Raw genomic sequence first — 115,343 nt, 5'->3', positions numbered from 1 at the left:
CCTGAGACGCTAGATTAGTATCGATAGTAGAGTGATAATTTTTTTGTATTTTTATCGGTTTTCTATTATCTAATATGGCACCAGGCTTGACAATTTGTAGATTTAAAGGTTCATCAATTAGGCTTAGTTTATCACTCCAGAAAGCCTTTGACTCAGTGATATTTATTGAGTCAATGAATTGAAGATAGTTAAAATAAGATGGTGCTGGAAATAGTGAATGATTTTCACCATTAATTAATTTTTCATAAGCTAGTCTAACTTGAGCTATAAGATTTGCACAACTCCACCCATCTAAAATAATATGATGATATGACCATATAAATGTATAATTACAACCAGATTCTTTTATTAAAGTGAATCTATAAGGTGTATTGTTCAAAGTAAAAATATTTTTTCTATCTTTATTAATTATTGAATTTCTTTCTTGTATGATACTTCCTGATGTAGATATATCTTTAATATCCCAGGTAACAGGAACTTTTTGTAAGACAACTTGAATTGGATTTATCAAATTTTCCCAAATGAAAAAACTTCTTAAGGCATCATAATTATTAATTACAACTTCCCACGCTTTTATAAACAGATCAATATTAATCTGGCCTTCAAGTTCCCAAATAAATTGCTCATTATATTGGTCTGAATTTGGCGAATGAATAGCATGAAACAACATACCTTTTTGTAACTCTGAAAGTCCCATAATCCTTTCAAAATGAGGAAATTTAAGAATATTTTTTAAAACTGAATCTAATTCATACTGCTGAACTTCTGAAGTTGGAAAATCAGATGGTGTATACTCAACACTATCTTTTGATAAACAATGAGTAGTTATACTTTGCAAATTATACTCTAACTGACTTAAGAGCTTAGCTATAGTTGACTCTTCAAAATGAGACTTACTAAAATCAATTAAGATATTTAATTTTTTGTCTAATATATATGCATTAATTTCAATAAGATATTCTTTGTGGTTTTGCTCAGAGCTTATGTTTCCAGAAATAAATTTCTCAATTTCAAAAATACTATCTTTAGTTTCTGTATCAAACTGCCCCATATAATTAAAAAGCACATCAGGATAATCTATATCTAATTGCTGTAATATATCTTCTTGACTAGAACAATACTTTAATAACCCAAAAGATAAACCATTATCAGGAATAGATTTTAACTGCTCTTTTATATCTTTAATTATTAAATTAAGGTTATTATCTGAAGGAATATCTATACAAATAGGATATAAAGAAGTAAACCACCCTACAGCATCTGAAATATCAGGTGCCCCTAAAATATTTTCTCTCCCATGCCCCTCCATTGCCATACAAATATGTTTACTTTTGTTTATCTTAGATAATGATAAAACTAAAGAAATTATTAAGACTTCACCTACATTTAAATTATAAACTTCAGGACATTTTTTAATAATGCTAGAAGTTAAATCTTGATCAATTAAGATCTTTTGACTTGATATATCAAAGTTTTTCTTAGAGGATATAGATTTGTCAGTAGTTAATGGATAGTCTCTAACTTTTTTGGAAGTTTCTATCCAGTAGTTCTCTGTTTGCTGAGATATCTTATTTGCATATTCATAACAGAATATAGACCAATCTTTATATGTTGATGAAGCCCTAGAAAAACTATTACCATTATAAATTTGTTGGATTGAATCTAATATAAAAAGCCATGATACTCCATCAACAATTAAGTGATGTAAAGAAATAAATAGCCTTAGTCTTCCGTCTTTTAAACCTCTAATAATACCAAAAGAAGCTATAGGACCTTTTTCAAGATCAAACTCAGCTTGCCATTTTGTACATAGCTCAGCAATAGATTTCTCTTGATCATGACTATTACAGACATCATATTCATATATAACTAAATCTTTTGACTTATCTGTATAAAATAATTTTCCAGTTTTTTTATTGTACCTAAGTTTGAAAAACTCCGCACTTCTATAGTAAGTGCTTATTGAAGCTTTTAGTTTATCTAAGTTTACATCACTAATACTAAATAACTTTGCCTGATTCCAATGGTTTTCTTTCTCAAACTCACAATTAAAAAACCATTTAACTATAGGTATACCAGGAAATTCTCCTGTTAGGCTAATATTTGCTTTTTCTTTGTTATTGTTTAATTGTTGTGTAATTAAACCTAATTGACTTATCGTGGGATTATCAAAAATCTGTTTAGTTGTAATAGAAATACCATGTTTTCTAGCTTCAGCTGCAACTTGTATACTTGTTATTGAATCTCCTCCTAAACGGAAAAAATTTTCATTAGTTCTTATTTCATTAAGATCTAATATTTTACACCAAATATCACATAGAGTCTGTTCAATATCCGTTTTAGGTAATTCCATTAAACTCTTAGAATTACTACGCTTATTATTTGGTAGAGGAAGAGACTTATAATCGACCTTACCATTTAAGTTAAATGGTATTTTATTTATCTTTATAAAGTAATTAGGAACCATATAGTCTGGTAAAGTTTTTGCAACTGATGATAATAAATCATCTTCAGCAATCTCAGCTGGAGCTATATAATAAGCAATAAGTTTTGTATTTCCTGTATTGTCATTATACGTTGTAACAATAGAGTCTTTAATATTACTTAGCTTACTAATTACAGATTCAATTTCTCCTAACTCTATTCTAAACCCTTTGATCTTTACTTGACTATCATTTCTACCAATATACTCAATTACTCCATTGGGAAGGTATTTAACTATATCTCCTGTTTTATATATTTTTGAAAAACTAGATGATATATCAGTATTACTTGAGAAAGGATTATCAAGAAAACGTTGATTGGTTAGTTGCTCTTTACCTAAATACCCTCTTGCAAGACCTACTCCACTTATATACAACTCTCCTGGGACTCCAATAGGAACAGGATTTAAAGTCTTATCAAGTACATATAGTTTATGGTTTTGAATAGGTTGGCCAATAGGTACGGTTAATAATTTATCATCTTGATTATTAAACTCAAAAAAACTTACATCAATTGTAGCTTCCGTAGGCCCATAAAGATTATGAAGTCTTACATCTGGAAAGAGTACTTTAAAACTACTGGCTAACTCCTGAGAAAGAGCTTCTCCACTACAAAAAACATCACAAACAGAAGGTATTGAAAAACTATCTATAGTTTTTATAAATGTTATAAAAGATCTAAGCATAGTTGGTACAAAATGTAACTTATTAATACGCTGCATATTAATAAGATCATAGATATATTTAGGATCTTTGTGACCTTCTGGCTTAGCTAAAACAACGGTTCCTCCAGAAATCAACGGAAGTATTAGCTCCCAAACAGAGACATCAAAAGAATACGAGGTTTTTTGTAAAACTTTAGATTCAATATTAAAATCATATTTGTCTTTCATCCAAATTAATCTATTAACAAGAGACCTATGTTCAATCATTACTCCTTTAGGTTCTCCAGTTGTACCAGAAGTATATATTACATATGCTAGATCATTTGGTTTAACTATAGTTTTAGGTTTGTGATCAGGTAATTCTTTAGTATTATTTAATATTTCTTCAACACATAAAAACGATATATCATCATTTAAATTAAGTAACTGATTATCAATATGATGCTTCGATATTAATACTATTTTACAATTAGAATCTTTTAGCTTATATTCTAAACGCTCGATAGGATCTGCTGGAGAAAAAGGTACATATGCAGCCCCTATCTTTAAAATTGAAACTATCGAAATCATCATCTCTAAAGAACGATCTAAATATAAGCCGATGAAATTATTATTTGCCAAGGATTTCTCACTAAGAACATGTTTGTGCTCTTTTAAAATAAAATTAGCAAGTTGATTTGATCTTGTATCTAGTTCTGTATAGTTAATAGCTATATCATTGAATATCACAGCATTTCTATCGCCATACGACGATACAATCTCATCAAATAAATCATTTATCGTCTTACTCTCAGGATAATCTACTTGAGTTTTATTCCATTGCTGCGTAATCAATTGATATTCAGATTTACTTAGCATCTGAATTTGATTTATTTGAATATCACTTGTATCTAAAACTGACCTAACTATATTTAGAAAATGTTCACTTATTCTTTTAATAGTTTGTTTATCAAAGAGTGCTGTAGAATAATTTATACGACATTCAAAATCTGCTTTACTATTGTCTATAAAGAGAGAAAGATCAAATTGTGATACCTGATGATACTTATGTGCACTAATAGGTTTAAAAAATGAACTTTCAATATTTGTTCCAAAACTCTGTACAGAAAAAAGGATTTGAAACAAAGGATGACGACTAGGATCTTTTTCAAGATTTAAATCCTTAATAATCTTACTTAAAGGATATTCTTGGTTTTTCTGAACTTCTATTAATTCTGAATTTAATTTAGAGCATAAGTTTCTAAAAGTCATACCTTCTTCTAAGATGAGTCTCACTGGTAAGGTATTAATAAAATACCCCAACATCTTTTCAGTATAAGTATTATTTCTATTAGCAAATGGGGTTCCAATTATTAAATCTGTTTGGTTTGTATACTTGTGTAACAAAATATAAAAGCATGCCAACATCACAGAATATTGAGTATAATTATTTTCCTTCGAAAAATTCTTAATTTTATCTGCTAAATCTTTAGGTATATTAAAATTAAAATCATTTCCTTGATATTCTAAAGAGTTAGGCCTTTTATAATCTATAGGAAAGTTTAGTAATTCAGCATCTTTGAGATTATTTTTCCAGTACTCTTTTTGATTATTTAAATAATTATCAAGATTTAATCGTTGCCAAAGCGCAAAGTCTTTATATTGAATATAAATACTTTGTAATCTGCTCTCTTGATTAGAGCTTTTTGCTATATATATGCTTTTTAATTCATCTAAAAAAATATTATATGACCACCCATCAAAAGCGATATGATGTATAACCATTATTGCAAAGATTTTATTTTCAACTTTATATATTGTTGCTCTTATTGGCAAATCTTGCCATAAATCAAAATTTTTATTAATTTCCTTTTTAAAAGTATCTTCTAAAAATTCTTTACTTATATAGAATTCAGGGATAGAAATATTCTCATTAGCTACGTTTTGATATAAATACCCATCTTCGCTTTTTATGAATATAGTTCTAAGTATTTCATGTCTATCAACTAATTCCAAAATGCTCTTTTTGAATATATTGATATTGGTATCTGAGCTTAATTCAAGAATCATAGGAGCATTATAGGCACAAGAAGCATTTTCAGATTCTTGAAGAAATATAAGCCCCTCTTGATAAGAGGATAAGCTATTATTAAAATTAGGGATCTTATATATTATAGGTAATATATTATCACCTGAAGTAATATTACTATTAACTAAAATATCCAGAATCTCAGTCTTATTTTTTTTTATAAATAAAAATTTCTGTTCCTGATTTTCTATTTCTCGAAATTTTTTATATTTTAACTTGCCACCATCATTCCATAAGAGAAGACCTTGATTATTTATTTCATAAAGAAACTCAATAATAGAATTAATCATAATTCTCCTTCCTCTATCACGAATGAGTCTTGTACAAAATTGTCACAGATTTCTCTAATAGTTGGATATTCAAAAATATCAGCAGGCAATACTTTTTGTTGGAATAATTTACTAAGTTTATGAGCAGCTTTAATTGCTGATAGTGAATCACCACCTATATTAAAAAAGTTATCACAAACACCTATTTGATCTGTATCAAGCATTTCTTCCCATATCTGACAGACATCTTGCTCATATTTATTTTTTGGTTCTATAATCTCTTTTATTAAAATTTCATTTTCAGCGGGCGGAACTAATGCTTTTCTATTTAGTTTACCAGTCGGCGTAAGAGGAAAGTTTTCAACTTTAACAAAACTTGTTGGAATCATATAAGTAGGAAGTTTTCCTAATAAAAAATTCTTTATTTCTTCATTATTTAAATCATCATTCGATTTATAAAAAGCGCATAAGGAAAAACTATTGCTATTCTTATAAGAGTTCACCACACAACTTTCTATTTTGGGATACTCAGAAATCTTACTCTCTATTTCACCTAACTCTACTCTAAATCCATTAAGCTTAACTTGATCATCACTACGCCCTATAAATTCCAAACTACCATCGGTACTCCATCTAACCAAATCTCCAGTTTTATAAATAATCTCTGAATCACCACTATCTTGATTATTATATAATGGATTAACGATAAAACTTGTTGAATTTAAATCTGGTCTATTCATATACCCTCTAGCAACCCCTATTCCTCCTATGTAATACTCTCCTATCACGCCTACAGGAACAGGATTATGCATATCATCTAGCACATATGCTTTTTGATTGCCTAATGGTTTTCCATAAGATATGCTTGCAGCTAAAGGATCCACACTACCAACTTCATTGAAGATTGACCATATACTTCCTTCTGTAGCACCTCCAAGACTTACGATACATTGACATTTTTCAATCTCTACTAATCTATATATCAACTTTGTATCTAACCAGTCTCCACTTAAAAGTACTTTTTTCATATTTTTAATAAAACTTACAGGAAGCCCATAATCAATAATTAAAGAAAAAAGCTGTGGCACACTATTCCAAATAGAGACTTTGTACTTTTCAATGATCTCAACAATTTTTGTGAAATCGTTTTTTTCATCTAATGAAGGTAGAACAACTCCGCCACCACATATAAACATACCAAATATATCATAAACAGATAAATCAAAAGATAGGCTTGAAATCATTATAGATCTATCACTCTCGTCAATATCAAACTTATTGTTTATATCCTTAAGAGTGTTGATTACCATGCGGTTTTCAATCATTACCCCTTTAGGAGTGCCTGTACTACCAGATGTATAAATAACATAAGCTAGATCATTAGGTTTAATATTTGTTAAAAGATTACTATTTGGGTAATTTTCACATGTATCTATACTTAAGGTAATTAAATCATTATTTACAGCTGATAAAGCTTCTAATTTAGTATTTGAGGTTACAACAATATCACAACCACAATCGTTTATTTTCAATGTAGTTCGATCAATAGGATCTTGATCATCTAATGGAACATATGCAGCTCCTGTTTTAAGTATAGCAAGTATAGCTACAATCATATTTACAGAACGTTCAATATACACTCCAAAGATAGTATCACCGTCAACATTCTTATTTTGCTTCTTTCTATACAAATCAACCAATGCATGAGCAACCTTATTAGCCTGGTTATTTAACTCTGTATAAGTAATTTCTTCATCTTCAAATATCAACGCGATATTATTAGGTGTTGCTAAAACTTGTTTTTCAAATAAATCTTTTAATGTTGAATTGTAATTAATCTGTTCTTCTGTACTATTCCAATCATGGATAATTTTATTATATTCTATGTTTGATAATAAATTATGTGTATATGGAGATAGTTGAGGTTTAAGAATTGAATTTTGAAGAAGTGCAATAAAATCCTTTGAAAGTTGATTTGCTATTTCTCTACTAAATTTAGAACCATTATAGTGTAGTTCAAAAAATATTGTATCATCATCAACTGAGTATTCTAAACAAAGATCATATATAATAAACGCAGCTTCTTTATAAAAGTAGCTAGTATCAATATCATTAAAATTTAGACCTTTATAATCACTACTAAGAAAACTTTCAATAATAGCTAAATTAAAAGGCTTTGTACCATTTTTAATTTTTCCTTGTTGTCTTATAAATGAAACTAACTCTCCAAAAGAAATTTTACTATGCCTTAACATTTTTCTAAGACTTCCTCCAACATTCTGGCATAGATCGCTTAAACTTAAATTAGTCTCTTTTGATATAGGTAAAAGTAAATTATTAACTAAGCCACCATTTAAATTTTTGTACTTTTTACCTTTTGGATTAGACATAAATGAAAATACAGCATTATCAAGATTTAAGTACCTCATAAGTAAAGTACTCCAAATAGATGATAAGATAGCAAAAACAGATGTTTTATCTTCTTCTAAGAAGTTATTCAGTTTTAAAAAATCATCTCTATTTAAATTAAACTTAATATTTGACTGTAAAAGTCTTTCATTTTTGATTTCTAGTTTAGAATCAAGATTAGATGTATCAGCAGAAAGATCAAAAGACTCTAAAGCTTCTCCCCAGTAATTTAAATCTTTTGTTTTTTTACTAAAAGAATCTGATTTGTACTCATCATCTAAATAACTCAGATATAGAGCTTTATCATCATCTACTTCCCATGATTTATTGTTATAAAAACTTGAAATACTATTTCTAAGATCACAAAAAGCTCCTCCATCTGCAATAATATGATGAGCAACCATTGTTAAATAGTGAGTGCTATCATCAGTCTTTATAATAAAAATTTTAAACAACGGATATTTTGTTAAATCAAATGGTTCATTTCCTTTTTCAGAAATTTTTTCTTTAACACTAATTTCATTAGCATCAGACATAAGTATGTTTTCAATTTCATACGTAGGAACCTCATCCATTATTATTTGATATAGATTTTCTTCATCATGTTCAAAATAAGAGCGAAAAAAAACTCTTGCCTTAATAAAGTTATTTACAGCATCCTGTAACCTTTCAACATCAAAATCACCTTGTAATTTATATGAAAAAATAATATTGTAGTCAGTTTTTTTAGGGTTTAACTCCCACTCATTCCAAAATAAGTTACTATATTTAGTTGCAATTTTTTTATAAATGTTATTTCTCATATTATTCCTGAATTAATTACTATCTATTTTAGTTAATTTAAAAAATGCCATATACAGTATTAATGCTCCTATTAACGCTAAAGATCCAGCCAACATTAATATCAATGACTCATGGGTTAATACTAGATACCCGATAAAAAATGATGCTAAAAACCACATCAATGATGATATTTGTCCAAGTCCACCCATTGTTTTGCCTTGTCTTTCCTTATCAGAAAAATCTGAATATACCGCTGTATATCCTGTGGTCGCAAATGGCATAGATATATAAAAAATTAATGATGCTATCCATATAACCAATCTAACATCTATCTGTATAAAATCATCTACATATACCGATATCCCTTCGATTAATAACATAACAGACATTATTATTATACTTGATATTATCAGCTTATTTATCTTAATATATTTCGATAGTAATGGCTGTATAAACAGTATATTCAATGCTAGTCCCATACACATTACCGTGAAAAATATTCCAATATTTTTTGTATTAAAATTAAATGTATCTGCTAAAAATAACGATATAGATTGTATAAATAACCCTATAGCAAACTGAAATAAACTATAACTGATTGTTAATAACCTTAGAGATTTGTCTATGAATATATCAATTATATCTCTAAATTGATTTCTAAAAGCTTTATGTTTTTTTTGATCTATAGATTTAATATCTGTGAATAAAACATATATCAAAATTAAATTAAATAACGATAGACACAGCACTACAAGAAATGGCAATGTTAAAGAATTTGCACCTTGTAATATCGAAGAACTTCCTCCTATTAATGGACCTAATACAAACCCTGCTACAAATGCTAAAGTTGGCCATTTGAAATTATTCATTTTTGATTTAATATCCAAACTTAAATCAGCAATCACTGCATTAGCAACTACATATGTTGCTGAAAAAAAACCAATAATAAATCTAGATAATAAAAATATACAAGGATCTCTTAATAAAATTGATGCACATGCCAACAAATCACTAAAACAGACTCCAGAAAGACCTAAAATTAATATTCTTCTTCTGCCGTAGTGATCAGACAAAGTACCTAAAAATGGCATTCCAAAGAAACTTGCTAAAGGAAATAAGCCAAAAGATAAACCATAAAGCATACTACTAGAAATAAAACTATGACTCCTAACCAAACCATATTGAGTATCTAAAAATAATTCAGGCATTATAGGAAATATAATACCTGCACTAATAGAGTCAACAAATATGACTAAACATAGACTAAAAAATATTTTTTTACCCATTTATAAGTTCTAGATTTAGTATATTTATACTTTTAATTATAAATTTTTTTGAAACCACATCAAATAAAATTAAGATATATGCTCTACTCATGAAACGATAACCACTTTTTAGATGGATAGCCTGGAATCTCTTTAGTCAATACAGGAACCATAAAACCAGATGATATTTCTGAAAGTTTTTTCATGATATCCTTAGCATTATCAACATTATAATGCTTAGTTCCCGAGACAGTATCTAGCGTATGTATATAGTATGGAATTACTTTAGATTCTATTAACTTTGTACTGAGTGGGTGAAGTACATTAGGATCATCATTTATGCCTTTTAGTAAAGTACTTTGATTTAGAATAATTATGCCAGACTTATGTATCTGTCTTAAAATATTAGTGACATTGCTATCTATCTCATTTGGATGATTAACATGTATAACCAATATTGTATCTAACCTATGCTGTGATAGAATTTTTAATAAATTATCAGAGATCCTTTCTGGTAACACTACGGGTATTCTTGAATGAATTCTAAGCCTTTTAATATGTGGTATTTTCTGTATATTTTCTAAGAAAAATTCTATAATTTCATCATTATTTAATAAAGGGTCTCCTCCACTTAAAATAACTTCTTCTATACTCTTATCATTTTCTATATATTCAAAAGCTTCTAACCAATCTTTCCTACCTGGGATGTTATCTTTATAATTAAATTCTTTACGGAAGCAATATCTACAATGCACAGCACAACTTGTCTGAGCAATTAATAAAACTCTACCATGATATTTATGTAATAAACCAGGAACTTTATTATAATTTTTCTCTTCAAGCGGATCACTAGTATAACTTTGATCGATAGCTTCTTCATCTAGTGTTGGCAAAACTTGCTTTAATAAAGGGTCATTTATATCACCTTTTTTCATTCTACTGGCAAAAGATCGCGGAACAATCATCTTAAACTTTTTTGCTTCTCTTAATGAAATATTAGCTTCACTAACATCAATCTGTAAAAACTTTAGTAACTCCAGCGGTGAATAAAAAGATTCTTTGATGGCTTTTTTCCAATCATTCGTAAGCATATATACCACATTACCTAATTAATCAATTTATAGTTTAGAGTTTTTGATGCCAATATCAGATAGGATAACCTTTTTGACTTTTAATAACTCTTTGATATAAAAATCTTTATTTTGTTCAAAACGATGTTGAGGGACAAGAACAGAAATACCTAAACTTCCTAAAAAGGTATTTATAGCTGCAGCTATACTAACTATCCCCTCCATCGTTTTACTATGATCATACTCTATGCCATTAGATCTTATTTTTGCTAGTCTACCAAATAGCTCTTTATTTTCAGATATTTCTTTACCTAAGATTTCAATAACTTCTTGGTCACTATATAAAGACAAGAGAGCTCTTCCTGGTGCCGTGTTATATATAGGTTTATCTAGAACACCAATCCTTGGAATCACTTGGAGTTCTCTATTTGCAATAAATCGATGCATTACAATTAAATCAGTATTGTTTGACTGAGTCAAAACAACTGTTTCTCGAGTTTTTTCACTAAGTTTTCTCAGTGAGTTTTGTGTTAAAGAAACAATATCCGCGTAAGATGATGATGCTAACTTAAAAATCCCAGATCCAAGTAAAATCCTTCCAGCACCTTCACTTCTTGTGAAGCTTTCAGCTTCTAAAGCCGCAACAATTCTTTGTACAGTAGATCTTGGCAAATCAACTTCTTTTGCTATATCTCCTAGACTCATCCCACCAGGTTGATTACTAATACTCTGTAAAATACTAATGGCTCTACTTATTACTTGAATTTTTTTACTCTCACTCATAACTATTTTCTTTAAAATATATTCACCCTCTAATAATAGCTTTTTTGGTATAAAATTTCTAAATTATTATTGTATCACTATATAATACGGTGTATCATTTATTTTAAAAGTTAATTAGTAAGATCTTTAAGCATTTCATCAATTAACTGTAACTTCTTTCGATTAATAAGGAGCTAAATATGATCGTAATTTCTATTAATGGCTTACTGTTTTCTCCTCTTGTGCTATTTGTAAGCTTAGCCTGTATTTTAACAATTATAAGCAATCTAACGATATCTAAAGCGTTGTACTTTCATACTAATTTAAAATTATCTTGGATAAATTTATTACTATTTATATGTTATTTAGGCCTAATAATATTTTTACTTGAAGGTTAAAACTCACATGCCAAATAAAAAAATTAAATCACTACTTAGTGCAATAATCATAGCTCTCGCTATATTCTCTTTATATTCAGTATGGCAATATTATTTTTACTCTCCATGGACTAGAGATGCTAGGATCAGAGCAAAAATTATAACTATAGCTCCTGATGTATCGGGATTTGTAACAAAAGTATATGTAAAAGATATTCAAAAAGTCAAAAAAGGAGATTTAATATTCTCTATTGATGATGAAAGATATGTTGCAGATTTTAAAGAGAAGGAAGCTATTGTAGATCATGCTACTCTAGAATTAAAACTTGCTCAACAAAAATATAATAGAAGGAAAAAACTAGGTAAATCTGGATCAATTAGTAGAGAAGAATTAGATGATTATTTGATGGCAGTTAAGCTGAAAAAGGCAGCCGTAGAAAAAGCAAAAGCAGATTTTCTAACTGCAGAAATCAATCTAAGAAGAACTAGAGTTTATGCACCTATTAGTGGCATGATAAACAACATAAGCTTAAGACAAGGTAATTTTGTAACAGTTGCAAAACCTGTAATGTCTATAGTAAAGAAAAACTCTTTTTATGTTACAGGATACTTCGAAGAAACTAAGCTTCCAAATATTAAAATAGGTAAACAGGCAGAAATTCAGTTAATGAGTGGCGGAGAACCTTTGTATGGTCATGTAATTAGTATAGGCAAAGCAATAGCCGATAATAACACAGATGTAAATAGTCAGCTATTACCCAAAATACAGCAAACTTTCGACTGGGTAAGACTCTCAAAAAGAATTCCCGTAGATATATCTCTAGAGGTAATTCCCAAAGATATAAATCTAGTTTCAGGAATAAATGCTACGGTAAAAATACAATGACTGAAAAGATTTTCACAACTAAGAGCTTCATATATACATTAAAAGGCTGTATTGCTATAACTCTAGCCCTTGGTATATCAATGAGTCTTGACCTAGATAAACCCATGTGGGCAATGATAACCGCCCTTTTTCTACAACTTAGACCTGAGACTGGTTTTATTGTTGAGAAAGCTGTACTTTTAGTCTTTGTATCTCTTATAGGCGTTGTTATAGGCTTTATAATAGTCAATTTATTTTTACCATATCCTGCCTTAGCAATATTGTTTTTATGTGTCTTTATTGCTATCACTATGTACTTTTCTGTTAGTATGTCACACCCAAATTTTATTTATGCTTTAACTTTAGCAAATATCACTTGTACTATAGTTGTTTTTTACTCTATTGCTAATCCATTAATGACAACAGAACAATATATTTTTCACATAGGATACTCTAGAATTACAGAAATAATCATAGGTAGCTTATGTTCATGCCTTGTAAACTACTATATTTTTCCTGTAAAGGTTAATGATACACTTAAAAATCATGCAACCAAGTCCTTTAATTTAACAATAGATTATATTAAACAAGTTCTTTCTGTAAAAGATTTCTATAATAATGAAAGATATAACAAGCAAGTAGAAAATATTCTTAATAGCCTTATAACTTTAGATAATGATCTAAGCGCAAGTAAATACGAAAACCTTAATAGCAATGATTATCGTAAATTTTCAAATAATATAGTTGAATTAATCCAATCTGCTCATATTTTAAGAAAACAAGCCGTAAAAGATAAGTTAGATCAATCCTTTAAAAGAAAGCTAAAAAGGATTTCAAATGATCTTGATGATCTTAATACTACGAAAAGTGAGTTTACTTTTAAGTCAAACAATTTTTTAATAGATCAAGTAATCATAAAATTTAATAAAGTAATCAATAGTTACCAACAAATAAATAAAAAAAACTCACCTATAACGTATGATCAACACTATTACAGTTTTAAAAACTATAATAATATACTTGTAACTTTTTTTACTATATCTAGAACTATATTTCTATTAATATTTTTATCCTTATTTTGGATAAATACCGAAGGTAATTCAAGTTTACTAATGATGCTTGTAATCCCTTGTCTTTTATCGCAAATCTTTGTACCTGCACCAAATTCAGCAGATTTAACAAAAAAATCTGTTATAGGTATAATTATATCTATTCCTATTAGTATTTTTGTTACTCTAAATTTACTAGCTAAAGTTGTAGGGTATTTTGAGTTACTAATATTAGTTTTAGTTGGAACATTATTCCTTGGTATTATCACAATGACTCATCAAAAATTCCAAGCATATAGTCTAGGGTTTTGTTTAGGCGTAATATCTCTTGTGCAGCCAAGCAATCATATGAATTTTGAAATTTCTAAATCATTAACTGTAGGTTTAAGCGCTATATTTGGTTGTGTCATATTATGGCTAACATTTAAATTATACCCTCATTCACCATACTCAATTACTCGGAAGCTAGCAGTTAGTTCGATAGTAAAAGATATAAAAGAGCTACAATCTAAACAAATATCAAAAGAACAATATCAATCTCGTATTGTAAAAAAAATACTTTGTATATATAAAAATAGACAACAAAATAGCTCTTCAGAAAGAGATATTGAATTTGCTCTTAAAAGCCTAACAAAATCTATATAGGATTATTGATTCTATAATACTTTTGTTTTGTAAAATCAATTTCATAGTTAGCTTCTCGAAAGCTAAATGGATATTCTAATTTCAAATTATGAACATCATTGTATACTTGTTCTATCTGCTTTATCCTCTGTTCTCTTAAGGGAGTCTTCTGGCCTACAATATCAAGTAAATTAAGATTATACTTCCACTGCTCATCTCCGAGCATATGATAGTATTTTACTGAATAACTATCAAAGCTCTCCCTATGAGCCTTACTATCTTGCATTTCAGTAAGAGTTGTAGATAAATCAGCTTTATTTTGCTGCCAAATATTAGCTAAAAATATTGCCTGGCACTCAGATAAAACAAAAGGTAATGTTTTCCAGGGAAGCCCTACAAATGCAAGATTTAAATATTTCTCATGGAGTAATTGATTATACAATGGTTCAACAATATTACCCTTTGTCGAAACTATATTTTGAGATAAAAAAGGAAAATCATACTTATAACCAGTACAAAATATAACCTCATCAATTTCTATACTATTTTGGTTTGCTGTTATAGCTAAACAGCCGTGTTCTGTTTTCTCATACTTTTGTATACCAGAGATAAATTTAATTCCTTTTTTAGAGTTTTGCAAATTATGTAGTTCTTTTTGATTATCCAATTCTCTTAGAGAAACATAAACTTCTCGATCACTGTTTAATAACTCTTGAGATATATCCATACCAGATGATGAGTAACCAATACACAATACTCTCTTACCATGATTATTTGGAGATCTATAGCTCTTACTATGAGTAATATAATTCTTTACACTGTCAACCCCTTCAGTATCTAAAGAGGTTTTAGGTATATTATAATGTCCATTACACACAACAACAAAATTAAACTCTTCCTTAAAACTCTCATGATCCTTTATATATGTAAGTTGCCATGCTGGTTGATCTGATAGACTATCAATAGGTTCTAATTTAATAACCTCACTATTTAGCTGAACAAGTTTATCTATTTGCCAAACTTTTGCATTATCTTCTAAATAAGCTTTAACTTCATCATAATTTATAAAAGATTTATCTGTTTTATAAGAAACTTGCGCATTCTCAAAAGTCATTATCTCCTTAGGTAAATTCGTTCTAAGACTTTTGTATAAAGCACCCTCTTGTTCACTATAGTTCCAAACTCCTGCAACATTATTAGTTTTTTCAAAAACTGTTACATCAAAACCTTTATCTAATAGAATTTTTGCACTAATTAGCCCACTAGCTCCAGCTCCGATAATAGCAACTCTCCTCATAAGCTATCCTGAAATATTACATTTATAACCACTAAACTTACGTATATTTATCACTCCAGTATCAAATATTAGATATTGACCTTTTATTCCCATAAGCCTAGCATCAATAATAGGATCTTTATCTAAATTAAATGATTTAATTTTCACAGGATATTCAAGCACGGGATAGCTTATATTTTGGATACTTCCTTCTACTGGTTCAACACTATTCTCACCATATTTAGCTTTTATTTTCTCTATATTATCAGTAGATTTTTTGATCAGATCATCTCTTAGAGCAGCAAAATCAACACTACTATCTGGATCACCTTGAAGCATCTTACGCCAATTAGTCTTATCTGATATATGTTCTTTTATTGCAACCTCTACTAAGCCTGATATCAACCTACTCTCAACTGCAAATATTGGAATAGCTTGACTAGCTCCTTGATCTATCCAACGTGACGGTACATTTTTTAGTTTCGTAATTCCTACTTTAGTATCTCCTGTATTTGCTAAATAGACTATATGTGTTTTCATACAGTTTTTTTCACCCCACTCAGAATCTCTACAAGTACCTTCAGCAAAATGACATAACTCTGGTTTAACAATACAGATATCACATTCAGGTAATCTTCTCATACACATAAAACAATGCCCCTGAGAATAGCTTTTTTTTGTCTTGGTACCACAAGATACACAGTTGATTTCATCTAAAAATTCAATTTTCAAATTTTTACCAATATAATCATTCATGCAGATATCTTCTAATTGATAACTAGCATTATTTTTTTTATCTAAAGATGTATTCATCTTATGTAAATTTATTATTTTGTCCATTTTATTATTTTTCTAAGTATTAAACTGCCTTTTAGAATATCAGACTTTAAAACTAGTTAAAATGTTTGATGTTATTAGCTATAATCAAATTATATAAAATAATATAATCCAAGTATGAGTGTTAGACTAGACAAATGGCTATGGGCTGCTAGGTTTTATAAGACTAGAGCTTTAGCAAAAAAAGCTATCGAAGGTGGTAAAGTACACTTTCAAGGCCAGAAAACAAAAGTTAGTAAAGCGGTCAGTATTGGCGATATATATCAAGTCCAACAGTCACACATAAAGAAAACTATAGTCGTCGAAGCCCTGGATGAAGTTAGAAAATCTGCAACAGAGGCACAAAAGCTCTATACAGAAACACCTGAAAGTATTGAGAAAAGAGAGAAAGAAGCTCTGCTAAGAAAAACAGCAAGTCTACAAAGTCACGAAAAACCAACTAAAAAACAGCGTAGGCAAATAATTGGTTTTAAAAGAAATGATTAATTGCTAAATTTCTCAATCATTTTTAATACTACATAAATTATTGCACTAATAATTGCTGAAATAATGCATACTTTTAATGCTATAGGAAATAAGTGAATAAATATTGTAATAATTGTAACAATAATTAAAACTCCAACAAATATTGATAAAAACTTATCCATTTCTAATAACCCCTTATTTAATAATAATTTTTGCAAATTTACGTTTTCCTACTTGGAAAACATTATCTGTACCTTTACCAAAAGTAACTTTATTATCAGCAACTTTTTCACCATCTATTTTAACAGCTCCCTGCTTAATCATGCGATTAGCCTCAGATGTACTTGAAACTAAACCAGCTTCTTTAAGCAAGTTAGCAATAGGTAACTCTTGACTTAATTCTACAACATTTATGTCATCAGGTATCTGATTTTTTTGAAATCTTTGTATAAAATCTTGATGAGCTTTCTCAGCATCTTCCTTAGAATGGAATCTTTCTATTAACTCTTTTGCAAGTTCTATCTTGATATCTCGTGGATTAGTTCCATTTTCAACTTTCTCTTTTAACTCTGCTATAGTCTCTAAAGATTTAAAGCTTAATAACTCGTAATAACGCCACATAAGATCATCAGATATAGACATAACTTTACCAAAGATATCATTAGCAGCCTCTTCTATTCCAATATAGTTTTGGCTAGATTTAGACATCTTCTTAACACCATCTAGACCTTCTAAAAGAGGCATAGTAATGATGATTTGCGGTTCTTGACCTTGTTGTTTTTGTAGCTCTCTACCCATTAGTAGATTAAATTTCTGATCTGTACCACCTAACTCAATATCAGCATTCATAGCTACAGAATCATAACCTTGTACCAGAGGATACAAAAATTCATGAATAGAGATTGATTGACCACCCTTATATCTTTTTGAGAAATCATCCCTTTCAAGCATCCTAGCTACTGTAGATTTTGAAGCTAGTTTGATCATGTCACTTGCAGACATCTTATCAAACCAGTCGCCATTACGACGGATAATTGTTTTTTCTCTATCCAAAATTTTAAAAACTTGCTTTGTATATGTTTCAGCATTCGTAGCAACTTCTTGGGCTGTCAAAGGAGGTCTAGTAGCATTTTTTCCAGTTGGATCACCTATTTGAGCTGTAAAATCACCTATTAAGAAATGGATTTCATGACCCAAATCTTGTAACTGCTTTAATTTATTAATAACAACTGTATGACCCAAATGAATATCAGGAGCTGTTGGATCACAACCAAATTTAATAACCAGCGGCTTATCTTTTTCTAGCTTTTTTATTAATTCTTCTTCGATAAGGACTTCATCAGCCCCTCTTTTAATAATTTCTAAAGTCTGCTGTATAGTCGACATTATAGTTTTAATATTTATATAATTTACTCAATAAAGCAAAATTATATCACAAAACTCTTTTATACACTCAATAAAACCTTATACTTAATCTTAAAGTAAAAATATTTAATAAAGAATGAATATCTATATTTCTCAAAGTAATAATATTTACTTTAATTTAGCACTTGAAAACTGGCTTTTCTTAGAGAAACTTCAAGACAAGAAAATATTGTTCTTGTGGCAAAATGCTCCTTGTGTCGTTATTGGTAGAGCACAAAATCCTTGGCTTGAATGTAATCTTGAAAGTATGAAAAAAGATAATATTATTATGGTCAGACGCCAAAGTGGTGGTGGTACAGTTTATCATGATTTTGGTAATCTAAACTATACTATTATTTCTCCTAAAAAGGATCATGATATCAAAGCTAATCTTGACTTAGTTTGTAAAGCTGTACAAAAATTAGGAATAGATGTCTATGCTAACCAGAGAAATGATATTGTTGTCGATCATCATGACTTTACATACAAAGTATCTGGTAGTGCTTTTAGAGAAAAAAAAGATAGAGCATTCCATCATGGTACTTTATTGATAAATGCTAACACTAAGAAACTTTACGATTATCTTCATCAACCAATTGATAAATCTTTAGATACTAAAGGAGTAAAGTCACACCGCTCTAAAGTCATAAACTTAGCTGAGATTAATCCAGATATTCAAACTCAAGATATTACAAAAGCTTTTTTAACTAGCTTTGGTAGTGTTGAATTAAGTCTAATTAATGAAGAGACCCCTCTTGAGAATAAACAAATAATAACAAATGAAATAGAAAGCTTAAAAAATTGGCAATGGCGCTTTGGTAAAACATTACCTTTTAGTAAAACTTATATAAAAGATAATCAAGAAATTAAAATAAAAGTTGAATCTGGAATTATAGCTAATATTAATAGTGATGGTAAAAGTATAAATGTCTCAGATAAGAAACTTAAATTTAAACAATCTTATGATTTTAAGTTCTTTAAAAAACTATTGAATTACTAATTATGAGTAAGGTAAATTTTTTTTACAATTTCGAGCTTTTTAAAAAGCATTTAAACTATAAAGGTTCTGCTGAACAACCAAAACGCTTAGATATAGTTAAGCTTGCATACGATAAAGCGAAAAAGCTTGATATTATACAACCACACAAAATCGAACCTAGTAATTTTGATAATAGTTTTAAACCATATATAGAAACTCTTCACCCTCAAAAACATATTTTTGAAATACAAAACTCTGAAAAAATTCAAACAGTACTATTCCCGTTACAGGCCTTAACACAGACTATTGATAAATCAATACAGGATAATCAAATTTCATTCTATGCTATGCGCCCACCAGGTCATCATAGCTTTGCTGGAGGTGTAAGTAAGGATGATGAATTTGATGGAGGTAATCAGGTTGGTGAAGGTTATTGTTATTTTAATAATGTAGCTTTTGTTTCTTTATTAGCACATAAAAAATTTAATAAAAAAACTATTTTAATAATTGATTGGGATTATCACCATGGCAATGGCACTCAAAATGTTTTATTTGAGATTGCAGATAGACAAATAGAGTCAAGATTCACTGATTTTGATACTTACTTCATCTCACTACACAATGCTAGTATTTATCCATATTATAATGAAATTCCTGATAGCGATCCAAGTAATTTTGGTACTATATCTGGTAAAGCCGCCAACTCTAATAGTTATATAAGAAATGTTCACTTAAAAAGACAAGAGTTTAATGATAAAAATTACTTAGCTAACTTTTACCAAACTATAGATGATGCCTTTGGTAAATTCAATCCTGATCTTGTCCTTATTTCAGCAGGGTTTGATGCTAGAAATAACGATCCCGTAGCAAAATTTAGACAAGGAGAAGGCTTAAGTGACTTAGCTTATTATGAAATGTCTAAATATATAAAATCCAAACTTGCTTATAAGCAAAATAACTGTCCAATAATCTCTTTGCTAGAAGGTGGATATAATGTTTCAGATACTGGATTTTCCCAAGCCGTTTTAGAACACTTAAAAGGTCTAATCTAATCAAACAAAAGCAACTTATATTTTTTTATTTTTATTCTTATAGTCTTGTATAGTTGAACGAGTATTCTTGCTTTGTAAACTACTAGAACTTTTATCTTGTTGATCCGCTTTTGATATATTTGTCTTCATTAAAGATAAATTTACTGCATAAACAGAACTAAAACATAGCGCTAGAACAAACACAAAAAATATATTTACAAACTTTTTCATTATTAAGCCTCAAGTTCTATGAACAAAAGTTTTGAACAATAAGTATATTAAATGATTTTGTGAAGCAAAAAACACTTAACACAAATTCAATATTATATATCAGGATTAAATTGGTCAACTATTTTAACTTTTCTTGCAATTGAAAAAAGATTATATGATAAAGAAGTTATTAGATGTTAAATAACATTGCTTTTTTTCTTGGTTGAAAAGAAAGCACTAACACTAACAGCAAATATAAATGGTAAAATAAAAGCATCTACTACTGTTACAATAATATTTTGCATACTCATTTCTAATGAATTCATTTCTATATTCATATTTTTAAATATATAAATCAAACCAAAAGTAAGTAAAGGCTTTACGATCATAAGTGCTAGTATAGCTATAGTTATCCTAAACATATAAAAGAAATTACTCTTTATAATATTAAAATTACCAGATATCGAGTCAAAAACGCCTTTCTGATCAAGAAGAATAGCAGGCATTACAGTTAAAAATAGCAATATTGTTATAAATATACCTATATATTGTAAAAACATAGTCAGTATTGACATTACTATCATAGAAAGTAAAAAACATCCTGTAAATGGAAATACTCTTTTTGAAAATATTTGTAATGCTATTCTTATAGCATCAGATGCTTTCATTTCATGTTTAATCATGATTCCTTGTAATATGATTATCATCGCATAGACAAATATGGTTGCTACCATTATTATCAAAACCATCAATGCTAAAATATTTCCTCCTGGAAAATTATCAGACATTGTTTTTCCACCACTTTCAATATATTCAGCCATACCATGTTGCATTAGATATACTAAACAAAATTCAGATATAAAAGAAAGTATAAATGCTAAAGCAAAAGTTATCTTAAAACCTCTTTTATATATAGTTGTAGCTAGTGAAATTGTTTCTTTAAAGTTTAAATTACTCATACTTAAAACACTCTACTTAATAAATAAAACAAGCTAAAATATAACATAATTTTTAATACTTTTCTGTCTTAAAGGCAAAGATAAATAATAAACGTAAAAAAATAATAATAAAAAGCTTGTAAAATCTCACATCAATACCACCTTATATTAAATAGATTATTTTAACAACGCCGAAAAAAGGAATAATAAATATGGAAACAATGAAAGGAACTACTATTCTTTGTGTTAGAAAAGGTGATAAAGTAGTAATCGGTGGTGATGGTCAAGCAACTTTAGGTCATACTGTAGCAAAAGACAATATTGTAAAAGTTAGAAAATTAAATGGTGGTAAAGTACTCACAGGCTTTGCAGGATCTACTGCAGATGCGTTCACTCTATTTGAAAAATTTGAACAAAAATTAGAGTTTTATCAAGGAAATCTAGAACGAGCAGCTGTTGAAATGGTCCGCGAATGGCGTTTAGACAGAATGCTAAGTAAATTAGAAGCTATGATTATAGTTGCAGATGAAAAATTATCGCTTTTAATATCAGGGGTTGGTGATGTAATGGCTGCTGATAAGAATAATATCATCTCTATTGGTTCAGGCTCTACTTATGCGCGCTCTGCTGCTACTGCTCTTGTTGAGAATACTGATCTTTCAGCTGAGGAAATTGTAAAAAGAAGTCTTACAATAGCAGCTGATACTTGTATATATACAAACCATAATTTCACTATAGAAAGTTTAGAAAACAAAAAAGGATAGTTATACCATGGCAGAAATAATGACTCCAAAAACAATTGTACATGAATTAGAAAGACATATAATCGGTCAAAATGATGCAAAAAAAGCTGTAGCTATCGCACTACGTAATAGATGGCGTAGAATGCAGCTTGATAGTGAAATGCGTCAAGAAGTAACTCCTAAAAATATTTTAATGATTGGACCAACTGGTGTTGGTAAAACAGAAATAGCTCGTAGACTTGCAAAGCTTGCAGATGCTCCTTTTATCAAAGTAGAAGCTACTAAATTTACAGAAGTTGGTTATGTTGGTAAAGATGTCGAATCTATCATCCGTGACTTAGTTGAAATGGCTGTAAAAATGAAGCGTGAAGAAGCAAAAAAACAAGTTACAGAGAAAGCTGCTAAATTAGCTGAAGATAGAATTTTAGATGTTTTAATTCCACCTGCAAGAGCTGCTGAATCAAAAGTTGGTTTTGCTAATGAGCCTGCTGAAGAAACTACATCTAAAAAAGAAAAAGAAAATAAAACTCGTGAAATCTTTAGAAACAAGATCCAAAATGGTGAACTTGATGATAAAGAAATTGAGATTGAAGTAGCTGCTGCACCTAAGAGCATAGGAGTTATGGGACCTCCAGGAATGGAAGACATGACAAACCAACTTCAAGATTTATTTTCTAGTCTAAGCAGTGACAAGAAGAAAAATAAGAAAATGAAAATCAAAGATGCTATCAAACTTGTTCAAGATGAAGAAGCTGCAAAATTGATTAATGAAGAAGATATAAAAGCTCGTGCTTTAGAATCAGTTGAACAAAATGGTATAGTATTTTTAGATGAGATTGATAAGGTTTGCAAAAAGTCTAGTAACTCTGGTGCTGATGTATCTCGTGAAGGTGTTCAACGTGATCTATTACCTCTAGTAGAAGGTTCAACTGTATCAACAAAACACGGTATGGTTAAAACAGATCATATACTTTTCATTGCTTCAGGTGCGTTCCATGTTGCTAAACCATCTGACCTTATTCCAGAGCTACAAGGTAGATTACCTATTAGGGTTGAGTTAAAATCTTTAGAAATCGAAGATTTTGTAAGAATCTTAAAAGAGCCTGATTGTTCAATCCTTAAGCAATATGTTGCTCTTATGAAAACTGAAGGTGTTGAACTAAACTTTGATGAAGATGCTATCAAAAGAATCGCTGAAATATCATATCAAGTTAACGAAGAAGTTGAAAATATCGGAGCTAGAAGGCTACATACAGTTATGGAGAGACTTTTAGAGGAAATCTCTTTTGATGCTCCAGAGCTTGATGACAAAGCTATTAATATAACTACTGATTATGTTAATGAAAAGCTAGGAACTCTAGTTAAAGATAAAGACCTAAGCCAATATATCTTATAAAAATCTTTCTTTCTATTATATTTTTATTTTCTACTATATTTTATAGCTCTTAATATAATAAAATTATATCCACTATATATAATTTTAAAATGCCTATGAATTTTTCATTATTTAAAAATGCCTCCAAATTATTATTAATAACTCAACTTGTTTCAACAATTAGTTTTGCAGTTCTTTATTCAACACTTGTACTATTTATGACTCAAGGACTTGGCTTCACAGTCACTAAAGCAAGCGCTGTTATGGGAGTTTTTGTAGCATTTAACTATGGACTTCATCTTTTAGGTGGTTATGTTGGTGGTCGTTTAATTAGCTATAGATCACTTTTTTTAATAGGTATGGTACTACAAACTATTGCTTGCTTATTCTTATCTTTCCCATCTACAGAAAATCTTTACATTGCTTTAGCCTTATTTTTATCAGGTAGCGGAATGAATGTACCTTGTATAAATATGATGTTAACGCAGCAATTTGAAAATGATGATAGTAGTAGAGAGAGTGCTTTTTACTGGAATTATGCTGGAATGAACATAGGCTTTTTTATAGGCTTTACCGTTGCTGGTGTATTCCAACAAGATAATAGCTACAATATTTTATTTCTTCTAACAGCTATCACAAACATTACAGCCTTTATACTTTTAGCAGTAGGCTGGAAAACAGTAGCAGATAGAACAACACCTTTAGTCAAAAAAGTTGAAAAAATTGGCGATCATATATTATTGAAGAATAACTCTTTTGCAATAGTAATAATACTTTTGGTAATTGCCTTATTATTTTTAGCACTACAGTATCCTCTTAACACAAACTATATTGTTCTTGGTATCGGAATATTATTATTAGCTATGTTTATTCCTATAGCAAAAGCTCAAAGAGAAAAAGAACAAAAGGAAAAAGTTTATGCTTATTTTATACTAGCTTGTTTTGGTCTTGTTTTTTGGTCAGCCTACTCACTTGCCCCAATGGCTCTAACTGTATTTACAGAGGCAAATGTAGATAGACACTTCTTAGGGTTCTTGATGCCTACTCAGTGGTTTCAGAATGTAAATACTATAGTTATAGCTATTGGTGGGATGCTGCTTCCAAGTATCCTAATAATTGTACGTAAAAGATTTATCTTTTCTTTCCCAATGCAATTCTGTTTCAGTATCATTTTTATGGCGATAGGATTTTTGATGCTTATCATAGGTATACTATGTGCAAATACTGCCGGTTATACTGCAGCTATATGGCTGATATTAAGTTATGCATTCCAATCTATTGGTGAGCTACTTATTGGCCCGACTGGTTATGCTATGGTTGGTAAACTAGCTAGCCCTAAACTTCAAGGATTAATGATGGGATCATGGATGGTTGTTACTGGAGGTACATCAGGAGTTATAGCTAGCTTGTTATCAATGGTAGTTGCTTCTCCAGACATACATGCAACTCCTACACAAACAAATACTAGCTATTTAATATTATTCACAATATTAACTTTAGTAGCTGCTATTGCTGCATTCTTAATGTATCTAATAATTCCAAGAATTAGAAAACTTGCGCATATCTAAAATATTACTTATTTTGCCATTTCCCTGTTAATTCATCTTTATAATATTTCTTTTTGACAGCGTTCCATGCTACTTTATGAGCTATAGTTTCAAGATCATCATTCGTTCTTCTTTTGCTCTTATCTTTATATTCTTCCCAAGCGTTATTAAAAGCAGATTGATATATTTCTTGAGCAATACTCGGTAATTCTTTTTTTACTTTTTTAGGTAAATTAGCTAGTTTATTGTAAGGCATTACATTCTCCTTAACTACTTATATCACAAAGATAAATTTAACTTCTTTTAAGTTATTTATGCTTCTTCTTTCTTATAAATTCTATTGAACCTATTCTTTTAAAAATGTAATAACTTAACCAGTTAAAGCTCACCACAAATTTATTTCTTATACTTATTAAAAATGTTATATGTACCCCGCCCCAAATAAACCAACCAAGCTTACCTTTAAACTTCATTCCAAAAATCTCTGCTATAGCCTCATGTTTTTTGATAATAGCCATAGTACCTAAATCTTTGTATTTAAAATCTTTTGTTTTTTTATTACTTTCCCTTTGAGTTATATGTTTGCAAATAAATTTACCCTGCTGCTTAGCTACTGATGCCAGTCCTGGTAAAGGGCTATTTTTTACATACGAAATATCTCCAGCAAAGTATATATTATTATAGTCTGGGTGAGTTAAATCTCCCAAAACCTCTACTTTTCCTTTCTTCGTTTGCCTACCCATCCATTCGCCTATAGCTTGACCTTTTAGTACAGTACTCCAAATGATGGTTGCCCCTCTATAACTATTTTTTTCAGTATGAACAACTCCTTCTGAAATATCTGTTACTAGTTCATTTAGATGTATATTTACTTTTCTTTTCTTTAGTGAATTATAGCCATGATCTGAAAGCTTTTTAGAAAATGCAGAAAGTATAGATTCACCACCTTCAATCAAATGAATTGAAATATCATCAATAGAGAAATTATGATAAGTTTTAAAAAAGTCAGTGTGTAAAAGATCTAGAATGGCTCCTGTAATTTCAACTCCTGTTGCACCAGCTCCTACTACTATAAAACTTAAGTAGTGATTTCGTTCTTCAATACTATTCGCCGTTTCAGCTAACTCAAATTGTTGTAAAATGTGAGATTTTATTTTTTGTGCATCATACGCTGTTTTTAAAGATAGAGTATATTTCTGCCAACTATTATTACCAAGATAATCATATTGCACACCTGTAGCAACTATTAAATAATCATAAGAATATGAATTTTGTGATGTTTTAACTAGCTGCTGATTAGGAAGAATTTCTACAACCTCTTCCATATTAAACTTAATATTATTTTGTGATATTAACTTTCTAATTGGGACTACAACATTATTAAGAGGTATAAAAGCAGTAGCAGCCTGATACAACATTGGTTGAAAAACATGATGGTTATTTTTATCAAAAAGTTCTATCTGATATTTTTGCTTATTTTGTTTAGCAATTTTACTGAGAAAATTAATGCCTACAAAACCCGCCCCTATTACAATTATTTTTTTCATAGTATTTTGCTCTTATTTTTTTGAGATTTTTTACTTAGTATAAAATGAACTTTTATAATTATAAGTTTTAGATCTTATTTTTATTATAAAAACTTAATGAGGCATAGTACTACAATAAGTAATTTTAAAGCATTATCCTTAATAAAAAAATGAATTATCATAGCAAACCTAGTTGAATTACATATAAATCAACTAATCCTAGAAATTAAATATCTAGAATATATTGGCTATATTTTATACAAACTATATTCTATAATCTTATCAAGATATATCAGTTAAATACCGTTATTAATGACTTTTAGAGAAAAGTATTCAAAATATATACCTCTTTTTATTTCTATAACTCTAACATTAAATGGTTTTATTACTATACTTGCTGTTGCTATACCAATTATTAATAGAATCTTCTCTATTAACCTAGATACAAATATACCTTCAGACTTATATGATATTGGTATGAAGTACAATACTGGCCTGGGAGTATTTCTACCTCTTATACTTGGTTATTTTATGATAATAATTGCTCGAGGTATTTATCTTAGAAAAAGATCTTTTTGGTTTTTAGCAGTTATCTTTATTTGCTTATCTATAATTGGGGATTATATTCAAGATAGACATATCTCATATAATATTGCTTTCTTTACTCATATTATAGAAATAATATTATTAATAATTTTTAGAAAAACTTTTGATAGAAAAAATTCAAAAAAACTTACTTTTTATCAGTTTGTTTTAGCTGTTACATTTTTATTAGCCATTGGTTATAGTGTTATTGGACTGTATTATTTAAAAGATCAGTTTGACGGAATAAAAACTATTTCAGATGCTATCTATTTTACTATAGTTACATTTAGCACTGTTGGATATGGTGATATACATCCACTAACCGAAGAAGCAAAGCTTTTCACAGTATCTATTATGATTATGGGTATTGGTTTATTTGCAACAATTATAACAGTATCAGCAGGTAGCATTATTGGTAAAATTACTGATAAATTTAAACAAAAAGATGGAGTTTCTTTCATGAAAGATCATATCGTAATTTGTGGTTATACAGAAATTACTAAATGTTTAATAAAAGACTATTTAGAGTCTGATATTGACAACCTTGTAGTTATTGAAAAAAATTATCTACAAAAATTTGTAAATATAGATGTTGAGCAAAAAAAACACTTCATAGATGCTGAATCATATGATTATGATGCCCTTAAAAAAGCAAGTATAGCTACAGCAAAGAGTGTCTTTATTCTTAATGAAAAAGATTCTGATAATATTTTGACTTTATTGGCAATAAAAGAAGTTTTAAAAGAGCTTCACAAAGATTCTCAGCCAAAAATATCTATTAAACTAGATAAGAACGAGAGTATCAGTATAGCTAATAACATAGGGGTTGATCAAATAGTATCACCTACTAAAAAAATTGCCGAAATGCTTATAAAATATAAATAATTTAATCAAATTATACTTAATATAAGCTTATACTATGTTATTATTTTGTTTATAAATCTTAGATGCAAACTTGGTGCGGAGTTAAACCATGGAATACAATTACGATATTATTATTATAGGTAGTGGCCCTGGCGGTGAAGGTGCTGCTATGAAAGCGACAAGAAACGGTCAGAAAGTAGCAATTATTGAAGATGATGCCATTGGTGGTGGTTGTAATAACTGGGGTACAATTCCAAGTAAAGCTTTAAGACAGCTTTCACGTGAAATTTGGCATAACAATAAGCACTATGACTTTCCAGAGATGCTTGATACATCTTTTGAAATTGTCCTAAAACAAAGAGAAATCAAAAAAAATCGCTATGCTGAAAATGAGATAGATGTATTTTATGGTTTTGCAAGTTTCCTTGATAAGCATAAGATAAAAATTTCACGTAAAAATGGCTCAACTGAAGTAATTACTGCTAAGAAATTTATTTTATCTACTGGATCTCGCCCATATCAGCCAAATGATATAGACTTTACACACCCTAGGATTCTAGATAGTGATAAACTTTTAGAGCTAAAAGACAAGCAAATCAGATCTATCACAATCTATGGTGCTGGAGTAATTGGTTGCGAATATGCATCTATCTTAGGAACGCTTAACATTCAAGTAAATCTTATAAATACTCGCGATAAGTTAATGTCATTCCTTGATAATGAAATTATCGAAACTCTTACTAATCACTTTACTGTAAACCAAAAAATACACCTAATCCATAATGAAACATATAAAAGCATCAAAGCCAAAGGAGATAAGGTTATAACTACCCTTAACTCTGGAAGGATTATAGAGTCTGATTATGTTTTATTTGCTTTAGGCCGTGCTGGAAATACTGAAGGGCTAAACTTAGATAAAATTGGTGTTGAGTACAACCCTCAAAGAGGACTTGTTCAAGTAAATGATAACTACCAAACAACACAAGAAAATATCTATGCTGTTGGTGATGTAATTGGATTTCCATCTTTAGCATCTTCTGCATTCAACCAAGGTAGATTTGCTGCGACACACATTATAGATGGTTCATGTAATGATAAACTTGTTGAAGATATTCCAACAGGAATTTATACTCGCCCTGAAATTAGTTGTATTGGTAAAACAGAAGAACAATTAACAGAAGAGAATGTACCTTATGAGGTTGGCCGCGCATATTTTAAAGATTTAGCACGCGCACAAATATCATCTAGTGTAACAGGTATGCTAAAAATATTATTCCATAAGGAAACTTTTGAAATTCTTGGTATTCATACTTTTGGCCATAGGGTATCTGAAATTATCCACATTGGGCAAGCTATCAAATCTATGCCAGGTAAACATAATACTATTAAATACTTCTTAAATACGACTTTTAACTACCCTACTATGGCTGAGGCTTATCGTATTGCAGCTATTGATGGAGTTAATAAGCTAAGACCAAAAAATGGTGTAGTAGCTAAAGCTAAAAAAGATAATAAATAAAGCTCATGCACTACGATATTTATATAGTATTTCTTTTTATTTTTCTCTTTGGTGCTGCTATTGGTAGCTTTTTAAATGTAGTAATTTATAGAGTCCCTAATAAACTTTTCTCTGAAGAGAAAGCTATTGCTCGAGAAATATTAGATTTACCACAAGAGCCATCTAAAAACTTTAGTTTATTAACTCCATCAAAATGCCCAAAATGTAATAATAAACTAAAATATCGTCATAATATTCCAATTTTAGGCTGGCTTCTTTTGAGAGGAAAATGTTATTTTTGTCATGAAAAAATATCTTTCGAATACCCTTTAATTGAGTTTATTACAGCAGCTATTTTTGTTGGTATATTTTATTATTTTGGATTTAATATACAAAGTTTAGCTCTTATTGTTTTAAGTGTTTTCTTTATTCCTCTATTTTTTATAGATGCCAAACATAAAATACTGCCAGATTCTTTTACATTAAGTCTTTTGTGGATAGGAATCATACTCAATTATTATGATGTATTTACAACTTTAGAAGTATCTATCTGGGGAGCTATAATTGGGTATCTTTCCCTATGGAGTGTCTTTTGGGTATATAAAATCTTCACAGGCAAAGAAGGGTTTGGTTACGGTGACTTTAAACTTTTAGCTGCAATAGGAGCTTGGTTTGGTTATCCCATGCTCTTGTATACTATATTTGCTAGTTGTATATTTGGTATAGTTATAGCAATCCTTGTAAATATTATAGGTCGCAGAACAAATATAATTCCTTTTGGTCCAGCTATAATTTTAGCTACATTTTTCTATCTACTGACTAAAGATAATATTTATGTATGGTATAATCATATCATGCTAATTAATATTCAATAAAAGCCTTTTAGATGCAAAAAAAAGATATCGCAATTTTAACTTTAGTTACTATTATCGTAGTGTTAATACTATATATATTTAGTACTACTAGTCTTAACAAATCATTATCTGGAAACAAACAAGGCTTATATATTGTTGAACAAGCATTTCCGCAATATAAAGTTATCAAAACATTTGACACTGGTCTTCATCTTGAAGCCTATATTCTTCAAGATAAAAAAGACCCAACTAAACGTACTGTTACATTTACAAGTGAGGATGGTAGTGTAATTGTCAATGGCCAACTTTTAGCTTGGGACAGAAGTGAAAATAAACTAACTAGTTTAAACCAGATTTATACAAATTACTTTACATCAAACCCAAAGGCAAATGAACTATACTTAAATATAAAAAAATATGCTTCATATATTCAGCAAGGAAGTAATGATGCTCCACATAAATTTTATGCTGTAATTGATCCAAGCTGTAGCTATTGTAATCGCCTTTTTGAGGCTACTCAACCTGCTATAAAATCAGGTCAGCTAGCTGTTCGTTGGATTCCTCTAGGGGCATTACGTAATAGTCCAGCTATAGTTAGAAGTTTATTTAACTCTAAAGATCCATTACAAGCTCTAATCAAGTATCACGAAACAAAGACTTATAACAAAGATAATACTAACGCTAATGATAAGGCTGAAGATAACATGAAGCTATCTAAGTATATTCAAGGATTTCCTACTATTTTATACAAAACTCCTCAAGGTGCTTTGAAAATATCTGGTGGTAATAAATTACCATTAACAGATGCAAAAATTGCCCAAAAAGATAACGTCAAGAAAATCAACGAATTTTTACTTCTAACATCAAACCAATTCTAAGTTTATTTATGAATAAAATAATTTTTAGTTTACTAGCTACTCTTTTAATTACAAATTTAACTTTTGCAACATCTAGTCAAAATATCCATATATCTAATGAAATACATAAGATAGAAAAACAACATGGCGGTAAAGTAGGTGTTTATACTATAAATCGTAATAATTGGCATAACTTCACTCATAGTGAGACTTTTTATTTCCCTATATGTAGTGTTTATAAGTTTCTTGTGGTTGGCGCTATTCTTAAAGAAAGCATGACTGATAGTAATTTATTAGATGAAAAAGTTAGAATTTCAAAAAATCAAATAATTGGTTACTCTCCTATCACTAAAAAATATGTAGGTAAAGAAATAACTGTTAAAGAACTTTGTAAAGCTTCTATTTTAAGTGATAACACAGCAACTAATCTTCTAATCTATAAATTAGGTGGCCTAAAGAAACTAGGTGCTTTTATTTTATCATTAAAAGATCATGCTACAAAAATCACAGCCTTAGAACCTAAGATTAATGATGTTAACTTAAAAAATAATCTAAATAAAACTACTCCTAAAATAATAGCTAGAGATCTAAATAAAATTGCTTTTAGTCATGATGTTCTTGATAAAAAACATCGAATTTTATTTAAAAAGTGGTTAAAGGAAAATAACACAGGAAGTAATCGTATAGCTGCCGAGCTTCCAAAAGGTTGGAAAATTGGTGATAAAACTGGAACTTGTGATTATGGTTCAACAAATGATGTAGCTATTGTATGGCCTAATGACTCTCGTGCTATAGTAATATCAATTCTATATACACAACCTCTTAAAAATGCTAAACCTAATGATAAAGTCATACAAGAAGTAGCTAAAATTCTTTTTGATAATTTTCATACTAAAAAAATAGATAAAAAAGATGCCTAAAATAAAAATGATCGTTGGCCTAGGTAATATAGGCAAAGAATATGAAAATACTCGTCACAATGTTGGTGAATGGCTTATTACAGAGATAGCTAAAGAGCAAAATGAAAGTTTCAGCTCAAACTCAAAGCTTAATTCTAATATAGCCAAGGCTAGTATTGCTTACAGTAATGTTTTATTAGTATTCCCAACAACATATATGAATAATAGTGGTCTAGCAGTTAGTAAAGTAGCTAATTTTTTTAAAATTGAACCTGAGGAAATACTTGTTGCCCATGATGAACTAGATATAGACTGTGGTCAAATTCGTCTTAAAAAAGGTGGTGGTCATGGTGGTCATAATGGCCTTAGAAGTATTCACCAACATTTAGGTACTAATGATTACTTACGTTTAAGGATAGGTATTGGTCATCCTGGACACAAATCAAAAGTTTCAAATTATGTGCTATCGAACCCTTCTATCCAACAGAAAAGCCTAATAGATGAGTCTATTAATAATGCTATATGTGTTTTAGATGATATAATAAACTACAAACTTGAGCCTGCTATGCAGAAGCTTCATACAAAATAGAAATTACAATTGGTAGTTTTAAACTTACTATACTGTAATTAAAATACTGTAAGGATAAATTGTAAATTAATCCTTACATTGTTTTTTAAGATATAAAAATAAAGGAATAAAACTAATGGGATTTAAATGTGGTATTGTAGGTTTACCAAATGTTGGTAAATCAACACTTTTTAACGCTTTAACAGAAGCAGGTATTGATGCTGAAAACTACCCTTTTTGTACAATCGATCCAAATGTTGGTATTGTTTCAGTACCTGATCAAAGGCTTAATGAGCTTGCTAAAATTGTTAACCCAGAGAAAATATTACCAACTACTATGGAGTTTGTAGATATTGCGGGACTTGTTGCTGGTGCTAGTAAAGGTGAAGGCCTAGGTAATAAGTTCTTAGCAAATATTCGTGAAACAGATGCTATTGCTCATGTAGTAAGATGTTTTGAAGATGACAATATTATTCATGTAAACGGCCAAATTGATCCTATTGATGATATTAATACTATCAATATGGAATTAATATTAGCAGATATAGAGTCTTGTGATAAAGCTATTCAAAGATTTGCAAAAATGAAAAAATCTGGCGACAAAGAAGCTCTAGCTAAAGCTGACTTCTATACTAAGTTAAAAGAACATCTAGAATCAGAAAAACCAGCCAGAACTTTTGAAATGAATGAAGATGAGACTAAATGGTTAAAACAAACTCCCCTATTAACAAGTAAACCAGTATTATATATTGCTAATGTTAATGATGATGGGTTTGAAAATAATCCTCTTCTTGATAAAGTTGAGGAATATGCCAAAGCTGAAAACTCAAATGTTGTACCTGTTTGTGCCGCGATGGAACAAGAAATATCGCAATTAGAACCTGATGAAAAATTAGAGTTCTTAGCAGATATGGGGCTTACTGAAACTGGTCTTGATAGAGTTATCAAAGCTGGCTATGCTCTTTTAAATCTGCATACTTATTTAACTGCTGGAGTTAAAGAAGTAAGAGCGTGGACTATACCTGTTGGTGCTACAGCTCCACAAGCAGCTGGTGTTATTCATACCGACTTTGAAAGAGGCTTTATTCGTGCTGAAGTTATTTCTTATGATGACTATATTCAATTTAATGGCGAAAAAGGTGCTAAAGAAGCAGGAAAGGCTCGTTTAGAAGGTAAAGACTACATAATGAAAGATGGAGATGTAGTAAACTTTAGATTCAATGTATAATAACTATCCTACCTAATAATGCTAAAGAAGATAATTAATACTTATACTATTGGCTTATCAGTTATTGCAATCACTGGTTGCAATGCAGCTTTTACAGCTCCTAATTATCAATTAGGTGGTACATATTATAATCCTGACTACTCTGACTATAGTAAAAATGACTTAATTAATCGCTATTTCCATGAAAATGTTGAGCAAATGGAAACTAGTCCTTATACATATCAAGGACAATATTATGAAGAAACTGGATTTACTCAACCAAGTCCTTTTATGCAGAATATTAATGATCCTTACGATTAAAACAACAAGTCCTTTATAGTCACAAAACTATTTTGTGAAAAAACTAATAGTTATTATGTCTAGCTAATAATATTTCAGAAGACAAAATTACTATTTTTTCTATGGATAAGCTATAGTCCACTATGTTTAAAACTAGTACTTGATCAAATAGCTTATCAATAAGCTATTTGCTATATTCCGTGGTCAAGCCTGATGGAATGACATACTACTTTTATATGGTTTTAGCTATATATGTCTGACTTAATTATAGGATAGTTAGTTTTATAGAAACTATCTTCTTATCTACGATATTTGTTATTTCGAGAAGAGTATTTCCATATTTAATACAGCATGGTCCAGATGGTAAATTTTCAATTTCTTCAATAATAAGTCCTGATAATGTTTTAGCATCTTCACTCTCAAACTCAATACCTATATGACGATTTATTTCTCTAAGAGTTGCACTACCACCTATTAGATAGCTACTTTCACTAGCTTTACGAATATTATTATTTACATCAAACCTATCAGAGAATTCACCAACTATCTCTTCCATAATATCTTCGATAGTTACCACACCTGTAACATCTCCATACTCGTCAACAACTACAGCAAAACGCTTACTTTTTTTCTGAAAGTTTATTAGTTGAGTTTGTAAAGATACAGTCTCTGGAATGAAGTAAGGCTGCTGAGCAATTTTACGTAAGCTAGATTTTGTAATACTTGTTCTTTTTGATGCTATTAATAAATTAGTTATATCTTTGAGTTTAATAACACCTATTATATTATTTACTCCGCTTTCACAAAGAATTATATTTAATGATTTTACTTTTGAAACTCTTGCTAAGATCTTATCTATTGAATTATTCAGATCAATATACTCTATCTTATTAAAGTGAGTCATCACTTCTTGAACTAGTATTTTATCTAGCTCTAAAACACCTAGAAGCATATTTTTGTTCTTAGCCCCTAGTTTAGCATTTGACTCATGCACAACTGTATGAATTTCTTCTTTATCTAAAGATTCATTATTAACTGGTTCTATTTTAACTCCAAAAATCTTTAAGGTTAATTTTGAAACTGTACTTAAAAAGATAACAACAGGATATAAAGTTAACATAATCAACTTAAGTGGTAGAGAAAAAGGAAATGCTAATCTCTGTGGATATACTGCTGCAAAAGATTTTGGAATTATCTCACCAAATACTAATAGTAGTATTGTTACAGCAATTGTCGAGATTAGTAGACCAATATCTCCAAAATGATCTTCCGAGTAAGATGAAATAACTGTTCCAGCAAAAATATTAGCAAAGGTATTACCAATAAGAATAGCAACCAATAATCTCTCAGGGTTACGAACTAGAGATAAACTTCTCTTGGCGGCTTTATGATTCTTTTTTGCTAGATTTTTTAATTTGTATTTATTTAAGGCCATCATCGCAGTTTCTGAACTTGAAAAGAAAGCCGATGTACAAATAAGAATAAATAGGATAATAACTACAGAATAAGTACTCATATTTTAGATTATAAATAGATAAGTGAGACTTATTCTAACACAAGATTTTTTTCAAAAAAGAAGATTAAAGTAAATAGATAAAAATTTATACTCTCATAAAGTCAGCGTGAACTAACTTAACTTTATATGGGTGTCTTTGTAAAGCTTTAATAATAACTTTTTCTTCTTGTCCATCGATCTGTATAGTTATTTCACTTGAGAAGAATGCTTTATCTTGTGTAGAGTGTAATACTTTATCATGATCCATAACTACAGATACAGCTTCTTTGTCACCACCATATATAATAGCTGGGATTTGTCCAGCTTTTCTTAGACGGCGGCTCGCACCAGTACCTAAATCATTTCTTTTTTCAGCTTTTAAAACGAAATTTGCCATTGTTAGATTCCTTTTATGTATAATTATTTCTTTATATAAATAAACCTGCTAATCTATGCGACCCTAGATTAACTGTGCTATTGTATTAGATTAAAGTTACTAATTCAAGTAATTAATCAACTAAGCCATCAGTTCTGAAAATATCACTTACAGATTCTTCACCATTTGTTTTTTCTACAATTTGAGCCAATAATGGTGCTAATGATATAACTTTGATTTTATCGCAAGCTTCTGCATGAGGCTTAAGAGGTATAGAATCAGTAACAATTAGCTCTTCAATGGCTGAATTTTCTATATTCTTTATAGCATCTCCAGAAAGCAAAGGATGAACACAAAAAGCAGAAACTTTTGCAGCGCCGCCCTTTTCAATCAAGGCTTGTGCGGCTTGACACATAGTTCCACCAGTATCCATAATATCATCCACAAGGATACAGTGTTTACCTTCAACTTCACCAATAATATTCATCACTTCAGCAACATTTGGCTTAGGTCTTCTCTTATCAACAACTGCTATTTCAACACCTAGGTTTTTAGCCACAGATCTGGCTCTAACAACACCTCCCATATCAGGAGATACTATTTTAATATTTTCATACTTAGTTGGATTATTACGCACATGCTCTAAAAATATTTTTGTAGCAAAAGCATTATCAAATGGAATATCAAAGAAGCCTTGAATTTGTTCAGCATGAATATCAACAGATAAGATTCTATCTAAGCCTACAGCTTGAAGTAAATTTGCGACAACTTTAGCAGATATAGGAACCCTAGCAGACTTTGATCTTCTATCTTGTCTTGCATACCCAAAATATGGTAATACTGCAGTAACTCTCTCAGCAGATGATCTTTTAAGCGCATCTATTAGAAGTACTAGCTCCATTAAATTATCCGATGGCGGACAAGTTGACTGAATAACAAAGACATCTTTACCACGAACATTTTCATTTAATACTACTTGTATTTCACCATCTTTAAATCTATCAACAGTAGCATTACCTAATGTTGCACCTAACTCTTTAGCTACTTCACAAGCAAGCTTTTTAGAAGCGTTGCCACTAAAAATCATCAAATCTTCAGACATCTTATCAAAACCTTCAAAATTACACACAAATACTCTTACTAATTTTAATGTTTTTTTTTACTATTGAAAGATACAATTAATAAATTTCAAAAATATTTATCAAAACCACATGTTTTAGGATCATAAATATATGCTCAACGTACCTCTTTTGAATTAAGAATGATACTTTGCTATACTACAAAGCTATTAGTCAAAGTAAGGCGATTTAGTCTTAAAATATCTGTAATTTATGAAATTTAAAATTTTTGATAAAGTATTCCAACCAGGTGAAATGGCTACATTAGCCATGCCTCTTCCTAGTCAGTACTCTTGTGCGCCAATGTATCTTCCTATAAAAGTTCTTAATGGTGTCAAAGAAGGACCTTGCATATTGGTCTTTGGGATGGTTAATGGTGATGAGTTTAATAGTGTTGAGATAATTAACTCTATACTAGAAGAAACTAATCCAAAGAAATTACATGGAACTATAGTTGCTATTCCTGTATTGAATATATTTGGGCTAGTACACTCAGTTAAACACTCTACTCCTTTAGAACAGGCATTTCCTGGTGATGAACATGGTTCTTATATGCATCGTTATGCTTATAGAGTAACCCAAGAAATTATTAAAAAAGTTAACTACTCTATTCAAATAAAAACTGGTGGTTTAAATAGTGAAATTTTACCGCAAGTGTATTTCAATGGTGATGATGAAGATTCAATAACTATGGCAAGATCATTCCAAGCGCCAGTAATTACAGCTGTAAATATGAATCAATCAAGTATTCGCAGAATCCATCAGGATTTACATATCCCTTTTATTTGTTATGAAGCTGGTGAAGCAAATAGGTTTAATGAAGAAGATATTAATGTTGGCGTTGCAGGAATTCAAAATGTTATGCGTAAATTAGGACTCTTAGAAGATGAAGAGTTTACTCAACAAGTCAAACCAGTCGTTTCTGAAGATACTGAGTGGACAGTATCTGATAAGCCTGGAATCTTAAGAACAGAAATAGAATTAGGCACTCGAGTTAAAGAAGGTGAAAAAATAGGTAAACTTATCGATCCATTTGGCAATGATGATAGCATCCATCTAAAGTCACCAATCGATGGTATAGTTTTAGGTATCAACAACTATCCTATGATTAAAGAAGGTGATCAAGTTTTTAAAGTATCATCCTTCCAAGATGATGAAAAAGCAGAAGCAAAGATAGAAGATTGGGAAGAAATAGCAAAAGAAAACTTTAGCGATGAATAATAGATTATCTTTTTTAGCATTAGCTATATGGCTTACTTGTGCTGTATTTTTTATGTATGAGTTCTTACTTAGAACAATCTTAGGAACTTTCGAGCATCAAATTATTTCAGACTTAGATCTTAGTATACTTACATTTAGTATCTTAAGTTCTACAGCATATCAGCTTACATATGGCATAATGCAAATACCCGTAGGAATCATAACGGATAAGCTTGGACTTAAAAAAGCTCTTACTTTAGCTATACTTGTCTGCGCACTAGGTGTTGGCTTGTTTGGACTATGTAATAGCTTTGCAGCTGCGCTTATATATAGAGTAATGATAGGTTTTGGAGCCTCCTTTGGCTTTTTATGTTTACTTATTGCTGTCTATGACTGGTTACCTCATAAACATATTGGGCTATTTATAGGACTTTCTCAATTTATTGGGGTTATGGGGCCAATGTTAGCCGCAGGACCTTTACAATCATTATCTCAAGCAGGTGGAGTAAACTGGCGTTATGTATTTATTGTGTTAGCAATTGTAGGTGTAATACTAGCAACGCTGACTGTATTTATTGTTAAAAATAACGATCAGTCCTCTACAGGCCCAAGTAACAATAAATTTATTCTTTTAGAAAGTCCTAAATCTGTCCTAACAGAGATTAAAAGCATTTTTTCTAATAAACAAGTTTGGTTAATAGCAGTATTTTCTGCTACTACTTATTTAGCTATAGAATATCTATCTGAAAATGCTACTACAAGCTTTTTAAAACTTAATGATTTTGACACTAAATTTGCATCTTATTTGATCACTTTAGCTTGGCTTGGTTATGGTATTGGCTGTCCTAGTCTAGGAGCTATATCAGATAGAATTAGAAGAAGAAAACCTATAATGATTTTTGCAGTTTGTTTAACTTTCATATCATTAGTAACAATAATTTTCTTTCCTATCAACAAAGCTATATTATATATCGCCTTTGTTTGCTTAGGTCTTGGTGCTAGTGGACAAAGCATTGGTTTTGCTATCATAGCTGAGCAATCAAATCCTAATTGTAGAGCCGCTGCCCTTGGGGTTAATAACTTCTTAATCATGTTCTCTGTTGGTATAGGTTCACCAATTATTAGTGAAGTTTTTGATCTATTTTCTAACCAAGGTAAAAATGCTTTAATAAATAGCTATCAATCAAGTTTAAGTTTGTTACTTGTCTTTACAGCTTTAGGTGTATTAATTAGTATATTCTTTATAAAAGAGACGTTTTGTCGTTCAACAAAAGAAGTTATATTCTTAGAAAAATAATTTTTTAGATTTCATCAAATTTATCTAAATTAATTTGTCGTGCCTTAAATTTATCTAAGACAAGAATAAAGATTATAATAGTACTAAATAATAAAGGCACAATTAAATATACAAAAGCCTTATCAAAAACTTTTATACTTATATTTGTCTCTAATGGGCCTCCATTTAGGTATACACTGATATAGCTTATAAGATATTGAAACACTGCACCACATAAGCCTATAACCATATTAACTATTGCTAAAGCTGTTGCTTTTATTTGTGTAGGAAATATCTCTTCAACAACAGAAAATGCTAGTAACATACTAGATACACAAAAACCTATAATAAAAAACATGTAATATAGAAAATCAGCAGATATAAGTCTAGGGAAAATAATTATTGAAGAAAAAGCTAATATAGTAATTATATTACAAATAAACATCCAAACTCTTTTCTCACCAAATAAGCTTGCTATAAAACCATGAGATGGACCTCCTACAGCTATCCCCACAAATAACATCACACTAATATGTGCCGCTATATGACTTGGTAATCTATATGCTTGTTCTAAAAATAACACATCATATAACTCAGAAAATGAATTAACTACTATACCAACCATCAAACCTGCATATATTGCTAATAGCCAGAGCTTCTTATTTAGTAAAAGTTTTAGACTTTCAGAAAAGTTTAAATATTTAGTTTTACTATTGATAGGGCTATCCAAATTAGGATTACTTGAATATTTTAAAGAGACTATAATAACCAGACTCCATAGTATACCAAAATACCCTATTGCCGCTAAAGCAAGTTGCCATTTATAGAGCTCAACCAAATATACTAATAGAACTTGCCCAAATATCCCACCAAGAACACCTATTGTATTTGTAAGCCCTACAGCTATAGGGAAAAACCTCTCTGGCAATACATCTGAAGCTACCTTTAGTGTACCAATAAAAGCTACTGCTGACCCTATAGCTATAAGAACTCTACCAATAAACATCGTATATAGACTAGGGTTATAGACAAATAAAAGAATTCCCAAACTCATTATCAAACATGATACTGATAGCATTGCCTTTGAACCATATTTATCTAAAAGAATTCCAGCAGGAACTTGAGATATAGCATAAATTGGGAAATATATGCTCATTATATAAGCTATATCTTCAATACCTACTCCCATATCTGAAGCTATAGGTTTGATTAAAACACTTGGTGCAGTATGCTGAAAATAATCTAGTCCATAAAAAATTGCCGCAATAGACCAGATACTCCAACCTACCACTAAACTATACTTTGTAATTTTCATTATTTATATATTCTATAATTTTACTTATCTACATAAGAGAATATAAGAAATTACTATTATTTAAAACTAAATACTTAAAAGATTAACCCCAAGAGCTTTTAAATTATTAAAAAGTTGCTGTTTAAGTTCATTATTTGATAATTTATCATTTTCAAAATTATCATAAAAATTAGGTATTGGCATCGAAAAACATAATTCGCCATTAAATATTTGTGCTGATTTTTCAGCTATTTCTAAAACATTTTTACCACCCATTCCACCAGGAGATGTTGCGAGTAAAACAAGTTTTTTACCTTGAAAAATATTTGTTGATATTCGTGAGCACCAGTCAAGCAAATTTTTATAAAAAACACTATAGTTACCATTATGCTCAGCATGAGAAATTAATATTAAATCAAACTCTGCTAACTTATCAAGAAATTGCTGAGCTTGATGTGGAATACCTACTTCTGTTTCATAATCTATAGAATAGATAGGCATTTCATAATCTTTAATATCCAATAACTCTATATCTTCACTAATATTTGCTAAAACAAATTTTACTAACTTATTATTTATTGAATTTTTACTATTAGATGCTGCAAAACCTAAAACTTTCATAATCACTTCCTAAATTAATTTTAAAAATCATTGCTATAACTATATTAAACTAGAAAAATTATTAAATCTAATCTACCAGCTTAGAATAGATTAAAATTTAATAATCTCTTTTTTGAGATATAATTGTATTTATAAAAATCACTATAGCTCCAGATTATGGTTTTATATAATGAAATACTCTTAAATATAGTTACAACAATAACAAATATTATAGTAATAGCTATAATAGCAAGCCTTAGTTTTTACCTTCTTAAAAAACGTGCAAAATCTAATAGACAAATCAAAAAGTTAAAATCTAGAACTATATATATTAGTGTTATCATATTCTTTTTAGCTCTTATAAAGATATGGATTGGTGGAATTGGCCACCTACTTACAATGCTAAGTTTAGTTGCTGCTGGTCTAGTAATAGTTAATAAAGAAACTGTTATGAACTTTGTCGGTTGGATTATTATTAATTGGCGTAGTTTATTTTCTGAAGGAGATTATATACAGATTCAAAACTATCATGGCTATATTACTGAGATTAAACTTTTTTATTTTAGAATGTATGAAACAATTGAACATGGTGATAAGAAAACTACAGGAAAGCTACTAAAACTTCCTAATGCTTTAGTTATCACGAGCCCAATATCTACTTTTACTAGTGATGATAGTGTTATCTTGCATAAAATACCATTTTTAATTAGTACCGATAAGAATATTTTAGAAATAGCCGAAAAAGCAAATACCTTAATCAAAGAAATCATTATTGACAAATACCATTTTAATAAAGATTTCTCTAAAAGCTCTGTAATAAACAAAAGCAAATTAAAACACTGTGAAATTCATGATTTCAGACCTGATATTGAAATAAAAACTCTGATTGATAAAGAAAATACCCTAAATATTCAAGCTAATTTTTATTGTTACATTAATGATAAAAAAGATATAGAACAGTTATACATAAAAGAACTTCTCAAAGAAATAAAGCTTATCCACGCTTCTTCTTTATAAAATTCCTAGTGTAGAAGTTTATACCACTAATCCATAATGGACTAAATAATAAGGATAATGATATTAAAGTAATACTATACTGATATACACTTATATCTAAGATACCTGACACATAGCCCATAGAAATCAACACAAAACTAAACTCTCCAATTTGAGATAGCATTGCACCACCTACTAGAGCTTCATCCAATCTCTGTCTTAAAGCCTTAAAGATTAGAGTATTAATTGTAGTATTAAGTATAAAAATCAATAATAAAAATAACATAAACATTAAAATATGATCCCAAAATAATTTAAGATCTATCAACATTCCAATAGAGATAAAAAACAATGCCATAAAAATAGTTTTAACTGTTGATAAACTATGGCCTACCCATTCAGTCTCTTCTACTGTAGCAACTATCATACCTCCAATAAAAGCGCCTAATGCTGAAGACAACTCTAACGAATCTGTTAAAGCTGCCATGCCAAAACATATCACTAAAGCAGCAAAGACTCTCATTTCCTCATCTTTTCCTAAAACAGAGATAAAAGGAATTTTAATATTTTTCTTTACAGCCATAACAGCAGCAATAGATACAACAAAGATACCACCTAAAATCTGAATAATTATTTGTGTAATATCTGGTGATTCTCCACCAATTATTCTAATAATAATCAACATAGGGACTACTGCAAGATCTTGTATAAGTAAGACGCCTAATACGTTTTGACCCAACCGGGTCTTCATACTACCATTATCGTGTAATAATTTTAAAACAACTGCTGTACTACTTAGACTAACAACAGCACCAAAGAGTAATATCTTTGCTATACTCCAATTTAAGGTTAAGCCAACAATCGAAACTACCAAACTAGTTACAAGCATCTGTAGCATTGTTCCAACAGTGGGAACTTTCCAATTTTCTGCAAACTTACGTGGAGAGACTTCCATACCTGCAAAAAATAATAAAAGAATTACTCCTATTTCACCTAATCTTGCAAGGCTTTCTTGATCTTGAATCAATTTTAATCCATATGGTCCTAGAAATATGCCTGTTAAAAGGTATGCAACAACATACGGCTGTTTAAGTTTCTTTATAAAAATAGTAATAACTAGAATACCCAACATTACAAATACGAATATTGGTATTAAAGGCTCATTATGCATTTTGATTTTTTATAATAAATAACTTATATAAATGATACTTTATATATAGCATAAATTACACTCTAATAACTAACTTTCATAGCTTTATAAAGTATCTATTTGTACTATATATAACGAAAATCGAAATACAGAATCTATATCAAAGTATTTTTGGATAAATTTAGGGTTTTGAATTGGCCAACATAAGACAAAGATATAAAACTGTTTTCTCTTATATAACATCTACTATGTAATTTTTTGTTAAAATTGCTTTTGGTAGATATAAACTTAAACATAAATTCAAATGAATAATATCAAGAAAATATTAAAGTTCGACACAGTAAATGTTGCTAAAAAACTATTAGGACATTATTTAGTTAGTGAACAAAATGGAGCTTATTTAGTAGGTAAAATAGTAGAAACTGAAGCATATCTAAATAATGATCCAGCCTCTCACTCATTTTCAAAGAAATCTCAAAGAAATGCTATGATGTTTGAAAAAGCTGGAACTTCATATGTATATTTCACCTATGGGATACATTATTGCATGAATGTTGTCACGTCAGAGGTTGGTGTTGGTGAAGCTGTTCTCATTAGAGCTTTGGAACCTATACAAGGCATAGATCAGATGCAAATTAATAGATCAAAAACCAAGCTTAAAGATCTATGCTCTGGCCCTGCCAAATTAGCTCAAGCGATGAATATTAATCTTAAGGACAATGGAGTTAATTTACTTGATACAAATGGACATTTATACCTTAGATATAATGATAAAATAGATAGCTTTGATATAACTGAAACCCAACGAATAGGAATTTCAAAGGCAAAAGAGGAACTTCTGAGATTCTATATAAAAGATAATAAATATATTTCTAGCAAATAATACTAACTAATTAGTAGTGATTAAAAAGCTAGCCTAAATATATGACTCAATGATAAAATTAGTATAAATATCTATAATACAAAAAAGAATATGACTACAGAAAAAGTTTTTAGAAAAAAGTTAGCTATCTGTCATCATGTAATTCATCACTATGGCTGGGATGATTTACTGGCTACTCATATATCTGCAAAACTACCTAATGGCAATATAATTATAACTCCACATAATGTTTCTTTTGATAAGGTTACTAAAAAAAATATTGTTACAGTTACACCAGATGGCGAAATCATCTCAGATAATGGTTACAAAGTAATGCCTCAAGCAGCTAATATCCACTTAGAAACATACAAAGCTAGAGATGATATAAACGCTATAATTCACACCCATAGTAAATACGCTGTTATCTTATCATCACTAGAATGTGGTATGCAGTTCACTAACCAACAATCATTAAGATTCTATGATGATATATCATATCACCATTATGATGGGCTAGCACTAGATAATGAAGGCAAAGCTATTGCAAATAGTCTTGGTGAGAAAAATAGCATGATGATTCTTGATAACCATGGAATAATTACAACTGCTGAATCAATAGAAAAAGCTATCTATAAACATTATTATTTTGAGCAATCTATAGAATTAGAAGTAAAAACTCTATCTAGTGGTCAAAAAATCAAACCAATACCTAGAGAAGTTTGTCAAAAAACATCTGAGCAATTTGCAAAAATAAATAGCTGTAATATTGAATTTGAAGTATTTAAGAGAATAACTAAAAATTATAGATAATTATTTAACGATTACTTTATTTGTTTTCTTAGAAAGAGCTTTTTCATTTATCTCAATACCAAGTCCTGGAACGTCAGGAGCTTCAAAATAACCATTTATAGGTTGAGGATCTTGAATACAAAGCTCTCTATTAAAGTCTTTTAAAGCATAAGTATGATGCTCATGAATTATAAAATTTGGAATAGCCGTTTCTAGATGTAAGCTTGCTGCTGTAGCAATAGGTCCACCACAAACATGTGCTTGAATCTTAACATCATACATATCAACATAATCACAAATCTTTTTAGCCTCTGTCAGCCCCCCACATAATCCAATATCTGGTTGTAAGATATCTATAGTCTGCTTTTCAATATACTCACGTACACCATGTCTTAAATATAGTCTCTCGCCTGCAGCTATTGGAACACGTAACTTATCTTTTAATGGTTCATGTAATTTACTATTTAGATAGTTAACAGGCTCTTCAAAATACAAACAGTTAAAATCTTCTGCTATCTCACCTAACTGTAGTGCTGATGTCATGCTTGGTAAACTATGACACTCAAAAATAATATCACCATTCTCACCAAGCACATCACGAATAGCTTGCATTCTCTGACGGATTAGATTTAGGTGGTCTCTCCTAAATGGTAGCGTACAGTTATATAAAGTATCGCCCTTATTATCAAACATCATTGGATCAACTTTAACAGCATCATAACCTTCTGCTACAGCTTTTTCAGTAGCCTTTGCATAATCTTCTGGTTTGAATAATGTCTTACGCTCATACTCATCCCAATCAAATTGAAGCTGGCTTGCATAAGTTCTAAGTTTTTTATTGGTTTTACCACCAAGAAGTTGGTATACAGGTACTCCTAAAGCTTTTCCTTTAATATCCCATAAAGCTATATCAATAGCACTCATTGCTGCATATACAACAGGACCGCCACCAAGTCCCCAAAAGCTCTCTCTCAGCATTCTATCCCACAGCCTTTCACTCTCAAAAGGATCTGTACCAATTACCATTTCTTGAGCAAATTCTCTAATCATATTTGCTGCTGCTGAATGGCCTAAATCGTAAGCAAGACCTGCTTCTCCAACTCCTGTGATACCCTCATCTGTAATCACTTTGACAAACACTGGTGACCAAGCAGGTCTTTTATCACAATATACATCAAATATTTCTACTGCTACTATTTTCATTATTGAACCCCTGCTGTTTTAATCATTAAAATAAATCTTCTGAGCTACATTTTTAAAAACGTTTTTAGATATCCTATCATTATTAATATATTTATGTAAAAAACTCTGCCAAAAGCTATAATTATTTTGATTTGAAACTGGATAGTTTGAACCGTAACATAATTGGCTGTCATGTATATTCTCAAAAACAAAATTTAATGCTTTGTTAACATGAGAAAAATCATTGTTTAACTCAAACCCTGATAACTTTAGATTCCAGTTACTATTTTGCCTACATTCCTTTATTAGGCTATACCAGCTTTTCATGCTCTTGCTATTTTTAAATATTGGTAAGCCAAAATGCTCTATTACCATAGTTACTTGAGAACTATCTATACTATTTAGAATAGTTAGAAACTGTTCTGGATACATTTGAGCTTCAAATACTAAATTATTTTGTTGTAAAATTCTTAACTTATCCCCTAAATCATTTGGAATATCTTTAGTAAATGGACTATAGTTGGATGTATCCGTCTTTGCCATAATCTGACGAACACCGACTATATCCCTATATCCTTTCAAAATCATAACTTTTCTTTCAAACTCAAGAATATCTGATGTGAAATCAATAAATGCTATAACCTTAATATCTTTATCTAAAAATTCTGACTTAAGCCATTTATATTCGCACAGTGGATCAAATTTTTCGCTATGAGCCTCTATATGCACAAAAGCATCTGCATTTAAGTTATCTGGCGTTACTAAGTCTGGAAGATCTGTATTATTAACCCAGTCATTATAGCCATTTTTTAAATCCCAAAAATGAATATGTGAATCAATGATTTTCATATGAATATTTATTTATCTTAGTTTTAAAGTGATCTATCTAAATTATAACCATATTTATATTTTTTGAAAAAAGACTTTACAAATAAAAAATTAGGAATTAAAATACATGAAAATTAAAACATATATTATTATTCATATTTAATGAGAGAGGAGAAAAATATGACTAGACAAGATATAGATAATGCACTTAATAAGTGGAAAGATGGTTTATTAGAAATATCTAAAACTTATAGAGAAGGAGGAGACTATAAGCGATTAGCTCACAATCTTATCAAAGATATATATGCTTATGATAATAGTAATGTTCTATTTAAACCTACTTTAGCTTCTAAAAAAATGTTTAGAGGTGACTTAGAAGGTGCAGTATCTTATTTTGTTGCTGGTAATGATAATTACAGTGAAGATAATGGTTTTGCAATAAGCCCTTGGACAGAACTAGAATTTGAAAATGCTGGATATATTATCGAAAATAACATCGGAATGGTTATGGGTAACAAGCATTTAACTCAAATTGATGGTACGAAAGTTGTTGCTAACTATACAATGGCATTTAAACCAAATGAAAAAGGTGAACTACAAATCGTACTTCACCATTCATCTTTACCATATACTCCAGTATAATAGAAAAAGATAAATAAATAACTGACTACAAATTTTCCGATGGCTACAAAAAAAAATCAAAGCTGGACTTTTTTAACAAACCATTCACATGTGTTATGTCTCATCAATAGTAACCCAAACATTACTATTAGAGATATGGCTATCAAGGTTGGGATCACTGAAAGAGCAGTCCTAAATATACTTAGTGACCTAACCGAGACAGCCTATTTAACTGTTACAAAAGTTGGAAGGAATAATCACTATGAAATCAACAAAGAAAAAAAATTACGTCATCCTATAGAAAGCCACTGTAATATTGATGATTTTCTAGAACCTTTAGTAGCAAAAAAACCGTAGCAATTCTATTTCAAAAAGCTTAATATTTAATAAGTTAACTCTTTTATTTTTAAATAATGCTTGTACAAATTATAGATTCAATATTACCTATATTTATTATTATATTTGTTGGTTGGCTAACTGGCTACCTAAAATTAGTTGGTGAAGGTGCCCACCAAACTTGTGCAAAAATTGTCACAACATACGTATTTCCTGCATTACTATTTATGCAGACAGCTACAGCAAAACCACAACAAATATTTGACCTTCGTTGGATGTCTGCTTTTCTAATTTCTATAGCTATTATTTGGGTAATCTGTTTTAGTGCAAGTATTTTTATTTTCAAAGAATCTAAGAAAAACAGTGTTATGCAAGCTATGATAAATACCTTCACAGATATGGGAGGTATGGGGATTCCATTTTTTATAAGTATAATTGGATCAGTATCTCTGATATCTGTAGCTAAGGCAAATTTTGTAATATCACTAACTCTTATACCTCTAACTATATTTCTTTTAGAGCTTTACTCAGGCTCTGATCAGTCTAAAAAAGGGATTATATTATACGCACTGTCACAATCACTGAAAAAACCTATGTTTTTAGCTGTAGTTTTTGGAGCAATTATCAGCTTATTTAATTTATATTCGGCTATACCAAAACCAATCACCGACTCTATAGATCATGCATCAAAGGCTTGTGTATTTATGTCACTATTTACAGTTGGTTTAGCGCTATATGGAATTAGACTTCATCTAAGTAAGATGTTTATTTTTAATGTGATAATGAAAAGCTTAATTAGTGGCTTTATCGCTTGGGGAATTGTAATTCTTTTTGGAATCACTGGAGATTCTGCTAAAGAACTAATTTATCTAGTAGCTATGCCAACAGCAACCATAGCTACAATATTTGCATTACAGTGGCGTGCGATCCCAGATGAAGCTACTAGTTTATATCTTGTATCAACTGTTTTATCAATAATAACTCTGCCTATGTGGATGTTTTTATTAGGATAAAATTTTTATTTCAAAAGAATAGCTTCTATCTTCTCTAACTTCGATAACTTATCTTCAAATCTAGATAAATCATCTTTTAAATCCATAAGGCTACTTAGAATACTCATCGTTGTTTCCTGCATTTTTAATGCCTTATTTCTATCTCTAATAATATTTAAGTCATTAAATAATTTTCTTGTCTGAATTATTGCATTATCAACTCTGTCTAATTCTTTCAATTTATACCTATTAAGAATGAAAATTTAGTATTTTGTTGTTGTAATATATCGGAAATATTTTACTTTTTCAAAAGTATTTTTCATTAAATATAATTTTTAAATATCACTAGTAAATTTCATAAAATATCTTTGTGAAGCTATAGATAATGAAAGTAAGTCAAAGCCTTGCATTATTACAGTAAAAGTCACCTTATATTTATAGGGAGTCTTTAAATTTACTAGCCTCTTCACGTGCTTTTTCTTTAGTCATTCCATATTTTTCTTGTAGATAGCCTACTAGCTTTTCTGAATCAGCCTCTATCTGTAAAAGCTCATCTTCTGTAAAATCAGCATATTTTTCTTTAATTTTAGCCTTTAATTGTTCCCATTTTCCTTGGACTTGATGTTTATTCATAATTGCACCTCCTTTTTATTAATGTGCAATTCCACCCTAACATCTATAAAGACATTGTGTAAACTTTTTGATATTTAGTCTACTTAACTTAAATCAGCTGCATATAAGCTTAACTTATAGGCAAAGTATAATAAAATAGCTGTAATGCTTAGCATATGCGATATATAAATGATTATGAAAAATATTTATAAGTAGCAACCTACCTCCTGTATCTTCATTTTTTCAGAAAGTATTTATGTCTAATGTATTATTTATCACTAATAAACTGTGGAAAATATCTTTGTAATACATAGTGTAAAATACCCATAAATGTATGTGCGTAAATATATATTTCAACAGGATCAACTAATGTCTTATGTATTTCTTCTAAATCATGCATGTATGGTGATTGCCAGTTCCAAGCTGTAAACCAAAAGAAACCTGAAATCCATGCTATAGATAATGCAAGTAAGCCAAGACCTTGCACTATTGCAGCAAGACTACCACTTCTAGAATTTGGTAATTTAAATTTACGTAACTCTGATAAGTCTACTTTTATAGCTGAATAATCATTATATAAGTAGGGAAAATAATAACGTAACCCCCTCTTATCTACAGCTAGAATAACTAAAAGCACACTTAAAGCACATAGTGCTAATCCGCAAAATATATGTAAGTATGCCCAAGCATTAAGCCCAAACTTAACATGCATAAAATTACTATCTATAATCTGTAAAATAACTGCCATACCTACAACTATATGTAGCATACGAAAATTTTTATCTTGAGATTGTCCTAAATATTCCCAGAATGATTTTATAAAAGAATGTATTTTTTTAAAAAGTTTCATTTATATTTGCCTTGTTACCTATTTATATAAATCCAAATATCTTTGATAACCCAAGAAATCTAATACAAAAGCTGGAAAATTAGATAAAATAAAAATATCTTTTTTATCTAAATATAGATTTTTCTGCTTGGCATATAAATTATTTTGGCAAACTGCTTCTGGTATATCTGGCGATTCATTACAGATTATATTTGCTTTAACTAAATGCTTTTTGCAGATTTCTAAAGTTAATTCTTTTGTATACTTTTTAATATCAGTATAATTTGATGATTGTTGATTAACTAATGTTTTATATTTACCATCAATACCTCTATTATAAATAGAAGTATTAAAATTATCAGTGATATGTTTAAAAGATTCAGAACTTGGATAGTTTATATATAACATACCTTGTTTTGTTGGGTTATCAAATAATTGAAACATTTCACTAACTGTAAACTCATCAAAAGAACTATCCCAGGGATCATAATCAAAAAACAAGTAAATATAAGAAAAGTCTTCCTCACAATATTTATTAAAAAAATTTCCATTTCGTGATTTATCAGAATACTCTTTTAATACTTCAAAAGTACTTATAAATTTAGAAAAAGGATCACTTTCTATATCCTTATAAAGCTTATAAATATTGTTACCATATACAACTATATTCTTAAGATCTATTTCTGGTAATAAATTATGATTAATTATGCTAGTTATTGTTTTTTCAGGTTTTACACCTTCAGTTACAATTAATACTTTCTTATTCATCAAACCAACCAGAGCGATATATTTTCTCTAAGTTATGTACCTTCCTAATCTCATTAGATGTAGCATCCGCTAATGAGATAATACCATCTTGATTTATCCTAAAATAACAATCAGGTCTCATTAAATCATTAGTCATAACAGATGTATTATGTGTTGTAAGGATAACTTGACAATCATTATCAATCAGCTTCTTAACGATAGCACTAGATAATTTATAATGATAGAAAGCATCAAACTCATCTATAACAAGTAACTTAATCTTTTCTATATCCATATACCAAAAATAAAATAACGCTAACGCACTTGTACCACTAGAGCAAATCTTATGGAATAAAACCTTAGTTTCACCAAATCTTATTGCTACAGTTGGTGTATTAAAATCATCAATAGTTTCGACTAAGTCATAATTTAGACCAAAGCTTGCTAAAAAGCTTTGGAAATCTTGTAACTTATTTCTAGCTATTATTTCTTTAAAAACATTTTTTGAGCTTGTGGTTTCATATCCTATAAAACCTCTTTTCTCAAGAGAGTAAAACATTAGCATCTTCTCTATAAAACTCATAAAATTAATGAAAGTTTTACTTGTGCTATCATTAAAGTCCTTTACTTTAGAATTTTTATAGATATATTTAATTGCTGATAATTTATCATCTTTTAATGAATTATCAAAACCAGAGTCCTCTAGGCTATTCCAATTAAGTCTGATTTGATTTTTATCATGATACCTATCTAGTTCAACGATTGTTACATCATTGATAACTAACTTTTCATAAGTGAAAATATCTTTATCCATCTTTCTATATGAATACTTAATTTTTTCCCCTTCTAATATAAACTCATAATTAAAGTCTACAGAATCACTAGGTATATTTCCTAGATTTTTATAAAAAATGTATGGATTATCAACATTACCGTGTGGAATAGCTATTTTATCAGTTAGATTTGAAATAATATCAAAAATGGCTAAAACCAAATTGGTTTTACCACTAGCATTCTTTCCATATATAATCGTCTTATTAATAACCCCATCTTTAATACATTCTTGGTTAAATTTATAATCTCTAGATTTTGATAAATCAAAAATAATCTCGTCTTTGAAATTTTTAAAATTCTTAACGCTAAATTTAGTAAGCATAGCAATACCTCCTATTAGAATAAAATTATTATAACAGCTAATAACAGAAATGCCGTATTTTTTATACGGATAACTTTTTTAAATTACCTATTTCCTTACTCACCATCACCCATAGCATTTTCAACTAGATTATTATCAAGCTCTTTTTTAGGTTTTATATTTGATATTAGTTTTAACTTTTCAACTTGACCAATTAAGTTTCCACGACCCGTTTTTAGTTTACTAAAGGCATTTTCATAAGATTTATTAGCATCACTTATAGATTTACCAACTTTCTCTAAATCATCAACAAAACCGACAAATTTCTTATATAGCTCTTCTGCCCTACTATAGATATCTGTGATGCTCTGAGCCTGCTTCTCATAACGCCAAGTATTCTCAACTGCTCTTAATGCTACTAGTAAAGTTGTAGGACTAACTAGGATTATCTTTTGCTTAAATGCTTCATCATAAAGATTAGTATCATTATCAAGAGCTAAAAGCAAAGCCCCCTCTACGGGTATAAACATAAATATAAAATCTAATGAATTTATACCTTTTAAATTCTCATAGCTTTTATTTGCAAGACCTTTGATATGCTCGCGTATTGATCGAATATGAGCTTTTAGATGAGCTTGCTTTTGCTCTTCATCTGCTGCCATATAATCATTGTATGCAAATAATGAAGTCTTGGCATCAATAATTATATCTCTATTATCAGGCAACTTAACAACCACATCAGGACGATATGCTTTACCTTCTTCATCTGTAGTATGCTTTTCTCTGAAATATTCAAAACCTTCACGAAGACCAGATTTCTCGAGGACATTCTCAAGCACCATCTCGCCCCAGATCCCTTGCTGCTTAGTACTACTTCTAAGAGCATTTGTAAGATTATGAGCCTCAGCAGTCATTTTTTGATTTAACTCTTTAAGAGTTTTTAGCTCATTCTGTAGAGCTCCTCTAGCAGTAGACTCTTTATCATAAACATCTTCTACTTTTTGCTTAAAATCTTTAAGCTGTTCACGCACTGGATTTAAAACACTATTTAAGCTCTCTTGATTACGTTCACTAAGTTTTTTTGAATTATCTTCAAAAATCTTACTCGCTAAATTCTCAAATTCTGTTTTTAGCTTAGTCTCACTATTTTGTAACAACTCTAGTTTATCTTGCATAGCACTATTTTGCTCTTTAAGCTGAGTTTCAAGCATTGATACTTGTGACTTATAATTTTTTATCTCTTCGATATAGCTATAAGACTTCTCTCTTTCTTCTTTAAGCTCTTGCTTAAGTTCATCTATACGCAAGGTGTTATCTTGCTTCAACTCTACATTTCTTTGCTTTTCTTGATCTAAAAGCGTATCAAAAGTGACATTTTTACCACGTAACTTAGCTAATTCATTTTGTGTTGAATCTTTATATTGCTCATAGGCTTGGCGAATAGTTTCTACTTGCTTTGATTTATTAGCCCAAAGCAAAGAAAATACAATAACTAAAACTATAATTAACACCACTAGTGCTATTAGAAAAATCATTTATATCCTTATTAAATTTAAACTTAAAATATAACCTTGGATAATTTTATATCTTACGAACAATTAAATATATAGGACTCAATAAAACTTTTAAGATTTAGTAGTAATGAATTTCTCTTTAGGCAGAGTTATAAAAATTAATGAAAATATAACTAGAGCTATTGGAATAACATACATTGCATTTCTCATAACTGGTAGACTAAGTTGATTTGTAATATTAGATGTTTGTAGACTCATTATCAAACCAATTAAGATCTGCATTATCGGTCCGCCTCCCATATTCAATGTATTAGCAGATCCTTGCACAGATGCTCTAGGAAAATTATTAAACTTGCGTCCCAGGAAAGCAAAAATCATCGTATTTGCATTTGTTATGGCACCAATTAAAAATAAGATAAATATAATAATAATTTCTGAAGTAAACACGCCATCTATCAAAAGTATAAATAGGCCAACCGTTGCAAAGCCACATAAAACTAATAGATATTTGATATTTACAAACTTATCACTCAACCAACCAAAGAATATAGCTCCAAATAATCCTCCAACTGTAATTATAGAAACCCAATATGCTGCTTGAGTTGCATCAATATTATAAGCTTTTTGTAAATAAGTTGGTCCCCACAATGCTAAAAATGCAGTTTGTGGTGTACTCAAACATCCCATAAATAGTGCCACAACCCAAAATAGAGGTGACTTAAGCAAACTTTTAAGATCTTTAAAAATACTATATAGACTTTTTGACTTTTCTAAACTTTTTGCACCTCTACAGAATATAATCCATACACATACCAATATCATGCCAAATACTGCTGCTAAAAGGTATGTTTCTCGCCAGCCTCCTAAATATTTTGTAAGCTGTAACCATGGTCCTTGACCTATTAAGGCACCAACCATTGCCATAAGCATAGTCAAGCCAATAAGAGTTCCTGAATACTTTATATTCTCAACAGACAAAGCAAAGATACCAATTATCGCAAAAGCTGAACCAATTCCCATAAGAATCCGAGCAATTATTAATACTTCTAAATTAGGAGCTAAAGCAAACATCAACGAACCTATAGCTAAAATACTCATAGCTACTATCCACACCCTAAACAAACCAAAACGATCAATCAAAATACTTGCTGGGATCATCAAACCAATATATGCAAAATAATAAGCTGATGATAAAGATGCTAAATGATTCGATGATAAGTGATATTCATTCTGTAAGTTAACTAAAATAACACTATCTGATACTCTAAGTGCATATTCATAGATGACATATATCCAACCAACTAAAAAATATCTCATTTTAACACCTCTAGCTGAATATAATTTTATGACTCTTATGTGCTTTATATTAGCGCTTTGACTTAATAGATCCTTGCAAAGCTTTACGAATAGCTTCAGCTGGCGTCTTAGCATCACCTATCGAACCACGAATCATTTTTTCAGCATCTTTTTGTTTATACCCTAGAGCTAACAATGCATCTACCGACTCATTAAATATTGAGTTTGATATCGCTGCAGGGGTTGGTACTTGTTCAGAGCTTCTTTCTACACTATTTGTATTAGAGTCATCAGATTGCCCATAAATTTCATTAGCCATCTTTAATAACTTATCGTAAATCTCTACAACTAAACGTTCTGCTGTTTTTTTACCAATTCCTGGTACTGTAGCTAATAGACCATAATCTTTATTTTCAATGCAATGTAAAAGAGTCTTCGAATCCATTCCTGATAAAATAGCTAGTGCTGTTCTAGCTCCAATACCACTTACTTTGATTAGCTCTTGGAAAACTTTTTTATCTACTTTTGATTTAAAACCATATAATTGTTGAGCATCTTCTCTAACCACAAAATGCGTATATAAACTTATAGTTGATCCTGTTTCACCTAATGAATAAAAAGTAGTCATTGGCACAAAGACTTCATAGCCTAAACCATTTACATCAATCAATAAAGCTGTCGGATCTTTTTCAATCAATACTCCTTTTATAAAACTTATCATCGATAATATTCCCTAGTTCTTTTGAACTGTTGATAATTTTAAACTTATTAATAATGAAATTAAAAATGCTAATGGAAGAATAATCAATGCTATAGAGATATCTAAGTTAAAATTATGAACTAATAAACCTACAATAATTGGCACAATAAAGCCAGACAACATTACTACAGTATTGTTGATACCAAAAAATATTGATTTAGGCTTTTCTTGTCTATAATTTGCAATTACTGTAAATGAAAGAGTTTGGCCCGCAGCTGCACAACCAATCAAAAATAGTAAAACCATGCTTAAAGTTTCATTTAACTTCAAAACAAGTAATAAAGAAACACAAACTAAACCAAGTATAGAGACTAGTGCTAAAATATTTATTTTATGTCTAAGCTTATCATACATAAGACCAAAAGTTGGACTTCCTATCCCAAGACCTAACCATAGAAAAGCAATCGCATAAGAAGCCTGTGTCACATTAAGACCTTTACTCTCTAATAAACTTACACCCCAAATAGCACCTAAAGTAGGTATAGTGCAATATACAAAGAATGCATACACGTAAATAGTACATAGTTTTTTATTTAAAAGATTATCTTTTATGTCACCAGTAAACTCATTTTTACTTAATGTTTGATTACTTTTTGGGCTCTCTTTAACAATAAGTATAATTAAAACAGCTAATATAATTCCTATAACAGCTGCAATAAATATAACTAATCTCCAGCTATTTAAGTAGCTAACAAAAAATAATAACGGTCCACCTGCTATGATTGGACCCATTGTACCTAATATCTGCGTTGAACCAGAAAGTATTCCCATATATCGCATTGGAAACCACTGTGTTGATATTATCAATAAGCCCAAAAATCCAAAAGCTGCTCCAACGCCCATTAAACATCTTGCAAAAACTGCGACACCTAAGCTAGATGTAATCGAAAAAAGTAAAGCGCCTAAAGAACATGTTATCGCAGCAAAAAATAATGATTTTTTGATACCAAACTTATCAAATATAAAACCTACAGGTACCTGCAATAACGAATAACATAAGTAAAAAGCACCACCAAATAAAGAAAAACTAAAAGCTGTAGCATGAAAGCTATTAACAATATCCTCATGTAAAGAGTTTGGTAGTACTCTCAAGAAAAACTCATAAAAGAAAAACATCGCCCCAATAAGCCATATTGTGCAAGCTCTAAGATAATATTTTGAATTCATATATACAATAGATACAGATATTTTTGATAAAACTATTATAGGTATGACTTATAGTATTAACAAATAGTTTTTTAAAATTTATTTAATTCTTTTTTGAGCTACTCTACTTGCTCCTGAAATTTTTGCTAAAGATTTACTGCTATGATAATGACATATTGCTATTGCAAGAGCATCTGCTGCATCTTCAGGTGGCTTTTTACTTAGACCTAATAAAGACTGTACCATATGTTGAACTTGAGATTTAGCCGCTCCCCCAGTACCAACAACCGCTTGCTTAATTTGTTTTGCTGAATATTCACTAACCTCAAGATTATTAATTGCTAAAGTACACATTGCTACGCCTCTAGCTTGACCTAATTTAATAGCGCCCATAGGATTCTGAAACATAAAAATCTGTTCTATAGCTGATTCAGTTGGAGCATATATTTTTATAACTTCTGTTATACCGTCTGCTATTTGCTTTAGTCGTCTAGCAGTTGCTGTTTCTGTAATACGAATACAGCCACTAGCAACATAATATATCTTATTGGCTTGAACTTTGATAACTCCAAACCCTGTTATTCTTGAACCTGGATCTATTCCTAAAATAACCATTTGTCTTAAAGAAAGTCTTTTAAATATATAACTAGAAAAATTTTATTACAGATGGTTTCTAATAGATAGAAGCATATATAAAATTAAAGAAATATTTGTAGTGACTTGTCACTAAATAAAATAGTAATAATAAAACTAACCCAACTGCTCCATCAACTCTTGAGTAAAGTTAGCATTAGAGTATACATTTTGCACATCATCAAGATCTTCTAATTTATCAATTAAATTGATAACTTTTTCAGCAGTTTCAACATCTAACTCAGCTTTTGTCTCAGCATCAAATGTAACTTCTGCGCTTTCTGAGTTAAAACCTTTCTCAATTAAAGCTTCTTGGACATCTGAAAAATCTTGCGGATCAGTCATAACATCAATACTACCATCCTCATGTGTAACAACATCTTCAGCACCAGCTTCTAACGCTGCTTCCATAAGCTCATCTTCATCAGTTTCAGAGCCAAAAGATATAATTCCTCTTTGAGTAAACATATAAGCTACTGAACCATCTGTGCCTAGATTGCCACCACTTTTTGTAAAAGCGTGACGAACTTCACCAACTGTACGATTACGATTATCTGTCATACAATCAACCATAATAGCTACACCGTTTGGTCCATAGCCTTCATAACGCACTTCTTCAACATTAGCACTATCATCACCGCCAGCACCTTTAAGTACAGCTCTTTCGATAGTGTCCTTACTCATATTATTTGCTAAAGCTGTAGCTATTGCCGCTCTAAGTCTTGGGTTAGCATCTTTATCACCACCTCCAAGTCTTGCAGCAACAGTAATTTCTCTAATTAGCTTAGTAAAAACTTTACCTCGTTTTGCATCTTCTTTTGCTTTTTTATGCTTAATATTAGCCCATTTACTATGACCTGCCATTTTTACACCTTTATTTAAATATAACTAACTATTTTTTCCACTAATTTCTCAATACCTTGCGATGCTTCTAATATATTTCTAGCACACATATAAGCAGGTGTTGATACTACTTTTACACTCTCATCAATACAAATATCTGTTGCATCCATAATTACTGCTTCAGCACCTTTTTTCTCTAATACAGCTGAAGTACTTGGATCTGTACCAACAGTTGCTTTTGTGCCTTCTGGATACACTAAAGGTATCATCAAAGGCGCTATACACATATATCCAGCTGGCTTATCTGCTAAATAAAATGCTCTAGCGAAAGTCAAAACTTCTTCATCCATTGTATAACTTTCATCACCTACAAAAGCAAAATCTATAATATTTTTCGCTGCACCAAAGCCACCAGGGAAAATCACAGCATCATAATCATCACTATCAGCCTCTGCTATATCTATAACATTTCCTCTTGTTATACGAGCTGACTCTTCTAAAATGTTACGAGGTGATGCCTTATTATCAACAGACTGATGTAAATGATTAATTACATGCTTTTGGTTTTTATTTGAAGCAATTCCTTGCCATTCTAAACCATTTTTTTCTAAAGCTAATATAGTCAATACAGTTTCGTATATTTCTGAACCATCAAGATATCCACACCCAGATAATACTACCGCTACTTTTGCCATTTTATTTCACCTTTATTTTTTGATTTTACAAATCTAGATTATTTCTTTTAAAGACTCTGTCTGCCCTGTAACTTGATCTGACCATTGGCCCAGATGCTACTTCTAAGAAGCCTTTTTCTAAACCAATTTTACGATACTCTTCAAATTGTTGCGGCGTCACAAATCTCTCAACACTTAAGTGATGTCTTGTCGGCTGCATATATTGCCCAAGGGTAATAATATCTACTCCAGCTTCTCTTGCATCATCCATTGTTTTATAGATTTCTTCATCAGTTTCACCAAGTCCTACCATAATACTAGTCTTAGTTAAAACCTTAGGAGCTTTTTCTTTAACATACTTTAAGAAATCTAGTGTTTGTCTATATCCTGCTCTAGGATCACGTACAGGATGAGTCAAACGTTCAACAGTCTCGATATTTTGCGCTATTACATCAACTTTTGTATTGATAATTTTATCAACATTTTCTTTAACTCCTGCAAAATCTGGTGTCAAAGCTTCTACTTTAATACTCTCATCAACATTTTTAATAGCTGTAATAGTCTCAGCATAATGCCCAGCTCCACCATCTTCTAAATCATCTCTATCTACTGATGTAAGCACAACATATTCTAAATTCATTAGTCTAACACTTTCAGCGGTATTTTTAGGCTCGTCTTTATCAAGCCATCCTTTCGGATTACCAGTATCAACAGAGCAGAATTTACAAGCTCGAGTACATACAGCACCCATTAGCATAATCGTTGCTGTACCATGAGACCAACACTCATTTATATTAGGACATTTTGCTTCTTCACAAACTGTAGCTAATTTATGCTTTTTTGTGATAGATTTAACTTTTTGATACTCTTTAGAATCTTGTCGCTGTACTTTTAACCATTCTGGTTTACGTATTTGTACAGAGTTTTCTTTTTTATTTCTAATACCGTCTTTTACAGCATGAAATCCATGATCAGTCGTATACTTGTTACCACTTTCAATCTTTACTTTTATACTAGATATTTCTTTCATAATATTTACAGAATATTTTCGTGGGACTATAATTTTTAGTACATTATAAAATAATAAGTACTAATTATAAATATTTAGTTTGATATTATATTTTGTTTAGTTAATATTATTTAGCAATAAATTTGAACATCTCATAAAAAATCTTTACACTCTAGTGGAATATATAAAATAAGGAAAGGAAATTAATTATGCTATCAAAGAAACTATTAGATGCTTTAAATGACCAATTTAACTACGAATTAGAATCTGCAAATATTTACCTAGCTATGGCTGGTTATACTGAAGATCTTGGCTTAGGTGGTTTTACTAACTGGTTTATGGCTCAATATGAAGAAGAACTTTTTCACGCTAAAAAAATTATGAAATTCATTAATGATAAAAATGGCCGTATTGAAGTTAAATCAGTAGCTGCTCCTCAAAATGACTTCAGCTCTCTACTTGAAGCTTTTGAGGCAACACTTAAACATGAAGAAGAAGTTACAGCAAAACTTTATGATTTAATGGATATAGCTTTAGAAGAAAAAGAACATGCTACTAAAAGCTTCTTGCAATGGTTTATCGATGAGCAAGTTGAAGAAGAAGCTACAGTTGGTGATATGATTAACAAAATCAAGCTTGTTAAAGATAGTGGTTTATATCTACTTGATCAAGAAGCAGCAAAAAGAAGCTTTAATGCACCATCTCTAAACTAATCTATTATACAAAATCAATACTTCTCTTTTTCATAAATTTTACCATTGCAAATGTTACAACACATATAGCAATACCAACTACTAATACTATAGCTCCCATATCTAAAAAGTAATCTTTATATATATTGGCACTTATAAGAATCGATACACCATCTTTTGGTAATGCTACTACTTGGTTTACAAGACCTGTAATAGAGTTTGATAATGAACATGCTATATACCACGCTCCCATTGCAAATCCCATGGTTTTAGGATCACAATATATCCCAATCATACTTAGTCCTATAGCGCTGACAAATAGTTCTGCAATTGAAAGTAAAACAAATGTAAGTCCAATATAGTTACCGTTTATAACTCCAGTTGAGGTATTTAAAAAAGCATAGTATAGAACTAATAGCGAAATTGCTGATAATAATACTCCCACAGCAAATTGATATGGTATATAAAATCTTGGTATAAGTGGATAAATTCTAATTAATGCCATTCCGCCAAAAATTATTATAATTGGATTTATTAGGTTATAACTTGCTGGTTTGACTGTTAAGCCTAAAAGGTTGAGATCAGAGTTATTTTTAGCTAATAATATCAATGTTGATCCCATTTGATTATAAACAACGAAAAATACTACGGCTATCACAATTAGAAACAATCCGATTACTTGCTTAATTCTTATTTGTGCTTTTAAACCAACTATTGTTCTTAATAAGAATGCTAATAAACAGATTATACTGATTGTTCCAAGTATTATATTAGCCTGATTAGGTATTTGATAAAATATAAGCGTCAATACATAAGCTATCACTAAATAAGATATTACTATAGATTTTGATTTGAATGGCATAGACTCCTTATCAATTTTATCGACAACATTATCATACATTTCAAAACGATAATAAAAATTTAAAGCTGCTATAGTCTTACCAACAAAAACTATAGCTAAAACTGCTAAAGCTCCATATTTATAACCAATTAATATAGGAGAGATTGCAAACGCTATAAGGCTACCTAAATTTATCGCTATATAAAATGAAGTCATCGCTCCTTTAGCAGCTTTATAGTCTGTACTATATATTTTAGATACCATCCCAGAAGATGTCCCTAAAAATAAAGATGAACTAGCAGGGATCAGGGCATAAGAGAATATAAAAAACTCATTTGTATATTGAACAAAAAAACCACTTAAGAAAATAAGCAAATAACTAAATGCCATTAGTAAACTACCAAGAAGTATAGCTCTTCTAAGCCCCAAATACTTATCAGCTATATACCCTCCTATCATGAGTATAGCGTACCCCATGGCTTGGCTAACCCCTTGAAATGAATAAGCTCGATGCTCTGAAAATCCTAAACCATAGTGAGATGTTGATTTAGTTAGATATAAGATTAATATAGATATAAGGCTATAAGTTGCAAACTGTCCCCAGAACGTAATAGCTGCGATTGTAAAACTTTGCTTAGATTTTAAATCTTTAAACATGATATTTTCCGATGATAATAAATTTTATATTAATGTCTTTTTAGGTGTAAATAAAATAAAAATTAACCACAATCCCTGTTTTTTTTAACATTACATTGTTAGTTTATCTAATCTCAATAAATGATATAATTAGTTCAAAATATAGAAATATACAAATAATTTATTATGAAAATATATTTGTACCATCATTGTCCTTATTGTATAAAAGTAAGACTAGTTGCTGATTTAAGTAAGCTAGATTATGAAATGATAATTTTAGCAAATGACGATGAAAAAGCTCATATAGATAGAATTGGCTCTAAACAGGTACCATTTTTAGAAAAAGATGATGGTAGCTTTATCAAAGAAAGTGATGAAATATGCAATTACATCTCCAAGTTACAAAATTTTGAAATAGCAACGTCAACTATAGATAGCTCTGTAAAAGAGTATGTATCTAAACTAGCGCCTCATTATCGTAGAGTAGTATATCCTCGTATACCACACCATCCTGCTAATGAGTGTGATTTTCCTACTCAAAGTGCTAAAGATTATTTTATAAATAAAAAGTCTCAATATATCGATGATATGGAATCGCTACTAAAAAATCCTCCATATGATTCAATTAAAGCTATAAATGAACTATTAGAGAAAATTGATCCCTTTGTAAAAACTCCATTTATTAATGGTGATAAATTCTCTTGGGATGATATCAATATATTTCCTATATTCTTCATCTTAACAATGGCTAAAGGACTAATTGAAATACCTAGCAATATTGCCAGTTACATAAAAAACATCGAAAGTAAAACAAACATAGAATTATATTAAATATGATTACATCAGTAGATTCAATTGATAAAGTATTACCACAAACTCAATGTCAAAAATGCACTTATGAAGACTGTTATAGTTATGCCAAAGCTATAACTAATGGCGAAAAACACAACAAATGTATCACAGGCGGGCAAAGAACCTTAAAAGAATTATCAAAGTTACTAGATAAGCCTGAGATACCTCTTGATATCTCATTAGGAGTAGAAAAACCTCGAGCTGTTGCAAAAATTGATGAATCAATGTGTATAGGCTGTGAAAAATGCTTACAGGCATGCCCTGTTGATGCAATTTCTGGCACTAAAAAATTAATGCATACTGTTATCGAATCAGAGTGTACAGGTTGTGAGTTATGTATTGAACCATGCCCAATGGATTGTATCTCTTTAATCAATATTGTAGAAGAGAAGCAGCCAATAAACCTATCTGAAAATGAATATGAAACTCAAAAAGATTACTATCGTAATAGATATGAATTTCATAAGCAAAGAGTTGAACAAGCAAAATCTAAACAGCGAGATGTTTATAAAAATATCGCTACAGCTCAAGAAATGGATAAAAAAGCATATATCGCTGCTTCATTAGCTAAGTTTAGAAATAAAAAGAAAAAGTCTAGTGTAGATGAATAAGCAAAAAAGAATCCAAATTTTTGAAACTTGGAAACAAAACGATCCTAATCCAACTACTGAACTTGAATATTCGAGCAACTTTGAGCTTTTAATAGCTGTAATACTATCTGCACAGGCCACTGATGTAGGCGTAAATAAAGCAACGGAAGTTTTATATAAAGTTGCTAATACTCCTGAGCAAATATATGCACTAGGTGAGCAAAAATTAGCCGAATACATAAAATCAATTGGACTTTATAAAACTAAAGCTAAAAATGTCATAGCTACATGCAAAGACTTGATTGAAAAGTTTGATAGCCAAGTTCCAGATAATTTTGATGATTTGATTTCCTTAGCAGGTGTTGGGAGAAAAACTGCTAATGTAGTTTTAAATACTGCTTTTGGTAGGCCTACTATGGCTGTGGATACTCATATTTTTAGATTAGCGAATCGTATCCCTCTTGCTAAAGGTAAAAATGTTAATGAAGTTGAGAAAAAACTACTTCGCGTGATACCTAAAGAATATCTTCAAGATGCCCATCATTGGATAATATTACATGGTAGATATATATGTACTGCACAAAAACCAAAATGTCGAAATTGTATTATATATGATTACTGTGAATTTAAGGATAAGGATAAGTACATATGATTTTTTCTCAAGATAGACTTCAGCTACGCAAACTTTTTATTGATAGCTGGGATAAGTTTCAAAATAAACAACCACTAACCGCTATCGAAGAGCAAATAGCTAGAATCATAGAACTACACCCTGAATATCACAAAGAAATTGTTTTTGATAATGTTGATAAGGACTACTCTCCAGAGATGGGACAAATTAACCCCTTCTTACATATAAGTCTACATTTAGCTATAATCGAGCAAGTCCAAACTAATCGCCCATTTGGCATAAATGAAACTTACCACAAACTAGTTAACAAATATAATAATGATGAGCATAAAGTTCATCATCTTATGATAGACTATTTAGCTGAAGAGATGTGGAAATCTCAAAAATACAATACTCTTCCTAATGAAGGTGAATATTTAATAAAACTACAAGAGTTACTACTTAAATAAGATGAAAAAAAACATAAACATTTCAAAAGTAAATATCCATTTTAAGCAACCTAGAGGGCTACATATTATTGCTTTTATGGTTTTTTGTTTATGTTTAGCTATCGCACCTTCAATAACAGTTCTAAGCGAATATGGTAAAATTGACTTTTTCTATAATCGTGATGATCATCTTTTTGTAGTATTCTTTGCTGGAATTTTTGGTTGTATTAGTAATTACTTTTTTGGTTCAACTAAATCAATAGTCCACGGCTTACAATTTACAATAATTGCCGTTGCATTATCTTTTGTTCACAATATGATACTTTTTAGCTGTGCAGCTCTTTGGATTGGAATTGCAACAGTTTTAGTAAACTTAATTTTTAACTTAAGTGCTTTTTACCTGAAAACTGACTTACGTCGTCTATATGGTTTTATTGGAATATATTCAAGTGCTTTACTTGGTATTGCCATGGGTACTGCAATATATTTTTTAATTTTTAAAAATCTTTTTTATTTCAAAATATTTTACTTAGCTGTAACTATATTTTTGTTAGTATTTTTCTTAAAAAATAGCTATCGACTAAATACATCTTTAACAAACCAGACTGAAAGAGTTAATATTAGTTTCTACGGTGTTCTTACAATATTTTTTATCTTCTCACTTATACTTTTTTACTTATTTTTAAATCTTAAAGTTTTCAGTAGTTTTAATCTAATCATACTACCATTATCACTGATATATTTACACGTTTTAACAGTATCTAATAATAAAGAAAATGGTATACAACTTCTTAAATATATCTACTTTAGTTTAGGCCTAATAATTGTAAATAAAGTGATTTATCTTAATTTTCTAAAATATGAAACTTTAGTAAACTCAATAAATCCCGTATACCTTAACTCCGCAATAAGTACTTTTTTATTTTTAATTGCTGGATATCTTATGTGTATACTAATCTATGCAGGCTGGCGATTTAATCTTATAACGTTAAAAATAGAATCCATCATTAATAGTCGCTTGATTAAATCGATGCTGTATATTGAAATTATTAGAATATTTATGATTGCTATAGGTATCTTTGCTGGTGATAAATTACTTAGTAACTTAATGCTTATAATTGCAACATTATTAGCCTTAGTTCTAAATGTTTTAATAGTTCCTGTTTACTTCTCTCTTGGAAAAATACTAGCCGGCGGTAAAAATGAAGCAATTACAACAACTCTTCTTTACCTGATATTCTCATCATTAATATTTGTATCATTCTTATATGATATTTATATTAGTATCTAAAAAATAATTACTTGAAAAATTATTATTGCACGCCATATTTAAGATTATAGATTTATGATATAATCCATGCTTGATAATATTTTATTTATACTATATAAGACAGTTAAAAGGAGAAAAAATGAATAATTTTGAAAATAACACTCGTGTAATAGATTCACTATCACAAGAGTCTGCTCTAAGAGCTAACAAAGTTCTTAGAAATACATATTTATTGCTATCAATGACACTATTATTTAGTGCTTTGACTGCATTTGTTGCTATGAATACAGGTGCTGCAATTATGAACCCTATTCTAATGCTAGTAGTTTATATTGGTTTATTATTTGGTATTAATGCAACAAAAAACTCACCTTGGGGTATCGTTTTAACTTTTGCGTTGACAGGACTACTAGGATATTCTCTAGGTCCAATACTAAACTTATATATCCAACAATTTAAAAATGGTGCTGAGTTAATAATGATGGCTTTTGGTACTACTGGACTTATCTTTTTAGGCTTATCTGCTATATCTATGAGCCCAGCTAGAAACTTTAATAGAGTTGGTTCATTCTGTGCTGTAGGAGCTATTGTTGCTATTGTTGCTTTAGTATTAAATATTTTCTTACAAATACCTGCCTTAGGTTTTGTAATTTCAATAGTATTTGCATTTATCTCTGGTGGATTTATCTTATGGCAGACAAATGCTATTGTTAGAGGTGAAGAAACTAACTATATACTAGCTACAGTAAACATCTATGTTTCATTATTTAATATCTTTGTTACTCTATTACAAATCTTTGGTGCAGTTGCTGGCGATAGAGACTAATTTATATTATCATTTATCTTATAATTTTTTAATCTAATATTTTCTAATGCTCAATAACCAAATATCTGCAAAAGATACTATTGTATCTAATGCTTATGGATCATCTTTTAGTATTTTATTTAATGAATACCTAAAACAAAATAGTGAATTTAATCTAATAATTACTGAAGACTCTCAACAAGCACATAAAATATATGATGAGCTAAAATATCTAAATAAAGATTCAAAAATTGAAGTTTTATACTTTCCTAATCTTGAAATACTTCCTTATGATAGATTTTCAGCTGCTATAGATATTATATCAAGACGCCAAGAGATTTTGCATAAGCTTACACAAAGCCCTAAGAATGCTGTTGTTGTAACAAGTATCTCAAATACTTTACGCAAGCTAGCTCCAGCTAAATTTATAAAAGAGCATAGTTTAATACTCAAGACGAGGCAGATATTAGACATAACTAAGCAAAAAATGCTCCTAACAGAAGCAGGATATACTCTAGTAAATAACGTATTTGAAAAAGGCGAATTTAGTATTCGTGGTAGTATTATCGACATATTCCCAGTTGGCTCAAAAATAGCCTATCGAATAGATTTATTTGATGATGAAATTGATACTATCAAAGAGCTTGATACAGAAACTCAACGCTCTGGTAAAGAAATAAAATCAATCAATATTATGCCATCTCATGAGTTGATTTATGATAACCAAAATACTAACTTAGCATTAGAAAAACTTGAGTCTTTCTGCGGTGAGAACTCTCTAAACTCAACTATTGCAACATATATAGAAAACAATGAATACTTCAATGGTATAGAATATTATCTACCATTATTTTATACAAAGCTTACAAGCATTTTTGATTATCTACCTCAACCTGCTAATGTTCATTTAATAGATAATATCAGTAACTCTATAGAAGCTTTCACAGAAGAAGTTAGGTTTAGATATAATGAACTTAAACATGATATTGATAGACCAATACTAAATTATCAAGAGCTTTTTTATTCTCAAAAAGAAATAAAAACTTTCTATGAAAAATATCCACATATAAAATGGTTTCAGCAAACAAAGTCTAAATCAAAAACTTTAAAAGTAAATCATTTAGATAAAATATCAGCCAACTACAAACTTGCAAATCCTTTTAGAGACCTACGACAACTATTAGATAAATCTAAATTTAAAAAAGTTATTTTCTCTACTGACTCAAATGGGCGTGCCGAAGTTCTTCTAGAACATTTAAATAAACTACAGCTAAACATTAAAATTGCTAAGAGTTTTGATGATGCTCTTACACTTGATGATAAGTTTTGTTTAATAGTTTCACCTTTCCAAGAAGGTGTAATTATAGATAATCAAATTGCCTTAATTACAGAAGCAGATTTATTTCCAGAGCATATTCAAAATACTGTTAAAATCTCTGAACATGATCATCACCCTACTGTTGATTTAAAAGATCTAACAGATCTAAAACCTGGGATGCATGTTGTCCATATAGATCATGGTATAGGTCGTTATGAAGGTTTAGAAAGTATAGAGCTTAATGGTAAGAAAGATGAGTTTATCTTACTTCTATATGCAAATAATGCCAAAATCTATGTGCCGATAACATCATTAAACTTGATCTCAATCTATAACTCATCTTTAACTGAGAAAATAGCTCTAAACAAGCTTGGTTCAGATAAATGGAAAAAACAAAAAGAAAAAACTATCAAAAAAATTATTGATGTTGCAGCAAATCTTCTAGAAATCTATGCCAAAAGAGAAATGCGCCAAGGTTTTAGTAATTCTCTAGATGAAGAAGATTATCTAAGATTTTGTGCTGATTTTCCTTATGAAGAAACCCCAGATCAGCTTTTAGCAATCAATGATGTTTTCAAAGATATGATTTCAGCAAAACCTATGGATAGACTAATTTGTGGTGATGTTGGCTTTGGTAAAACTGAAATTGCAATGCGAGCAGCTTTTTTAGCTACGCAAAATCAAAAACAAGTAGCAATACTAGTTCCTACAACAATCTTAGCTCAACAACATTATAATAGCTTTAGAGATAGATTTGCTAATACTGCTGTAAATATTGAAGTTATAACTCGTTCAAAAACAGCTAAAGCTCAAGAACAGCTTTTTGAGAACCTTAAAAAAGGTACTGTTGATATAATTATTGGGACACATAAATTAATATCATCAAAAATTGATTTTAAAAATCTCGGTCTACTAATTATAGATGAAGAACATCGTTTTGGTGTCGCTCAAAAAGAAAAACTAAAATCTTTAAAAGCAGAAATTGATATTTTAACAATGTCAGCCACTCCAATACCTCGTAGTTTAAGTATGGCATTTTCTGCTTTGAGAGACTTATCAATTATAGCTTCTCCTCCAGCGAAACGCTTATCTGTGAAAACATTTGTTAAAGAATATGATAACAATATTATTCGAGAAGCTGTAAGTCGTGAAACTATTCGTGGTGGACAGATATTTTACTTATATAATAAAGTAGAAACTATTCAAAAGAAGAAAGAGATTCTCCAAGAGTTATTCCCGCGTCTAAGAATAGCTATCGCTCATGGTCAAATGAGTGAAAAAGAAATCCAGAAAATCATGTTTGACTTTAAACATAATAAATATCATATTCTACTTTGTACTACAATCATTGAGACTGGTATTGATATACCAAACGCAAACACATTGATTATAGAAGATGCTAATAATCTAGGTCTTGCACAACTTCATCAGCTTAGAGGTAGAGTTGGTAGGGCTCATCATCAAGCTTATGCTTATATGCTTATACCTAGTGAAGCTGGTATTACTAAAGATGCTGTCAAAAGACTAGAAGCTATTGGTAGCACAGAATCTCTAGGTGGTGGCTTTACGTTAGCTAATCACGATTTAGAGATTCGTGGTGCTGGGGAAATATTAGGTAAAGAGCAAAGTGGTAATATAGATGGTATTGGTCTAAATCTTTATATGGATCTATTAGATAAAACAATCGCTAATCTAAAAGCTGGAAAAGAGTTAAATATTGAGGAGGTAATTAATTCAACTGTATGTGAAGTTGAGCTTAATATCCCTACTCTAATTCCTGATTACTATATCCATGATGTAAATACTCGATTAAATATTTATAAGCGTATTTCAAAAGCTGACCATAAAGATCTAGTAAACATCAAAATTGAACTTATAGACCGTTTTGGTAGACTACCAGTAGAAGTCATATATCTTTTAAAAATTGCTCATATAAAGATAGATGCAGTTGCATTAGGAATTGGTCAGATTAAGATGTTTGCTACTTCTGGGAAAATTAACTTCTCTGATACAACAAAATTTGAACCTCAGAAAATAATCAAATTAATACAGTCTCAGCCTGCTGACTTTAGACTCACAAAAGAGCAAGATTTATTAATTACAAAAACTACTAAAACTGCCGAGCAAAGAATTGAATTTGTTGAGAATTTTCTGAAGAAGATAAGTTAAAAATATCAATAACAATACGCCTATAAAAGACTATTCTGTAATATCAAAAACCTTAACATCTATAGATAAACTTTCTTTACCACTACCACGATAGATTGTTCCAGTTGTTGGAGTAGCATCAATATATGTTCTACCACAAGCTATACGCACATGGTCACTATTTACTTCACAACCATTTGTAGGATCATAGCCTATCCAGCCGACCCATGGAATATACAGTTCTACCCATGCATGTGTAGCATCACTCATGGCTGTATTACTATAATGTCCACCATTAAATATATAACCAGTTCGATAACGCGCTGGAATACCTAAAAGCCTTGCTAGACAAATAAATAAATTTGAGAAATCTTGACAAACCCCCTCTCTACTAACATAAACATCATAAGCAGTAGTTGTAAAATTAGTAGATCCTGAAATATAGTTATATTCATAATAAATAGTTCTATTGATATCATCTAATACTGCCATAATATCACTGTCATTTCTTTTGACAAATGAGACTGCATATTCCATTAACTCCTCAAGTTGAGTTTGTGGTAGCTCTATAGATAATAAATATGGAGTCATCATTTGTCTTTGCCACGGCATCCATGTTATTGGCATAGTTGTACGTGTACTTATAGATCTTTTACGTACACTATGATCTGTGTTTACGGCAACCTTTGTTTTCATTTCTATTATGAACTCTTTGTAAGGTTCTTTAGTTTTTAAAAATACAACATCATTACCAAAAACATCAGTATATTCTTCTTGATCACACGCTACAGATATATTTAGATCATAATCAAGTATTCTCTGTTTTGTATCTACTATTGGCTTCATGCGAACACTATGTTTACTCAAAGTTACTGGAAATTCATAGGTATATTTTGTGGTATGAATAATCTCTAAGATCCTTTCAGAAACTTTAAGCTCATTATTTTCAATAGGAACATTTAAATGTTGAGGTTGATATTTATGTCCCCCATAATTGCTACTATTTTTATCGCTATTCCACACAATGCGACCATGAGAAGCTACCACCATTTGACCTGGTAATAATTTTCTCCACTTGTCTTTTACATTAACATTATTTGAGAATATTGTATAAGTTCTAAGCCCATCCTCATATAAACCTGTAGCTATATTTATATACCCTACATCTAAATTATTAGTATTTCTTGGTGGGAAAAATTTCTGATAATAAATTGGATTAAGATCTTCCTTATCTTGATAAACTATTGTTATATCTCCATTAGATAGAACTAGGTTTACCTGTCCAGCTTCATTGACTTGTTTCAATAATTCATGAATATAAAAAAGGTTATCATCATCTAATTCTCTAATATTTTTCTTTCTTAGCTGAGACAAAATCCAACATAATATATATTCAGAATCTGTTTTACCTACAGGCTCATAGTCAGAAAAGTTTAAAGGCAATTTACTTTGATAAACTCTATTCAAATCACCGTTATGAACGATAGTCCATTCCCTACCAGCATGAGGCTTCATAAAAGGTTGAAGATTCAGACTAGTTTTATCAAATAAACTATGACTATAAATATGCCCAATAAAAGTACTAGAGCAAAAATTAGGATTATCTTCAAAAAAAGTACTTAAAGAATCTACATTCTCAACATAACTATCTTTTAAAATAGAAACCGCATTATGATCATTACTATACCAACCTATCCCCCACATAAACTCTTGTAAAGTTTCTACATTATCTGCTAAAAAATTAATCCTAGGGGATATTGGACAATCCGAAGATATCGCCAAGATATTACTAAACATTAGATATTTTCCCTTTATTTCTACTCTTCTAACATTGCTACGTAGAAATCTACATCAGATATAAAGAACTCTTTTGAAATAATAGCCGTCAGTTCTGCCATTGAGTTTATTATATAAGTAATAAATTCATGATTTTTTTCTAATAATGATTCTGTCGAGTTGTTTTTAAAATATTCTATTATTTCTTCTACTTTCACTCTTGATTGCATGCCTACTCCAGTCGAGTGATATGACACTCTTTTCAATACAGCAAGACAATCATTTAAACAAAAAGCAACTGTTCTAGGATAATCATCTGATTTTAGTAAAAACTCTGCTACATCTTTTCTATTAATATCTAAATCTGCCTTACGCATAAATGCATCTTTAGACATAGTGTTTAATAACATTTCTAGCCAATATTGGGACTCATCCATGCTTTCATTTTTTGATGCAAGGCTAATATCTCTTTGATGATGAATATCTCCAAGTCTTAATGTGAAGTCAACTCTCTCAATAAGCATACCTAACTTCATAAAATTATAAGTATCATTTCTCAAGATAAAATTATGATAAAATCCTATCCATAAAAAACAGAATTTAATAATTTTCTTACAGAAGCTATCTAGATTTATCATAGAAAATCTATGTGTTTCAGCGGAGTTAATCCACAACCATAGCTCATTTATCTCTTCCCACATATCTGCATCTATTAGGTCTCTAATTATCCTAGCATTTTCACGCGCTGAAGATAATAATGAATATATCGAAAATGGATTTTCTCTATTCCAAATTAGAAACTCTTGAATCTTTTTAGCATTAGATACTGCACTGTAACCGCATTTTTTGATAAATTCATCTTTACATCCTAAGACGACTATCAAAGGATACCAAATATCTTCTGCATCTCCATATATCTCAAGTTCTACATTATATGCTACATTTATAGCATTAGTTAACATTTGAACTCTCTCGATATTTCTACTTAACCAAAAACAATTCTCTGCTGTACGAGATATCATCATTTTTTATCTCTCCCTAAAACCCAAGTATCTTTTGAACCACCACCTTGACTAGAATTCACAACATATGATCCTTCTTTAAGAGCTACTCTTGCAAGTCCTCCTGGTAAGACCCATGTATTTTTACCTGTAACTAAAAATGCTCTTAAATCTACCCTTCTAGGTACCACTTTCCCATTTATAAATGTTGGACTTGTAGATAACTCAACTAGCGGTTGGGCAATATAAGCTCTTGGTTTTTCTTTTATTTTAACTGCAAACTCTTGAAGTTCTTCAACTGTAGCTTGAGGTCCAATTAACATACCATAGCCACCAGAACCATTAGCCTCTTTAACAACTAATTTATCAAGATTACTTAAGACATAATTTCTATCGTTCTCTTCACTACAAAAAAATGTTTTAACTTGAGCTAATATTGGCTTCTCATTGAGATAATATTCAATCATTTTATGCACATATGGATATATTGCTTTATCATCGGCTATACCATTACCTACAGCATTTGCCAAAACAACATTACCAGCTTTATATGCTTCGATTATACCAGGTACACCTAGCATACTTTCAGGATTAAAGAACTCTGGATCTAAGAATTTATCATCTATTCTTCTGTAAATTACCGTTACAAGCTTAGGCCCTTTTGTAGTTTTAAGATACACGTAATTATTATGTACAAATAGATCTGTACCCTGAACTAATTTACATCCCATTTTACGAGCCAAATAACTATGCTCAAAATATGCTGAATTATATTGTCCCGGAGTTAATACTACACTTAAACCTTTTTTGCCATCAACAACAGGAGAGACACTTGAGAATGCTTTTCTTAACTCAGTTGGATAATCTACAACTTTCTTAATATTTGTATTTGCAAAAGCTTCTGGAAGAGCCTTAATTAGAGAATTGCGATTTTCTAAGACATAAGATACTCCTGAAGGAGTTCTTACGTTATCTTCTAGAACCATAAAACCACTTTCATCTTTGATAAGGTCAATACCTGCTATATGACAATATACTCCATGAGGAGGTTTTACCCCTCTCATTTGTGGCAGATATTCTTCAGATGACTCTATAAGTTCTCTTGGTATAACACCATCTTCAAGTATTTTTTGATCACTATATATATCATTTAAAAAAGCATTTAATGCTTTAAGTCTCTGTTTTAGTCCCTTCTCTAGCTCTTGCCATTCTTTCTTTGAAATTACTCTTGGGATCAAATCAAATGGAAAAATCTTCTCTGTACCTTCACTATTATCATAAACTGTAAATGTGACACCATTTTTCAAAAAAGATGCATCAACGAATTTTTGTTTTTCATATAATGATTCTTCACTTAATTCATCTATAGTTTTAATCGCTTGATAAACATCATTGCGAACATTTCCTTCGCTAGAAAAAATTTCATCATATACTCCAGGATAAGGAGTATAACCAGAAAAAACGCTACTATCAGACATGTATAGTAAGTCCTCGACTAAAATAACTTATAAATTCATAGTATTATAAATACTTACTTTTGTACACAAAAACTTGTATGGTTATAGTTTTAATGAGACTATTTTTTCAGTAAATATGAATCTTTTCTATATTCTAAGAATTTGAATTATTTATACTAATCGTAGGATTTTAAACTACAAGATGTTATACAAATTTAAAAGTGCTATAGACATTTATTAGAATAAAAAATGACAAGAATCTATAGGTTTAATATATTTCAGATGATAATTTATATATGATTTATACTAGATTCAAGCAGCTTTTCTATGACTTGGTGTTTTAACATTTTGAGGAATTTCACTAATAACTGCGCCTTGCATAGGTATGCAATTTGTTATATTAATATCTATCACCTCAATAACATTAGCTAACTTTTTAACTATTTTTTCTATCTTGTCTTGAGTCCCATGAACAACAAGATTGAAGTGAGAAATTCCTTTATTTGCAGTTTCAAATACAGTTAACTGCTCAATGTTTACACGATTACGTGAAAGAACAGAAGAAATTCTTTGTAGCACGCAAAGGGTATTTTCAGTATTCATTGTTATAAAGTATATATTTTCATTCATAGCGCTACTCCTCTATTCCTAATTTAGTATTACTAATTGATTCACCAGCAGGTACCATAGGGAAAACATTTTCCTGATTTTCTACCATTACCTCTAATAAGTATGAACTATCTGAGTTAAGAAATCTAGTTATAGCATCTTTAAGATCTTTTCTTTCTTTAACTCTTTCACCTTCAATACCATACGCTTCAGCAACTTTAACAAAATCAGGAGAAGATATATTTGTATAAGAATATCTACTTTCAAAGAATAATTCTTGCCACTGACGTACCATCCCTAAGAAAGTATTATTTAATATTAATATTTTAACATTAATACCTTCTTGATTTAGTACAGCTAGCTCTTGAATATTCATCTGAAAACCACCATCACCTATTACAGCAACAACAGTTCTATTATCCTTAACACCCATCTTCGCCCCAATAGCTGCAGGCAAAGCAAATCCCATAGTTCCTAATCCTCCAGAACTAATATGAGAGTTCGTTTCTAAGAACTGATAATACCTTGCAGCAATCATTTGGTGTTGTCCAACATCAGACACAACAATAGCTCTACCGCCTGTAGCTTTCGATAATAAACTTATTACCTCTGCCATTTTGATTTCGCCAGAAGCTGGATTTGTTTCACTTTCAATAATAGCTTTAACTTCTTTTTGATGCTCAGATGCAAATACATCATGCCATCCTTGGTGAGAATTATTCGCTATATATGGTAGTAAACATGTTAATGCTTCTTTAGCATCAGCATTTATACCAATATCTGCTTTGACATTTTTATTAATCTCAGAAGGATCAATTTCAATATGGATAATCTTAGCATTTGGTAAATAATGACCAAGATCACCTGTAACTCTATCATCAAATCTCATTCCGACAGCAATTACCACATCTGCTTCGTTACAAAGGACATTAGCTGCATAATTACCATGCATACCAAGCATCCCTTTATATAGATCATGATTATATGGAAATGCTGATAAACCTAATAAAGTACTAACTACAGGTATGTTACCTTTCTCTGCAATTTTTAAAACTGCTTCTTCAGCTCCAGATAACATTACACCATGGCCCGTTATCATAATAGGCTTTTTAGCATTATTAATATACTCTGACGCTTTAAGAATATCATCCATGTTTATAGTTGGTTTATGAAGCCATTTGCCATGCTTATTACCAATAGCATCTTCATAATCCATCATGCCAACTTGAGCATCTTTAGTAATATCGATTAATACAGCACCTGGTCTTCCATTTGAAGCTATTTCAAAAGCTTTTTTGAAAACTTCTGGAATTTCATTAGGATCTGTAATTTGATAATTCCACTTAGTCGCTGCCACAGACATTCCAATAATATCAGCTTCTTGGAAAGCATCTGTACCTAGTAATGGACTAAAAACTTGACCTGTAATACAGACTATAGGAACAGAGTCTATCTGTGCATCTGCTATACCAGTAATGAGGTTTGTTGCTCCAGGACCAGATGTCGCAATAGCTACACCAACTTTTTCAGTAGCTCTAGCATAACCTACAGCAGCATGAACAGCTCCTTGCTCGTGTCTAACTAAAACATGATGAATTTGATCTTTTGATTCATGAAGAGCATCATAAGTGGGCATAATAGCTCCACCAGGATATCCGAATATACAATCTACGCCTTCTGCTTGAAGTGACTTTACTATGGCTTGAGAGCCAGTTATTTTCATACTTTAGCACTCTCCTTTCAATCTATTTTTATTATTTTATTCATTTAAATACCTAGCAATATATACTAAATATCCATTATATTATAGTCACGGATCTACTATATTTAAATAGAAAAATACTTTTATTTAGATTTTTATGGAAAAAATATAGAAATTTATAAGAAGTTAGTCTAAATCTGTTACACAACCTGTAGAAGCTGATGATACTGTCTTTATGTATTTTTTAAGAGTTCCTCGAGTTGCTTTTGGTTGTGGTTGTTGCCATTTTGATTTTCTTTGTGCTATCTCTTGATCTGACAACTCAACATCAATAACGTTATTAATAGCATCAATAGTGATCTTATCACCATTCTCAATTAAACCTAGCATTCCACCATCAAAAGCCTCAGGAGCAATATGACCAACGATAAAACCATGAGAACCACCTGAAAAACGACCATCTGTAATCAAAGCAACATCTTGACCTAGCCCAGCACCCATTATTAAAGAAGTTGGTTTAAGCATCTCTGGCATACCAGGACCGCCTTTAGGGCCTTCATAACGAATAACAATTACATCACCTTTTTTAATTTTACCTTGTTCAACTGCAGCAACCATCTCTTCTTCTGAGTCAAATACATTTGCTACACCTGTAAAGATTTCACCTTCTTTACCAGTAATTTTAGCAACAGACCCTTCAGGAGCTACATTACCTTTTAAAATCTGTAAATGTCCAGTTTTCTTAATAGGATTATCTAAACTATGGATAATAGTATTATCTTCTGGAAGATCTGCAACAGCTTCAAGGTTTTCAGCTAAAGTTTTACCTGTGACAGTCAAACAATCACCATGAAGCATACCTTCTTTTAGTAACATTTTCATTACAGCTGGCGTACCACCTATAGCATGAAGATCTGCCATTACATATTTACCACTTGGTTTAAAGTCTGCTAATACTGGAGTCTTGTTAGCTATCTCTTGGAAATCATCGATATTAAGATCAACACCTACTGAGCTTGCTATAGCTAATAAATGCAATACTGCATTAGTAGATCCGCCCATAACAGTGATTAAAACCATAGCATTTTCAAAAGCTTGGCGAGTCATAATATCTCTAGGTTTGATATCTAGCTCTAAAAGATTTCTTATAGTTTCACCAGCTTTATCACACTCTTGTACTTTCTCAACAGATGTTGCAGGAGTTGATGAGCTAAATGGTAAGCTCATACCTAAAGCTTCAATAGCACATGCCATAGTATTTGCAGTATACATACCACCACAAGCACCTGCACCAGGACATGCTTTTTTAATAGTTTCTTGACGCTCTTGCTCTGTAATCTGACCAGATAAACATGCTCCATAACTTTGGAAAGCTGTAACTATATCAATTGGTTTACCACGCATAACACCTGCTTGAATAGTACCACCATAGATAACAAACCCAGGTCTATTTAATCGACCTAAAGCCATCATACAGCCAGGCATATTCTTATCACAACCAGGAATAGAAACCAAACCATCATACCAGTGAGCTGACATTACAGTTTCAATAGAATCAGCAATAAGATCTCGAGACTGTAATGAGTAGCTCATACCATCTGTACCCATTGAAATACCATCACTAACTCCGATAGTATTAAATCTCATCCCTTTTAATTTATCTTTCTCAACACTATTTTTTACAAATTGTGCTAATTGATTTAGATGCATATTACATGTATTACCTTCGTACCATACACTAGCAATACCAATTTGTGGTTTATGCATATCAGCATCATTCATTCCTGTGCCATATAGCATAGCTTGAGAAGCGCCTTGAGATTTATCTTCTGTAAGACGGCTACTATATTTATTTAATACTTTTTTCATAATTTCTCACCTTAGATATATCTTATGCATAAGCAATATTATATGCGTCAATAAATGCTTCAACAGAAGCTTGGATTATGTCAGGAGACACCGCTTTACCGATACTCTTTATACCTTCTTTCTCTAGACTCATCTCAACATAAACAACAGCATCTGCACCTTGTCCACGTATTTTAACTTTATAGTCAGTCAGGTTATATACAATATCACTAGGACATGCTCGACATAGAGCATTTAAAACAGCATCAACTGGACCAACACCATAGCTTGAAGCAAAATATAGCTGATCTGCTATCTTAACGGTAACTTCCGCTACAGATTTCTGATCAAGTTCAACATTAACTTTAAATGATTGGACATCCAAAATATTTTTACTAACAGCGTCTGCCATCTCTGTGGCATCTTGAATGATATCTTGAATATCTGAGACACTAATTGTTTTACCTTTAACTAAGAATCTCTCAATCAGCTCTCTAACCTTAGCTAAGAATGATTCATCATAGTTAGCGCCAAATAACTCGCCTAACGTTTTCTTAACTTCTTCAAGAGTTGGCAAACTATCAAATACCACTTCATTTTGTTCGATAAATAACATTGTTTTATTATCAAAGAAATGACTATTATACAGTCTGTCAAAATCATTCTCAGTAGGATATATAATTGGCGGCTGAATTGCTGACTTAAGCACTACACTTGGATCTTTAAGTCCCTCTCCTGATAGTACACAGACTACAGTACTACCTTTTTGAAGCTTGCCATCTTTATATTTTTGAAGTAGATGGGCAATAGTCGATGCCGAAGCTAATTCAACAAATAACCCTTCTTTTGTTGATAACATATATTGAGCTTCAAGCATTTTCATATCAGTAACAGCTGTTGATTCTCCACCAGTACTATAGATAGCATCTATAGCTTTATCACCATCTATAGGGTATGGCACTGCTATTGCTGTAGCAATTGTATTAGCTGCCTTTAATGGCTCAACTCTATTTTGGTTTTTTTGATATGCTCTAGCTAAAGTATCTGCTCCAGTAGATTGTACACCTGTTAGTTTTGGTAATGAATTGATAAAACCTAGTTCTTTATATTCAGAGAAACCTTTATAATAAGCTGTCATATTAGTACCGCAACCAATTGGCACTATAACTTCATCGGGCACTTGGAAAAGTAATTGATCAACTAACTCAAAAGCCGCTGTTTTTTGTCCTTCAACCCTAAAAGCATAATCTCCTGCAAGGAAGAAATCTTTTGATTTAGCAATATCATAAGCTAATTTAGCTGCTGCATTATAGCTTCCTTTTACCTGGACAATCTTACCACCATATGACATTACTTGAGCTAGCTTAGATGTTGCAACACCCTCTGGCACAATAATAAAACAAGGCATTTTTGCAGCCGCTGCATAACAAGCACAAGATGCTGCCATATTACCAGTTGATGCTAAAACTATACCCTTTGCTCCTAGCTCTTTAGCAACTGTGATATCTACCGCAGAGCCTCTATCTTTAAATGATCCTGTAGGATTTTTTCCTTCAACTTTAAAATAAAGATTTATACCTAACTCTTTACCTATAATTTTACTTTTTAATAATGGAGTTGGTGCCTCTCTTAAAGATACAAAACTTGAAGGATCCTTAATTGGCATAAATGGTATATATTTAGATAAGCAAGGGGTTGCCTGAGTAAAGTAATCTTTGTTTATTTTTTTACTTACCTTGTCAATATCCATTTGGATTTCCCAAGGCTCATCTTCTCCCGCAAAAACAAAACTATCAGTAGAAACTTCTTCTTTAGTATAGAAATTTAATATTTTGTACATTCTATAGAATTACCTCATAAAATTTAATCATAGACTTATAAACTTACTTTATACTAATGCATTTTAATTAATAATTAAATAAAGTGTTTATGGTATTTTTTATTTCTGCTAAAAAAACCATTTAAAGCTGAAATTATTCTAGAAAATTAGAGCTAAATTAGCAACTAAATAGAGCTTTACTGATACCAAGAGTCCAACCTATCTTTTAGCTTATCTAAGCCCATTTTGTTTAATGAAGAAAATAATTGATAAGAAATTTTATCCGTTGAAATAAATGTTTTTAAAAAGCTCTCAATCATTCTATTTGCTTGAGCTCTTTCTTTGTTATTTAGCTTATCAGCTTTTGTTAGAAGTATATGTAAATTTAAATCGAATGATATTGCCATTTCAATCATCAAAGAGTCAAACTCTTTTAGTGCATGACGTGAATCTACTAAAAGAACTATTCCACCTAAACATTGACGTGATGTAAGGTAACTTTCCATCTCGCTTTGCCATTGCTTTTTAATAGCTTCAGAAACTTTAGCATAGCCATAACCTGGCAAATCAACTAGTCTTTTGTTATCACCAAGATCAAATAAATTTATTAACTGCGTTCTTCCAGGAGTCTTACTTACTCTAGCAAGACCTTTATGATCTGTAAGAGTATTTAAAGCGCTAGATTTGCCTGCATTTGATCTACCCGCAAACGCTACTTCTACACCTGTATCTTCAGGAAGTTGAGAGACTTTTGCAGCACCCATTATATATTTTGCATTACGATAATTCATAGTTTATGCTCTAGTTTTATTTTTTCAAAAAGTTCATAACAAGCAGTATGAATCATTAAAAAAACTTTCTCAAAGTTATTTTCATAATATGGATCTGGAACATCTTGTATAGATATTGTAGATGCATGTTCAAGCATTCTTGATACTTTTGAAAAATCAGCTGTTGGAAACATCTGTCTCATAGTATCAACATTTTCTTGATCCATAGCAACTATATAATCAAACTTATCAAAATCTGACTCTTCTAGTTGTTGTGATTTCTGATCTGAAAGGTCACAGTCATATCTTCTAGCTGTTTCTAGTGATCTCATATCAGCTCCATGACCCTCATGTCCCCACATACGTGAACTAGTGCCACAGGATTCTACATAAAAATTATCTTTAAGATTATTTTCCTTAACAATATCTCTAAAAATACCATGTGCTGTTGGAGATCTACAAATATTACCCTTACATACAAAAAGTACTTTTACTTTACTCATAATCTATTTAGCCTCTTTCATATCTTCAGCAAGTTTACTATGCGGCTCTAGTTTAAAGCCTTGAAAAAACTTACTTTCAGGTTTAAGCATAAATACAACCTCATTTTTACCATTAAAGCTCTGCTTATAAGAGTTCATACTCTTTAAGAATTCATATAATGGTACTGAACTAGCATAAGTATCTGTAAAGATCTTCGCCGCTTTTGCATCAGCTTCAGCTCTAATAATTTTAGATTGTCTTTCTGCCTCAGCCATAGTTACTGTTACTTTTGCATCAGCGGCTGCCTTTGTTTTCTCAGCGGCTCTTTCACCCTCAGCTCTTATACGCGAAGCTTCTTTATGTCTAGAAGACTTCATTCTTTGATATATAGATTCTGTAATAGTATCAGGTAAATCAATTTGATTAACTCTAACATCTACGATAGATATACCAATTTCTTTAGCTTGAGCTGCAACATCTTTTGTTAATGCAATCATCAGTTTATCACGATCATTATTAACTAGACTTTGGATATCATTTTTACCAACTTCTGCTCTTAATGATGATTCTAAGAACTGTTTTAATAAAGTCTCTGCTCTAAAAACTTGCCCACTTGTACTAATAAAGAATTTAGAAATATCATTTATTCTCCAAACAACATAAGCATTTATTAGCACATCTTTTTTCTCTTTTGTGACAACACGTGAAGAGTCAGTTGTTAAGACTCTATTTCTCATATCATAGTTTTTAACAGTATCTAAGAATGGAATTTTGACATGAATACCTGGTTCATACTCAATAACTTTACCATCTTTTTTAACAAGTTCTCCTAACCTTAAAACAACAGATTCTGTACCTTGTTTTACTATAAATTTACTACTTAGAGTTACTATGACTACAATTACCACAAGTACTAAGACTATCTTAAAAATTTTACTCATCTTAGTTCCCTCCTTGTGTATTTGATAATAATGCTTGTTTTTGGCTACTATCTAAACCATAAAAAATATTTTTCGCACCATCGCCATCTATTATGAATACTTTATTGTGCTGTAGTACATTTGAGATAGTATTAAAATACATTTGATTCATGACAATATCAGGTGATTTCTTATATATAGGAAGCAACTGTTCGAACTCAGCCACTTCACCTTGAGCTTGTAATACTATTTGTTGCTTATAAGCATTTGCTTGATCAACGATTCTCTGAGCTTTACCTTGTGCAACAGGAAGAACCCTATTTGCATAAGACTCTGCTTCGTTTTGTAGTCTAGCTTGATCTTCTCTTGCTTTTATAACATCATCAAAAGCATCTTTAACAGCATCTGGTGCTTGAGCAGGCTGCATAATAACATCACTTATATATATGCCAGATTTATACTCTTTTAATAAAGATTCCATTTCTTGCTTAACTTTACCGGCTATTGACGCTCTTTGCGTTGTTAAAATATCAGATAAATTACTATGCCCAATAACCTGTCTAACCGCACTTTCTAATGATTGCTGTAATAGTTGAGATGGATCTGTATTTGCAAATAAATAATCCTGTAAATTAGAAATACGATACTGTACTGTAAATGAAACATGTACAATATTTTCTTCTGAAGTTAACATATCCCTCTTCAAAGAAATTGTTTTTAATTCTTGAACATTTTCTTTACGAATTGTATCTATTCCTATCGGATACCAGTGCAGACCTGGTTGAACCATTTTTGTAAACTTACCAAGTCTAAGTACCGCAGCTTGCTCAGCAGGTTGAACAACATAAAAGCCGAAACCTACCCATCCAACTACTATAACCCCTATAACAATAGCAGCTATTTTTTTAATAGGCGGTTTTTCAAATATTGGATTGTTCTTATTGGCATTTTTAGAATAAATACTTTCATTATCATCATCATTCTTTTTCTTCTTTTTACCGAAGAACTTCTTAATCATTTCTTCCAAATCTGGAGGTCCTTGCTCAGAGTTTTTACTCCAAAAACATTTTTTCTTTAGTCTTTTTATCATAAATGAAGTATTCCTATATTTTTACAATAGTATTTTATGCTTATAACTTACCTATTATATATAAAAAATTATACATTTTTTGCACTATCTGCAAATAATTAACAAATGCTTACACTTGTAATATTGAATAACTAAAGATATAGCTCTAAAATTGAAAGTGAGACTAATTTCTTAAGGAAAGAATTATGAGAATTGCGATAAATGGAATTGGTATAGCAGGACCAACTTTAGCGTGGTGGCTTAGAGAGTATGGTTTTGAACCTGTTATTTTTGAAAAGTCTCCTGAGTTTAAATCAGGGGGGCATCTAGTGGATTTTTGGGGACATGCCTGTGAAATAATGGACAAAATGGGACTTCTTGAGCAATTAAAACAAGAATCTTACCAAATTAAGCATATCCACTGCTTTGATGAGAATGGTAGAAGATCTTCAAAAGTAAATATTTCTTCACTTATCAAAGAAAATTATGGCGAATTTTTAAGTGTTAAGCGCGGAGACATTTCAAAAGTCATTTATAATGCTTGTAAAGGAATGGATATAAGGTTCGGCACATCTATAGAAAGCTTAGAAGAACAAGAAGATGGTGTAACTGTTCACCTTTCTGATAAAACTACAGAGAAATTTGACCTTGTTATAGGGGCTGATGGCTTACACTCTCATATTCGCTCATTAGTGTTTGATAAGTCAGAGTATGAAGAATATGATTTAAATAAATATATTGCCGCGTTTTCTATAAAGGACTATAACCATTATGAAAAATTTACTTATGCAATAAGTGTTGGCAATAATAAACAGGTCGCTAGAGTTTGCTTAGATGAGAAAGAAACCCTAGTAATGTTTACTCTTGATGCAAATTTAGTTGAAAAAGTCCCAACTACTTTAGAAGAAAAAAAACAAGTTCTACGCTCAGTATTTAAAGATAATAAATGGGAAACACCTGATATCCTTGCTAGACTTGATAATGTTGAATATATTTATTTCGACAACGTAAGCCAAGTAAAAATGGATAACTGGTATAAAGGACGTGTTGCTTTAGTTGGAGATGCTTCTTCTTGCCCTTCTATACTAATGGGTTTAGGAAGTATGTTTGCAATAGTTGAGACTTATATACTAGCTGGTGAATTATATAAAGCCAAAGGTGACTATAAAGTAGCTTTTGAACAATGGCAAGATAAATTAAAAGATATAATCAACAGAAAACAAAAAGTTGGCTTATCAAACTTATCCTTAGCAGCATCAGATGAGATTATAAAAAAATACCTTTCTACAATCACAGTTAAAATATCTTCAACACCAGTTGTATCAAAATTTATTGGTGCTGGAATCTTTAATGATCAAATAGAGCTACCTGATTATAAAAAAGATTAATCCTTAATAAAAAATTCTTCTAAATTTAAATCAAAATCTCGACTAAACCTTTCAAAATCATCTTCAGATATTTTTATATCTAGTAAATAGTTACCTTGCTCAGAAATATCTTCATTATCAACTACACCTAATTCATACATCATAGCTCTAACCTTAGAATATTTAGGCGGCAATTCTAAAGTACCATTTATCCATGATTTATTAAAAAATGTAGCCAATGCTTCATAGAATTCATCAATACCTTGACCTGTCTGAGCAGATAGATAAACCCTAGCTACTACGCTACTATCAGAATCATCTAATTGAACAAAACTTGGTGAAATGTCATCTAGTTTATCTATCTTATTGTACACACAGACCATTTCTTTATCTGCTATACCTATTTCTTTCAGGACTCTTTCAACCTGATCAATATAACTTTTATAATCTTCATCAGCATAGTCAATAACATGAACTAAAAGATCTGACTCTATAGCCTCTTCTAAAGTTGCATGAAATGCTTCTACTAAATCATGTGGCAAATTTTTGATAAAACCTACAGTGTCAGAAAATATAACTTCTCCTAACTTAGGTACTATTACTTTACGCAATGTTGGATCTAAAGTTGCAAAAAGCTGATCTTTTGCTAAGACCTGAGCATCTGTAATTTTATTAAATAGTGTAGATTTACCAGCATTTGTATACCCTACAAATGAAATTGTTGGAATATTATTTTTCTTACGCGAAGATCTACTTAAGTCACGATGATGTTTTACTTTATTAAGCTTTTGCGTAATTTGTTTGATTCTTTGTCTAATTAAACGTCTATCAATCTCAAGCTGAGTCTCACCTGGACCACCTCTGACACCAATACCACCTTTTTGTCTTTCTAAGTGAGTCCAACCTTTTACTAGACGTGTTGATTGATAGTTTAGCTGAGCAAGTTCAACTTGAAGTTTACCTTCATGAGTTTTAGCCCGTAATGAGAATATCTCTAGAATCAGTCTAGTTCTATCCATAATTTTACATTCTAGAAACTCTTCAATATTACGCTCTTGAGATGGACTTAATGGATGGTTAAAAACTACTAAATCCGCCTTTATTTCATCACGTTTATTTTTTACCATCTCCATTTTACCCATACCACAGAAGTATTTGATATCAGGCTCAGGATGATTAAAATCTAAGCTCTCTAAAACGACCTTATCAGCAGCTAAAACTAAACCCTCAAGTTCAGCTAGATCTGCATTAAGTTCACGATGGTATTTAAAATTTATATTTACAAGTAGACACTTACTACCCGCTTCATAAGATTGGAAAAATTCCATTTAATCTAATCTGCTCCTAATGAACATAAATATTTTGAAATAAGTATATCAGCTAATTTTCTTTGCGTCAGGATATGCACAAACAATATTTGAAAATTACTTATACTAAAGAATAAAAAGAGATGCTTAATCTAAATATCAAGCTAGTAATGAGAGAGTAGATAGAATTATTATTCGTTAGTATTGCCTTCGTTCTCTTGAGCTTCAAGTTCATCAGAGTGAACATCAGCAACATTTTCATCTTGCTCTTCATTTGAGTTTTGATGATATGGGTTAAAAGAGCTATAAACCATTCTTACACTTTTAGCAGGTACTATAGTAGAAATAGCATGCTTATAAACCATTTGATTTACAGTATTTCTAAGTACGATACAGAACTGGTCAAAAGCTTCTACTTGACCTTGTAATTTAATACCGTTTACAAGATAAACAGATACGCTAACTTTTTCTTTTCTTAAAGCATTTAAGAATGGGTCTTGTAAAGATGATATTCTTGACATTGTTTCACTTCCTTTTAATTATTTTGTTATAGTTATTATTTTATCAAGTTTAACAATTAAACTTCGCCGTATATTCTAACAATATTTAAACCTATCAGCAAATATTAATTTTAAGCAATAAAAAGATACATGTTTTAATTGCTTATAAGAAAATTATATTAGCTATATAAGTAATAATGATAATCAATCTCATCTTTACTATTCCAATTTAATTCTACTTCATATAAAATTGTCGTCATACGTCTTAATATTTTCTTATATTACTCAACAAATAGGAAGATTCTAAAACATTTAAGGAAGGCTTTGATGGCATATATCTTCAGAAGTTTTACTATATATTTTTTATATATGCTTAGTTTTGAATATTTATTAGCTCAACCAAAGGAAAGCTCATCAGTCAAAGAAACAGCAATACAACTACAGCAGCAGATACAAAGTCTTCAAAATGAAATCAAAGAACTGGAATACTCAGAATTTCAAGAAAATAATAACTCTTCATTCTCCACATACTCATCTGTAGTAACAGATAACTCTGAAGTTTCTGAAAATCCCCTCGATAGAAACTTGATAAAACAAGATAGAATGGAAATAATGCAAAATGTAAATGCAGATAATCAAATTATAGATCTAAAAAATGAACCTTTAGGGGGTGTATTTAATACAAAAGGAGGTATTAATGTAGGAAATATGCCAGCTATTACAAATAGAGGTCAAGTGGCATTTTTGGGTGCGTACTCTGGTAATAACGAAATTCCAATTGGTCAAATTTCTTCTACACTATTTGCTACAACAGTACTAGGACAAAGAGATAAGTTCAGTGATTATGAAATATTTTTAGGTGGATTTATTGGTATTGATGCCCAAACATGGTTTGGAGATAGTCTAAAAAGAGTAGACTTTAATGGTAAACCAACATCTTCTTTCTCGAAAAATGGTCAAAATATATATCTGACATCAGCTACACTATATTTTTTAGCAAATGCAGGAGAATATCTTACAGCATCATATGATGTTAGCGCAAATGAGGATGGTGATTTTTTCATAAACAATGCTTTTGCAATATTTGGCAATCTCACTGTTTCTCCATTTTTTGTAACAGCAGGAAGAAGTCCTCTTACGGTTGCTAATTTTGGTGGAGGTGGTACTTATGTTGGAAGTGTTGCTGACTATCTTGGTGTAGGTCGAGCGACAAATGTATCTTTAAACTATAAAAGTGACACAACAAATATAAGTGTAGCTGCATTTGGAACAGATGATCAAACAGCAAATTTCTCAGCTGGTTTCTTTTATGGTGACTCATGGACAAAAGATTTATCGGTAGGTTTTAACACAGGTTATGTGTATAACCTAAATGGTGCTGAGAATCTTAGCATACCAATGATTGCTCCAGGAAAAACTATAGGAGCTTATAATATTGATACTAACGTAGCATACAATATCGGTACAGGAGTATTACAAGTTAATGTCGGATGGGTAACAACTACAGGAGCTGCTGATTTTAATGGCACAGGGGATGACGTTTTTACAGGAGCATGGTATATAGGTGGAAACTATTCTTTAAATCTTGCTGAAAGAGACACCAACTTTACTGTTGGCTATGGCCAAACATATAATGCTGCTGCTACTCCTATGTCTATACCTGCTAGCCCTTTTCAAGATGGTTTATCAGCTTCTGGTATTAAAAATCAATTAGTTTTTTCTGCTCAGCGTGCTTACTTCGACAACAATGTACTATTTGGACCAGAATGGGCTTATCAAAAGTTTTATGATGGCAGTAGTATGAATACAATTACTTTAGATATCTCTATATACTTATAAATTTATTTAAGTAATTTTAACTAATGAAAAAATCTAAAACTTCTGATTCTTTGTTATCACTCTCCATTTCAATAGTTTTAATTTCATCTTGCCAATTACGAATCCAAGTAAGTTGACGTTTAGCAAGTTGACGTGTTGCTACAATACCTTTTTTAACAAATTCATCATAGCTAATACTACCATCTAAATACTCCCAAGCTTGGCGATAACCCACACTTCTAACTGCAGTAGTATCTTTTGTTAGTTTGGGATTTTTTCTAAGCTCTTGAACCTCATCTAAAAAACCATGATCTAACATCTGTTTAAACCTAATCTCAATATTTTTATGAAGTATTGATCTATCATTTGGAACTATGGCACATAGTTTTAACTCTTCTTCTAAACCACCAACTTTTGAAGTCTTGACAAGCTCAGAATATTTTTGGCCACTTATCATAATCACCTCTAAAGCTCGAAAAATCCTCTGTTGATCATTTTGATTTATTTTTTGTGCCGACTCAGGGTCCATTCTTTTTAACTGTTGATGTAGATATTCTAGACCTTTTGCTTTTTTTTCTAATTCTAACGTTTGTCTTATCTCAGGTTTACTTTCTGGTAAGTTTGATAATCCTTCTATTAGACCTTTAAAATAAAGCATAGTTCCACCAACTAGTAAAACTTCTTTATCTCTTAACCAAATTTCCTTCTTAAGCTTATTAACACTTGATATAAAATCAGCAACAGAAAAACTCTCGGTAGGCTTTATTATATCGATAAGGTGATGTTGTATACCCGCTTGCTCTTCTAGTGTAGGTTTAGCAGTACCAATATCCATCCCCTTATAAACAAGTGAAGAATCTACGCTTATTATTTCTGCATTAATTTTTTTTGCAATAGATATTGAAAGAGATGTTTTACCAGAAGCTGTCGGTCCAGCTATCGCATAAATTGACTTATTCATTTAGATATTTTTATAATTCACTTTAACAGAGATCTCTTTTTTAAGAGATTGTAAATAAAAATTTTGCTCTTCTTGTTTATAAGCATTAGTTACTTGGCTAGGAATAGCATTTTTCTTATTTGATTTAACTGGCTCAACTTTTGCAACTTTATAAACATAGATATCATCATTTTTATCCTGATAAATATGATATTGATTGTTATTGTTAAATAAAACATAATTAGCAAAACCTTCGGTAAAATCTTTTGCTTTAGATTCACTAGATATAGTAGCCTTACTAAAATCTTGATTTGCTTTTTTACCGCTCTCAAGGCTATCTAATAACTTTTGCGATTTTTGTATAGCTAATTCTTGAGATTTTTGTTCAACATATGCTTTTGTTACAGAATCTTTAACTTTAGCAAGCTTTTGTTGGGTAGCTGACTTTGAACTATCTACCTGATAAACTAAAAGCTTATCATTAGATATTGCTATACTTGAATATTTATCACTATTTATAAAGAATAAACTATTCTTAATTCCATCTAATGATGATTTAGCATTATTAGTGATACTTGAGGTTTTTACTTTACCCAACTTAGTCTCTAATTTACCAAATTTAATACTATCAACATTTTGAGAGTAGGAATTAAATTGTTCTAATGCTTTTCTATTTTGAATAATCTTAGCAATAGTTTTTTTAGTTTTATCATCAAATTTTGTGAATAAATCTTTGTGAGTATTAAAATAGTTCTGCAATACTTGATCACTAATTTTTTCTTTAGATAGAAAAGCATTTTTTGAAATTATAAAGTAACTAACTTTTTTACTCGCTGGAGTAACATATTCAGCCTTATGCTCATTATAATACTTCGCTAATTCTTCATTAGTTGGTTTTATTTGTGCTTTTAAAGAACTAGGCTGAATTTTGATGTACTTTATTTGCTTATCTACAGAGTAAATACTAGATAATGATTTATTTTCATAATCAGTTATAAATGAGGTTTGTGATATAGTTTGAGGAATTATCGTAGCTAATATATTCTGAGATACTAATTGCTCTAACCTATCCATTCCACCAAGATAGCCTATTACTTGCTTTAATTTATCACTGGAGAATTTACCATCTTTACCAAAAAACATCGGATTATTAAAAATAGCTGATTGTAATGCTAACTTAGATACCGCTATATTTTTTTGTGCCGCTGCTAATATTAAGTACTGATTTACCATTTGTGATAAAACTTGAATTTTCTGTTCCTTAGTTTTAGCTTTTTGAGCGTATTGCTGGAACTGTTGATAACTTATTTCATTATCACCAACTTTTGCAACATATGAACGACTACCGCCACCCATATTTGTAAAAAAGAAACTCATTCCAGAGATTACAAATATAAAACTTATAGAAATAACCACTATCCAAGTAAATGGTCCTTTTAATCTATCATTAAAAGACTGCAACATTTTTTCAACCTTAAATTAATAACTCTTATTAAATTTATAAATATTATAGATAAAAAAAAGGCATACTGTTAAGCATGCCCTTCAAAAAAACTAACTTTTTTAAAGTTTTTTTATTTTACTGCATCTTTAAGACCTTTACCAGCTTTGAAGCTTGGAACTTTAGAAGCAGCAATTTGAATTGTTTCGCCTGTTTTAGGATTTCTACCTTCTCTAGCACTTCTTTCTTTAACTTGGAAAGTACCGAATCCTACAAGTGTTACGCTATCGCCTTTCTTAAGAGCTTTAGTTACCGCTTCAATAGTAGCGTCTAAAGTACTTCCAGCAACTTCTTTAGTAACATCAGCTTCTTTCGCTATAGCACTTACTAGTTCACTTTTATTCATCTTTAAAACTCCTTTTGTTTTATAAATCGATATATTACCAATTACGGTTATAACACTAAAAATATAGTGTTTCAATACCAAAACACTAAAAAACCCTCTCTAATACCTCTTTTATGTTATTTACAGGGGTTATTTCTAGTTTTTCTGTAATTTCTTTGTCTACATCTGCAAGGTTTTTAACATTCTGTTTTGGTATCAAAACTTCCTTAATTCCACCTCTTAAGGCTGCTAAAAGTTTTTCTTTTAAGCCACCAATTGGTAATACATCACCACGTAATGTTACCTCACCAGTCATAGCAATATCATTTCTTACTGGTTTATCCGTATATACAGACACTAAAGCCGTAGTCATTGCAATACCAGCACTTGGTCCATCTTTAGGAGTTGCTCCCTCAGGTACGTGAATATGAATATCTTTTTTCTCATAAAAATCATCTGCAAGTTTATAATCTTTAGAGATTGAGCGCATTACACTAAATGCTGCATCAATAGATTCTTTCATTACATCACCTAGACTACCTGTATATTTAACTTTGCCTTTACCAGGCATAGCTAAGGCTTCAATTGTGAGAAGCTCACCACCTACAGATGTCCACGCAAGACCTGTAACTTGTCCTACTTTTGCTTTAGTATTCTTAACACCATAATCATACTGATGAACACCTAAGTATTCTTCAAGGTTTTTTGGAGTTATTGAAATTTTGCCATGTTCAGGGTCTTTAAGAAGATTCTTGACACCTTTACGACAAATTCCATCTATCTTTTGCTGTAAATTTCTTACACCGGCTTCTCTAGTATAGTATCTAACTACATCTAAAATAGCTTTAGGAGTAAAGTTGATCTCTTTCTTAGTTAAGCCATTATTATCTAAAGCTTTTGGTACAAGATACTGCTTAGCGATAGCTTGTTTTTCAAGCTCTGTATAACCAGATAAATTAATAATCTCTAATCTATCTCTTAGTGCAGGATCTATATCTAATGAGTTAGCTGTTGCAACGAACATTACCTTTGATAAATCATAATCTATTTCAAGATAGTGATCATTGAAAGTATTATTTTGCTCTGGATCTAACACTTCTAGTAACGCTGCTGAAGGATCACCTCTAAAGTCAGAAGAGACCTTATCAATTTCATCTAATAAGAAAAGAGGATTCTCTGTTTTTGATTTAATTATCTTTTGGATAATCTGTCCCGGCATAGAACCAATATAAGTACGACGATGACCTCTAATCTCAGATTCATCACGAACTCCACCTAATGCCATACGCACATATTCTCGACCAGTGGCTCTAGCTATAGATTGGCCTATAGATGTTTTACCAACACCTGGAGGACCTACTAAACATAAAATAGGAGCCTTGGTATTGCTATCTCTTTTTATCTGAACAGCTAAATGCTCAAGAATTCTTTCTTTTACCTTTTTGATACCGTAATGATCTTTTTCTAACACTTTCTCAGCTAAGTTAATATCTTTTTTAACTTTTGCTCTTTTACCCCAAGGTAAAGAAAGAATAGTTTCGATATAATTTCTCGATACAGCTGATTCTGAAGAAGATGGAGGCATTGCTTTGAGTTTTTTAAGCTCCTTTAAGCACTTTTCTTTTGCCTCTTCAGACATTTTAGTATTTTCTATTCTTTTCTTAAGTGCAGAAACTTCAGACTCTTCATCAGCTTCTCCAAGCTCTTTATAAATAGCTTTTACTTGCTCATTTAAGTAATATTCACGTTGATTTTTGTCAACTTGTGATTTCACTCTATCTTTTATTTTTGCTTCAAGCTCAAGTATTTCTAACTCTTCATAAAGACATGAAAGCAGTAATAATGCTTTTTTCTTTATATCTGATACTTCAAGGATCTTTTGCTTCTTAGCAATTTCTGAGTTAAGAATTGTAGCAACCTCATAAATAAACTTATGTGGCTCTTCTGTGTTAATTAAAGCCGCTAAAGTTTCTTTGGAGACCTTACCACTAATATCAACAAACCTCTTAAGAGAATCAGAGATAGATAACAAAATAGCTTTTAATTCTTTATCAACTTGATCCGGGTTATAATTATCATCAATATGTAAATTATCTAAACTTGCATAAATGCACTCTTTTTCAAGTGTATATTTAGATACTAATCTTTTTGCAATACCCTCAACTATAACCTTTAAACTTCCGTCAGGAAGCTTCATAATCTGGACTATCTTAGCTAATGTAGCTATATCATAGATATTATCTACAACATCACCTGAACTAGAGCCATTTTTTTGAGTTGCTAATAAAATATAATTATTATAATTGTTTGATGCCTGTTTTACTGCTTCTATTGACTTTTTACGCCCAACATTAAGTGGGATAGTCATTGATGGATATATAACTACATCTCTAAGTGGGACAACAGGAACAACATTTAAGATTTCTGACATAAACTTACTATACTCCTGTAAATTGTTTTAGACTATATCTTTTAATTGCTTTTGCTCTTTTGTTTTACTTACTAATACAGGTTCTTCTTGTTCTAATATGACTTTATCATTGATGATAACTCTTTCAACATCTTGTGAAGATGGCACATGAAACATCAATTCAAGTAGAACATTCTCAAGAATAGTTCTAAGACCTCTAGCACCCGTTTTCTTAGCTATTGCTTTTTTAGCTATTTCTATAAGAGCTTCATCTGTAAACTCTATTTCAACATCATCAAACTTAAATAACTTAATATATTGTTTGATAAGAGCATTCTTAGGTTCTCTTAGTATCTTAACTAAATCTTCTTCTTTTAACTCATTTAAAACCGTAACTATTGGTAAACGACCAATAAGCTCTGGAATAAGACCAAATCTCGTTAAATCTTCACTCTCGACTTTTTGCATTAGTTTTTCAGTATCAAGGTTATCTTTTTGGCGAATAACATCAGCATTAAAACCAATACTTACTTTATCCATTCTATGTTTAACAACCTTTTCTATACCTGCAAAAGCTCCACCACAAATGAATAATATATTTGAAGTATCAACCTGAATCATATCTTGATTAGGGTGTTTCCTACCGCCTTTAGGAGGTACAGATGAAACAGTACCTTCAATAAGTTTTAATAATGCCTGTTGAACACCCTCACCCGATACATCACGAGTGATAGATGAACTTTCAGATTTTCTTGCAATCTTGTCTATTTCATCAATATAGATAATACCCTTTTGTGCTTTAGCAACATCAAACTCAGCATTTTGTAATAACCTTACAATGATATTCTCAACGTCATCACCAACATATCCAGCTTCTGTAAGAGTTGTTGCATCAGCAATAGCAAAAGGAACATTTAATTGTTTTGCTAAAGTTTGAGCAAATAATGTTTTTCCTGAACCTGTAGGACCAATTAATAAAACATTACTTTTTTTAAGTTCTGTATCATCATCCTGTGTAGCATCGGATGTGATTCTTTTGTAGTGATTATATACAGCTACAGATAACACTTTTTTGGCGTTATCTTGACCAATAATATAATCATCAAGATATTTTTTTATTTCTATAGGCTTTGGCAACTTATCAAAAGTAATATCTTGAGTAGTATCTACTCCTGTTGTACTTTGAATTTTAGTTGCACATTTACTAACACATTCATTACAAATATTACCATCTCTACCAGAGATAATACTTTTAACCTCTTGTTGTGATTTTCCACAGAAAGAACAATATAGAATTTTAGCCATTTTAAAACTAGACTTCCTTTATTTATTTTATTATTGCATCACGAGATTCAATAACATGATCTATTAGACCATATTCTTTTGCTTCATCTGCCATCATAAAGTTATCTCTATCAGTATCTCTAACAATAGTTTCAAGATCCTGACCTGTATGATGTGCTAACACCTTATTTAATCTTTCTTTGATACGTAAGATATTTTTAGCATGAATTTCAATATCAGATGCCTGACCTTTAAAACCACCTAAAGGCTGATGAATCATAATCTGTGAACTTGGTAAACTATATCTTTTACCTTTTGTACCACCAGCTAATAAGAGTGAGCCCATACTAGCAGCTAAACCAATACAAATAGTATTAACATTTGGCTTAATAAACTGCATAGTATCATAAACACCCATACCTGCTGTAACCATTCCTCCTGGAGAATTTATATAAAAATAAATATCTTTATCAGGATCTTCTGATTCTAGAAATAACAGCTGCGCAATAACTAGATTAGCTGATTGATCATTTACTTCACCATTCAAAAAAACTATACGCTCTTTTAATAGCCTTGAGTAAATATCAAAAGCTCTCTCACCGCCAGCTGTTTTCTCAACAACAGTAGGAACTAAATTATTAGTTATCATTTATAACCTCTCTTTATAAGCTAGCTTACATTCCAGCTTGTTGAGCTTGCATATTTTCTTTTATAATTTCAAAGAAATCTTCTTCTTTTTCTGAAACTTGAGCTTGATCTAGTACCCAATCAGTAAGTTTGTTTTCAATAACTAAAGCTTTCAAATTAGCGATTTCTTTTTCATTTTTCTTGATTTCTTGCTTAGTTTTTTCTGGCTCTTCATAAGCTTGAACCATCTCATCTAATAAGCTATCAACTTCTTCATCTGTAGCTTCAAATTTTTGTGATCTCATAACACTATCAAGTACTAAACTAGTCTCAACTTTTTGCTTAGCATTATCTTCAAATAAGTTATCAGGTAATTGATTAACATCAAAGCCTTGAGCACCACCCATTTGTTTAACTAAGTTTTCCTTAGCAGCATCAATTTCTCTTTTGATCAGAGCTTTTGGAGTTTCAAATTCAGCAATCTCTCTTAAACCTTTGAATACTTGCTCTTTTACTTTTCTTTGTAAAATGAACTTAAGTTCACGTTGCATGTTTTCTTTGATCTCATCTTCAAAAGTATCCACACCACCTTTTACGCCAAATTTCTTAACGAATTCTTCGTCAACTTCTGGTAATTCAGCTTGTTGGATTTTCTTAACTGTAATATCAAAAGTAGCCTCTTGTCCTGCAAGATCTTTATTTTGATATTCTTCAGGGAATGTTACAGTGATAGTTTTTTGCTCATCTTTGTTCATACCGATGATACCATCTTCAAAACCTGGAATCATTTGACCAGAACCAATTACAAGTTCTTGATCATTTGCTGTACCACCTTCGAAAACTTCACCATCTTTCTTACCAACGAAATCAATAACTACTTTATCATCTTTCTCAACAGCTCTTTCTACTTCTTTAAAAGTTGCTAACTGCTTTCTTAAGTTCTCGATCATTTGCTTAACTTCGTTATCACCAAGTTCAACTGTTGGTTTTTGAACTTCAATCTTTTCAAAACCAGAAACTTCAAACTCTGGGAAAAGCTCAAGATTTGCTACAAATTTAAGAGGTTCACCTTCTTTGTTTTCTTTAAGATCAACTTCGATACCTGCAACTGCTAGTTTTTCATCTTGGATTGCTTTTGAATATTTCTGAGGAATTACATCAGAGATAACTTCCATACGGATTTGCTCACCATATTTTTTCTTAACCATACCAGCTGGTACTTTACCTGGTCTAAAACCATCCATCTTGATAGTTTTTGCAGTTTGATTAACTCTTTTATTTACTTCAGTATCAACTTCATTTGCTGGAACTTCAATTAGTAATGAGCAATTAATCCCTTCTTTCTTCTCTACAGTAACTTGCATTATTAAGTTTTCCTTTTATTTATTTAACAATTTTCTAGTAGCAAATTTTAACTTTCATCTATTAGATTGTCTATATCTTTATCATCAAATATATGACAAGCTAAAGCTTTTGTTGTAAAATCTAGCTATTTCTAATAAAACTAATATCATCTATGGTAACCATTATTATAAGTACTTGTCTACTCATAACACCATTTATAATCGCTTTTTTGCATTCAAGTATTATTTACAACAAACACTATGCTAATGTCTATGCAAATTACTTTATTGCTAGCAATATAAGTCTTATTACTCTCATAAATAGCTATGCTTATTTAGTATATGGAGACAGCATGAGTAAATTTCAAGGATGGATTTTCACTCCGGCTGTTTTTCAGATAGGAATTTTCCAGTTATGCCTATTTATATTCTCAATTTTAGCACTCTTTAAAAATTCTCAATTTAAAGCTGCTTGCTTGATATTTTTCACTATTTATACAATCCTAGACTCTTTAACTCTATTTAGCGGTTCTGTTTATAATCAAACTGTTGAAGCTGTATTTTTCATAAATTTAATTGCTGCTTTGATTGCCTATATTTTATATAAGTTTTTAAGTAAAATTTAAAAACTTATAATAGACTCCATGCTGTAATGTCATGCCAACATGGTAGACCTCAAGGTAGACTTGCTGGACATAATGCTATACATCATTTATTAGGTATCCCAGAAATGGAAGAATACTATCAGCCAAATTATGTAACATGTGTTGATTTAGGTGATTATGGAGGACTATATACAGAAGGATGGGAAAGAAAAGTTAAAAAGTTTGGTATAGAAGCTAGAGAAATCAAGAAACATATCAACCTTGTAAGAATATATCCGCCCCATAGAAGAGATGAAATAGGTATTTTTAAAGAAGCCGACGAACTTCAGTTTATAGCTCCTCATGACTCTCATGAGATTGCTAAGAAGGCTAAGTGAAATTTAAGATAATCACTTTTCATGATGATATAAATATTCTATTAATAAACTTAATAACGTAGTTATTTTTTTGATGACCATACTATTGTAAATAATGTTTCTTCTTCACTTAACTCAATAACTTTTTTAGTTTCTAAAATATCATTTATAGAAACATATTTAGATGTTTCATCAAGAGCTATAAATATTTGCTTGCTATAGCTATTATATTCTTCTACAACTTTTTCAACTCTTTTAGGCTCTATATGTTTAAAAACAGGTAAATCATGAACTAAAATAGGTAAATTAGTTAGACTTAAAATAGTTAAATCAAATGATATTAAGTCAGTATAAGCAGTTCCTGTCCCTGTATCCCAACTTTTTTCAAAAAAATATTTATTTTCATCAATTTCAAAACTAGGGCTATTATCTTTCCCATAAATTCTTCTGCTTATCTTTTGCATTTTCTCATTTATTGCATCCTGAATTTTAGGACATACTTTATTCCTTTCTTTAATTAACTTTAACTTAAGATTTTCAAGATCTTCTTTCAACTTATTATCTTTGTTAAAAGTTTCATTTTGTTTTTCTAGCAAATCTTTTTCTTTTATTTTTTCTGCTAACACTAAAAATAAGGGATTATTAGCATCATCTATATCTTTTATTTTATCATTAATATCTATGATACTTTTTTCAATATCTAATAAAACTTGAGAAGAAGCATCAATATCTTCTTTTATATTTTTTCTTAATATTTTTGCTAGCTTTTTATGGAATGTATCTACTCTAGCTAATTTAGATTTATTTATTGAAGGAAAATATTTTTCAATATTTTCATAAGTTTTCCTACCTAATTTAAAGTCATTTGATAAATTAAAATTTAACCTTTCAACATTTCTCTCTAGCTGAAATCTTTGATTTTTTAATTTATTAAGTTCCGATATTAATAACAAATTTTCTTCACTCAACTTTTCATGTTCACTTGCTATACTAATGCTTTGCTGAATTTCCTTGATTTGCTTCTCTAAAAGACCTATGTTTTTTAAGTTTTTCTCATAACTTTTTTTCGTTAATTTCTTTGCAAAATCAAAATTATACATATTTTTTATTGTGTCTTTTTCTGATTTTGTATTTTTTTCTTCTTCACTTAAATGAAGTATATCTCCATATTTATCAAAAAGTTTTATGACCCTATCTACAGAGGCTTTATTAGTTTCTTTTGCGTTAGCTCTGAGTGGCTCTTTCGTATTATCTTCAGATTTACCCCATATTCTTATAAAACACGAAACTAGATCTCTGAACGTACTGCCTTTATATGCTATATGATATTTTTCTTGCAAAAATTTACAAAAATCATCAAGACTTATAGTTTCTTGATGCTCATACAACTCATTACATTGAGAAATTTTTTTGGAATCTAAAGTACCTCTTTTAAAAAAGTACTTTTTATCAAAAGAAAATGAGAAATAGAATTCATGCTCTCCTAAATTTTTAATAACATCTTTACTATGAGAAATATAGCTATTACCTCCAAAAATAAAATCTATTATTAAAAGAAGATTAGTTTTCCCAATAGAATTAGTCGCTTGGTTATCTCCTAATACAACATTTAAGCCTTCATGAAATTCAATAACTTTTTTCCTAAAAATATTACTCCTAATTTCTAGTAACATATTTTATATCTCCATTATCTCCTAAATCGATTAGCTCTAAAGCATACAGTAAATCTAATGTAAAAATAAATTCCTCAACATTATCAAAATATTTCTTTAATTTTGTATAGAGATCAGAAACTTCTACTATTCCATTATTTTTTTCTAAAATAATTATCATTTTTGAGAAAATAGACTTTTCAATCTCAATAAACTTATTTGGAAACAGCATCAAAAACCTCACAATTTTGAATAAAAAAAGCAATAACAATTCTAATAACTACTTCACTTTGATTAGGATTTAATGATTTTAAATGCTCCAATATTATTTGATAGATTTTTTCTTTTTCATCATCATATTTTTTAGCTTTTAGATATAGAATTTTAATTTGGGAAGCTATAATATCTCCACTATCTCCAAAATTTCGCAATATTTTTCTTACTATATTAAAGTACTGATTTACATAATTTTTAATATCATTAATAAAAATAATCTTTTCACCCTTTAATTTGCTCTCAACCTTCGAGACATCATAATTTAACTCTACCCCTTGAAGATCATTAATGCTTTCAATATTTTTAAAGATCTCTCTTAACTCATTTTCAATGTTACAAGTATATAAATCTTTTCGCAGTTCATGTTTTTTGATTAATTTCTTTTTTAAAGAAACTAATGCCCTATATTTTTCTAAAGTCTTAACTCTATCAAAATCATTATGGTTATTTTTACACAAATAAATTAAGTTATTTACATCATTAGGATCATCAGAAAATAATTTTTCTTCGTTCCGTAATAGTTCTATATCTTCTTTTGTAGGATTAAGTGGGTATATATGAGCAATATCAGCACTGACTTTTACAAACTGGCCATTTTCTTTCTTTTCTATCAATGGTTTATTACATAGAGGACACTTTGAATCAACTTCTGCCAGTAAATGCGAAACTATATTTTTAGAGAATTTTTTTCTATTATTACTCACCTATAAATCTCCCCTTACACTTGCAAATAGTTTTAAGAATATTCATTTATATGATTAAAAAATATTAAAACATTTAAATACATGACATAAATTAATAATATGATTATTAATAAGATTTTTCTATAAAAGAATGAGATAAGATTTTAAATAGTTAAAATTAGAGAATAAATTACTGACAATATCTAGACTTGATATCTTTGATAGCTTGAGCGTACATAGCGTCCATCTCAGTTCTAGAGCCTACACCACCACCAATTTCATAAAGTTTACCATCACCTACACCGTAGATAGCAGCATGAACTGTAAAGTCTAAACCTTTCTTAGACCAAGCATCGCTTACTACAGTAGTCTTACATAAATTAAGAGCTTGATGAAGTGCATTAAGCTCACACATCATATCAACCTTTTTCTTTGTATACTCTTCTTCGTTATCTTTTAGGTAAGCTAAAGTTTCTTCAACAAATTTCTTATTCTGCTCTTTTATTTCACGAATAGAAGTTAGCCAGTTATCAATTAGACCATAACTTTTATCTCTAACAACTGTTTCAACACCGCCACAAGCATAGTGTCCGCATACAATAATCTTCTTAACTTTAAGAACTTCGATAGCAAATTGCAGCACTGATAGACAGTTTAAGTCAGTAAGAGAAACTACATTTGCAATATTACGATGAACAAACACTTCACCAGGGATCAAGCCACAAACTTGGTTAGCAGGTACACGACTATCTGAACATCCTATCCAAAGATACTCTGGAGATTGCCCCTTTGATAATGTTTCAAAAAAACCAGGATTAGTCTTTTCGATCTCTTGCGCCCACTCTCTATTACCTTTTATTAACTCAGCTATATCACTCATGTTTTCTCCTTATATTATCTGAATATTTTTTCATATATTATACTTCATATACTATATTAGAATATTTTAATGAACAAGTTTTTATTTGATTAATCTGACTAGATTGTTACTTCACCTTGCAAAGAAGTATTAAAAGCATCTTTAATTTGCTGCTGAGAAATACCTGGCTGACTAAGCAAATAAAAAAGCTTACCTAATGCTGCTTCATCTGTCATATCATAACCTGATACAACTCCAGCATCTACAAGCCCTCTAGCTGCTTTATAAGTTTGCATTTTTACACTACCATACATACATTGAGTACAGTTGACTATTACAACCCCTCTTTTATCAGCTTTTGACAATGTCTTATGAATATTAGGATCATCCATCATATTACCAGAACCATAAGTTTTTAAAATTAGCCCCTGTAACGGAGGTTCAAGAACTGCTTCTAATATATCATTATCCATACCTGGAAAAACACTCAGAATTGCTATTTTAGGAACCCCAAAAGTTTCTAATGTTGGTATATCATAATTATCAGATCTCTGCCATAATCTTCTTTTTTTAACCTCAATATCAATTCCTACCTTTGCTAAACTAGGATAATTCGGAGAGTCAAAAGCCTCAAAATCTGTAGCCGATATCTTCGTAGTTCGATTACCACGCATAAGTCTTTGGTTAAAATAAACACAAACTTCTTTAATATCGTCACTACATGCAAATATCAAACTATTTAAAATATTTGATATAGCATCAGACCTTATTTTTGATATTGGAATCTGTGAACCTGTAACAATTACAGGTTTTTGAATCTCCCCAAGCATAAAAGATAATACTGAAGCTGTATAAGCTAAAGTATCTGTACCATGTAGAATTACAAAACCATCATAATCTTCATAATTTTTTATTACGTCTAAAGCTAAAGATACCCACCTTTTAGGGTTTATATTTGATGAGTCTATTAAATTTGTATATTCTTTAATCTTAAATTCAGGCATATTGTATTCATAAAAATCTCTAATACCTTCGACAGTTTTTGTCAAATATCCTGGTTCAACATCGTACCCTTGCTCTGTACTAATCATACCAATAGTACCACCAGTGTATAAAACGAGAATCTTCTTATGGCTAAGATTTTCCATTTTTATTTTTTCTCCATTAATTCAGAAATAGCTTTATTTGCAAGCTCATCTGCTTTTTCATTACCTTGGTTACCACTATGGCCTTTAACCCAACTCCAAGTAATATTATGGACTTGGCTTAGATTATCAAGCTCCTGCCATAAATCTTTATTTTTCACTTCCTTCTTAGCAGCTGTCTTCCAACCATTAGCTTTCCAATTTGCTAACCATTGGTTAATACCATTTTGTAAGTACTTAGAATCAGTAAAAATAGTGATATCGCATTTTCTCTTTAAAGTTTCTAATGTCTTAATAGCAGCTAAAAGCTCCATTCTATTGTTAGTAGTTTCTTTTTCAGCGCCATATATTTCTTTTTCTACACCATTATAACTAAGTATAGCTCCCCAACCTCCTACTCCAGGATTACCTTTACAAGCTCCATCAGTATAAGCTATAACATTATTTTTCTTTGTGAATATCCCCATATATCTCCTTGACACAGTTACCACTGTATACTCGTTTTTTTTCTGACTCACTCACTAGATCAGATACTTTTAAGCCATCTACTATAAAATAATTATCCTTTTTAAAAATCGCAACAAAGTTTTTACTTACTATACGCTTAAATAAATCAATAAAAATATTCCGCGTTGGGTTTATTAGTTGGACTTTTTTACTAATAAATCCATTAGCTAAAAATTTTGATAAAACTTTATAGATCCTGATATCTCCTGAACATGCCACTATAACTTCGCCATCATCTGCTAGACAAAAATGTAATTGTTGCAGTAAAGATTTCATCTGTCTTGAACAAGGTAGAGAACTTTGATCCAAAATTATTAAATCAAAAAACTTATGTTCAAAAGGCCATGCTTCAATATCAAAAATACAGCCCTTTTGAGATTCTGTTTTTAAATATCCTGAGCAAACAACTTTTCTTAAGACATTAATTCTATCAAGATAGCTAACATCATTATTTGTGATAATAAGAGCTTTCTTATACCATCTTTGTGCAAGATATCCTGTTATAATTCGCTCTTTCACATCCATAAGATTATTAACCTACTAAAGTTTTCATTCTATCAAAGTAATCTGGGCAAGTCTTACTAACCGCTTCTGAATTATTTATAACAACACCATCATTTTTTAATCCTAAAAGAGCTAATGACATAGCAATCCTATGGTCATTAAAACTATCAACCTCTGCTGGTTGAAATTTACTTCTAGATGGTGATATTAAAATACTATCTTGTGTAGTTTCAACATGTATGCCAAGTTTTGTAAGTCCTTCTGCCATAGCAGATACTCTATCAGACTCTTGTCCTCGAGTATGGCTAAGCCCTGAAATATACGTATCTGAATCTGCAAAACAGGCGATTGCTGCTAAAGTCATAAACGTATCTGAGAAATTACGCATATTAACATTTATTCCTTTTAATTTTTCAGAGCCTGTAACTTCTACACCATCATCATAATACTTAACTTCACAGCCAATCATCTCAAGAACATCTAAAAATTTTATATCTCCTTGCTTGGACTTTTTAGTTACATTCATTACCTTTATTGTAGATCCTGTAATTGCAGCAAATGCCCAAAAATATGAAGCTGTTGATACATCTGGTTCTACTACATATCTTCCTGGTGAAGTATAGTTAGACTTCTTAGTTTTATAAATATTATTTTCAATATCGACATCAATACCAAATTCTGCCATAACTTTTGTAGTCATATCTAAATATGGTTGCTTATGATCTGTAATTGAGTTTAAAGCTAAACCTTGTTGCATAAATGGTGCTGCCATAAGTAAACCTGATGCAAACTGTGAACTTTTTTTACCATCAACTTCAATACTACCTCCTTCTAAAGAGTTTGCATTAATAGTCATAGGCATAGCGTGAGTTTTCTCATGATATTCAGCTTTCATTCCTAAATTCTCTAACGGCTTTAACTGATCTGCTAAAGGTCTTTCCATCATTCTTTGCTTAGCATAAACATAATAATCACCAGATTTTTGTACCGCACACATAGGAATTATAAACCTTGTTAATGTGCCAGATTCATTACAAAATATCTTAGCATTTTTATTTTGAAACTCTCTATTACAGCCAAAAATACTTAATGTTTTAGTATCTTGATTATGCTCAATCTCACATCCTAGTTCTTTCAAAGCTGCAACGCATGCCAAAACATCTGCACTATTTGGCAAATTTTCAAACTTAGTTTCACCATTTGCCATAGCAGCAATAATTAAAGATCTATTCGAGATACTTTTTGAACCATCTAAATAAACATCTTGTGTTATTTTTGATTCTATTCTAGGTATAAAATCCTTCATCACTTTTTAATAAGAAATAAATATATAAAGGATATATTATCATAAACAAATTGGTTTTTATTCATTATAATACGCTCTTTATTTAGACTTTTTCAGAAGAATGTTTCTATTTAAAAATTGAGCTAATTCTACAAGTAGATATTTATATTTTCAAATAAAAATAGATATTGATTTTTTATATTAAAAAATACAGACTTAAACATAAAATTGTTATAAAAATATACTCAAATGCAAAAGAAAAATTGTGAGTGTTGTTTCATGCCATTATCAAAAGATAAAATAGATAGTGGTTCAAACACCTATTGTAGTAATTGTTTTCAAAATAATCAGCTTTTAGCTGAAAATATGTCCTTAAAAGAGTTCCAGAAGTACGCCTATATTCAAATGCAAAAAGATGGTAAAAATAAAATAATCAGTTCTGTTTTTTCTTGGATGATTAAGTTTTCTCCGTACTGGAAAACACAAAAATAAAAACCAACTAACTTCTATTTTTGATAGCTTTCTTCAGTTTAGCTAAGGCTTCTTCTTCTATTTGACGGACTCTTTCCGCAGAGATTTTATATTTTGCAGCTAAATCTTGTAAAGTAGCTTTCTTATCAAGTAGATAGCGTGACATAATAATATCTTTAGTACGTGTATCAAACCCACTTAAAACATCTTTTACTACAGCTTTAAAGTTATCATAATAATCTTGTTCTACTACTTGATGCTCAACATTTGATGATTTATCTTCAAGATATAAGCTCTGTTGGCCAGTTTGTTCGCCTTCATCATCTTTATAGGGAAGATCAAGGCTGGCATCACCTTGACACATTCTTTTCTCCATCTCAATAACTGTCTCTTCTTTTACATCAAGCTCTTCAGCTAATTGCTTTATATCTTCTTGACTTAACCAGCCAACTTTATTCTTAGAACTTCTAAGGTTAAAAAAGAGTTTTCGTTGCGACTTTGTTGTAGCTACTTTTACAATCTTCCAATTCTTTAGCACATAGTCATGCATTTCTGCTTTAATCCAATGAACTGCAAAAGACACTAATCTAACACCCTGCTCTGGATCAAATTTACTTACAGCTTTCATAAGACCGATATTACCTTCTTGAATAATATCTGCTACTGACAAGCCATAGCCTGAAAAATTTTTAGCAATCTTTGTTACAAACCTTAAGTGAGATAAAACTAGCTGCTGAGCTGCATCTAAATCTTTTTTATATTTATAACGCTTAGCTAATTCCTGCTCTTCTTCTAAAGTTAGAATCGGTAAATTATTAACAAAGTTAAGATAAGAATTAAGATTATTATCAGATACTACAGGTAATGTTTTGGGTTTTGTAGCTGGTAATAACTTTTTTTTAGACATATGGCTCCTACTAGATTTAGATCTATTGATAGTAATAAGCCTGATTTAACTGATTGATTTGTGCTTGTTGCTTTTGCAACACAACAGCAAACTGTTTTTGCATTTGCTGCATCATTGCATGTAATTGTGCTATTTTCTGATCTTGCACATTCACATATTCAACAAGCTTTCTTACTGTATCTTTTGTCTGCATGTAATTAGCATACTTTTGTTGCGCCTGTTTAAGTTGGTCTAGACCTATCCAACCAGTTTTTCCATCAGTCTTATTAACTACTTCGCACCAACCAGTATTTTTACAATAGAAGATATTATAGTTATCTTGGTTTTTAAGTGTGATCTTACCAGTAACCTTTGAAGATGTGTCTTCATCAGTATAAATATCAACAAGTTTATGGTGATCTTTGTTCTTTGTACATTTGCTCTTGGCTACTTGTTGCTGCTTTGTAACATCAGTAGCAGCTTTATCGCTAGACATAGCTAATCCCAAGCTAGCCCCAAACACCAAAAAACTAATTGTCAAAATAATCTTTTTCATGACATACCCTTTTTCAAATCTCTTATTTCTATTATACATTATTTAATAGCTATAAATTATTAATAAATGTTAAAGTAACGGTGTATCTTCTTTAGTTACTTGTTTAGGTAGTAAAGACTCTCTACTTAAACCTAAGGCTACAGCCACTACTCCAGCTACATATATTGATGAGTAAGTACCTACTACGATACCTAACATTAAAGCTAAAGAAAAGTTATGTACCGAACTACCACCAAATAAAAACAACACGACAACCACAAGCATTGTTAATCCAGAAGTAAGTATAGTTCTTGATAAAGTATCATTAATACCTCTATTTACAACTTCCGTAACACTAGCGTTACGCATTTTTCTAAAGTTCTCACGCACTCTATCATAAATTACAACAGTATCATTTAATGAGTAACCAATCACTGCTAAAACAGCTGCTAAAACCGTCAAATCAAACTCTAATTGAAAAGCTGCAAATATTCCTAAGATTACTATTGGATCATGTAGTAAAGCCACACAAGCACTTATACCAAACTTCATTTCAAATCTAGCACTTATATAAATTAATATACATACCAAAGCAATAATTATTGCCAGAACACCATTACTAGCAAGCTCTTTACCAACTTGAGGACCAATATAGTTAACACTTTCTACCTTAGCTCCTAAAGCAGCTTCAACTTCACTTTGTAGCTGTTGCTGAGCATCTTCTAAACTTTTAGCTTTAGAATTAACTTCATCAGGAGCAAATTTGATTAAATAATTATCATTATCTCCGAATGTTGTTATTGTAGTATGATTAAAGCCTATTTTTTCTAGCTTTTTAGTCATAGCTTCAGAATCTAACATCTTTGAAGTATGTACCTGAACCTGATAGCCACCTGTAAAATCTAAACCAAGATTTAGACCTTTAGTAAATATAAAAAACAACGAGATAATAATCATAAGTATTGAAAAAGCAGTCGTATACTTTTTTATACCTAAAAAATCAATCTGAGTCTTTTGTTTAAAAAATTCCATTATAAACCCAACCTAAAATTATATTCCTATAGAGATTTTTTCTAGTTTCTTTTTCTTACCATAAACAAAGTTAGTCATAGCTCTAGAAACAGTAACCGATGTAAACATAGATGTCACAATACCTATCATCAATGTAATAGCAAATCCTTTAACAGCTCCTGTACCAATGAAGAAAAGAATAACTGCAACAATTAAAGTTGTAATGTTTGAGTCAACAATTGTTGTAAATGCTTTCTCATAACCTATATGAATTGCACTTTGACGTGGCATACCTGCACGAATCTCCTCTCTAATTCTTTCAAAAATTAGTACGTTACCATCAATTGACATACCAAGGTTAAGTACTATACCTGCTATACCTGGTAATGTTAATGTTGCTCCTGGAATAATTGACATCACAGCCACAATAAGTATTAAGTTCATAATTAAAGCAACGTTTGCAATAATACCAAATACTCGATAGTAAGCTAAGATAAATACAACAACAGCTAAAAGAGCTACTACTATAGATAGCATACCTTTTTCAATATTGTCTTTACCTAAGCTCGGTCCTATTTGTTGTTCTTGAACAATGTGTACAGGAACTTGTAATGAACCAGATTTAATCATTAAAGCAAGATTGTTTGCTTCTTTTTGGTTTAAACCAGTAATTTGGAAATGTGAACCAAGCGCAGATTGAATAGTAGCAACATTTATTAGTTTTTCAGTTTTATTGACTACGTTTTTCTCTTGACCATCCTTGCCTTTAACTTTCTCATAAGTAGTGTTAACAAGCATCACACCCATAGGATTACCAACATTTTTACCAGTAATTCTTCTAAAGTGGCTAGCTGCTCCTCTACTTAACTCTACCATAACTATTGGAGTACCTGTTTGACGATCCACTGATGGACTTGCTCCAATAATATCAGCTCCGCCTGCGACTGGTGCACCTTTTAAACTATAGTAACTTTGGTATCCTCTACCATTATCTAGAGCATAAACCTTATAACCTTGTTCTTCTGTAGCTAGCCTATCTGTAACAGGATTAACTAAATAAAAACTTGCAGTAGATGTTCCACCTAAAATCTGCTTAGCTTGAGTAGCATCTTGCATTCCTGGAATTTCAATAACTACACGATTCTCACCGGCTTGAGCAACTGAAGCCTCTGCAACACCTAAAGCATTAATACGATTACGCATTACTGTTACAACTTGAGATATAGCACCCTGTTTTAATTGAAGAATCTTAGCACTATTATAAGTGACAAACACTGTGTTGCCTTTAGTTGTATAGGTTATGTTAGGATCTTGAGTCTTTTTATACTCAGAACTTAAATATTGTTTAAGCTTAGCAACATCGACTGAGTTATCTAAAGTTATTGATACATAGCCATTGGCAATATATTCTTGAGGTGCTTTCACACTAGATTTCTCATCTGCCTTAGTTGAGCTAGAAACACCTATATTATCGTCCTTAGCTGCTGCTAAAATAACATTCAATGTGTTATCTAACTGAGCATTTATTGCTGTTTTTGTATCGGCCTCTAGCATTAAATACATTCCGCCTCTTAGATCTAACCCTAAATTCATAGGATTAGCACCTAATGCTGAAAGCCAACTAGGAGAGTTAGAAAGCATATTCATTGCAATAATGTAATTATTGCTTAAGCTTTCTTTTAGTATCTTTTTTGCTTTAAGTTGCTCTTCTACATCATTAAATGTAATTGAGACATTATCATTGTTATTTGTTATATGCGCTTTTTCATAAACAACATTATTTTTATCTAAAGTATTTTCAACTTTAACTAATAATTGTGTGCTAACATCACCATCTTTTTGTGATATTTGCAAAGCAGGACTTTTACCAAAAATATTAGGTACTGCATAAAATAAAGCTAATGCTAAAATAAATACTATTAAAAGATTTTTCCATAAAGGAAATTGATTTATAGGAAGACTTTTATTATTACTCATTGAAAAAAATCCCTTTGTAAAAAGAAAAAGAGGTTAAAAGATTTCTAGAATGGCTAATTACGCCTTAGTAGCGCCTTTTGGTAAAATATTTGCTACTGCATTTCTTTGAACTTTTATAGTAACATTTTCTGCTACTTCTAGATCTACAAAAGTATCATCAATTTTAGCGATTTTGCCTATCATACCACCATTAGTTACAACTTCATCACCTTTAGCTAATTCAGATAACATTTTACGTAATTCTTTATTTTTCTTTTGCTGAGGTCTGATAAGTAAAAACCAAAATATTGCAAAAAACACTACTAACATTAAGATTGAGCTTAATGGACTACCTGCTGAAGCTTCACTACCTGCTGCAAAAGAACTTGAGCTAAATAACACAACAGCTGCTAGTGACAATAATATTTTTTTCATTTTTTCTCCCAGAATTTTTTTATTTATATCTTAAACATGTGAATTCTACCTTAGTAATACTGTATTATCAATGTATATTTTTTTGTTAAATTATTAAGTTACTCTTCACTAAAATATCTTTATTTTATGAAAAACTTTGAAATATTATTTAGCTTAGTATTTAAAGCTAAATAGAATGTTTTTTGCAAAATTTAAAACTCAAGGCTACATTAACTAATATAATAATATAAATTTATATATCCAAACCTAGTTTTAAAGGGGGAGTATTTCTAAATTTGGATATATAAATACACACAATATTTTCTTAAGAGAATGCCCAATACATCTTTAAAAAATGTCATATAGGGTTTTAGCTATATAAGCTTATAATTAGTTATTTGATAAGAATTCGTCTGTTGTTACAACTTCAGCAACACTAGATATACTTCTAAGGCTTTTTTGATGCCCTTCTTCACTACTAGCATTACAAGCATCAGATATAACTGTAACGTTATAGTCTCTATCGTGTAGTTCTCTTACTGAAAGCTCAATTACTTGCTCAGTAGACACTCCAAAAACTATAACGTTTTCAATTTTATTAGCTCTTAAAATAGCTTCACAATCTGTAGCGTATATAAAACTAATTCTATGCTTAGTTATTACAATATCATGCTCTTGTACATCTATATCTTTGTGAAAATCAGTAGCCCATGTGCCAAGTTGAAGAACTTTATACTCAGGAGCTTGACCAAATATAGGTGAGCTTTTAGGACACTCATGATAATCTTTACTAAAACCTACTTTTACATGAGCAACTTTAATATCATTCTTACGAGCCCACGCTATAACTTTATTAGCATTTTCTATTGTATTACAACTCTTAACCCTCTCTGCATTATGTACACCAAAAGCACCCTTTTCATCAACTATCTCATTAATAAAATCGGCTGCTATAACTATTGTGTTTTTCATTTTAAACTCTCCTTTTATTTATAATTATTTTTTTTAATCACTGAAAATATGCTTGTAGTACAAACAATAAATATGCCCAAGATCTCAATCATAGTTAAACTCTTATTATATATAATTGCATCTATTACAGCAGCGACGACAACTGAAAAGTACATTCCAGGAGCCACAAAAGATGGATCAGAAGTATATTTAAAAGCTTTAACTCTAAAAAGTTGAGCACTTATACCAAATATTACAGTTGCAATACCAGCCCAGATTAATGGTGAACTAGTAAATGCATAATCAACACTTGCAAATGCTATATGAGCAAATGGTAAACCAGCAAACATTAAGACACTTATAAAGGTAAATATCCATAAATTCATAGTAAATAAATTTTCTTTTTGACTTGCTCTATGCAACACAACTTGAGATCCTGCATTCAAGACACCTGCAACTAATGCACTCAAAGCCCATATGTCAACATGACCATTTGATTTACTTGCTAATATTAGATAAATTCCAAAAAAACTTATCACTAACAGCGCCCATGTACTTATAACCACTTTAGATTTATAAAAAATCCATCTAATAATAGGTATAAATAAAGGGCTAGTATTAAATAACAAGATTGGCAACAACAATGATGAACTATGCAAGCCTAAAAATAAAAAATATTGTGCCGTAACGCTAAAAATAACCCTAATAAAAATAGGTTTCCACTCAAGAGGTAACAACCTATTAAATGATAAAATACTAGCAATCCACCACATTAAGATAGCACTGCCAACAAAATATGTAAGCATAACCCCATATATAGAGCTGCTTGACATCATAAATTTTGTAGATAGTCCCACTAAAGTAATAGCTGTTGCTGATAGAAGCATTAACAACATAGCAACACTATCTCTCAAAAGTCTCATTAGTATATTTCCAATTCATAAAACAATATTTAAATGATAAAACCAACACTGCTTAAAGTAAAACGACTTAAACTTACCTAAATGTAAGATTAACTTACATTTAAAAATAGAAATAAAGGTACTACAAAGCATTAATCAATTTAAACATAATTGATAAATTAGCAATATTATCTAAGATTTTTTAATTACTGATAATATACTACAGAGACAAACCATTAAAATTCCACATACTTCTAGAAGATTGATTGAAGCACCATAAAAAACAATATCCAGTATCGCAGCAACAATTACTGAGAAATACATCCCTGGAGCAACCAGAGAAGGATCTTTTGTATACTTATAAGCTTTCACTCTATACACTTGAACACTAACATTAAGAGTTATTGCTACACAGACCCATATTACTATAGGTTTGATAGATATAGTAGCCAAATCACCAGCACCCGAATATATTAAAATATTTAAAGGCAATAGCATAAGTAAAACCAAAGCTGTAAATGTATATATCCAGAGTGTCATAATAAACGCATCTTCTTTTTGACTTGCTTTATGCAATACTACTTGTGACATAGCATTTAAAATACCAGAAAAAAGAGCGCATAATGAATATAAGCTAACATTACTACCATTTACTCCTAGAATTAAATATATACCTAAGAAGCTAACAATAATGCAAATAAAATTAAAATAACTAACATTTTGTTTAAAAAATATAAATCGTATAACTGGTACAAATAATGGACTAGTGTTAAACAGCAGCACTGTAATTAAAAAAGATCCTTTACTTAAGCTAACAAAGAATAACACTTGAGCAAATAAGCTAAGTACCATCCTTATAAATATTGGCCTCCAAGTGGTAGGAATAATATTAGTAAAAGATGAAATACTTACTATCCACCACATAAGAAAACTTGCTCCGACGAAACAAATCAACATTGATATATAGATACCATCAAGTACAACTATATTTTTTCTAGCAAAAGATCCAAAAGCAATAAGTGTTGCAGATAAAATTACTAAGCTTAAACTTATAAGATTATTTGTTGAATTCATAAATAAAATATACCCTTCAAAGATTTATATTAGTTTAAATGCTATATAATATTGCATAGTTATGTAAAACGCTTTATTCTTATACAAAAAGTAAGTTTTACTTACACTACATGATAAAAAAGAACGATCTACCACCCTTAAACTCATTACCAGTATTTATGGCTGTAATGAAAACTAAAAGTTACACTAAAGCAGCCGAGCAATTATTTATGACGCATTCTGCAGTAAGTCAATCTATAAAAAAATTAGAAACATATTTTGATAGAAAACTTTTTTTAACACAAAAAAGAAGACTTATAATTACAGATCTAGCAAAAGAGTATTATTCCAAAATAGATCCCTTAGTAACCGAAATATATCAATCCACAAATGTTTTCAAAGAACATAAAATAAATAAAATCTCGGTTAACTGTGTAACAACGCTATGCGCTAACTGGCTAATCCCTAGATTTGACAATATTCTCGAAGCTTTTGATGGTATAGATATACAACTTATAACAAAGGGAAGAAGAGTTGATTTTGATAATGATGATATAGATTTAAGTATCGAATATGGCTCAGATGAAGAATTTGAGAATAGAAATAGACAAAAGCTAGCTTCTGGAGAACTGGTTTTAGTATCAAATATCAAGCAAGTAGGTAAAACCTTTGAGGAAATAATAACCACACAAAAGCTTATTTTTGTTGATGATGAAATGAGAGCAAGTGACTATATTCAATGGTGTAAGCATAATAATATAGATCATAAATATAACAAAAAAGTAATCTTTAAAAACTCGATTCAAGCCATTAATGCTTGTTTTTCAGGTATTGGTTTTTTTGTAACGGAAAAGCTTTTAATCAATGATCTTATTGAAAATAGTTTATTATATATGCCTAAACAAAAAAGTTTACCTGCTGACAAATCTTACTATCTGCTATCTAAAGAATCTAATTCAAAGGTTTTTAAAAAGATGAATACCCTTTTACATTCCTTCCTAAACGAATAGATTTTATTTATAGCTTTCTAAAAACTCTTTTCTAAACTCCTCAAACCTTTCTTCTTCTATAGCTTTACGGATATTTTTCATAAGATTTTGATAAAAAGTCAAATTATGAATAGTGTTTAATCTTGATCCTAAAATCTCTTTAGTTTTATCAAGATGATGTAAATAACTTCTACTAAAGTTTTTACAAGTATAACAATCACAATTTGGATCTAATGGTGATATATCTTCTT

The 115,343-nt window shown here is 30.4% G+C and carries 110 protein-coding genes (2 of these 110 only partly in view); 38 read left to right on the top strand and 72 right to left on the bottom strand.

What is annotated here, in order from left to right:
* From F7310_RS04495 to F7310_RS04475, 5 genes are all read right to left on the bottom strand, one after another.
* Positions 1-5,506, bottom strand: partial view of a non-ribosomal peptide synthetase gene (locus F7310_RS04495; protein WP_072712100.1) — the 5' end (the start) only. It extends 10,826 nt beyond the left edge of the window; 5,506 of the gene's 16,332 nt are visible here — the first part of the coding sequence; its start codon is at positions 5,504-5,506; its stop codon lies off the left edge, out of view.
* On the bottom strand, positions 5,503-8,697 hold the full coding sequence (locus F7310_RS04490) for a non-ribosomal peptide synthetase (protein ID WP_072712099.1): 3,195 nt from the start codon (positions 8,695-8,697) through the stop codon (positions 5,503-5,505). Before F7310_RS04490 ends, F7310_RS04495 begins: the two co-directional genes overlap by 4 nt.
* Before the next feature lie 12 nt (positions 8,698-8,709).
* A complete protein-coding gene (locus tag F7310_RS04485; RefSeq protein WP_072712097.1) occupies positions 8,710-9,963 on the bottom strand; it encodes an MFS transporter in 1,254 nt (417 codons plus the stop codon).
* Positions 9,964-10,046: 83 nt separating this feature from the next.
* Positions 10,047-11,033 carry an EF-P beta-lysylation protein EpmB gene (epmB, locus tag F7310_RS04480; RefSeq protein WP_072712095.1) on the bottom strand — a complete coding sequence of 329 codons (987 nt, stop codon included), beginning with the start codon at positions 11,031-11,033 and terminating at the stop codon, positions 10,047-10,049.
* 27 nt (positions 11,034-11,060) lie between these two features.
* The gene (locus F7310_RS04475; protein WP_072712094.1) at positions 11,061-11,795 is read right to left on the bottom strand and encodes an IclR family transcriptional regulator; all 735 of its coding nucleotides are present in this window, start codon (positions 11,793-11,795) and stop codon (positions 11,061-11,063) included.
* Positions 11,796-12,179: 384 nt separating this feature from the next.
* Here F7310_RS04475 and F7310_RS04465 point away from each other — a divergent pair, with 384 nt between their 5' ends.
* Both F7310_RS04465 and F7310_RS04460 read left to right on the top strand, forming a co-directional pair.
* Positions 12,180-13,037 carry an efflux RND transporter periplasmic adaptor subunit gene (locus F7310_RS04465; RefSeq protein ID WP_072712091.1) on the top strand — a complete coding sequence of 286 codons (858 nt, stop codon included), beginning with the start codon at positions 12,180-12,182 and terminating at the stop codon, positions 13,035-13,037.
* Positions 13,034-14,710: an FUSC family protein gene (locus F7310_RS04460; RefSeq protein ID WP_072712089.1), complete on the top strand. Its 1,677-nt coding sequence runs from the start codon at positions 13,034-13,036 to the stop codon at positions 14,708-14,710. The genes F7310_RS04465 and F7310_RS04460 overlap by 4 nt, the downstream gene beginning before the upstream one ends.
* On the opposite strand, the gene F7310_RS04455 is transcribed toward F7310_RS04460, so the two are convergent.
* Both F7310_RS04455 and F7310_RS04450 read right to left on the bottom strand, forming a co-directional pair.
* Positions 14,703-15,986: an NAD(P)-binding domain-containing protein gene (locus F7310_RS04455; RefSeq protein WP_072712088.1), complete on the bottom strand. Its 1,284-nt coding sequence runs from the start codon at positions 15,984-15,986 to the stop codon at positions 14,703-14,705. The genes F7310_RS04460 and F7310_RS04455 overlap by 8 nt on opposite strands.
* A gap of 3 nt (positions 15,987-15,989) precedes the next feature.
* Positions 15,990-16,805 (bottom strand): DUF2797 domain-containing protein, encoded by an 816-nt coding sequence (locus tag F7310_RS04450; RefSeq protein ID WP_072712086.1) that lies wholly within the window; start codon positions 16,803-16,805, stop codon positions 15,990-15,992.
* A gap of 114 nt (positions 16,806-16,919) precedes the next feature.
* Here F7310_RS04450 and F7310_RS04445 point away from each other — a divergent pair, with 114 nt between their 5' ends.
* The gene (locus tag F7310_RS04445) at positions 16,920-17,288 is read left to right on the top strand and encodes an RNA-binding S4 domain-containing protein (RefSeq protein ID WP_072712085.1); all 369 of its coding nucleotides are present in this window, start codon (positions 16,920-16,922) and stop codon (positions 17,286-17,288) included.
* Here F7310_RS04445 and F7310_RS10555 read toward each other — a convergent pair.
* Entirely contained in the window at positions 17,285-17,449 is a 165-nt protein-coding gene (locus F7310_RS10555; RefSeq protein ID WP_173647414.1) for a hypothetical protein, read from the bottom strand. The two genes, F7310_RS04445 and F7310_RS10555, sit on opposite strands and share 4 nt — an antisense overlap.
* A 13-nt stretch (positions 17,450-17,462) precedes the next feature.
* The gene (tyrS, locus tag F7310_RS04435; protein ID WP_072712082.1) at positions 17,463-18,653 is read right to left on the bottom strand and encodes a tyrosine--tRNA ligase; all 1,191 of its coding nucleotides are present in this window, start codon (positions 18,651-18,653) and stop codon (positions 17,463-17,465) included.
* Between the two features lie 115 nt (positions 18,654-18,768).
* Here tyrS and F7310_RS04430 point away from each other — a divergent pair, with 115 nt between their 5' ends.
* Together F7310_RS04430 and F7310_RS04425 are read left to right on the top strand one after the other, a co-directional pair.
* Positions 18,769-19,671: a lipoyl protein ligase domain-containing protein gene (locus F7310_RS04430; RefSeq protein WP_072712080.1), complete on the top strand. Its 903-nt coding sequence runs from the start codon at positions 18,769-18,771 to the stop codon at positions 19,669-19,671.
* Between the two features lie 2 nt (positions 19,672-19,673).
* Positions 19,674-20,702 (top strand): arginase family protein, encoded by a 1,029-nt coding sequence (locus tag F7310_RS04425; protein WP_072712079.1) that lies wholly within the window; start codon positions 19,674-19,676, stop codon positions 20,700-20,702.
* Positions 20,703-20,717: 15 nt separating this feature from the next.
* On the opposite strand, the gene F7310_RS04420 is transcribed toward F7310_RS04425, so the two are convergent.
* Together F7310_RS04420 and F7310_RS04415 are read right to left on the bottom strand one after the other, a co-directional pair.
* Positions 20,718-20,912 carry a hypothetical protein gene (locus F7310_RS04420; RefSeq protein WP_072712077.1) on the bottom strand — a complete coding sequence of 65 codons (195 nt, stop codon included), beginning with the start codon at positions 20,910-20,912 and terminating at the stop codon, positions 20,718-20,720.
* A gap of 176 nt (positions 20,913-21,088) precedes the next feature.
* Positions 21,089-21,850 (bottom strand): hypothetical protein, encoded by a 762-nt coding sequence (locus F7310_RS04415; protein WP_072712076.1) that lies wholly within the window; start codon positions 21,848-21,850, stop codon positions 21,089-21,091.
* Between the two features lie 191 nt (positions 21,851-22,041).
* Here F7310_RS04415 and hslV point away from each other — a divergent pair, with 191 nt between their 5' ends.
* From hslV to F7310_RS04400, 3 genes are all read left to right on the top strand, one after another.
* Entirely contained in the window at positions 22,042-22,593 is a 552-nt protein-coding gene (hslV, locus tag F7310_RS04410) for an ATP-dependent protease subunit HslV (RefSeq protein ID WP_072712074.1), read from the top strand.
* A 7-nt stretch (positions 22,594-22,600) separates the two neighbouring features.
* Positions 22,601-23,968: an ATP-dependent protease ATPase subunit HslU gene (gene hslU / locus F7310_RS04405; protein ID WP_072712073.1), complete on the top strand. Its 1,368-nt coding sequence runs from the start codon at positions 22,601-22,603 to the stop codon at positions 23,966-23,968.
* Positions 23,969-24,057: 89 nt separating this feature from the next.
* Positions 24,058-25,515 (top strand): peptide MFS transporter, encoded by a 1,458-nt coding sequence (locus F7310_RS04400; RefSeq protein ID WP_414654027.1) that lies wholly within the window; start codon positions 24,058-24,060, stop codon positions 25,513-25,515.
* 4 nt (positions 25,516-25,519) lie between these two features.
* Here the strand turns inward: F7310_RS04400 and F7310_RS04395 are convergent, their stop codons facing one another.
* Entirely contained in the window at positions 25,520-25,750 is a 231-nt protein-coding gene (locus tag F7310_RS04395; RefSeq protein ID WP_072712071.1) for a ChaB family protein, read from the bottom strand.
* A 52-nt stretch (positions 25,751-25,802) separates the two neighbouring features.
* The gene (locus tag F7310_RS04390) at positions 25,803-27,041 is read right to left on the bottom strand and encodes an NAD(P)/FAD-dependent oxidoreductase (RefSeq protein ID WP_072712070.1); all 1,239 of its coding nucleotides are present in this window, start codon (positions 27,039-27,041) and stop codon (positions 25,803-25,805) included.
* A 291-nt stretch (positions 27,042-27,332) separates the two neighbouring features.
* Between F7310_RS04390 and F7310_RS04385 the strand changes: the two genes are divergently transcribed.
* The 8 genes from F7310_RS04385 (at position 27,333) to F7310_RS04350 (ending at position 34,673) form a co-directional block, all read left to right on the top strand.
* On the top strand, positions 27,333-28,490 hold the full coding sequence (locus F7310_RS04385) for an ion channel (RefSeq protein WP_072712068.1): 1,158 nt from the start codon (positions 27,333-27,335) through the stop codon (positions 28,488-28,490).
* Between the two features lie 88 nt (positions 28,491-28,578).
* On the top strand, positions 28,579-29,988 hold the full coding sequence (gene sthA, locus F7310_RS04380; RefSeq protein WP_072712067.1) for a Si-specific NAD(P)(+) transhydrogenase: 1,410 nt from the start codon (positions 28,579-28,581) through the stop codon (positions 29,986-29,988).
* A 5-nt stretch (positions 29,989-29,993) separates the two neighbouring features.
* Entirely contained in the window at positions 29,994-30,842 is an 849-nt protein-coding gene (locus tag F7310_RS04375) for a prepilin peptidase (RefSeq protein WP_072712065.1), read from the top strand.
* An 11-nt stretch (positions 30,843-30,853) separates the two neighbouring features.
* Complete coding sequence (locus F7310_RS04370) at positions 30,854-31,699, top strand: DsbC family protein (RefSeq protein ID WP_072712063.1); 846 nt, start codon at positions 30,854-30,856, stop codon at positions 31,697-31,699.
* Positions 31,700-31,707: 8 nt separating this feature from the next.
* Positions 31,708-32,598 carry a class A beta-lactamase gene (bla, locus tag F7310_RS04365; RefSeq protein ID WP_072712061.1) on the top strand — a complete coding sequence of 297 codons (891 nt, stop codon included), beginning with the start codon at positions 31,708-31,710 and terminating at the stop codon, positions 32,596-32,598.
* Entirely contained in the window at positions 32,591-33,166 is a 576-nt protein-coding gene (pth, locus tag F7310_RS04360) for an aminoacyl-tRNA hydrolase (protein WP_072712060.1), read from the top strand. The genes bla and pth overlap by 8 nt, the downstream gene beginning before the upstream one ends.
* Before the next feature lie 115 nt (positions 33,167-33,281).
* Complete coding sequence (gene ychF, locus F7310_RS04355) at positions 33,282-34,373, top strand: redox-regulated ATPase YchF (protein ID WP_072712058.1); 1,092 nt, start codon at positions 33,282-33,284, stop codon at positions 34,371-34,373.
* A gap of 18 nt (positions 34,374-34,391) precedes the next feature.
* On the top strand, positions 34,392-34,673 hold the full coding sequence (locus tag F7310_RS04350; RefSeq protein WP_072712056.1) for a hypothetical protein: 282 nt from the start codon (positions 34,392-34,394) through the stop codon (positions 34,671-34,673).
* A 244-nt stretch (positions 34,674-34,917) separates the two neighbouring features.
* On the opposite strand, the gene F7310_RS04345 is transcribed toward F7310_RS04350, so the two are convergent.
* The 3 genes from F7310_RS04345 to F7310_RS04335 form a co-directional block, all read right to left on the bottom strand.
* On the bottom strand, positions 34,918-36,168 hold the full coding sequence (locus tag F7310_RS04345; protein WP_072712055.1) for an HlyC/CorC family transporter: 1,251 nt from the start codon (positions 36,166-36,168) through the stop codon (positions 34,918-34,920).
* Between the two features lie 85 nt (positions 36,169-36,253).
* A complete protein-coding gene (rplY, locus tag F7310_RS04340) occupies positions 36,254-36,544 on the bottom strand; it encodes a 50S ribosomal protein L25 (RefSeq protein WP_072712054.1) in 291 nt (96 codons plus the stop codon).
* A gap of 112 nt (positions 36,545-36,656) precedes the next feature.
* A complete protein-coding gene (locus F7310_RS04335; RefSeq protein WP_072713531.1) occupies positions 36,657-37,625 on the bottom strand; it encodes a ribose-phosphate pyrophosphokinase in 969 nt (322 codons plus the stop codon).
* A 229-nt stretch (positions 37,626-37,854) separates the two neighbouring features.
* Between F7310_RS04335 and F7310_RS04330 the strand changes: the two genes are divergently transcribed.
* Together F7310_RS04330 and F7310_RS04325 are read left to right on the top strand one after the other, a co-directional pair.
* The gene (locus F7310_RS04330; RefSeq protein ID WP_072712052.1) at positions 37,855-38,862 is read left to right on the top strand and encodes a succinylglutamate desuccinylase/aspartoacylase family protein; all 1,008 of its coding nucleotides are present in this window, start codon (positions 37,855-37,857) and stop codon (positions 38,860-38,862) included.
* Entirely contained in the window at positions 38,855-40,138 is a 1,284-nt protein-coding gene (locus F7310_RS04325) for an MFS transporter (RefSeq protein ID WP_072712051.1), read from the top strand. The genes F7310_RS04330 and F7310_RS04325 overlap by 8 nt, the downstream gene beginning before the upstream one ends.
* 4 nt (positions 40,139-40,142) lie before the next feature.
* Here the strand turns inward: F7310_RS04325 and F7310_RS04320 are convergent, their stop codons facing one another.
* Together F7310_RS04320 and F7310_RS04315 are read right to left on the bottom strand one after the other, a co-directional pair.
* A complete protein-coding gene (locus F7310_RS04320; protein WP_072712049.1) occupies positions 40,143-41,432 on the bottom strand; it encodes an MFS transporter in 1,290 nt (429 codons plus the stop codon).
* A 66-nt stretch (positions 41,433-41,498) separates the two neighbouring features.
* Positions 41,499-42,032: an NADPH-dependent FMN reductase gene (locus F7310_RS04315; RefSeq protein WP_072712047.1), complete on the bottom strand. Its 534-nt coding sequence runs from the start codon at positions 42,030-42,032 to the stop codon at positions 41,499-41,501.
* A 156-nt stretch (positions 42,033-42,188) separates the two neighbouring features.
* Here F7310_RS04315 and F7310_RS04310 point away from each other — a divergent pair, with 156 nt between their 5' ends.
* Complete coding sequence (locus F7310_RS04310; protein WP_072712046.1) at positions 42,189-43,028, top strand: mechanosensitive ion channel domain-containing protein; 840 nt, start codon at positions 42,189-42,191, stop codon at positions 43,026-43,028.
* Here F7310_RS04310 and F7310_RS04305 read toward each other — a convergent pair.
* Positions 43,006-44,178 carry a cation:proton antiporter gene (locus F7310_RS04305; protein WP_072712044.1) on the bottom strand — a complete coding sequence of 391 codons (1,173 nt, stop codon included), beginning with the start codon at positions 44,176-44,178 and terminating at the stop codon, positions 43,006-43,008. The two genes, F7310_RS04310 and F7310_RS04305, sit on opposite strands and share 23 nt — an antisense overlap.
* Before the next feature lie 283 nt (positions 44,179-44,461).
* Here F7310_RS04305 and F7310_RS04300 point away from each other — a divergent pair, with 283 nt between their 5' ends.
* Positions 44,462-45,040, top strand: a complete 579-nt coding sequence (locus tag F7310_RS04300; protein ID WP_072712042.1) for a DNA-3-methyladenine glycosylase — start codon at positions 44,462-44,464, stop codon at positions 45,038-45,040.
* Between the two features lie 90 nt (positions 45,041-45,130).
* Positions 45,131-45,829: a class II aldolase/adducin family protein gene (locus F7310_RS04295; protein ID WP_072712041.1), complete on the top strand. Its 699-nt coding sequence runs from the start codon at positions 45,131-45,133 to the stop codon at positions 45,827-45,829.
* Here the strand turns inward: F7310_RS04295 and F7310_RS04290 are convergent, their stop codons facing one another.
* Complete coding sequence (locus tag F7310_RS04290; protein WP_072712039.1) at positions 45,830-47,011, bottom strand: mandelate racemase/muconate lactonizing enzyme family protein; 1,182 nt, start codon at positions 47,009-47,011, stop codon at positions 45,830-45,832. It lies immediately after the preceding gene.
* 18 nt (positions 47,012-47,029) lie between these two features.
* A complete protein-coding gene (locus F7310_RS04285) occupies positions 47,030-47,839 on the bottom strand; it encodes an amidohydrolase family protein (RefSeq protein ID WP_072712038.1) in 810 nt (269 codons plus the stop codon).
* Positions 47,840-47,998: 159 nt separating this feature from the next.
* Here F7310_RS04285 and F7310_RS04280 point away from each other — a divergent pair, with 159 nt between their 5' ends.
* From F7310_RS04280 to F7310_RS04270, 3 genes are read left to right on the top strand one after another with little or no spacing between them, the layout of a single operon-like run.
* Entirely contained in the window at positions 47,999-48,460 is a 462-nt protein-coding gene (locus F7310_RS04280; protein WP_072712036.1) for a phosphoribosyl-AMP cyclohydrolase, read from the top strand.
* A gap of 39 nt (positions 48,461-48,499) precedes the next feature.
* Positions 48,500-48,796 carry a helix-turn-helix transcriptional regulator gene (locus F7310_RS04275; RefSeq protein ID WP_072712035.1) on the top strand — a complete coding sequence of 99 codons (297 nt, stop codon included), beginning with the start codon at positions 48,500-48,502 and terminating at the stop codon, positions 48,794-48,796.
* 56 nt (positions 48,797-48,852) lie between these two features.
* The gene (locus tag F7310_RS04270) at positions 48,853-49,788 is read left to right on the top strand and encodes an AEC family transporter (protein WP_072712033.1); all 936 of its coding nucleotides are present in this window, start codon (positions 48,853-48,855) and stop codon (positions 49,786-49,788) included.
* A gap of 5 nt (positions 49,789-49,793) precedes the next feature.
* Here the strand turns inward: F7310_RS04270 and F7310_RS04265 are convergent, their stop codons facing one another.
* The 13 genes from F7310_RS04265 to lipA form a co-directional block, all read right to left on the bottom strand.
* Positions 49,794-50,006, bottom strand: a complete 213-nt coding sequence (locus F7310_RS04265) for a hypothetical protein (protein ID WP_072712032.1) — start codon at positions 50,004-50,006, stop codon at positions 49,794-49,796.
* Between the two features lie 196 nt (positions 50,007-50,202).
* Positions 50,203-50,400 carry a CsbD family protein gene (locus F7310_RS04260; RefSeq protein ID WP_072712030.1) on the bottom strand — a complete coding sequence of 66 codons (198 nt, stop codon included), beginning with the start codon at positions 50,398-50,400 and terminating at the stop codon, positions 50,203-50,205.
* 247 nt (positions 50,401-50,647) lie between these two features.
* Complete coding sequence (locus F7310_RS04255) at positions 50,648-51,229, bottom strand: cytochrome b/b6 domain-containing protein (RefSeq protein ID WP_072712029.1); 582 nt, start codon at positions 51,227-51,229, stop codon at positions 50,648-50,650.
* A gap of 18 nt (positions 51,230-51,247) precedes the next feature.
* Positions 51,248-51,976 (bottom strand): hypothetical protein, encoded by a 729-nt coding sequence (locus tag F7310_RS04250; RefSeq protein ID WP_072712027.1) that lies wholly within the window; start codon positions 51,974-51,976, stop codon positions 51,248-51,250.
* On the bottom strand, positions 51,969-53,111 hold the full coding sequence (locus F7310_RS04245; protein WP_072712026.1) for an AAA family ATPase: 1,143 nt from the start codon (positions 53,109-53,111) through the stop codon (positions 51,969-51,971). The genes F7310_RS04250 and F7310_RS04245 overlap by 8 nt, the downstream gene beginning before the upstream one ends.
* A 95-nt stretch (positions 53,112-53,206) precedes the next feature.
* Entirely contained in the window at positions 53,207-54,625 is a 1,419-nt protein-coding gene (locus F7310_RS04240) for a DNA recombination protein RmuC (RefSeq protein ID WP_072712025.1), read from the bottom strand.
* 90 nt (positions 54,626-54,715) lie between these two features.
* On the bottom strand, positions 54,716-55,921 hold the full coding sequence (locus tag F7310_RS04235) for an MFS transporter (protein ID WP_072712023.1): 1,206 nt from the start codon (positions 55,919-55,921) through the stop codon (positions 54,716-54,718).
* A 49-nt stretch (positions 55,922-55,970) separates the two neighbouring features.
* Positions 55,971-56,621, bottom strand: a complete 651-nt coding sequence (gene ruvA, locus F7310_RS04230; RefSeq protein WP_072712022.1) for a Holliday junction branch migration protein RuvA — start codon at positions 56,619-56,621, stop codon at positions 55,971-55,973.
* 12 nt (positions 56,622-56,633) lie between these two features.
* Positions 56,634-57,827, bottom strand: coding sequence for an MFS transporter (locus F7310_RS04225; RefSeq protein WP_072712020.1), 1,194 nt, complete (start codon positions 57,825-57,827; stop codon positions 56,634-56,636).
* 78 nt (positions 57,828-57,905) lie between these two features.
* On the bottom strand, positions 57,906-58,421 hold the full coding sequence (ruvC, locus tag F7310_RS04220; RefSeq protein WP_072712018.1) for a crossover junction endodeoxyribonuclease RuvC: 516 nt from the start codon (positions 58,419-58,421) through the stop codon (positions 57,906-57,908).
* Between the two features lie 135 nt (positions 58,422-58,556).
* A complete protein-coding gene (locus tag F7310_RS04215; protein ID WP_072712017.1) occupies positions 58,557-59,303 on the bottom strand; it encodes a YebC/PmpR family DNA-binding transcriptional regulator in 747 nt (248 codons plus the stop codon).
* A 14-nt stretch (positions 59,304-59,317) separates the two neighbouring features.
* A complete protein-coding gene (gene elbB / locus F7310_RS04210; protein ID WP_072712015.1) occupies positions 59,318-59,977 on the bottom strand; it encodes an isoprenoid biosynthesis glyoxalase ElbB in 660 nt (219 codons plus the stop codon).
* Between the two features lie 25 nt (positions 59,978-60,002).
* On the bottom strand, positions 60,003-60,986 hold the full coding sequence (lipA, locus tag F7310_RS04205) for a lipoyl synthase (protein WP_072712014.1): 984 nt from the start codon (positions 60,984-60,986) through the stop codon (positions 60,003-60,005).
* A 188-nt stretch (positions 60,987-61,174) separates the two neighbouring features.
* Between lipA and F7310_RS04200 the strand changes: the two genes are divergently transcribed.
* Positions 61,175-61,678, top strand: a complete 504-nt coding sequence (locus F7310_RS04200; protein ID WP_072712012.1) for a ferritin — start codon at positions 61,175-61,177, stop codon at positions 61,676-61,678.
* Positions 61,679-61,682: 4 nt separating this feature from the next.
* Here the strand turns inward: F7310_RS04200 and F7310_RS04195 are convergent, their stop codons facing one another.
* Entirely contained in the window at positions 61,683-63,155 is a 1,473-nt protein-coding gene (locus F7310_RS04195) for a peptide MFS transporter (protein WP_072712011.1), read from the bottom strand.
* Positions 63,156-63,320: 165 nt separating this feature from the next.
* Here F7310_RS04195 and grxB point away from each other — a divergent pair, with 165 nt between their 5' ends.
* From grxB to mfd, 7 genes are all read left to right on the top strand, one after another.
* Complete coding sequence (grxB, locus tag F7310_RS04190) at positions 63,321-63,965, top strand: glutaredoxin 2 (RefSeq protein WP_072712009.1); 645 nt, start codon at positions 63,321-63,323, stop codon at positions 63,963-63,965.
* 2 nt (positions 63,966-63,967) lie between these two features.
* Positions 63,968-64,597 carry an RnfABCDGE type electron transport complex subunit B gene (locus tag F7310_RS04185; RefSeq protein WP_072712008.1) on the top strand — a complete coding sequence of 210 codons (630 nt, stop codon included), beginning with the start codon at positions 63,968-63,970 and terminating at the stop codon, positions 64,595-64,597.
* Complete coding sequence (nth, locus tag F7310_RS04180; RefSeq protein WP_072712006.1) at positions 64,590-65,228, top strand: endonuclease III; 639 nt, start codon at positions 64,590-64,592, stop codon at positions 65,226-65,228. Before F7310_RS04185 ends, nth begins: the two co-directional genes overlap by 8 nt.
* Positions 65,225-65,656: a DUF1841 family protein gene (locus tag F7310_RS04175; RefSeq protein ID WP_072712005.1), complete on the top strand. Its 432-nt coding sequence runs from the start codon at positions 65,225-65,227 to the stop codon at positions 65,654-65,656. Before nth ends, F7310_RS04175 begins: the two co-directional genes overlap by 4 nt.
* 1 nt (position 65,657) lies before the next feature.
* Positions 65,658-66,926 carry a hypothetical protein gene (locus F7310_RS04170; protein WP_072712004.1) on the top strand — a complete coding sequence of 423 codons (1,269 nt, stop codon included), beginning with the start codon at positions 65,658-65,660 and terminating at the stop codon, positions 66,924-66,926.
* 118 nt (positions 66,927-67,044) lie between these two features.
* Positions 67,045-67,731, top strand: a complete 687-nt coding sequence (locus F7310_RS04165) for a Bax inhibitor-1/YccA family protein (protein ID WP_072712002.1) — start codon at positions 67,045-67,047, stop codon at positions 67,729-67,731.
* A gap of 46 nt (positions 67,732-67,777) precedes the next feature.
* Entirely contained in the window at positions 67,778-71,197 is a 3,420-nt protein-coding gene (gene mfd, locus F7310_RS04160; RefSeq protein WP_072712001.1) for a transcription-repair coupling factor, read from the top strand.
* A 30-nt stretch (positions 71,198-71,227) separates the two neighbouring features.
* Here mfd and F7310_RS04155 read toward each other — a convergent pair whose 3' ends face one another.
* The 11 genes from F7310_RS04155 to hflK all read right to left on the bottom strand — a co-directional run bounded on the left by F7310_RS04155 (position 71,228) and on the right by hflK (position 84,651).
* A complete protein-coding gene (locus F7310_RS04155) occupies positions 71,228-72,973 on the bottom strand; it encodes a class II glutamine amidotransferase (protein ID WP_072711999.1) in 1,746 nt (581 codons plus the stop codon).
* Between the two features lie 20 nt (positions 72,974-72,993).
* A complete protein-coding gene (locus F7310_RS04150; protein ID WP_173647420.1) occupies positions 72,994-73,974 on the bottom strand; it encodes an alpha-E domain-containing protein in 981 nt (326 codons plus the stop codon).
* The gene (locus tag F7310_RS04145; RefSeq protein WP_072711996.1) at positions 73,974-75,431 is read right to left on the bottom strand and encodes a circularly permuted type 2 ATP-grasp protein; all 1,458 of its coding nucleotides are present in this window, start codon (positions 75,429-75,431) and stop codon (positions 73,974-73,976) included. The genes F7310_RS04150 and F7310_RS04145 overlap by 1 nt, the downstream gene beginning before the upstream one ends.
* A 291-nt stretch (positions 75,432-75,722) precedes the next feature.
* The gene (locus F7310_RS04140; protein ID WP_072711995.1) at positions 75,723-76,040 is read right to left on the bottom strand and encodes an acetolactate synthase small subunit; all 318 of its coding nucleotides are present in this window, start codon (positions 76,038-76,040) and stop codon (positions 75,723-75,725) included.
* 4 nt (positions 76,041-76,044) lie between these two features.
* The gene (gene ilvB, locus F7310_RS04135) at positions 76,045-77,742 is read right to left on the bottom strand and encodes a biosynthetic-type acetolactate synthase large subunit (RefSeq protein ID WP_072711993.1); all 1,698 of its coding nucleotides are present in this window, start codon (positions 77,740-77,742) and stop codon (positions 76,045-76,047) included.
* A gap of 165 nt (positions 77,743-77,907) precedes the next feature.
* A complete protein-coding gene (gene ilvD / locus F7310_RS04130; protein ID WP_072711992.1) occupies positions 77,908-79,590 on the bottom strand; it encodes a dihydroxy-acid dehydratase in 1,683 nt (560 codons plus the stop codon).
* 22 nt (positions 79,591-79,612) lie between these two features.
* Complete coding sequence (gene thrC / locus F7310_RS10845) at positions 79,613-81,409, bottom strand: threonine synthase (RefSeq protein ID WP_072711990.1); 1,797 nt, start codon at positions 81,407-81,409, stop codon at positions 79,613-79,615.
* A gap of 176 nt (positions 81,410-81,585) precedes the next feature.
* On the bottom strand, positions 81,586-82,179 hold the full coding sequence (gene yihA / locus F7310_RS04120; protein WP_072711989.1) for a ribosome biogenesis GTP-binding protein YihA/YsxC: 594 nt from the start codon (positions 82,177-82,179) through the stop codon (positions 81,586-81,588).
* The gene (locus F7310_RS04115; RefSeq protein ID WP_072711988.1) at positions 82,176-82,661 is read right to left on the bottom strand and encodes a low molecular weight protein-tyrosine-phosphatase; all 486 of its coding nucleotides are present in this window, start codon (positions 82,659-82,661) and stop codon (positions 82,176-82,178) included. Before F7310_RS04115 ends, yihA begins: the two co-directional genes overlap by 4 nt.
* A 3-nt stretch (positions 82,662-82,664) precedes the next feature.
* Positions 82,665-83,582: a protease modulator HflC gene (hflC, locus tag F7310_RS04110; RefSeq protein WP_072711987.1), complete on the bottom strand. Its 918-nt coding sequence runs from the start codon at positions 83,580-83,582 to the stop codon at positions 82,665-82,667.
* A 1-nt stretch (position 83,583) separates the two neighbouring features.
* Positions 83,584-84,651 (bottom strand): FtsH protease activity modulator HflK, encoded by a 1,068-nt coding sequence (gene hflK, locus F7310_RS04105; protein WP_072711986.1) that lies wholly within the window; start codon positions 84,649-84,651, stop codon positions 83,584-83,586.
* 182 nt (positions 84,652-84,833) lie between these two features.
* Between hflK and F7310_RS04100 the strand changes: the two genes are divergently transcribed.
* Positions 84,834-86,018 (top strand): FAD-binding domain, encoded by a 1,185-nt coding sequence (locus tag F7310_RS04100; protein WP_072711984.1) that lies wholly within the window; start codon positions 84,834-84,836, stop codon positions 86,016-86,018.
* On the opposite strand, the gene hflX is transcribed toward F7310_RS04100, so the two are convergent.
* Both hflX and hfq read right to left on the bottom strand, forming a co-directional pair.
* Entirely contained in the window at positions 86,015-87,325 is a 1,311-nt protein-coding gene (hflX, locus tag F7310_RS04095) for a ribosome rescue GTPase HflX (RefSeq protein WP_072711983.1), read from the bottom strand. The two genes, F7310_RS04100 and hflX, sit on opposite strands and share 4 nt — an antisense overlap.
* A gap of 170 nt (positions 87,326-87,495) precedes the next feature.
* Positions 87,496-87,825, bottom strand: coding sequence for an RNA chaperone Hfq (hfq, locus tag F7310_RS04090; RefSeq protein ID WP_072711981.1), 330 nt, complete (start codon positions 87,823-87,825; stop codon positions 87,496-87,498).
* Between the two features lie 306 nt (positions 87,826-88,131).
* On the opposite strand from hfq, the gene F7310_RS04085 reads away from it, so the two are divergent.
* Entirely contained in the window at positions 88,132-89,643 is a 1,512-nt protein-coding gene (locus F7310_RS04085; RefSeq protein WP_072711980.1) for a DUF3573 domain-containing protein, read from the top strand.
* A gap of 16 nt (positions 89,644-89,659) precedes the next feature.
* On the opposite strand, the gene miaA is transcribed toward F7310_RS04085, so the two are convergent.
* The 7 genes from miaA to tig form a co-directional block, all read right to left on the bottom strand.
* Entirely contained in the window at positions 89,660-90,583 is a 924-nt protein-coding gene (gene miaA, locus F7310_RS04080; protein ID WP_072711978.1) for a tRNA (adenosine(37)-N6)-dimethylallyltransferase MiaA, read from the bottom strand.
* Positions 90,584-92,026, bottom strand: a complete 1,443-nt coding sequence (locus tag F7310_RS04075) for a peptidylprolyl isomerase (protein ID WP_072711977.1) — start codon at positions 92,024-92,026, stop codon at positions 90,584-90,586.
* Positions 92,027-92,136: 110 nt separating this feature from the next.
* A complete protein-coding gene (locus tag F7310_RS04070) occupies positions 92,137-92,409 on the bottom strand; it encodes an HU family DNA-binding protein (protein ID WP_072711975.1) in 273 nt (90 codons plus the stop codon).
* An 85-nt stretch (positions 92,410-92,494) separates the two neighbouring features.
* Positions 92,495-94,819, bottom strand: a complete 2,325-nt coding sequence (lon, locus tag F7310_RS04065) for an endopeptidase La (RefSeq protein ID WP_072711974.1) — start codon at positions 94,817-94,819, stop codon at positions 92,495-92,497.
* Between the two features lie 27 nt (positions 94,820-94,846).
* Positions 94,847-96,103 carry an ATP-dependent Clp protease ATP-binding subunit ClpX gene (gene clpX, locus F7310_RS04060; protein WP_072711972.1) on the bottom strand — a complete coding sequence of 419 codons (1,257 nt, stop codon included), beginning with the start codon at positions 96,101-96,103 and terminating at the stop codon, positions 94,847-94,849.
* 22 nt (positions 96,104-96,125) lie between these two features.
* Positions 96,126-96,731 (bottom strand): ATP-dependent Clp endopeptidase proteolytic subunit ClpP, encoded by a 606-nt coding sequence (gene clpP, locus F7310_RS04055; protein WP_072711971.1) that lies wholly within the window; start codon positions 96,729-96,731, stop codon positions 96,126-96,128.
* 25 nt (positions 96,732-96,756) lie between these two features.
* Positions 96,757-98,073 carry a trigger factor gene (gene tig / locus F7310_RS04050; RefSeq protein ID WP_072711969.1) on the bottom strand — a complete coding sequence of 439 codons (1,317 nt, stop codon included), beginning with the start codon at positions 98,071-98,073 and terminating at the stop codon, positions 96,757-96,759.
* Positions 98,074-98,225: 152 nt separating this feature from the next.
* On the opposite strand from tig, the gene F7310_RS10840 reads away from it, so the two are divergent.
* Both F7310_RS10840 and F7310_RS04040 read left to right on the top strand, forming a co-directional pair.
* Entirely contained in the window at positions 98,226-98,678 is a 453-nt protein-coding gene (locus tag F7310_RS10840; protein WP_072711968.1) for a DUF6790 family protein, read from the top strand.
* A gap of 26 nt (positions 98,679-98,704) precedes the next feature.
* Positions 98,705-99,034 (top strand): hypothetical protein, encoded by a 330-nt coding sequence (locus F7310_RS04040; protein ID WP_072711966.1) that lies wholly within the window; start codon positions 98,705-98,707, stop codon positions 99,032-99,034.
* 62 nt (positions 99,035-99,096) lie between these two features.
* Here the strand turns inward: F7310_RS04040 and F7310_RS04035 are convergent, their stop codons facing one another.
* The 8 genes from F7310_RS04035 to aroA all read right to left on the bottom strand — a co-directional run bounded on the left by F7310_RS04035 (position 99,097) and on the right by aroA (position 105,945).
* Positions 99,097-100,686, bottom strand: coding sequence for a DUF2326 domain-containing protein (locus F7310_RS04035; protein WP_072711965.1), 1,590 nt, complete (start codon positions 100,684-100,686; stop codon positions 99,097-99,099).
* A complete protein-coding gene (locus tag F7310_RS04030; RefSeq protein ID WP_072711963.1) occupies positions 100,670-100,897 on the bottom strand; it encodes an ABC-three component system middle component 7 in 228 nt (75 codons plus the stop codon). The genes F7310_RS04035 and F7310_RS04030 overlap by 17 nt, the downstream gene beginning before the upstream one ends.
* Complete coding sequence (locus F7310_RS04025; RefSeq protein ID WP_072711959.1) at positions 100,881-101,645, bottom strand: ABC-three component system protein; 765 nt, start codon at positions 101,643-101,645, stop codon at positions 100,881-100,883. The genes F7310_RS04030 and F7310_RS04025 overlap by 17 nt, the downstream gene beginning before the upstream one ends.
* A 169-nt stretch (positions 101,646-101,814) precedes the next feature.
* Positions 101,815-102,504, bottom strand: coding sequence for a carbonic anhydrase (locus F7310_RS04020; protein WP_072711957.1), 690 nt, complete (start codon positions 102,502-102,504; stop codon positions 101,815-101,817).
* A gap of 98 nt (positions 102,505-102,602) precedes the next feature.
* Positions 102,603-103,631, bottom strand: coding sequence for an asparaginase (gene ansA, locus F7310_RS04015; RefSeq protein ID WP_072711956.1), 1,029 nt, complete (start codon positions 103,629-103,631; stop codon positions 102,603-102,605).
* A 2-nt stretch (positions 103,632-103,633) separates the two neighbouring features.
* Complete coding sequence (gene rnhA, locus F7310_RS04010) at positions 103,634-104,095, bottom strand: ribonuclease HI (protein ID WP_072711954.1); 462 nt, start codon at positions 104,093-104,095, stop codon at positions 103,634-103,636.
* Positions 104,070-104,660, bottom strand: a complete 591-nt coding sequence (locus F7310_RS04005; protein ID WP_072711953.1) for a hypothetical protein — start codon at positions 104,658-104,660, stop codon at positions 104,070-104,072. Before F7310_RS04005 ends, rnhA begins: the two co-directional genes overlap by 26 nt.
* Positions 104,661-104,667: 7 nt before the next feature.
* The gene (gene aroA / locus F7310_RS04000) at positions 104,668-105,945 is read right to left on the bottom strand and encodes a 3-phosphoshikimate 1-carboxyvinyltransferase (RefSeq protein ID WP_072711951.1); all 1,278 of its coding nucleotides are present in this window, start codon (positions 105,943-105,945) and stop codon (positions 104,668-104,670) included.
* A 228-nt stretch (positions 105,946-106,173) separates the two neighbouring features.
* Between aroA and F7310_RS03995 the strand changes: the two genes are divergently transcribed.
* The gene (locus tag F7310_RS03995) at positions 106,174-106,416 is read left to right on the top strand and encodes a zinc ribbon domain-containing protein (protein ID WP_084645183.1); all 243 of its coding nucleotides are present in this window, start codon (positions 106,174-106,176) and stop codon (positions 106,414-106,416) included.
* A gap of 7 nt (positions 106,417-106,423) precedes the next feature.
* Here the strand turns inward: F7310_RS03995 and rpoH are convergent, their stop codons facing one another.
* From rpoH to F7310_RS03955, 8 genes are all read right to left on the bottom strand, one after another.
* On the bottom strand, positions 106,424-107,302 hold the full coding sequence (gene rpoH / locus F7310_RS03990) for an RNA polymerase sigma factor RpoH (protein ID WP_072711948.1): 879 nt from the start codon (positions 107,300-107,302) through the stop codon (positions 106,424-106,426).
* A gap of 22 nt (positions 107,303-107,324) precedes the next feature.
* Positions 107,325-107,879, bottom strand: a complete 555-nt coding sequence (locus tag F7310_RS03985) for an SH3 domain-containing protein (protein WP_072711947.1) — start codon at positions 107,877-107,879, stop codon at positions 107,325-107,327.
* Positions 107,880-107,906: 27 nt separating this feature from the next.
* Complete coding sequence (gene secF, locus F7310_RS03980) at positions 107,907-108,848, bottom strand: protein translocase subunit SecF (RefSeq protein WP_072711945.1); 942 nt, start codon at positions 108,846-108,848, stop codon at positions 107,907-107,909.
* Positions 108,849-108,866: 18 nt separating this feature from the next.
* A complete protein-coding gene (gene secD / locus F7310_RS03975) occupies positions 108,867-110,804 on the bottom strand; it encodes a protein translocase subunit SecD (protein WP_072711943.1) in 1,938 nt (645 codons plus the stop codon).
* Positions 110,805-110,861: 57 nt separating this feature from the next.
* A complete protein-coding gene (yajC, locus tag F7310_RS03970) occupies positions 110,862-111,218 on the bottom strand; it encodes a preprotein translocase subunit YajC (protein ID WP_072711942.1) in 357 nt (118 codons plus the stop codon).
* Between the two features lie 369 nt (positions 111,219-111,587).
* Positions 111,588-112,169: a cysteine hydrolase family protein gene (locus tag F7310_RS03965; RefSeq protein ID WP_072711940.1), complete on the bottom strand. Its 582-nt coding sequence runs from the start codon at positions 112,167-112,169 to the stop codon at positions 111,588-111,590.
* A gap of 14 nt (positions 112,170-112,183) precedes the next feature.
* On the bottom strand, positions 112,184-113,071 hold the full coding sequence (locus F7310_RS03960; RefSeq protein ID WP_072711939.1) for a DMT family transporter: 888 nt from the start codon (positions 113,069-113,071) through the stop codon (positions 112,184-112,186).
* A 171-nt stretch (positions 113,072-113,242) separates the two neighbouring features.
* Positions 113,243-114,124, bottom strand: a complete 882-nt coding sequence (locus F7310_RS03955) for a DMT family transporter (RefSeq protein WP_072711937.1) — start codon at positions 114,122-114,124, stop codon at positions 113,243-113,245.
* Positions 114,125-114,234: 110 nt separating this feature from the next.
* Here F7310_RS03955 and F7310_RS03950 point away from each other — a divergent pair, with 110 nt between their 5' ends.
* Positions 114,235-115,113, top strand: a complete 879-nt coding sequence (locus F7310_RS03950; RefSeq protein ID WP_072711935.1) for a LysR family transcriptional regulator — start codon at positions 114,235-114,237, stop codon at positions 115,111-115,113.
* Between the two features lie 3 nt (positions 115,114-115,116).
* Here the strand turns inward: F7310_RS03950 and tgt are convergent, their stop codons facing one another.
* Positions 115,117-115,343 carry the end of a tRNA guanosine(34) transglycosylase Tgt gene (gene tgt, locus F7310_RS03945; protein WP_072711934.1) on the bottom strand. 877 nt of this gene lie beyond the right edge of the window, so the window shows 227 of its 1,104 coding nt (coding positions 878-1,104); its start codon lies off the right edge, out of view; the stop codon is at positions 115,117-115,119.

It is taken from the genome of Francisella uliginis, assembly GCF_001895265.1.
In the GTDB taxonomy this organism is placed as follows: Bacteria; Pseudomonadota; Gammaproteobacteria; order Francisellales; family Francisellaceae; genus Francisella; species Francisella uliginis.
This window is presented reverse-complemented; position numbering and strand designations above follow the sequence as displayed.

Coding starts and splice junctions, on each gene's coding strand:
- bla (WP_072712061.1), top strand. CDS start 31,708: ATGAATAAAATAATTTTTAGTTTACTAGCTACTCTTTTAATTACAAAT.
- F7310_RS04325 (WP_072712051.1), top strand. CDS start 38,855: ATGAATAATAGATTATCTTTTTTAGCATTAGCTATATGGCTTACTTGT.
- F7310_RS04350 (WP_072712056.1), top strand. CDS start 34,392: ATGCTAAAGAAGATAATTAATACTTATACTATTGGCTTATCAGTTATT.
- hflX (WP_072711983.1), bottom strand. CDS start 87,325: ATGGAATTTTTCCAATCTTATGAAGCGGGTAGTAAGTGTCTACTTGTA.
- rpoH (WP_072711948.1), bottom strand. CDS start 107,302: ATGTCTAAAAAAAAGTTATTACCAGCTACAAAACCCAAAACATTACCT.
- F7310_RS04370 (WP_072712063.1), top strand. CDS start 30,854: ATGCAAAAAAAAGATATCGCAATTTTAACTTTAGTTACTATTATCGTA.
- hflC (WP_072711987.1), bottom strand. CDS start 83,582: ATGAGTAAAATTTTTAAGATAGTCTTAGTACTTGTGGTAATTGTAGTC.
- F7310_RS04290 (WP_072712039.1), bottom strand. CDS start 47,011: ATGAAAATAGTAGCAGTAGAAATATTTGATGTATATTGTGATAAAAGA.
- F7310_RS04345 (WP_072712055.1), bottom strand. CDS start 36,168: ATGAGTACTTATTCTGTAGTTATTATCCTATTTATTCTTATTTGTACA.
- aroA (WP_072711951.1), bottom strand. CDS start 105,945: ATGAAGGATTTTATACCTAGAATAGAATCAAAAATAACACAAGATGTT.
- clpP (WP_072711971.1), bottom strand. CDS start 96,731: ATGATAACTAATAATTTAGTTCCTACTGTTGTTGAGAAAACAGCTGGC.
- hfq (WP_072711981.1), bottom strand. CDS start 87,825: ATGTCAAGAATATCATCTTTACAAGACCCATTCTTAAATGCTTTAAGA.
- F7310_RS04170 (WP_072712004.1), top strand. CDS start 65,658: ATGAAAAAAAACATAAACATTTCAAAAGTAAATATCCATTTTAAGCAA.
- sthA (WP_072712067.1), top strand. CDS start 28,579: ATGGAATACAATTACGATATTATTATTATAGGTAGTGGCCCTGGCGGT.
- F7310_RS04310 (WP_072712046.1), top strand. CDS start 42,189: ATGGTTTTATATAATGAAATACTCTTAAATATAGTTACAACAATAACA.
- F7310_RS04445 (WP_072712085.1), top strand. CDS start 16,920: ATGAGTGTTAGACTAGACAAATGGCTATGGGCTGCTAGGTTTTATAAG.
- F7310_RS04460 (WP_072712089.1), top strand. CDS start 13,034: ATGACTGAAAAGATTTTCACAACTAAGAGCTTCATATATACATTAAAA.
- F7310_RS04235 (WP_072712023.1), bottom strand. CDS start 55,921: ATGAGATATTTTTTAGTTGGTTGGATATATGTCATCTATGAATATGCA.
- ychF (WP_072712058.1), top strand. CDS start 33,282: ATGGGATTTAAATGTGGTATTGTAGGTTTACCAAATGTTGGTAAATCA.
- tig (WP_072711969.1), bottom strand. CDS start 98,073: ATGCAAGTTACTGTAGAGAAGAAAGAAGGGATTAATTGCTCATTACTA.
- F7310_RS04450 (WP_072712086.1), bottom strand. CDS start 16,805: ATGGACAAAATAATAAATTTACATAAGATGAATACATCTTTAGATAAA.
- F7310_RS04070 (WP_072711975.1), bottom strand. CDS start 92,409: ATGAATAAAAGTGAACTAGTAAGTGCTATAGCGAAAGAAGCTGATGTT.
- F7310_RS04255 (WP_072712029.1), bottom strand. CDS start 51,229: ATGAAACTTTTTAAAAAAATACATTCTTTTATAAAATCATTCTGGGAA.
- hslU (WP_072712073.1), top strand. CDS start 22,601: ATGGCAGAAATAATGACTCCAAAAACAATTGTACATGAATTAGAAAGA.
- F7310_RS04275 (WP_072712035.1), top strand. CDS start 48,500: ATGGCTACAAAAAAAAATCAAAGCTGGACTTTTTTAACAAACCATTCA.
- F7310_RS04185 (WP_072712008.1), top strand. CDS start 63,968: ATGATTACATCAGTAGATTCAATTGATAAAGTATTACCACAAACTCAA.
- F7310_RS04295 (WP_072712041.1), top strand. CDS start 45,131: ATGACTACAGAAAAAGTTTTTAGAAAAAAGTTAGCTATCTGTCATCAT.
- F7310_RS04285 (WP_072712038.1), bottom strand. CDS start 47,839: ATGAAAATCATTGATTCACATATTCATTTTTGGGATTTAAAAAATGGC.
- hflK (WP_072711986.1), bottom strand. CDS start 84,651: ATGATAAAAAGACTAAAGAAAAAATGTTTTTGGAGTAAAAACTCTGAG.
- F7310_RS04075 (WP_072711977.1), bottom strand. CDS start 92,026: ATGTTGCAGTCTTTTAATGATAGATTAAAAGGACCATTTACTTGGATA.
- F7310_RS04425 (WP_072712079.1), top strand. CDS start 19,674: ATGAGTAAGGTAAATTTTTTTTACAATTTCGAGCTTTTTAAAAAGCAT.
- miaA (WP_072711978.1), bottom strand. CDS start 90,583: ATGAATAAGTCAATTTATGCGATAGCTGGACCGACAGCTTCTGGTAAA.
- rnhA (WP_072711954.1), bottom strand. CDS start 104,095: ATGGGGATATTCACAAAGAAAAATAATGTTATAGCTTATACTGATGGA.
- ansA (WP_072711956.1), bottom strand. CDS start 103,631: ATGGAAAATCTTAGCCATAAGAAGATTCTCGTTTTATACACTGGTGGT.
- F7310_RS04335 (WP_072713531.1), bottom strand. CDS start 37,625: ATGTCTGAAGATTTGATGATTTTTAGTGGCAACGCTTCTAAAAAGCTT.
- F7310_RS04330 (WP_072712052.1), top strand. CDS start 37,855: ATGAAATTTAAAATTTTTGATAAAGTATTCCAACCAGGTGAAATGGCT.
- F7310_RS03965 (WP_072711940.1), bottom strand. CDS start 112,169: ATGAAAAACACAATAGTTATAGCAGCCGATTTTATTAATGAGATAGTT.
- F7310_RS04240 (WP_072712025.1), bottom strand. CDS start 54,625: ATGATTTTTCTAATAGCACTAGTGGTGTTAATTATAGTTTTAGTTATT.
- F7310_RS04475 (WP_072712094.1), bottom strand. CDS start 11,795: ATGAGTGAGAGTAAAAAAATTCAAGTAATAAGTAGAGCCATTAGTATT.
- F7310_RS04245 (WP_072712026.1), bottom strand. CDS start 53,111: ATGCTTACTAAATTTAGCGTTAAGAATTTTAAAAATTTCAAAGACGAG.
- F7310_RS04455 (WP_072712088.1), bottom strand. CDS start 15,986: ATGAGGAGAGTTGCTATTATCGGAGCTGGAGCTAGTGGGCTAATTAGT.
- F7310_RS04390 (WP_072712070.1), bottom strand. CDS start 27,041: ATGAAAAAAATAATTGTAATAGGGGCGGGTTTTGTAGGCATTAATTTT.
- F7310_RS04020 (WP_072711957.1), bottom strand. CDS start 102,504: ATGAGTGATATAGCTGAGTTAATAAAAGGTAATAGAGAGTGGGCGCAA.
- F7310_RS04005 (WP_072711953.1), bottom strand. CDS start 104,660: ATGGATGTGAAAGAGCGAATTATAACAGGATATCTTGCACAAAGATGG.
- lon (WP_072711974.1), bottom strand. CDS start 94,819: ATGTCAGAAATCTTAAATGTTGTTCCTGTTGTCCCACTTAGAGATGTA.
- F7310_RS04030 (WP_072711963.1), bottom strand. CDS start 100,897: ATGCTGTTTCCAAATAAGTTTATTGAGATTGAAAAGTCTATTTTCTCA.
- F7310_RS04305 (WP_072712044.1), bottom strand. CDS start 44,178: ATGCATAATGAGCCTTTAATACCAATATTCGTATTTGTAATGTTGGGT.
- F7310_RS04300 (WP_072712042.1), top strand. CDS start 44,462: ATGAATAATATCAAGAAAATATTAAAGTTCGACACAGTAAATGTTGCT.
- F7310_RS04115 (WP_072711988.1), bottom strand. CDS start 82,661: ATGAGTAAAGTAAAAGTACTTTTTGTATGTAAGGGTAATATTTGTAGA.
- F7310_RS04085 (WP_072711980.1), top strand. CDS start 88,132: ATGGCATATATCTTCAGAAGTTTTACTATATATTTTTTATATATGCTT.
- F7310_RS04215 (WP_072712017.1), bottom strand. CDS start 59,303: ATGGCAGGTCATAGTAAATGGGCTAATATTAAGCATAAAAAAGCAAAA.
- elbB (WP_072712015.1), bottom strand. CDS start 59,977: ATGGCAAAAGTAGCGGTAGTATTATCTGGGTGTGGATATCTTGATGGT.
- epmB (WP_072712095.1), bottom strand. CDS start 11,033: ATGCTTACGAATGATTGGAAAAAAGCCATCAAAGAATCTTTTTATTCA.
- F7310_RS03960 (WP_072711939.1), bottom strand. CDS start 113,071: ATGAGACTTTTGAGAGATAGTGTTGCTATGTTGTTAATGCTTCTATCA.
- yajC (WP_072711942.1), bottom strand. CDS start 111,218: ATGAAAAAAATATTATTGTCACTAGCAGCTGTTGTGTTATTTAGCTCA.
- F7310_RS04200 (WP_072712012.1), top strand. CDS start 61,175: ATGCTATCAAAGAAACTATTAGATGCTTTAAATGACCAATTTAACTAC.
- F7310_RS03955 (WP_072711937.1), bottom strand. CDS start 114,124: ATGAATTCAACAAATAATCTTATAAGTTTAAGCTTAGTAATTTTATCT.
- ruvA (WP_072712022.1), bottom strand. CDS start 56,621: ATGATAAGTTTTATAAAAGGAGTATTGATTGAAAAAGATCCGACAGCT.
- F7310_RS03995 (WP_084645183.1), top strand. CDS start 106,174: ATGCAAAAGAAAAATTGTGAGTGTTGTTTCATGCCATTATCAAAAGAT.
- F7310_RS04400 (WP_414654027.1), top strand. CDS start 24,058: ATGCCTATGAATTTTTCATTATTTAAAAATGCCTCCAAATTATTATTA.
- F7310_RS10840 (WP_072711968.1), top strand. CDS start 98,226: ATGGTAACCATTATTATAAGTACTTGTCTACTCATAACACCATTTATA.
- F7310_RS04195 (WP_072712011.1), bottom strand. CDS start 63,155: ATGTTTAAAGATTTAAAATCTAAGCAAAGTTTTACAATCGCAGCTATT.
- ilvD (WP_072711992.1), bottom strand. CDS start 79,590: ATGAAAAAAGTATTAAATAAATATAGTAGCCGTCTTACAGAAGATAAA.
- nth (WP_072712006.1), top strand. CDS start 64,590: ATGAATAAGCAAAAAAGAATCCAAATTTTTGAAACTTGGAAACAAAAC.
- hslV (WP_072712074.1), top strand. CDS start 22,042: ATGGAAACAATGAAAGGAACTACTATTCTTTGTGTTAGAAAAGGTGAT.
- F7310_RS04140 (WP_072711995.1), bottom strand. CDS start 76,040: ATGAATGAAAATATATACTTTATAACAATGAATACTGAAAATACCCTT.
- lipA (WP_072712014.1), bottom strand. CDS start 60,986: ATGAAAGAAATATCTAGTATAAAAGTAAAGATTGAAAGTGGTAACAAG.
- F7310_RS04250 (WP_072712027.1), bottom strand. CDS start 51,976: ATGAATAAGAAAGTATTAATTGTAACTGAAGGTGTAAAACCTGAAAAA.
- ilvB (WP_072711993.1), bottom strand. CDS start 77,742: ATGAAAATAACTGGCTCTCAAGCCATAGTAAAGTCACTTCAAGCAGAA.
- F7310_RS03950 (WP_072711935.1), top strand. CDS start 114,235: ATGATAAAAAAGAACGATCTACCACCCTTAAACTCATTACCAGTATTT.
- F7310_RS04485 (WP_072712097.1), bottom strand. CDS start 9,963: ATGGGTAAAAAAATATTTTTTAGTCTATGTTTAGTCATATTTGTTGAC.
- F7310_RS04225 (WP_072712020.1), bottom strand. CDS start 57,827: ATGAATTCAAAATATTATCTTAGAGCTTGCACAATATGGCTTATTGGG.
- mfd (WP_072712001.1), top strand. CDS start 67,778: ATGCTCAATAACCAAATATCTGCAAAAGATACTATTGTATCTAATGCT.
- secD (WP_072711943.1), bottom strand. CDS start 110,804: ATGAGTAATAATAAAAGTCTTCCTATAAATCAATTTCCTTTATGGAAA.
- F7310_RS04165 (WP_072712002.1), top strand. CDS start 67,045: ATGAATAATTTTGAAAATAACACTCGTGTAATAGATTCACTATCACAA.
- F7310_RS04465 (WP_072712091.1), top strand. CDS start 12,180: ATGCCAAATAAAAAAATTAAATCACTACTTAGTGCAATAATCATAGCT.
- tyrS (WP_072712082.1), bottom strand. CDS start 18,653: ATGTCGACTATACAGCAGACTTTAGAAATTATTAAAAGAGGGGCTGAT.
- yihA (WP_072711989.1), bottom strand. CDS start 82,179: ATGAATTATCGTAATGCAAAATATATAATGGGTGCTGCAAAAGTCTCT.
- F7310_RS10555 (WP_173647414.1), bottom strand. CDS start 17,449: ATGGATAAGTTTTTATCAATATTTGTTGGAGTTTTAATTATTGTTACA.
- F7310_RS04420 (WP_072712077.1), bottom strand. CDS start 20,912: ATGAAAAAGTTTGTAAATATATTTTTTGTGTTTGTTCTAGCGCTATGT.
- F7310_RS04040 (WP_072711966.1), top strand. CDS start 98,705: ATGTCATGCCAACATGGTAGACCTCAAGGTAGACTTGCTGGACATAAT.
- F7310_RS04430 (WP_072712080.1), top strand. CDS start 18,769: ATGAATATCTATATTTCTCAAAGTAATAATATTTACTTTAATTTAGCA.
- rplY (WP_072712054.1), bottom strand. CDS start 36,544: ATGGCAAATTTCGTTTTAAAAGCTGAAAAAAGAAATGATTTAGGTACT.
- clpX (WP_072711972.1), bottom strand. CDS start 96,103: ATGGCTAAAATTCTATATTGTTCTTTCTGTGGAAAATCACAACAAGAG.
- pth (WP_072712060.1), top strand. CDS start 32,591: ATGCCTAAAATAAAAATGATCGTTGGCCTAGGTAATATAGGCAAAGAA.
- F7310_RS04375 (WP_072712065.1), top strand. CDS start 29,994: ATGCACTACGATATTTATATAGTATTTCTTTTTATTTTTCTCTTTGGT.
- F7310_RS04155 (WP_072711999.1), bottom strand. CDS start 72,973: ATGTTTAGTAATATCTTGGCGATATCTTCGGATTGTCCAATATCCCCT.
- secF (WP_072711945.1), bottom strand. CDS start 108,848: ATGGAATTTTTTAAACAAAAGACTCAGATTGATTTTTTAGGTATAAAA.
- F7310_RS04145 (WP_072711996.1), bottom strand. CDS start 75,431: ATGTCTGATAGTAGCGTTTTTTCTGGTTATACTCCTTATCCTGGAGTA.
- thrC (WP_072711990.1), bottom strand. CDS start 81,409: ATGTACAAAATATTAAATTTCTATACTAAAGAAGAAGTTTCTACTGAT.
- F7310_RS04320 (WP_072712049.1), bottom strand. CDS start 41,432: ATGAAAATTACAAAGTATAGTTTAGTGGTAGGTTGGAGTATCTGGTCT.
- F7310_RS04150 (WP_173647420.1), bottom strand. CDS start 73,974: ATGATATCTCGTACAGCAGAGAATTGTTTTTGGTTAAGTAGAAATATC.
- F7310_RS04175 (WP_072712005.1), top strand. CDS start 65,225: ATGATTTTTTCTCAAGATAGACTTCAGCTACGCAAACTTTTTATTGAT.
- grxB (WP_072712009.1), top strand. CDS start 63,321: ATGAAAATATATTTGTACCATCATTGTCCTTATTGTATAAAAGTAAGA.
- F7310_RS04035 (WP_072711965.1), bottom strand. CDS start 100,686: ATGTTACTAGAAATTAGGAGTAATATTTTTAGGAAAAAAGTTATTGAA.
- F7310_RS04315 (WP_072712047.1), bottom strand. CDS start 42,032: ATGAAAGTTTTAGGTTTTGCAGCATCTAATAGTAAAAATTCAATAAAT.
- F7310_RS04280 (WP_072712036.1), top strand. CDS start 47,999: ATGACTAGACAAGATATAGATAATGCACTTAATAAGTGGAAAGATGGT.
- F7310_RS04270 (WP_072712033.1), top strand. CDS start 48,853: ATGCTTGTACAAATTATAGATTCAATATTACCTATATTTATTATTATA.
- F7310_RS04490 (WP_072712099.1), bottom strand. CDS start 8,697: ATGAGAAATAACATTTATAAAAAAATTGCAACTAAATATAGTAACTTA.
- ruvC (WP_072712018.1), bottom strand. CDS start 58,421: ATGGTTATTTTAGGAATAGATCCAGGTTCAAGAATAACAGGGTTTGGA.
- F7310_RS04415 (WP_072712076.1), bottom strand. CDS start 21,850: ATGAGTAATTTAAACTTTAAAGAAACAATTTCACTAGCTACAACTATA.
- F7310_RS04260 (WP_072712030.1), bottom strand. CDS start 50,400: ATGAATAAACATCAAGTCCAAGGAAAATGGGAACAATTAAAGGCTAAA.
- F7310_RS04385 (WP_072712068.1), top strand. CDS start 27,333: ATGACTTTTAGAGAAAAGTATTCAAAATATATACCTCTTTTTATTTCT.
- F7310_RS04395 (WP_072712071.1), bottom strand. CDS start 25,750: ATGCCTTACAATAAACTAGCTAATTTACCTAAAAAAGTAAAAAAAGAA.